At 39.6% G+C, this 87,356-nt stretch carries 85 protein-coding genes, 4 tRNA genes, 1 pseudogene and 1 riboswitch; of the genes and pseudogenes, 34 read left to right on the top strand and 56 right to left on the bottom strand.

Features of this window, described 5'->3' with window-relative positions; translation table 11 throughout:
* From ASF86_RS19515 to ASF86_RS18220, 19 genes are all read right to left on the bottom strand, one after another.
* Positions 1-110, bottom strand: a 110-nt coding sequence (locus tag ASF86_RS19515; protein WP_017396676.1) for a GTP-binding protein, incomplete at its 3' end; no start/stop codon positions are given.
* A 146-nt stretch (positions 111-256) separates the two neighbouring features.
* Positions 257-331 (bottom strand) — tRNA-Thr (locus ASF86_RS18305).
* 13 nt (positions 332-344) lie between these two features.
* A tRNA-Gly gene (locus ASF86_RS18300) sits at positions 345-420 on the bottom strand.
* Between the two features lie 37 nt (positions 421-457).
* A tRNA-Tyr gene (locus tag ASF86_RS18295) sits at positions 458-541 on the bottom strand.
* 53 nt (positions 542-594) lie between these two features.
* Positions 595-670 (bottom strand) — tRNA-Thr (locus ASF86_RS18290).
* A 98-nt stretch (positions 671-768) separates the two neighbouring features.
* Positions 769-2,262, bottom strand: a complete 1,494-nt coding sequence (gene trpE / locus ASF86_RS18285) for an anthranilate synthase component I (RefSeq protein WP_005037269.1) — start codon at positions 2,260-2,262, stop codon at positions 769-771.
* Between the two features lie 109 nt (positions 2,263-2,371).
* Positions 2,372-3,040: a phosphoglycolate phosphatase gene (locus ASF86_RS18280; RefSeq protein WP_056484326.1), complete on the bottom strand. Its 669-nt coding sequence runs from the start codon at positions 3,038-3,040 to the stop codon at positions 2,372-2,374.
* A 65-nt stretch (positions 3,041-3,105) separates the two neighbouring features.
* The gene (locus tag ASF86_RS18275; protein ID WP_056484323.1) at positions 3,106-3,735 is read right to left on the bottom strand and encodes an FHA domain-containing protein; all 630 of its coding nucleotides are present in this window, start codon (positions 3,733-3,735) and stop codon (positions 3,106-3,108) included.
* 41 nt (positions 3,736-3,776) lie between these two features.
* Positions 3,777-6,053 carry a type II secretion system secretin GspD gene (gene gspD / locus ASF86_RS18270; protein ID WP_017391171.1) on the bottom strand — a complete coding sequence of 759 codons (2,277 nt, stop codon included), beginning with the start codon at positions 6,051-6,053 and terminating at the stop codon, positions 3,777-3,779.
* A 41-nt stretch (positions 6,054-6,094) separates the two neighbouring features.
* Entirely contained in the window at positions 6,095-6,931 is an 837-nt protein-coding gene (locus ASF86_RS18265) for a type II secretion system protein N (protein ID WP_056484320.1), read from the bottom strand.
* A 2-nt stretch (positions 6,932-6,933) separates the two neighbouring features.
* On the bottom strand, positions 6,934-7,677 hold the full coding sequence (gene gspN / locus ASF86_RS18260; RefSeq protein WP_003654488.1) for a type II secretion system protein N: 744 nt from the start codon (positions 7,675-7,677) through the stop codon (positions 6,934-6,936).
* Between the two features lie 333 nt (positions 7,678-8,010).
* Entirely contained in the window at positions 8,011-8,337 is a 327-nt protein-coding gene (locus tag ASF86_RS18255; RefSeq protein WP_003654486.1) for an H-NS family nucleoid-associated regulatory protein, read from the bottom strand.
* Positions 8,338-8,531: 194 nt separating this feature from the next.
* Complete coding sequence (locus ASF86_RS18250; protein ID WP_056484315.1) at positions 8,532-8,972, bottom strand: acyl-CoA thioesterase; 441 nt, start codon at positions 8,970-8,972, stop codon at positions 8,532-8,534.
* Between the two features lie 7 nt (positions 8,973-8,979).
* Positions 8,980-10,173 (bottom strand): hypothetical protein, encoded by a 1,194-nt coding sequence (locus ASF86_RS18245; RefSeq protein WP_056484314.1) that lies wholly within the window; start codon positions 10,171-10,173, stop codon positions 8,980-8,982.
* 9 nt (positions 10,174-10,182) lie between these two features.
* On the bottom strand, positions 10,183-11,025 hold the full coding sequence (locus ASF86_RS18240) for a hypothetical protein (protein WP_005037281.1): 843 nt from the start codon (positions 11,023-11,025) through the stop codon (positions 10,183-10,185).
* A gap of 8 nt (positions 11,026-11,033) precedes the next feature.
* Positions 11,034-11,801 (bottom strand): uroporphyrinogen-III synthase, encoded by a 768-nt coding sequence (locus ASF86_RS18235; protein ID WP_056484313.1) that lies wholly within the window; start codon positions 11,799-11,801, stop codon positions 11,034-11,036.
* 3 nt (positions 11,802-11,804) lie between these two features.
* Positions 11,805-12,722, bottom strand: a complete 918-nt coding sequence (hemC, locus tag ASF86_RS18230; protein ID WP_056484334.1) for a hydroxymethylbilane synthase — start codon at positions 12,720-12,722, stop codon at positions 11,805-11,807.
* 101 nt (positions 12,723-12,823) lie between these two features.
* Positions 12,824-13,564, bottom strand: coding sequence for a LytR/AlgR family response regulator transcription factor (locus ASF86_RS18225; protein ID WP_003654476.1), 741 nt, complete (start codon positions 13,562-13,564; stop codon positions 12,824-12,826).
* Between the two features lie 60 nt (positions 13,565-13,624).
* Positions 13,625-14,764: a sensor histidine kinase gene (locus tag ASF86_RS18220; RefSeq protein ID WP_056484310.1), complete on the bottom strand. Its 1,140-nt coding sequence runs from the start codon at positions 14,762-14,764 to the stop codon at positions 13,625-13,627.
* On the opposite strand from ASF86_RS18220, the gene argH reads away from it, so the two are divergent.
* Both argH and ASF86_RS18210 read left to right on the top strand, forming a co-directional pair.
* Positions 14,755-16,188 carry an argininosuccinate lyase gene (gene argH / locus ASF86_RS18215; RefSeq protein WP_056484307.1) on the top strand — a complete coding sequence of 478 codons (1,434 nt, stop codon included), beginning with the start codon at positions 14,755-14,757 and terminating at the stop codon, positions 16,186-16,188. The genes ASF86_RS18220 and argH overlap by 10 nt on opposite strands.
* Positions 16,189-16,197: 9 nt before the next feature.
* Complete coding sequence (locus tag ASF86_RS18210; RefSeq protein WP_000089995.1) at positions 16,198-16,467, top strand: oxidative damage protection protein; 270 nt, start codon at positions 16,198-16,200, stop codon at positions 16,465-16,467.
* Between the two features lie 305 nt (positions 16,468-16,772).
* Here the strand turns inward: ASF86_RS18210 and phoU are convergent, their stop codons facing one another.
* The 4 genes from phoU to ASF86_RS18190 all read right to left on the bottom strand — a co-directional run bounded on the left by phoU (position 16,773) and on the right by ASF86_RS18190 (position 20,511).
* A complete protein-coding gene (gene phoU / locus ASF86_RS18205; protein WP_003654470.1) occupies positions 16,773-17,495 on the bottom strand; it encodes a phosphate signaling complex protein PhoU in 723 nt (240 codons plus the stop codon).
* A gap of 109 nt (positions 17,496-17,604) precedes the next feature.
* A complete protein-coding gene (locus ASF86_RS18200; protein WP_081407775.1) occupies positions 17,605-18,936 on the bottom strand; it encodes a TolC family outer membrane protein in 1,332 nt (443 codons plus the stop codon).
* A gap of 95 nt (positions 18,937-19,031) precedes the next feature.
* Complete coding sequence (locus tag ASF86_RS18195) at positions 19,032-19,937, bottom strand: DMT family transporter (protein ID WP_056484300.1); 906 nt, start codon at positions 19,935-19,937, stop codon at positions 19,032-19,034.
* On the bottom strand, positions 19,930-20,511 hold the full coding sequence (locus ASF86_RS18190; RefSeq protein WP_005045209.1) for a TetR/AcrR family transcriptional regulator: 582 nt from the start codon (positions 20,509-20,511) through the stop codon (positions 19,930-19,932). The genes ASF86_RS18195 and ASF86_RS18190 overlap by 8 nt, the downstream gene beginning before the upstream one ends.
* Positions 20,512-20,619: 108 nt before the next feature.
* Between ASF86_RS18190 and ASF86_RS18185 the strand changes: the two genes are divergently transcribed.
* The 6 genes from ASF86_RS18185 (at position 20,620) to gluQRS (ending at position 27,005) form a co-directional block, all read left to right on the top strand.
* Complete coding sequence (locus ASF86_RS18185) at positions 20,620-21,705, top strand: hypothetical protein (protein ID WP_155860180.1); 1,086 nt, start codon at positions 20,620-20,622, stop codon at positions 21,703-21,705.
* A gap of 34 nt (positions 21,706-21,739) precedes the next feature.
* Positions 21,740-21,874, top strand: a riboswitch (TPP riboswitch).
* An 88-nt stretch (positions 21,875-21,962) separates the two neighbouring features.
* Positions 21,963-23,840 (top strand): phosphomethylpyrimidine synthase ThiC, encoded by a 1,878-nt coding sequence (gene thiC, locus ASF86_RS18180; protein ID WP_003654459.1) that lies wholly within the window; start codon positions 21,963-21,965, stop codon positions 23,838-23,840.
* 75 nt (positions 23,841-23,915) lie between these two features.
* The gene (locus tag ASF86_RS18175) at positions 23,916-24,551 is read left to right on the top strand and encodes an NUDIX domain-containing protein (RefSeq protein ID WP_056484295.1); all 636 of its coding nucleotides are present in this window, start codon (positions 23,916-23,918) and stop codon (positions 24,549-24,551) included.
* Positions 24,548-25,360 carry a 3',5'-cyclic-AMP phosphodiesterase gene (gene cpdA / locus ASF86_RS18170; protein ID WP_056484293.1) on the top strand — a complete coding sequence of 271 codons (813 nt, stop codon included), beginning with the start codon at positions 24,548-24,550 and terminating at the stop codon, positions 25,358-25,360. The genes ASF86_RS18175 and cpdA overlap by 4 nt, the downstream gene beginning before the upstream one ends.
* 210 nt (positions 25,361-25,570) lie before the next feature.
* On the top strand, positions 25,571-26,107 hold the full coding sequence (gene dksA, locus ASF86_RS18165) for an RNA polymerase-binding protein DksA (protein WP_004640678.1): 537 nt from the start codon (positions 25,571-25,573) through the stop codon (positions 26,105-26,107).
* Position 26,108: 1 nt separating this feature from the next.
* On the top strand, positions 26,109-27,005 hold the full coding sequence (gene gluQRS, locus ASF86_RS18160) for a tRNA glutamyl-Q(34) synthetase GluQRS (protein ID WP_056484290.1): 897 nt from the start codon (positions 26,109-26,111) through the stop codon (positions 27,003-27,005).
* A gap of 50 nt (positions 27,006-27,055) precedes the next feature.
* Here the strand turns inward: gluQRS and ftsW are convergent, their stop codons facing one another.
* From ftsW to ASF86_RS18135, 5 genes are all read right to left on the bottom strand, one after another.
* The gene (gene ftsW, locus ASF86_RS18155) at positions 27,056-28,252 is read right to left on the bottom strand and encodes a putative lipid II flippase FtsW (RefSeq protein WP_004795141.1); all 1,197 of its coding nucleotides are present in this window, start codon (positions 28,250-28,252) and stop codon (positions 27,056-27,058) included.
* A 24-nt stretch (positions 28,253-28,276) separates the two neighbouring features.
* The gene (gene murD / locus ASF86_RS18150) at positions 28,277-29,623 is read right to left on the bottom strand and encodes a UDP-N-acetylmuramoyl-L-alanine--D-glutamate ligase (RefSeq protein ID WP_056484287.1); all 1,347 of its coding nucleotides are present in this window, start codon (positions 29,621-29,623) and stop codon (positions 28,277-28,279) included.
* Between the two features lie 160 nt (positions 29,624-29,783).
* Positions 29,784-30,035 (bottom strand): DUF6587 family protein, encoded by a 252-nt coding sequence (locus ASF86_RS18145; protein ID WP_003654445.1) that lies wholly within the window; start codon positions 30,033-30,035, stop codon positions 29,784-29,786.
* Between the two features lie 20 nt (positions 30,036-30,055).
* Positions 30,056-31,909, bottom strand: coding sequence for a ferrous iron transporter B (gene feoB / locus ASF86_RS18140; protein WP_056484284.1), 1,854 nt, complete (start codon positions 31,907-31,909; stop codon positions 30,056-30,058).
* Positions 31,906-32,169 carry a FeoA family protein gene (locus tag ASF86_RS18135; RefSeq protein WP_016801736.1) on the bottom strand — a complete coding sequence of 88 codons (264 nt, stop codon included), beginning with the start codon at positions 32,167-32,169 and terminating at the stop codon, positions 31,906-31,908. The genes feoB and ASF86_RS18135 overlap by 4 nt, the downstream gene beginning before the upstream one ends.
* 143 nt (positions 32,170-32,312) lie before the next feature.
* Here ASF86_RS18135 and xerD point away from each other — a divergent pair, with 143 nt between their 5' ends.
* The 4 genes from xerD (at position 32,313) to thrC (ending at position 36,931) form a co-directional block, all read left to right on the top strand.
* Positions 32,313-33,233, top strand: coding sequence for a site-specific tyrosine recombinase XerD (gene xerD, locus ASF86_RS18130; RefSeq protein WP_004640667.1), 921 nt, complete (start codon positions 32,313-32,315; stop codon positions 33,231-33,233).
* A 146-nt stretch (positions 33,234-33,379) separates the two neighbouring features.
* A complete protein-coding gene (locus ASF86_RS18125; protein ID WP_056484281.1) occupies positions 33,380-34,192 on the top strand; it encodes a DsbC family protein in 813 nt (270 codons plus the stop codon).
* A 243-nt stretch (positions 34,193-34,435) separates the two neighbouring features.
* The gene (locus tag ASF86_RS18120; protein WP_004640662.1) at positions 34,436-35,737 is read left to right on the top strand and encodes a homoserine dehydrogenase; all 1,302 of its coding nucleotides are present in this window, start codon (positions 34,436-34,438) and stop codon (positions 35,735-35,737) included.
* 54 nt (positions 35,738-35,791) lie between these two features.
* Entirely contained in the window at positions 35,792-36,931 is a 1,140-nt protein-coding gene (gene thrC, locus ASF86_RS18115; protein WP_003654438.1) for a threonine synthase, read from the top strand.
* A 108-nt stretch (positions 36,932-37,039) separates the two neighbouring features.
* Here thrC and pbpG read toward each other — a convergent pair whose 3' ends face one another.
* Positions 37,040-38,086 carry a D-alanyl-D-alanine endopeptidase PBP7/8 gene (gene pbpG / locus ASF86_RS18110; protein WP_003654437.1) on the bottom strand — a complete coding sequence of 349 codons (1,047 nt, stop codon included), beginning with the start codon at positions 38,084-38,086 and terminating at the stop codon, positions 37,040-37,042.
* A 212-nt stretch (positions 38,087-38,298) separates the two neighbouring features.
* Between pbpG and ASF86_RS18105 the strand changes: the two genes are divergently transcribed.
* The 3 genes from ASF86_RS18105 to ASF86_RS18095 are packed head-to-tail and all read left to right on the top strand — an operon-like array spanning position 38,299 to position 41,956.
* Entirely contained in the window at positions 38,299-38,934 is a 636-nt protein-coding gene (locus ASF86_RS18105; protein WP_003654436.1) for a response regulator, read from the top strand.
* Positions 38,935-38,944: 10 nt separating this feature from the next.
* Positions 38,945-40,513 carry a sensor histidine kinase gene (locus ASF86_RS18100; RefSeq protein ID WP_056484279.1) on the top strand — a complete coding sequence of 523 codons (1,569 nt, stop codon included), beginning with the start codon at positions 38,945-38,947 and terminating at the stop codon, positions 40,511-40,513.
* A 24-nt stretch (positions 40,514-40,537) separates the two neighbouring features.
* Positions 40,538-41,956, top strand: coding sequence for a sigma-54-dependent transcriptional regulator (locus ASF86_RS18095; RefSeq protein WP_056484275.1), 1,419 nt, complete (start codon positions 40,538-40,540; stop codon positions 41,954-41,956).
* A gap of 4 nt (positions 41,957-41,960) precedes the next feature.
* Here ASF86_RS18095 and ASF86_RS18090 read toward each other — a convergent pair whose 3' ends face one another.
* The 4 genes from ASF86_RS18090 to lptF form a co-directional block, all read right to left on the bottom strand.
* Positions 41,961-43,145: a S41 family peptidase gene (locus tag ASF86_RS18090; RefSeq protein WP_056484272.1), complete on the bottom strand. Its 1,185-nt coding sequence runs from the start codon at positions 43,143-43,145 to the stop codon at positions 41,961-41,963.
* A 15-nt stretch (positions 43,146-43,160) separates the two neighbouring features.
* Positions 43,161-44,708 (bottom strand): 2,3-bisphosphoglycerate-independent phosphoglycerate mutase, encoded by a 1,548-nt coding sequence (gene gpmI / locus ASF86_RS18085; RefSeq protein ID WP_045126193.1) that lies wholly within the window; start codon positions 44,706-44,708, stop codon positions 43,161-43,163.
* Between the two features lie 126 nt (positions 44,709-44,834).
* The gene (gene lptG, locus ASF86_RS18080; protein ID WP_056484270.1) at positions 44,835-45,905 is read right to left on the bottom strand and encodes an LPS export ABC transporter permease LptG; all 1,071 of its coding nucleotides are present in this window, start codon (positions 45,903-45,905) and stop codon (positions 44,835-44,837) included.
* Positions 45,905-47,005 carry an LPS export ABC transporter permease LptF gene (gene lptF, locus ASF86_RS18075; RefSeq protein WP_056484267.1) on the bottom strand — a complete coding sequence of 367 codons (1,101 nt, stop codon included), beginning with the start codon at positions 47,003-47,005 and terminating at the stop codon, positions 45,905-45,907. Before lptF ends, lptG begins: the two co-directional genes overlap by 1 nt.
* Positions 47,006-47,148: 143 nt before the next feature.
* On the opposite strand from lptF, the gene ASF86_RS18070 reads away from it, so the two are divergent.
* From ASF86_RS18070 to ASF86_RS18055, 4 genes are all read left to right on the top strand, one after another.
* A complete protein-coding gene (locus tag ASF86_RS18070; RefSeq protein WP_056484264.1) occupies positions 47,149-48,597 on the top strand; it encodes a leucyl aminopeptidase in 1,449 nt (482 codons plus the stop codon).
* Positions 48,590-48,997 carry a DNA polymerase III subunit chi gene (locus tag ASF86_RS18065; RefSeq protein ID WP_049838286.1) on the top strand — a complete coding sequence of 136 codons (408 nt, stop codon included), beginning with the start codon at positions 48,590-48,592 and terminating at the stop codon, positions 48,995-48,997. The genes ASF86_RS18070 and ASF86_RS18065 overlap by 8 nt, the downstream gene beginning before the upstream one ends.
* Before the next feature lie 37 nt (positions 48,998-49,034).
* Positions 49,035-49,673 carry a hypothetical protein gene (locus ASF86_RS18060; RefSeq protein WP_081407772.1) on the top strand — a complete coding sequence of 213 codons (639 nt, stop codon included), beginning with the start codon at positions 49,035-49,037 and terminating at the stop codon, positions 49,671-49,673.
* Between the two features lie 131 nt (positions 49,674-49,804).
* Positions 49,805-50,023: a hypothetical protein gene (locus ASF86_RS18055; protein WP_003654423.1), complete on the top strand. Its 219-nt coding sequence runs from the start codon at positions 49,805-49,807 to the stop codon at positions 50,021-50,023.
* Between the two features lie 61 nt (positions 50,024-50,084).
* On the opposite strand, the gene ASF86_RS18050 is transcribed toward ASF86_RS18055, so the two are convergent.
* The 6 genes from ASF86_RS18050 to glnK form a co-directional block, all read right to left on the bottom strand.
* Positions 50,085-50,744 (bottom strand): riboflavin synthase, encoded by a 660-nt coding sequence (locus ASF86_RS18050; RefSeq protein WP_005037345.1) that lies wholly within the window; start codon positions 50,742-50,744, stop codon positions 50,085-50,087.
* A gap of 43 nt (positions 50,745-50,787) precedes the next feature.
* Positions 50,788-52,080 carry a DNA adenine methylase gene (locus ASF86_RS18045; protein ID WP_003654420.1) on the bottom strand — a complete coding sequence of 431 codons (1,293 nt, stop codon included), beginning with the start codon at positions 52,078-52,080 and terminating at the stop codon, positions 50,788-50,790.
* The gene (ribD, locus tag ASF86_RS18040) at positions 52,077-53,162 is read right to left on the bottom strand and encodes a bifunctional diaminohydroxyphosphoribosylaminopyrimidine deaminase/5-amino-6-(5-phosphoribosylamino)uracil reductase RibD (protein WP_056484261.1); all 1,086 of its coding nucleotides are present in this window, start codon (positions 53,160-53,162) and stop codon (positions 52,077-52,079) included. The genes ASF86_RS18045 and ribD overlap by 4 nt, the downstream gene beginning before the upstream one ends.
* Positions 53,163-53,177: 15 nt before the next feature.
* Complete coding sequence (gene nrdR, locus ASF86_RS18035; RefSeq protein WP_003654416.1) at positions 53,178-53,636, bottom strand: transcriptional regulator NrdR; 459 nt, start codon at positions 53,634-53,636, stop codon at positions 53,178-53,180.
* A gap of 161 nt (positions 53,637-53,797) precedes the next feature.
* A complete protein-coding gene (locus ASF86_RS18030) occupies positions 53,798-55,192 on the bottom strand; it encodes an ammonium transporter (RefSeq protein WP_056484258.1) in 1,395 nt (464 codons plus the stop codon).
* A 56-nt stretch (positions 55,193-55,248) separates the two neighbouring features.
* Complete coding sequence (glnK, locus tag ASF86_RS18025) at positions 55,249-55,587, bottom strand: P-II family nitrogen regulator (protein ID WP_000780326.1); 339 nt, start codon at positions 55,585-55,587, stop codon at positions 55,249-55,251.
* 278 nt (positions 55,588-55,865) lie between these two features.
* On the opposite strand from glnK, the gene ASF86_RS18020 reads away from it, so the two are divergent.
* The 4 genes and pseudogenes from ASF86_RS18020 to ASF86_RS19505 form a co-directional block, all read left to right on the top strand.
* Positions 55,866-56,093 (top strand): accessory factor UbiK family protein, encoded by a 228-nt coding sequence (locus ASF86_RS18020; protein ID WP_003654412.1) that lies wholly within the window; start codon positions 55,866-55,868, stop codon positions 56,091-56,093.
* Between the two features lie 65 nt (positions 56,094-56,158).
* Positions 56,159-57,643 carry a YifB family Mg chelatase-like AAA ATPase gene (locus ASF86_RS18015; RefSeq protein ID WP_056484256.1) on the top strand — a complete coding sequence of 495 codons (1,485 nt, stop codon included), beginning with the start codon at positions 56,159-56,161 and terminating at the stop codon, positions 57,641-57,643.
* Positions 57,644-57,749: 106 nt separating this feature from the next.
* Positions 57,750-58,295, top strand: a complete 546-nt coding sequence (locus ASF86_RS18010; RefSeq protein WP_056484253.1) for an NADPH-dependent FMN reductase — start codon at positions 57,750-57,752, stop codon at positions 58,293-58,295.
* A gap of 3 nt (positions 58,296-58,298) precedes the next feature.
* Positions 58,299-58,394 (top strand): annotated as a pseudogene (locus ASF86_RS19505) (ATP-binding protein); the annotation flags it as partial.
* 49 nt (positions 58,395-58,443) lie between these two features.
* On the opposite strand, the gene ASF86_RS18005 reads toward ASF86_RS19505, so the two are convergent.
* Complete coding sequence (locus tag ASF86_RS18005; RefSeq protein WP_056484251.1) at positions 58,444-59,265, bottom strand: TorF family putative porin; 822 nt, start codon at positions 59,263-59,265, stop codon at positions 58,444-58,446.
* Positions 59,266-59,321: 56 nt separating this feature from the next.
* Positions 59,322-59,492 (bottom strand): hypothetical protein, encoded by a 171-nt coding sequence (locus tag ASF86_RS19825; RefSeq protein ID WP_171252356.1) that lies wholly within the window; start codon positions 59,490-59,492, stop codon positions 59,322-59,324.
* A gap of 735 nt (positions 59,493-60,227) precedes the next feature.
* On the opposite strand from ASF86_RS19825, the gene ASF86_RS17995 reads away from it, so the two are divergent.
* Positions 60,228-61,520 (top strand): OprD family outer membrane porin, encoded by a 1,293-nt coding sequence (locus tag ASF86_RS17995; RefSeq protein WP_056484246.1) that lies wholly within the window; start codon positions 60,228-60,230, stop codon positions 61,518-61,520.
* A gap of 107 nt (positions 61,521-61,627) precedes the next feature.
* Here ASF86_RS17995 and ppa read toward each other — a convergent pair whose 3' ends face one another.
* Complete coding sequence (gene ppa / locus ASF86_RS17990; protein ID WP_003654399.1) at positions 61,628-62,152, bottom strand: inorganic diphosphatase; 525 nt, start codon at positions 62,150-62,152, stop codon at positions 61,628-61,630.
* 127 nt (positions 62,153-62,279) lie between these two features.
* Positions 62,280-62,678: an MAPEG family protein gene (locus ASF86_RS17985; protein WP_003654397.1), complete on the bottom strand. Its 399-nt coding sequence runs from the start codon at positions 62,676-62,678 to the stop codon at positions 62,280-62,282.
* 106 nt (positions 62,679-62,784) lie between these two features.
* Between ASF86_RS17985 and ASF86_RS17980 the strand changes: the two genes are divergently transcribed.
* The gene (locus tag ASF86_RS17980; protein ID WP_005037366.1) at positions 62,785-63,174 is read left to right on the top strand and encodes a hypothetical protein; all 390 of its coding nucleotides are present in this window, start codon (positions 62,785-62,787) and stop codon (positions 63,172-63,174) included.
* A 34-nt stretch (positions 63,175-63,208) separates the two neighbouring features.
* Here the strand turns inward: ASF86_RS17980 and ASF86_RS17975 are convergent, their stop codons facing one another.
* The 6 genes from ASF86_RS17975 to ASF86_RS17950 form a co-directional block, all read right to left on the bottom strand.
* Complete coding sequence (locus ASF86_RS17975) at positions 63,209-64,888, bottom strand: long-chain-fatty-acid--CoA ligase (RefSeq protein ID WP_005037369.1); 1,680 nt, start codon at positions 64,886-64,888, stop codon at positions 63,209-63,211.
* 296 nt (positions 64,889-65,184) lie between these two features.
* Positions 65,185-67,404, bottom strand: a complete 2,220-nt coding sequence (gene parC / locus ASF86_RS17970; RefSeq protein ID WP_056484243.1) for a DNA topoisomerase IV subunit A — start codon at positions 67,402-67,404, stop codon at positions 65,185-65,187.
* Positions 67,405-67,556: 152 nt separating this feature from the next.
* Positions 67,557-68,876, bottom strand: a complete 1,320-nt coding sequence (locus tag ASF86_RS17965) for an MFS transporter (protein ID WP_056484240.1) — start codon at positions 68,874-68,876, stop codon at positions 67,557-67,559.
* Positions 68,877-68,957: 81 nt separating this feature from the next.
* Positions 68,958-69,602 carry a trimeric intracellular cation channel family protein gene (locus ASF86_RS17960; RefSeq protein ID WP_042894279.1) on the bottom strand — a complete coding sequence of 215 codons (645 nt, stop codon included), beginning with the start codon at positions 69,600-69,602 and terminating at the stop codon, positions 68,958-68,960.
* Between the two features lie 45 nt (positions 69,603-69,647).
* Positions 69,648-70,115 carry a YchJ family protein gene (locus ASF86_RS17955; protein ID WP_056484237.1) on the bottom strand — a complete coding sequence of 156 codons (468 nt, stop codon included), beginning with the start codon at positions 70,113-70,115 and terminating at the stop codon, positions 69,648-69,650.
* A gap of 71 nt (positions 70,116-70,186) precedes the next feature.
* A complete protein-coding gene (locus ASF86_RS17950; RefSeq protein ID WP_005037379.1) occupies positions 70,187-71,779 on the bottom strand; it encodes a TerC family protein in 1,593 nt (530 codons plus the stop codon).
* A gap of 326 nt (positions 71,780-72,105) precedes the next feature.
* Between ASF86_RS17950 and ASF86_RS17945 the strand changes: the two genes are divergently transcribed.
* From ASF86_RS17945 to dinB, 4 genes are all read left to right on the top strand, one after another.
* Positions 72,106-72,729, top strand: coding sequence for a TIGR00730 family Rossman fold protein (locus ASF86_RS17945; RefSeq protein WP_005037381.1), 624 nt, complete (start codon positions 72,106-72,108; stop codon positions 72,727-72,729).
* 170 nt (positions 72,730-72,899) lie between these two features.
* The gene (mdtD, locus tag ASF86_RS17940; protein WP_017391137.1) at positions 72,900-74,291 is read left to right on the top strand and encodes a multidrug transporter subunit MdtD; all 1,392 of its coding nucleotides are present in this window, start codon (positions 72,900-72,902) and stop codon (positions 74,289-74,291) included.
* A 77-nt stretch (positions 74,292-74,368) separates the two neighbouring features.
* Positions 74,369-75,130 carry a GH25 family lysozyme gene (locus ASF86_RS17935; protein WP_005037385.1) on the top strand — a complete coding sequence of 254 codons (762 nt, stop codon included), beginning with the start codon at positions 74,369-74,371 and terminating at the stop codon, positions 75,128-75,130.
* Position 75,131: 1 nt separating this feature from the next.
* Positions 75,132-76,187, top strand: coding sequence for a DNA polymerase IV (gene dinB / locus ASF86_RS17930; RefSeq protein WP_017391135.1), 1,056 nt, complete (start codon positions 75,132-75,134; stop codon positions 76,185-76,187).
* A gap of 241 nt (positions 76,188-76,428) precedes the next feature.
* Here dinB and ASF86_RS17925 read toward each other — a convergent pair whose 3' ends face one another.
* Positions 76,429-77,244, bottom strand: a complete 816-nt coding sequence (locus ASF86_RS17925) for a hypothetical protein (protein ID WP_056484234.1) — start codon at positions 77,242-77,244, stop codon at positions 76,429-76,431.
* 157 nt (positions 77,245-77,401) lie between these two features.
* Here ASF86_RS17925 and ASF86_RS17920 point away from each other — a divergent pair, with 157 nt between their 5' ends.
* A complete protein-coding gene (locus ASF86_RS17920) occupies positions 77,402-77,755 on the top strand; it encodes a RidA family protein (RefSeq protein WP_056484231.1) in 354 nt (117 codons plus the stop codon).
* 206 nt (positions 77,756-77,961) lie between these two features.
* Here the strand turns inward: ASF86_RS17920 and ASF86_RS17915 are convergent, their stop codons facing one another.
* From ASF86_RS17915 to ASF86_RS17900, 4 genes are all read right to left on the bottom strand, one after another.
* Positions 77,962-78,462 carry a DUF2726 domain-containing protein gene (locus ASF86_RS17915; RefSeq protein ID WP_003654375.1) on the bottom strand — a complete coding sequence of 167 codons (501 nt, stop codon included), beginning with the start codon at positions 78,460-78,462 and terminating at the stop codon, positions 77,962-77,964.
* A gap of 304 nt (positions 78,463-78,766) precedes the next feature.
* The gene (locus tag ASF86_RS17910) at positions 78,767-81,148 is read right to left on the bottom strand and encodes a YgiQ family radical SAM protein (protein ID WP_056484228.1); all 2,382 of its coding nucleotides are present in this window, start codon (positions 81,146-81,148) and stop codon (positions 78,767-78,769) included.
* 214 nt (positions 81,149-81,362) lie between these two features.
* Entirely contained in the window at positions 81,363-82,622 is a 1,260-nt protein-coding gene (locus ASF86_RS17905; protein ID WP_056484225.1) for an esterase-like activity of phytase family protein, read from the bottom strand.
* 145 nt (positions 82,623-82,767) lie between these two features.
* Positions 82,768-83,172: a helix-turn-helix domain-containing protein gene (locus ASF86_RS17900; protein WP_045437140.1), complete on the bottom strand. Its 405-nt coding sequence runs from the start codon at positions 83,170-83,172 to the stop codon at positions 82,768-82,770.
* Positions 83,173-83,253: 81 nt separating this feature from the next.
* Here ASF86_RS17900 and ASF86_RS17895 point away from each other — a divergent pair, with 81 nt between their 5' ends.
* The 4 genes from ASF86_RS17895 to ASF86_RS17880 all read left to right on the top strand — a co-directional run bounded on the left by ASF86_RS17895 (position 83,254) and on the right by ASF86_RS17880 (position 85,448).
* Positions 83,254-83,739, top strand: a complete 486-nt coding sequence (locus ASF86_RS17895) for a DUF2938 domain-containing protein (protein ID WP_056484222.1) — start codon at positions 83,254-83,256, stop codon at positions 83,737-83,739.
* A gap of 16 nt (positions 83,740-83,755) precedes the next feature.
* Entirely contained in the window at positions 83,756-84,322 is a 567-nt protein-coding gene (locus ASF86_RS17890; protein WP_056484219.1) for a flavodoxin family protein, read from the top strand.
* Positions 84,323-84,326: 4 nt separating this feature from the next.
* The gene (locus ASF86_RS17885; RefSeq protein ID WP_056484216.1) at positions 84,327-84,560 is read left to right on the top strand and encodes a DUF2798 domain-containing protein; all 234 of its coding nucleotides are present in this window, start codon (positions 84,327-84,329) and stop codon (positions 84,558-84,560) included.
* Between the two features lie 279 nt (positions 84,561-84,839).
* Complete coding sequence (locus tag ASF86_RS17880; protein WP_081407770.1) at positions 84,840-85,448, top strand: lytic transglycosylase domain-containing protein; 609 nt, start codon at positions 84,840-84,842, stop codon at positions 85,446-85,448.
* A gap of 53 nt (positions 85,449-85,501) precedes the next feature.
* Here ASF86_RS17880 and cysK read toward each other — a convergent pair whose 3' ends face one another.
* Both cysK and ASF86_RS17870 read right to left on the bottom strand, forming a co-directional pair.
* The gene (cysK, locus tag ASF86_RS17875; protein ID WP_056484210.1) at positions 85,502-86,500 is read right to left on the bottom strand and encodes a cysteine synthase A; all 999 of its coding nucleotides are present in this window, start codon (positions 86,498-86,500) and stop codon (positions 85,502-85,504) included.
* Positions 86,501-86,679: 179 nt separating this feature from the next.
* The gene (locus ASF86_RS17870; RefSeq protein ID WP_056484207.1) at positions 86,680-87,123 is read right to left on the bottom strand and encodes a hypothetical protein; all 444 of its coding nucleotides are present in this window, start codon (positions 87,121-87,123) and stop codon (positions 86,680-86,682) included.
* Between the last annotated feature and the right edge of the window lie 233 nt (positions 87,124-87,356).

Genomic DNA, 87,356 nt, shown 5'->3' with positions numbered 1-87,356 from the left:
GCACAAATAGTTGCAATCGCAGCAGTTAAAGTTGTTTTACCATGGTCAACGTGACCGATTGTGCCCACGTTTACGTGTGGCTTATTACGTTCAAACTTAGCCTTAGCCATGTTTATAGTCCTCGTTTACGTCGAACACAATTCTGAGTAAGACCCAGCATCGACATATCGCCTAAAAAATCAAACACCCAATACTTGAAAAGCAGACTAATAAGCCTGCTTTTTAAATCTTTGTAGAAAATCTACTAAACTGTATCTGGAGCTCTTATCGAGATTTGAACTCGAGACCTCTCCCTTACCAAGGGAGTGCTCTACCACTGAGCTATAAGAGCGATTATCCTTCGATGGAGCGGGAGACGAGGGTCGAACTCGCGACATGCAGCTTGGAAGGCTGCCGCTCTACCAACTGAGCTACTCCCGCACGATGCTGGTATACTTAGCACTTCAATCGAAGTTAATGGTGGTGAGAGAAGGATTCGAACCTTCGAAACTTTCGTAGCGGAGTTACAGTCCGCCCCCTTTGACCGCTCGGGAATCTCACCACTTCACACTTATTTCAGTGTTATTCTTCACTTAACAACTTCACACTTTTAGATGGTGCCGGCACACGGATTCGAACTGTGGACCTACTGATTACAAGTCAGTTGCTCTACCAACTGAGCTATGCCGGCGCTTCTTAGTGTTTCGTACGTTTCGTATCGGAACGGTGTGCAGTTTAGCAAAACTTCCAAACGATGCAAGTGGTTTTTTTAAAAAAATCGCTAAAAACTCATAAAATCAATCCGTTTGATGATAATTCAACCGCTTTGATCACTGCGCGAGCTTTTATTTGTGTTTCATTCCATTCTGATTCAGGATTTGAGTCCGCAACCAGCCCTGCTCCAGCCTGCACATACACTTTTTTATCGCGGATAACACACGTACGGATTGCAATCGACATGTCCATTTCACCATGCCATCCTAAATACCCCACTGCCCCGCCGAAAACGCCTCGCTTAACAGGCTCAACTTCATCAATGATTTCCATTGCACGAATTTTCGGTGCGCCAGATAAAGTACCTGCTGGGAAAGTTGCTTTAAATACATCTAAGGCATCGATATCATCACGAACTTCACCCTGCACATTTGAAACAATGTGCATGACATGCGAATAGCGCTCAATCACCATTTGATCAGTAACTTTGACCTTACCAATTTTAGAAACTCGACCAACATCATTTCGACCAAGGTCAATCAACATTAAATGCTCTGCTATTTCTTTTTCATCAGAAAGTAAATCTTTTTCTAAAGCGATGTCTTCTTCTTTAGTTTTTCCACGCGGTCTTGTACCTGCAAGTGGGCGGACTGTCGCAATACCATTTTCTAGTCGAGAAAGAATTTCTGGTGATGATCCTACAATATGGAATGGTTTGTTATCTGTAATTGTTTGACCCTGCACCAAAAACAAATATGGCGAAGGATTTAAATGACGTAAAGCACGGTAAACTTGCAAAGCCTCACCATCAAAATCCGAAACCATACGCTGGCCCGGAACAACCTGCATAACATCGCCCGCTCTAATGTATTCTTTTACCTTCTCGATTGTTTCAAGAAACTTAGCCTTACCCGTAATCGATTCAAAATGAGGCGGTGTATGCGGCTTAGCTTGCAAACTCACTGGTGTAGCTAATAACTGCTCTAATTGATCTAACTTTTGCTGAGCATCTTCATAAGCATCTGGCTGCGTTGTATCAGCATGGACAATTAGAAATAAAGTATCTTTAAGGTTATCGAAAACAATGACTGTTTTTGAAAGCATCAACCACAAGTCTGGTAAAGCAATTGGATCAGCGGCAGGTACATTCTTTAAGCGCGGCTCAATATAACGAACTGCATCATAGCCCAAATAACCAACTAGCCCACCAGTAAAACTTGGTAATGCTGGCAGAAGCTCAGCTGGTGGCACTGTAAATTGCTTCTGAAATTCACGAATATATTGAAATGGATCTAGGCAATCTTCTTGTGTAATCGAACCATCAGCATGCTGTATAGACAAGACCCCTGCATTACATGAAAAAACTGTCGATTCGCCTAAACCGATCATGGAATAGCGCGCCCAGTTTTCACCACCTTCAACCGACTCAAATAAATAAGCTTGTTTTTGGTCCTTAAAACGAGCAAAAACAGATAAAGGTGTTTCCGTGTCTGCTAAACGCTGGCGATAAACAGGAATCGTGTTGTAACCTGATGCCTTAAGTTGTTCAAATTGCGCTAATGTAGTCATGAATTTTTCTCTAATATGGTTTCGATTTAAAACGGTGTTTTTCTAGTTTCGATTTAGACACGCCATCGAAAAACCATACGCTTATTCATGCTGATCTCCATTTCACTCATTAGATAATTAACTCAGCCAAACTATCAACCACTTGCTGAGGTTGGCAATCATAGATATTTTCTCCATGATTATAGCCATAGCTAACCACAATACAATCAATTCCCGCGCGCCGTGCAGCCTCAATATCATTACTTGAATCGCCAATCATTAGCGCGTGCGAAGCAGATATCTTTAAACTTTGCATACAATGCAACAAAGGCAATGGATGTGGTTTTCTCTCTGGCAAACTATCTCCCCCAAGTACAACTTGAAAATAAGAAGAGAGTTCCAATGCATCCAGTAATCCTTGAGCAAGTTGCACAGGCTTATTGGTAACACATGCCATATGTATATTCAAAGTTTTACAATGCTTTAAAAACTCAGTTACTCCAGGATAAATTTGAGTATTTACACAAAGCTCTGCACCGTATACATCTACAAATTTTTGTAATAAAACTTTATGTTGTTCGGTGTCTAATTTTCCAAATATATGAAGCAAAACACTTTCACAAAGTTTTGAAGCTCCTTTACCCACCCATTCTCGTATTTGTGCTTCAGTTACCAATGGCCAACTTAGCGCTTGTAAACTTAAATTCATGGATCGATATAAATCAGCTGCAGAGTCAACTAACGTTCCATCTAGGTCAAATAAAATTAAATCGCGCTTATTTAGTTGTGCAACAGACATCTTCTTATACTCAAAATTAAAAAGGCATGCGTTTAGCATGCCTTGATTGTAAAAGCACCAACGAATTATTTAAAGAATAACCATGCCAATAAAGCTAAGATTACTAAAATAATAATAGTGATCAAACCAACTGAAGCATTCTTCTGTTGCTCTTTTTCTTCAGCAACACGAGAAACAGGCTCATCAAAGGCAACAGGTGTCTGTTGTGGTTGTACATTAACATCTACACCTTCCGGGATCGGTGCAGGTTTTGGAATAGAGATATTTTGCGGCATACCATCGCGACTGACTTCTATTTCAGCAGCACGCTCTGTAAGACTCGGCATTCCTTGATCACTTAAATCTTGCGATGGGGCCGTATTTACAGGCTCTACTTCAATTTCAGGCAAATCGTCTATTTCCTGCACAGGCGCTAATACAGAAAATTTAAAGCTCGCAAATTGAACAATATCACCATCATGCAGCTGTTTTTCTTGCTCAATACGAATATCGTTTATGAATGTGCCATTCGATGAATTAAGGTCTTGCACCCATAGCAATTGATCTTTTAAAAGCAATGCAGCGTGGCGACGTGAAATTTCAGCAGCTTGTAACAACACATCAGCATCTTGATGGCGCCCCACCAACATATCACGATCAATACTAATTTCTTGGCCAGTAATTTCGCCAGTAATTGCTTGTAATTTCCAAGTCATGCGTATGTCCTATTTCACTTTTTATCAATCATAACATGCTACTACGGCGCTGTGCTTGGACGCAGTGTCGTTGTTGTTACTGTATTTTTAGTACGATTAATTTCAGGCTCAGGCAACTGTAAGGTTTGCTTTCGAACCGCAGGTTCTACCGCTACGGGTGTGGTTACTGTCGAGCTTTTGCCACCTGAAGGAACCTGTTGATAATTTTTTGGCTGAGAGGTAACACTTGGCAGTGTCATCTTTTGATTATAGACATCATCAACCTGCTCAGGCAGTTTGGCAAAATTGCCATTTTGATCCATCGCCAATTGCAAGCTATAAAGCTGATTATAGCGCTGCTGAGACAAACGGCGCACATCATTCGCATCACCCACAATTGTTGGATGAATAAAGACAAGAAGATTACGCTTCGTATTACTTCTGCTGTCTGAACGGAATAACCTACCTAGGTATGGAATGCTGCTTAACCCAGGAATACCTTGACGACTAAGCTCAACATCATCAGACACCAAGCCACCTAAAACAACTGTTTGTCCATGCTCGGCCAATACAGCAGTTTTAATAGCACGTTTATTAGTAATTAAATCGGCTGCCTGACCTTTACTGGTCTGAACATTCGAAACCTCTTGCTCAACTTCGAGACGAACCGTACCACCTTCACCGATATGTGGAACAACTTTTAATGTCACCCCGACATCTTTTCGTTCAACAGTTGTGTATGGATTGATACCTGTACTATTCGTAGTGACCGACCCTGTTACAAATGGAACGTTCTGACCTACAACAATATAAGCCTCTTCATTATCCATAGTCACAATGGATGGTGTCGAAAGTAAATTTGATTTGGTGTTAGCTTTGAGGGCTTGAATTAATGCACCATAAGCCTTACGGGAATTCTCAAAATTACCTACAGCAAAAGTTGCACCATTACCTTTATTGGCACCACCAGCAATAGCGGATGCCGCTCCAGCCGAACCACCAGACAAATAACCAGCAGCAATAGAAGATAAACTTGCACCCACATTACTGAAGCTAAGCAAGCCTATTCCACTAGATAGATCACCTAGCGCCCATTGAATTCCGAGTTGATCTGCATCATCCCCTGAAACTTCAATAATGGCAGCTTCAATTAAAACTTGCTGACGACGAACATCGAGTTGCTGGATAGCAGATTCAATTTCACGCATTAATTGTGGATCAGCCTTAACCACTAACGAGTTTTGGGCATTATCCGCGATAATGCTCACACCATTTTGGCTAAAGCTAGAGATACTGTTTTGATTGTTGTTATTTGAATTACCATTTAGGTTAATAGATGGAGTAGAAATTGAGCTACCATTTGAACCAGATGTATTTGAGCTGGAATTCTGGTTATTACCCATCAAATTATTGATCGGATTCGACGAGTTAGAAGAACCATTATTACTATTTGACGAAGAAACAGCCTGTCCTGTTACGAGACCTTGTAAAATCTCAGATAAGTTTTTTGCACTTGCATATTTCAGTCGAAAAACTTTTAAGCCCCCTAAACGATCTGCTGAAGGCACATCAAGCATTTCAATCATGTGGCGAATGCGTTTACGCGTTTCAGGGTCACCCTTTACCAAAATACGATTCGTTCGGTTGTCTGCAATAATGCGAATACGTGCGCCACTAAAATCTTTCGAAGCACCCGTTGCGCTCATTGCCTCAAGTTGAGTAATGATTTCTTCTGCTTGGCTCGATTGGAGGCTTATTGCCTCAATATCATTTTGTCCCGTACCATCAAGGTTACGAATGATATTTTCAAGTTGGTAAATATTCGCAGCTCGGTCCGAAACAATCAGCGCATTAGTCCCTGCTATCGCAGCCATATGTGCAAATTGCGGCATTAAAGGGCGAAGTGCTGGAATTAAGTCATTTGGATTGGTATTTTCAAGCCAAATGACTCGAGTGACGATTTGATCACCACGCAGCCTATTTCTAGAATCGTAAGGAATTCCCGAATTTTTCACATTGCTATCTGGCACCAATTTGATGGTATTCCCAGAAGGAATTGCCACCACCCCATTTACATTTAAGACCCCAAGAAACAGATCATAAACTTCATCTTTATTGAGTGGTTTATTCGATATTACTGTGACATTGCCACGCACTCGCGGATCTACTGCAAAGTTTTTCCCCGTGATATCTGCAACTTCATTAATAAATGCAGTTAAGTCAGCATCACGTAAATTGATCTTCCATGTCTGGGCATAGACGCTGCTGCTCACTGTCGCAATCAATGGGGCTGCTGCAAGTAATGCCCAAAGTGGACGTTGATGATTCAATAAAGCCATAACTTGCGATAATTCCTAACTCTTATGGTGACGTGTTATCACTAAAAATTTTGTTGTATGGTCATCACTTGATCACCACGTTTTATTTCTATTTTCACTTGCCCAGCTCGACGAGCTTGTTCAAGTAACTGCACATCCGTTTGTCCTTGCCCAACCGTTTGACCATTTAAAGAAACAATCCGGTCACCCGGCCTTAAACCTAACTTATTTCGAAGCGCAGTGGGTGTACGTTCTGTAACTTCAAAACCTTCACTTGAGTTACCGCTTACACCCATATCACGTAGATATTGTTCACGGTTCCCTTGCATTTGCTGAATAGCTTGTCCAAGCGCTTCTTGAGTCGTATTAACAGGTGCCGACGGTTGAGACGCTGTAGCAGCCGGTTGTGAGGCATCTGGCGTCATGGGCTGATATAAACCGTTTGGCAAACCTTTGAACTGAAGTTCACGAGTACTGCCATTACCTTGATGCAATATAACGTGATCCCAATAAACTTCTGCCAACTGATAAGATGTAGAGCCTATTGTTTCCCCCACCCGATATCGGTCAGCAGTATTATCAAGCTTAATAACCGCTGAGGAAAAACGGTTCGGATAGCCCACCATCACACCCTGCAATTCTAGGTTGACATTTTCCTGAGCTGCATTGGCTGAAGGTTCATTAAAAATCGAAAAAGTACTAATGTTAGGAATTTGCGGCTGCTGTGATCCTAACTCTACCCGATCGAATTGCATCATTTGGGGAGGTGCAATGACCCACCAAAATAATGAAGCTAATTTCCAACACAGCCATAAAATTAAAAAGGCAAATACGACAACACTTAACCGATCTAATTTTTGCCATTGTAGTTGCTGTAATTTTTCAATCCATACTTTCATTATTAGTTACTCCCTTGTATTAAGGGTTGACGAGAACTAATGACAAAAGTATCTAAACCAGCTTTTCCATCATAAGACGGAATATTCAGTAATAATCTTTGTGTAAGCTGCACATCAAGCATCATATTGGCATCTAATAGAAGATTTGCCATTTTTTGACTGCGTTGATCACGTATATCAACCTGTAATTGGCCATTTTGATCCGTTAATTGCCCATTTAAAGAAGGCATATTCATCCGGTCTTGACGGTCACCAATATTATAAATTAAAGCACCACCACCCCAATGCAATTGACCATCAACTGCAGCGAAACCTTGCTCTTTTTTATAATTAAAATCAATATCTTTTAACTGGATACTGTTCACAGGCCATTGCCAGTTCACAATTTGTTTTAATGTTTCAGGCGCAATTTGACCATTCATTGCTCTAACAAGTACTTTTTTACCAACACCATAGGCCATTACCCCAGATAATTGGGTATTTCCACTATGGATATCCACATCAGCCGCGAACCTTAATAAAAACAGGTCAAGAGGTCTAGTTTTCCAATGAATCGAGCCTCTCAAAGTACCGCGCCGCCAATCTGCTTGGCCCTGCCAGATATTTCCACTTACATTGTGTAGAGTTTGATTATTCTTTGAAAATTTAGAAATAAGCCACGTCGCTGGGATCTGTAAAATAATAAAAATTAAAAATGCAATGAGGGCAAATAACCACCACTTCCACTGCTTAGACTTTTTCTTCATTCAGCCTTACCAACATGCAAATTATCGTCCTTATTTTGAGAGTAGCTCCCTAGTCTGACATTATGCATACTTTTTCAACATCGCCAATTCACTTCATATAAAAAAACCAAGCAATCAGGCTTGGCTTCTGTATTAAGACTATAAGTTGAACGTATGACAAAATCATGAAAACTGGCTAATCAACTTACTAAATGTACATTTGATCTCAACAATCTATTTAAAGATGAATTTAAACACTCAAATTCTTAAATAATATTTATAGCAAAATTTTAAATATTTTCATGCATAAAAAAACCAGGCAAATTTGCCTGGCTTTTTAGATCAGCAATACGATTAGATTAAGAAATCTTCAAGTTTTGCGCCTTTTTCAATTTCAGCAACTAACCAGCGTGGTTGTTTACCACGACCAGTCCAAGTCTCTTCAGAATTGTTTTTGTTGCGGTAACGCGGTTCAACAGATTTACGTGTTGTTTTCTTACGTTTTTGAGCACCAAACTCAAGAAGTTGTTCAACACTAAAACCTACATTTTCAGCGATCTCGATAATTTGATTATAAGCATCTTCGATTGCTTGATCTTTTTTACTTACAATTAAAGCCTCAGCTTCTTCTTGTAAACGTTTTAACTCTTCAACAGATAATTCACTGATATCCGGTTTCATTAATAAACACTCCAGTCTTACAGACAATTCAAAATAATACAGACAAAATTTAAAAACATAAAATCAAGACCAATATTATTTATAATCTATTCAATAAGCAATAGTTTGAAAGCCGTGTTCATCAGAATAATCAAAAAAATTACCTTTTAATTACATTATCAATTATAAATGACATATATTTTATTAATATTTATTTAAGATAAATGTATTAAGTCATGTCCAACAGTTTTTTCTAGCTCAATAATTTTTTGTTTTATCTCTTGAGGTATTTCACATTTTCGTTCTGTTAATTTATCTAGGCATACCATAACAGCTTCACCCGTAGCTACGATTTGTTGTTGTGTTTCGCTCCATAATATATAAGCCATACGGAATGCACTATTACGGAGCTCTTCCACGCGAACACCAACTTTCAATACATCGGGATAAAAAACGGGCTTTAAGTATTTGCATTGGCTTGAAGCGACAACGGTATATAATTGTGGGGTTAATATATTTATCGCTTCCATATATAAAATACGTGAGCTTTCAATATATCGATAATATTGTACATTATTGACATGACCAAAAGCGTCCATATCTCCCCACGCTACTTTCTGTTCATATATTATCGGGTAGACAGACAGTTCTTTCATTTTTACCTCATATTTTAAATTTTAAAAAATTCGCATCATTTTCAAAGATTAGGTTTAACTGATTGATTAACACTTCATCTTCTTTAAGGGTAGACTTAATACGCAAATAGCTCATTAAAATATTATCTGGATATAATGTTAATAATGTTTCAGCCTCTGCTTGACGTCCAGTTGCCATATAGACATGCCATTTTGCAAAAGTTAAAACTGGCAAATTCATATATTGATTTTCAAGCTCAATAATTTTTTCTTCGACATCAGCATAGTCTGGAACCTGTTTAAGCAATTGTTGCTGAAACCACAGGTAAAACACTTCTGGATCAAACTGCTCTTTTAATAAATGTAGTGTTAAGGCTGCATGCTGCATGCTCATATCAGGCATACGTGCTAATAGTTTGAGCCATAACAACTTACTGCTATAAGGTCGAGTTTGGATCTCAGACTCCAAATCTAGATAACGTTGTTGCAAGGCATGCAGGTCATCAATAGAAGCTTGATCAAATTGCTGAAGAAGTTGCTGCAACCATAAATCACGGTGTTCAGCATCTAATAATCCATACTTCATTGACCGTAAATATACCCATGGATGTTGCAGCGCTAATTGCCCCCATAACGCCGTTAATCTTTGCTGGTAGGCTGTTTCTATTTCCTCAAGCCAAGGCGATAACTGATGCTGGTATAAAAACTCAAGATGAGTTAATGCACGGTCAGATTCATTTTGGGCTAAAAAGATTTCGATTCGCTCTAACTCTGCCAATTCAAATGCCATGGGTGGTGATTGATCTAAAGCAGCCAATGCTTTTGGATAGTCTCCACTTAAAACCAGAAACTTGGCATCAATAATATTTTTTAGAAGTCCTGATTGAGTAAAAACACGTTCAATAAATACACGTTGGTCTTCGGCAGCCTCTAATAACCAAACAATACCTAATTGTTCATAGGGATGAAGGTTTTTAAACTGGAAGATGTTTTCACTTTTTCTTTGCTCACGAGAGGAATAACGTTTAATCCAAAGCCATATGAGTTGAGCAATAAAACTCACTACCACAAAAGCAAGGGTTAATCCCCAGACATTTGTTTGCAACTGCAATTGTCGCCAGTAGATATAGACATACCCCATTCCATAGCCATAACTAAATAAAGCTAAAGCTGCAAAGAGTATTAAGCTAATTACGAAATAAACCGACAGGAGGTGTTTCATATCTCCTCCTTATGAGCCAATTAGACCAAGTGTAGATAATTTAGGAACAGGCACTACCGATAAATGTGCCACTTTAGCAATACGTTTTTTTAACTGCTGACTCGTTGCATCAGGCATTTCATCTAGCTTTTGCATCACAGATTGCAACTCGTTTTGGTACTCTGTCATTTTCCCTTCATTGAGTGCCTGTTCAGCAATTAATAATCTTAATTGCACTTCTTTGAGCACTACACTTCGATTCATTAAATTAATAGACGGCGTTTCTACTTTTTCTATACGGAACCATTTTTTCCACCAAGACACAGACTCGGATTGATCCATCTCAAGTTTAGGCTGAGCTAAGGCTTGCTGAATATTCTTATCAATTGTCTGTAATAAATCGTCAATCAATTGATGGCGTTGATTTTGGGCCAATGTGAATTGCTGAACCGCCTGTTTATCCTGCTCAAGCGATTGGTTCAAGCTATGTTGCAATGCAGGGGCAATTTCATAGTGTAGAAGAGATTGCTGTAACTGGTTTAATTGATCAACTGCGTAAATCAATTGTTGCTGATCAATTGCAAATTGAATTAAATCCAACTTTTGTTTTATTAAAACTGTAGGGGCAATACCCATCGGCGGGACTTCTAAATGGCCGGCCGGACTCAGTTTATTCCCTGTATTTACAGGTTGATTCTGTAATTGTCGTTGTAAAGCAACCAATTGATCATTTAGATTGGCATAGTGTTGTTCTGATTGAAGCAGACTTTGCTTAAGCTCGGGAACAGTACGGGAAATTTGCCACATATCGTAACTAAGCTTAGCCAACCAAGCCATGCCCAGTAAAATGATGATAGAAACAAGTTTTCTCATACGAATCCTTATAATGCCTGAATGTGATGAATCATCCCCGAAGGCGATAAATTTTCAAGTTGAATAATGTGAAAATGAGCCTGTTGCTGATCGCGATATTCTTTAACAATTTGAAAAAGACGTGGCCCTAAAACCAAATATACACAATCAGGTTGTACATTATTTTTTGAACAAAGCTCTAACCAATACTTCCAGCTCGCCTCACTGGTAATTAAGACCAGCCATTTGTTTAAATTATAATTTGAATTCTGTGTCAGATGTTTGAATGTGGAATATGAGGTTTCTGGACACTGCCGATGATATAAAACAAAATTTAAAATCTGAATTCCTTGCTGTTGCAAGGTCTCCATCATAAATTGACGCCCACCTTCTCCTCGCCAAAAAGCGACGCTACCAGCTTGCTTCATATTATGGAGAATAGGTAGATTTAACATCCCCTCAGAGGTTTCAACATCTGGAATATGTGCTTCTATTCCATATTCATTTAGACAATTGGCCGTTGACTGCCCAACGGCAATCCACTGAATATGTTTTAAATCACTAAGCTTTAAACCGCTTTGCAGTAAATACTTCATCCCCACATCAACGGCTGTTGGGCTCACTACAACTATAGCTTGTGCTTTAACTAATTTTTGATAAAGCTGAAGTAAATGTTCGGAAAAGGGTATAGCAACGAGTTCTAAAAGAGGTAAAGACTCAACCTGATAACCTTCATTTTGCAAAACTTCTGTTAATTCTGCAGCCCGAGAATCAGGTCGAGTATTAATAAACAACATAGCTTAGTAGAGAGCCTTTAATAGCTCACCAGCACCTTGATCAAGTAAGTTTCGAGCAAGGTTTTCACCCAATTGCTGAGCATTGCTGGCTTCATCTGTCAGTTCAGCACGTAATAATGTTTGACCATCAGCACTTCCGACACGACCTTCAATATGGATTTGTCCATTTTGTAGTGTGGCATAACCTGCAATTGGGACCTGACAACCGCCTTCAAGATAAGCATTAAAGGCACGCTCAGCACGCACACAAACATCTGTTTCTTGGTGTAATAACGGTTGAATTAAAGCTAATACTTCGCTGTCAGCTGCACGGCATTCTAAACCCAATGCACCTTGACCCACAGCAGGCAAACTAATGTCTGGGGCTAAACAATGACGAATACGTTCTGACAGCCCTAAACGCTTCAAACCAGCACTGGCCAAAATAATCGCGTCATATTGACCATCATCTAGCTTCCCTAAACGTGTTCCAACATTTCCACGCAAATCAATAATTTGCAAATCAGGGCGTTGTTTTAAAATCTGAGATTTACGACGTAAACTTGATGTACCAACTTTTGCACCTTGAGGTAGGTCAGCAAATTTTTCAAATTGATTTGAAACGAAAGCATCTAATGGATCTTCACGTTCACAAATTACCGCCAAGGTTAAACCTTCTGGCAAAGCCATCGGGACATCTTTCATTGAATGTACGGCTAAATCTGCACGCCCATCTAAAAGTGCTGCTTCTAACTCTTTAACAAACAGCCCTTTCCCACCAATTTTTGCTAAAGGCGTATCTAAGATTTTATCGCCCTGCGTGACAAACTTAACCAACTCCACCGTTAAATCCGGGTGAAGCTCCTGTAATCGGGCACGAATATATTCTGCCTGCCAAAGAGCAAGTGGGCTTTGTCGTGTAGCAATTTTCAAGGTTTTCATAAATTCAAGCATGGGCTGGTCAAACAATACACCCTAAACTTAACTTGATCCCTTAAAATTGCAAGTAAAATCTCGCACGTCCAAGATAACTCTTTTTAAGTTTAAAGCTGATGAATTCGGTCTCTAAGCATAGATAAATGTCGACGGCTCACCGAAAGTCGTTCATCTAAACCACGTAATCGAACCTGATATTGTCCCGAACTGACCAACTCCAATCCATCTAAATAGGCAACTGCAACCAACGCATTGCGATGAATGCGAATGAATTGATCTGCAAATTCGGTTTCAAGTTCTTTTAATGTTTCATCAATTAATACACTGCCATTTTGATGACGCACCGTGACATATTTCTGATCTGCTAAAAAATAATAAATATTCTCAACAGGAATCAGCTCAACCCCACGATAGGTTTTGGCAGCAATTTGATGTCGCTGTGTTTTTAGATCATGTAAAAAATCATGTTGCGGCAAAGCATTGAGCTGTGCTCGAGTAAGCTGCGTCAGTTGACTAAAAACTTGTTCAAGTTCTTGAGGGTCGATCGGTTTAAGAAGATAAGCTTGAGCCTGAGATTTAAATGCTTCCAACGCATGTTGATCATAGGCCGTACAGAATACAATCGCAGGTCTAGGGTTCAGCTGACTTAACTGTTCTGCACAGACAAGACCATTCATACCTGGCATTTGAATATCAAGTAAAATTACATCCGGTTGATGAAGCCGCGCCTGTTCCAAGGCTTCCTGTCCATGATGAGCCGTTGATACAACTTCATGTCCCATCTTTGAAACTAAACGTGATAATCGCTCCACTGCAAGTGGTTCGTCATCACAAATCAGCACCTTCATTCATCCTCCTTGTCACCGTTAACTTGATCCATTTTTTTATGGTTAACTCTGACTAACTTATTATTTTGTTTGATATTGATAGCTCATAATGGTGGTATATAAGGTTTCACCTTTATAAACCTGAAATCTAACGGAGTTCCCATAATATGCTTTCAGGCGTTGTTTTACATTTTCAAGCGCGATTCCATGCCCTTTCCGTGAATTTATTGTATCGTCTGTATATGGGTTGGTAATGACTATACTGACCTGATTTTGCAATATTTCAACCAATACCCCTATGGTTGCCTTACCTATCATTGGTTCTACCCCATGAAAAATACTATTCTCTAACAAAGGTTGTAATGTCAATAAAGGAATGGTGATCTGTTTCAGTTGCACAGGTGAAAGCTCAATTTTCCAATCTACTTTTAAACGCTCTCCCAAACGTACCTGCTCAATCATTAAATATTGTTTACTCAGCTCGATTTCTTCATACAGACTCACCAATTTCAATTCTTGGAAGCTTGCGCGAAATAAACGTGACAGGCTAATCAACATACCTTCTGCTTTATCTGGGTCTATCGCAATTAAGCTCACCACATTATTTAAACTATTAAATAAAAAATGGGGATGAATCCGCGCTTGCATAGCCTGAATACGGGCATTTAACTCTGCATATTGTTGATGTAGCCATTGCTCTCTCACATAGAGATAGCGCAAGCAGAAAGCCCCCAGTAATATCCCGTAGCTTAGATATAAAGGCACATTGGTAAAATAAATGTGCCAGTCCTGTGTTAAAGAAGCATGTTTATTTAAAAGACCAAACTGAAAAAAATTACTTATTAAAGTCGTCAAAACAACGATAGCTTGCAGCATGACAAAACCGATAGCCAAGGCAAATTCTTGACGTAAGCTGCTAAAAAAACCTTGAAAGCGTTCAACCAAGGCAAAAAACGACAATATTACCCAGTTAATAAAAACGATGTATTGTAAAAGGCGTCCACTGCTTAATGCTTGCCATGACTGAGCTTCAGCCAGTGCCAAAACCAGTGCCAAAATGTTACTTGCGATAATTAATTCGAATAAGTGTTGCCAACGACCGTTTTTCGTAAAAAAATAGGAGGAATTTTGATTTCGGTATGCTGTAGGAAACAACTTTGTTTGTTGAGCTTCGGCAAGTGATATACTCTTTTTTATTTTACTGAGCCACCATGACCACATCTTCAAATCCCCCTAATTCAGTAACCCCAGACCAAACCTCAGGTATGTGGGGTGGTCGTTTTTCTGAAGCGACGGATGCTTTTGTAGCCGAATTTACCGCCTCTGTTCAGTTTGACCAGCGTTTTTATAAACAAGACATCGCCGGTTCGATTGCGCATGCTACCATGCTTGCGAAAGTTGGCGTACTCACAGAAGCAGAACGCGATGATATTATTGAAGGTTTAAGCACCATTCGCTCAGAAATTGAGGCTGGAACCTTTGAATGGCGCATCGATCTTGAAGATGTTCACATGAACATTGAATCACGTTTGACTCAACGTATTGGTATTACAGGTAAAAAATTACACACTGGTCGTAGCCGTAACGATCAGGTTGCAACCGATATTCGTCTTTACCTACGTGACGAAATTGATGATATTTTAAAATTATTAGAGCGCTTACAAAAAGGCTTGTTAGGCTTAGCTGCCAAAAATATAAATACGATTATGCCTGGCTTCACCCACCTGCAAACTGCACAGCCAGTGACTTTTGGTCATCACCTGTTAGCATGGTTTGAAATGTTAGTGCGTGACTCTGAGCGTCTTCAAGATTGCCGTAAGCGTGTCAACCGTCTGCCACTTGGTTCTGCCGCTCTTGCTGGCACGACATATCCAATTGACCGCGCTTACACAGCAGAATTATTAGGTTTTGAAGCTGTGTGTGAAAACTCTCTTGATGCTGTATCTGACCGTGACTTTGCCATTGAGTTTAATGCAGCTGCGTCTTTAATTATGATGCACTTATCACGTATGTCAGAGGAACTGATTCTTTGGACTTCTGCACAGTTCAAATTTGTGAATATTCCTGATCGTTTCTGTACTGGTTCTTCAATCATGCCACAGAAGAAAAACCCGGATGTTCCTGAACTGATCCGTGGTAAATCAGGTCGTGTATTTGGTGACTTAATTAGCTTACTTACGCTCATGAAAGGTCAACCATTGGCGTACAACAAAGACAACCAAGAAGATAAAGAACCTTTATTTGATGCAATCGATACGGTTCGTGGTTCACTCATGGCTTTCGCAGACATGATTCCTGCATTGGTTCCAAATATTGAAATTATGCGTGAAGCTGCACTTCGTGGATTCTCGACCGCAACTGATCTTGCTGACTATTTAGTGAAAAAAGGCGTTGCTTTCCGTGATGCGCATGAAATTGTAGGTAAAGCAGTTGCATTAGGCGTAGCTGAAGAAAAAGATTTATCTGAATTAACACTTGAGCAATTACAACAATTCTCTGACTTAATCACAGCAGATGTGTTTGATAAAGCTCTAACACTAGAAGCTTCAGTAAATGCACGTGATCATATTGGTGGAACTTCACCAAAACAAGTAGAAGCCGCAATTGCTCGTGCCCACAAACGTTTAGAACAGTTATACGCTTAAGGATAAAACATGAGTCGACAAGTATTTTGCCGCAAATATCAAAAGGAAATGGAAGGTCTAGACTTCGCTCCTTTCCCTGGTGCTAAAGGCCAAGATTTTTTTGAAAATGTTTCTAAGCAAGCATGGCAAGAATGGTTACAACACCAAACAACGCTGATTAATGAAAAGCGCTTAAATGTGTTTGAACCAGAAGCGAAGAAGTTTCTTGAAGAACAACGTGAGAAGTTTTTCAATAATGATGAAAGCGTAGAAAAAGCTGAAGGCTGGAAACCAGAATAATCGGTTTGTTTCAGCTTACTCATCATTAAAAAGGCGGGTCTATATACATAGACCCGCCTTTTTTTACGTGAAACTTACACAAGCATAAAAAGCCTTACATAGAGCGAACAGGACTCTACATGACATAAAAAAGCGAAGAACTTAATATCAATTCATAGCAAGAAGAACACGATCCCTGTCGTGTTTATGCACTTGATTTTCTGTCCTGAACTCCCCCCCAAAGTTCGGGACATTTTTTTATATATTATTTCAAAAAATAAAAAAGCCTTGTTTCAAACAAGGCTTTTAAATATTTCAGCTTAAGATTACTTTTCGTGGACTTTAGCTTCAATTTCTTCAATTTTGGTATGGCGGGCATCAAAGCCTTTTGCCATGTAAATCACTTGCTCAGCAATGTTACGGGCATGATCACCAATACGCTCTAAAGAACGTAACACCCACATCACATTAATTACACGAGCAATATGACGTGGATCTTCAATCATATAAGTCATTAAAGTACGTGTTGCTGACTGGTATTCACGGTCAATATCTGCATCGGCTAAAAGCACACGCAAAGCTTGATCTGCATCTAAACGCGCAAAAGCATCAAGAGCATCATGAATCATGACACGAACTTGGTTACCAATATGACGAGTTTCCATATAGCCACGCGGAGAACCACCTTCTTCACAGAGGTTTTGCGCAATACGGGCAATTTTTGCAGCTTCATCACCAATACGCTCAAGGTCAGTATTGGCTTTGCTCATTGCAATAACCATACGCAAGTCGATCGCTGCTGGATGACGACGTGCCAAAATTAGCGTAAGACCTTCATCAATATCACGTTCATATTGATTCACGGCGTTATCTTTAAATTGAACATCAATCGCTAAATTTGCATCTGTATCAAGCAAGGCATGAATTGCGTTCGCAACCTGTTGTTCGACCAAGCCACCCATGGTCATGAACTTTGTGTTTACATCTTGCAAATCTTCATTAAATTGAGAAGAAATATGATGGCTTAACACCGGATTACTTGGACTCAAGGGAAGCCTCCAACATGATGGCGCAGGAATAAAATGATTGAGCATTAGAACACAGCAATCATTAAGTTTTTATGACAAAATTAAAATTCAGATAAAAGCTTTTTTTTGCTCACTGATAGGTTAGCCAGCTGTTTAATTCGACCAGATCTTTTTCGCCTAACTGGCCTACCGCAGCTTTTAACCGAAGTACATTCAATAAGTAGTCATACTGACTATTAAGATAATCCTGTTTTGCCGAAAAAGCATTACGCTGCGCTAATAAAACATCAACCATACTTTTTAAGCCTTCGTTATAACTCGCTTTTGAAGCTTGAGAAACAAGCGAAGACGAATCCATTGCAGCTTTTCGTGCTTCGAGTTTTGCTTGATCTGTATCTACCTGCATATATGCACTTTTCACATCAACATTGGCACGGCGAATAGCTGCATCAAGTTGTGCCTGAGCTTTACTGGCTTCTACAGTCGCTTTTTTAATGGATGTTCGTGTACGCCCACCATTAAATAAATTCCAGTTCATTTCCACGCCGACCTGATCAAATTTTCCATCAGTCGAGATGAGTGTCTCTGGTGTCTGCTTTGTATATCCATAACTTGCAACAGCATCAATTTGAGGATAAAGCGCGGCTTTTTCCACACGGCGCTGATCCTCACTATATCGTTGCTGTAAACGTGCTTGTTGAATCTTTAGATTTTTTTGCTGCGCCAACGAAAGCCAATCATTAAGCTGGGCTGGATACGGCTTTTGAAAATTAAAATCACCACGCAATACTGCAAGCTTATCTTGATAAGCACCAATATATTCGGAAAGTTGTTCTTGCGCTAAAAGTAATTGAACATTGGTGGCAATACGATTGGCTCTGGCATTTTGATATTGAGCATTTGCCTCACTCACATCACTACGCGCCACCAAACCCTCTTTGAGCTTGGCATTCATCATATTGAGTTGCTCAAGCAAAGCTTTTTCTTCTTGTAAGTATGCAACGCTTAATGCCTGCTGACGCAGCACATTAAAATAGGCCTCTGCTACATTTAAAACATGGTCTTGTTTTTGCAATCTTAAAGTTATTTCACTTAAGGCAACCGAGGTTTTAACTTGCTTATAACCTTCCCAAGCATCCATTCGAAAAAGTGGCTGACGTGCAGTTAAAGTCGCTTGACGAGTAGTAGACGTATTACTCACCAAGGCATCTGAAAGCCCTTCCTGATCAACTCCAGGAAAATTAGAACGCTTCACCGTTTGCCGATTACGAGTAATATTTCCTGACAATGTGACCGTTGGTAATAAGGCACCAGTTGCCAAGCCTAAATTAAGTTGATCTGCTTCAAATTGTTGTTGATTGGCTTGCCATGTTGGGTCATTTTGTTTTGCGCGCTCATATGCTTCAACTAAATCTAGAGCAAAACTGGAAGATGCAAAACTCCAAAGGCCAACAGCGACCATTAATTTTACTTTCATTGTTCAAATCAACGATAAAACTTGCCTTTAAGACTAAGAAAAATTCCAAGCAAACTCAAGCCATTAAAAGTTTTAGTTTTTTAAGCGTTCTCATTTTTTGACAATATTAAAATACAAATGAAAATCAAAAACATGCCTATCCAACCCAACCATGAAATATGCTCACCAACCAACACGATGGCAAAAAGTGCGGCAACTAAAGGTTCAAATAAAGTTAAGGTCGTCGCTTTACTGGCATTTACTGTTTTTAGACCAAAGCCGAAAAGTAAATAACCCAAAAACATAGGAATCAACATCATATAACCAGCAACAAGTAAATTGGTTGAACTTTGCAACAATCCTCCACCCGTAACCAGTAAAGTAGGAAGCAAAATAACGGCCCCACCACCCATAATCATGCCCATTGCAGCTTTAGCAGCCACACCCCGATCTATTAATCTTTTAGCAGCCCATGAATAAAGTGAATAAGTTGTAGCCGCGACAAGCCCAAGAAAAATACCGAAGATTTTATTCCATTCATTTGTACCCTCTTGGAGCGCATGGTTTTCACCCATGGATAACAAACTTACGCCAATAACACCAAAAATAAAACTTAAGAACCAGATCGCTGACAAAGACTTCCGATCAAAGAATCGTTCTAAAATTGCTGCGATCAGTGGCGCTGCACCAATAGAAACCACGGTGCCAATCGTAATTCCTGCATAATGCATTGAGGAATAAAAGGCCAAAGGATAAATACCAACTGCCGCAACCCCTAAAAGCAGTATTAGAAGGTTTTGCTTTATAAATTGACGGTTTTCTCGAATAGCCCGCGATGCAACCAAAGCTTGCAAAAGACCTCCGCCCCCCATAGCCACAGCACCAATAGCGAGTGGTCCAAGTGTTGGTGCAAATGCGGCTGCAGTACCTGTTGTTCCCCATAAAACAGAGGCAACTAAAATTGCAATTGTGCCGCCATAACTACTATTTTTAATGAGGCTAATCATGTTGGCCTTCTCTCTTTAGAAGATCTTCTGCCATTTGTTTTGCTAAGAGGAGTTGACGACTACTTCCTTCCAACCCTGCTCTTGCCATAGAACCTTCTAAAAGAAAGGAAAGCTGTGTAGCCACGTAGCTAACGCGCTGCGAGTCTGGTATTAATTTTTTTAAATGTTCAGCAACAATAGCCTCAACTTCTTCTTTATGCTGTCTTACCGCACTTCGTCCTGCGCTATTCGCTGGAAACTCAGCCGCAGCATTCAATAACCCACATCCTCGAAAGCCTTTTTCATAGGCAAATTCTGCATGGTCTTGATAGGCATCAAACACTGCCAAAATAGCTTCTGTAGCTGATTTCGTTTGTTCTAAACGTTTTTGATAAAGATTAAGCCACTCCTGATGCCGCGCAGCAATGTAGGCATCAACAAGCTCACCTTTTGAAGAAAAGTTATTGTAAAGCGACATCTTAGCAACATCTGCTTTTGCCGTAACCGAGTTAATTCCAGTTGCAGTAATGCCATCGTTATAAAACAAAGTTGCTGCTGCATCGAGAATTTTCTGTCTCGCTGTTTTATCATTCATAGTTTTGTTTTTAAGTAGACCGATCTACCTAATAATAAAGATTTCTAACAATGATGCAATCTTTTTCCGAGTTATAATTTGAGCAATGTTCACTTCGATAAAAATACAATGATGAAAAAATTTCTAATGATGAGTGTGTGCAGCGCCCTACTTTTATCTGGATGTAATAAAACATCGCAGCAAGATCAAGCTGTTTCTAAAGAGCAAAAATCAACTGAACAAAAGCCTGTAAGCAAACCAGATAACGGCTGCATACAGATCAATGCCGCAATACAGAAGATTAATCAGAACAGTAAAATAGAAGACTTAAATCAAATTAATGAGAAGCTAAAAGCATGTGTGCCATCTTTAAAAAATGATGAACAGCTTAAGCTTATTAACGCATCAACTACCATGTATCAACGTTTTCTAAAGCAAGACTACACTGACAAAACAGCCAGAGCTTTTGAAGCTTTTGGCTATGCTGTTTTAGAACAAAAACAACGAGACCCTAAGAAAGTCATCCAAAGCCAGAAAAAATTATTCGACCAACTTAGTCCACGCGACCAATACCTACTTCAACATAATGGTGAAGCCTATATTGACCTCCTTTATCAAGGCGAAGGCATGTTTACCTATCGACGTCAGCCAAACTATCTAGTCGATGTTTTTTCTAAAGCCTTAACCGCGGACCAAAAAGAGTTCTTAACTCATATGGCCAAAGACAATCAGGATATTTTCTATAACGATGGTGCTTTGGCTGTTTCATGGAAAGAACTTACTGAACGAGCGCTGTTTTGGGAAAAATTTATTCAAAAATATCCAAAGAGCCACTTTATTGGTGATGCAAAACTACTCTTTAACGAATATCGCTATTTTATTTTCTTTGGTCTAGATAACACCCCTGTGTCAGATGAATATGCTCCGAACACATGGTTTGATAAAGATGCACTTCAACAAATCCGTTTTCTATCTACACAGAGCCAGTCGAGTTTAGCGAAACCTGCCCAGCAATTTCTTAAATTTATTGCCACGCCTGTAGAAGAGCGCAATAAGCAATTTAAAATAGATTTAACTGAGAAAAATGGCGATAAAAAATCAAATTATCAGATTACTCATGAACAACTTGAGCAGCTATTAAAATTTGATTCGCCATGGAACACTGAAGTCTATCGTGACTGCCATATAGATGCCGTTTGTATAGATACAAATTGACAATGCCAGCCAACCTAAATCATGTTAGTCTGTAATTCGCTTGACGGAGCGCGAGTAATAGCTCGCTGAGATTGTGTAAATTTCGTGTTATCGCAACACAAGTTTGATCACAAGTACCGTTGAACCTGATCAGGTTAAGACCTGCGTAGGAATCAAGCCATCTAAAAACTAAAGCCTCAAATTTATCTAGTAAAGATAAATCCGCCATCGTTTTTGGTCGTGCTTGATTCGTTGATGTTATTCATAAGGATCATGTAATGAACCAGTTAACGAATCTATCTTCTGTTGAAATTTCAGCGCAACATGAACAAGATGCAAAAGATTTAACTCGCATCTTACCCGCTTCAAAAAAAGTTTATATTGAAGGCTCTCGCCCTGACATTCAGGTTCCAATGCGGGAAATTTCTCTCACCGATACCCCTACTGGTCTTGGTGGCGAACATAATCCCCCTGTAATGGTCTATGACACTTCAGGTGTTTATACCGACCCAAATGTTCAAATTGATTTAGACAAAGGTTTACCTTCAGTTCGCCAAAACTGGATTGAAGAACGTAACGATACTGACGTACTTTCTGGCTTAACTTCAACGTTTGGTCAAGAACGTTTAAAAGATATCCGTACCGCAGATATTCGCTTTGCCCACATTCAAAATCCACGCCGTGCCAAAGCTGGCAAAAATGTCTCTCAAATGCACTATGCCAAACAAGGTATTATCACACCTGAAATGGAATATATTGCAATTCGTGAAAATCAGCGCCAGCGTGAAGGTGTTGATACACGCCAGCATCCGGGACAAAATTTTGGTGCAAAAAATTTAAAAGAAATTACACCTGAATTTGTTCGCCAAGAAGTTGCTGAAGGTCGTGCGATCATTCCTGCAAACATTAACCATCCAGAACTTGAGCCAATGATTATTGGTCGTAACTTCTTGGTTAAAATTAATGCCAACATTGGTAACTCAGCGCTTGGTTCTTCAATTGACGAAGAAGTTGCGAAAATGACTTGGGCAACCCGTTGGGGTGCCGACACCATTATGGATTTGTCGACAGGTAAGAATATTCATGAAACACGTGAATGGATTATTCGTAACTCACCTGTTCCAATCGGTACCGTACCTATTTATCAAGCGCTTGAAAAAGTGGATGGTGTTGCAGAGGACCTGACTTGGGAAATCTTTAAAGACACGCTCATCGAACAAGCTGAACAAGGCGTTGACTACTTCACGATTCACGCAGGCGTATTACTTCGCTACGTACCACTCACTGCAAACCGTTTGACCGGTATTGTGTCTCGTGGTGGTTCAATCATGGCACAGTGGTGTCTAGCGCATCATGAAGAAAACTTCTTATACACACATTTCGATGAAATCTGTGAAATCATGAAAGCCTACGATGTTTCGTTCAGTTTAGGCGATGGCCTACGTCCGGGCTGTATCCAAGACGCAAATGACGAAGCACAGTTCAGCGAACTTAAAACACTCGGTGAACTCACTCATCGTGCATGGGAACATGATGTTCAAGTCATGATTGAAGGCCCTGGTCACGTACCAATGCACATGATTAAAGAAAACATGGACTTGCAGCTAGAAGTTTGTAAAGAAGCACCATTCTATACGCTTGGGCCTTTAACGACTGATATCGCTCCTGGTTACGACCATATTACTTCCGCAATTGGTGCAGCCATGATTGGTTGGTACGGCACAGCTATGCTTTGCTATGTCACACCAAAAGAGCATTTGGGTCTACCAAATAAGAAAGATGTTAAAGACGGGATTATTACCTACAAGCTTGCGGCTCACGCGGCTGATCTTGCTAAAGGACATCCGGGTGCACAGGTTCGCGATAATGCCTTATCAAAAGCGCGTTTTGAATTCCGTTGGGATGATCAGTTCAACTTAAGTCTGGACCCTGACACAGCTCGTAGTATGCATGATGAAACCTTACCGAAAGAGGCTCACAAATCTGCACACTTTTGCTCAATGTGTGGACCAAAGTTCTGCTCGATGAAAATCACCCAGAATGTTCGCGACTATGCCAACAACCTCACCAATATCAATACAGAGGTTGAAGAAGGCCTCAAAACCATGAAAGAGGTTTATCAAGAGCAAGGACAAAAACTGTATCACAAAGTGTAAATATTCAAAAAAAACACTTGCCTAGCCATGATTCTCAGTTAGGATGAAATAAATAGATTTTATCCTGACTGGCTCATGAGCATTGTTGAACATCCAAGCTATATATCTGAAGATGTCGAAATAACATCCCGTGAATATGTATTCCGCGGTTTTATTCAGGTTGAAAAAGTCAGCCTTCGACATCGTCTATTTAACCAGTCTGAATATACCCCTGTAATACAGCGCGAGCTTATTCATCGCCCTGAGGCTGCAGGCGTTTTACTCTACAACGATCAAAAACAACAGTTCGCATTGATTGAACAGTTTCGTGTTGGTGCTTTAGATGACCCTCACTCTCCATGGCAACTGGAAATAATCGCAGGCGTGTTAGACGGTGATGAAACACCCGAGAGTTGTATTCGTCGAGAGAGCCTCGAAGAGTCAGGGTGTGCAGTTCAGGATTTACAACATCTATTTAGCTTTTATCCGTCAGCTGGTGCGTGCTCGGAGTTATTTCATCTCTATGTTAGCGAAACCGATTTACCTGCTGAAGGCGGCGTTTTTGGGGTAGATAATGAGGGTGAAAATATTCAACTGCACTTATTTAATTATAGTGAAATCCAGATGTTACTCGACAGCGGACGTTTAAAAAATGCTCCTGTCATTATGGCATTACAATGGCTGTCTCAACACATCACAACGATAATAAAATCCGACGAGGTAGGACGGTGACTTTTCAAGTCTCAACACTTTCACAAAAAGACCATGTCATTATACAAATTACCGATACTCACTTATTGGAGTATCCGCACTTAGAATTTGTGGGGATGAATCCTGAAGAAAGTTTTCATGCAATTATTCAACAGATCCTGAAAAAACATCCTGAAACTGATGCCATTATCCATACCGGAGATCTGGCTCAAGCACCAACGCCTATTACGTACAAACGTTATATTCAATATATGCAAACGTTAGGTCTGCCATTTTTTCAAACACTGGGTAATCATGATAACGTTGACCATTTTCCATTGCATAAAGAAAACCATCAGGAACCTGTGGTGATTGGCTTAGGAAACTGGCGTGTTATTTTATTAAATAGTGCGGTACAAGGTCAGATTGATGGACACCTGTCACCAGAACAACTACAAAATTTAGCGACATTACTCGAAGAATTTTCAGATAACCCTGTTTTATTGGCTTGTCATCATCATCCTTTTGCAATGAAATCCAAATGGATTGATCATCACAAGTTACAAAATTCTAATGCGTTGCTTACAACATTAGCTCCATTTAAAAATGTAAAAGCTTTAGTCTGCGGGCATGTTCACCAAGACTCACTCAACACTTGGCAAGGGGTCGAATTTTTCTCGACCCCATCGACCAGTGTTCAGTTTAAACCGTTTAGTAATGACTTTGCCCTAGACCAAAATGCTCCCGGCTACCGTTACATTCGTCTAAAAAACGATGGTAGTTTTGAAACCGAAGTCTTCCGTCTTGAAAATTTTCAGGGCCTTATAAATATTGATATTTCAGGCTATTAGCTCTATTTTTTATATGCTTATATGCAATTATGACTAGGGTAAACACGTTTTGAAAATATTTACGGGTCGGAATGACTATCATCTTGCAGGAAAAATCTATATGATGACGACCCGATGGTAAAATCCATCGATGGTTTTCTATAAAAACACTTGCATATCACCATATTTTTTGCGTATAGATAATACGTGTATGATGAGGAATGCCCTATTATGGCGAATGACAACCACAACCAAGTTTTGGATGAACATACAGAAGTTGTAGTGGAAGGTGAAAAAGCTTCTGCAAAACGTGCACGTAAAGTGAAACCTAAAACTTCTGATATAGGCACAACTGCAAGTTTATTTGGTATTGCACCTTATCAACCTAAGAAAAATGAAGAGTACATGTCTGAAGGACAGCTCGAGCATTTCCGACAAATTCTGCAAGCATGGAAAGCTGAATTGATGTCTGAAGTTGATCGTACGTTGAATACGATGCAAGACGAATCAACTGCATTGCCAGATGTAAATGACCGTGCTACCCAAGAAGAAGAGTTTGCAATTGAATTGCGTACACGTGACCGTGAACGTAAGTTAATTCGTAAAATCGAACAATCTATGGAAGCCATTAAAAATGAAGACTATGGTTTCTGTGAAACGTGTGGTATCGAAATCGGCTTACGTCGTTTAGAAGCACGTCCAACGGCAACTTTATGTATTGATTGCAAAACTTTGGCAGAAATCAAAGAGAAGCAAAATAACGGTTAATATGACCGAGGTAACTCCTAAAGAGAAACCTAGCTTTGCATATTCAGGCCGGTTTGCGCCATCGCCAACTGGCCCTTTGCATTTTGGATCACTCATTACTGCCGTTGCCAGTTATTGTGATGCAAAGGCCCATCATGGCACATGGCTCGTTCGTGTCGAAGACACAGATATCCCTCGTATTTATCCCGGCAGTGAAGATCATATTCTCACGTCACTGGAAGCCTTCCAGTTCGAACCCGATGCAGAAATCATCTTTCAAAAAAATCGTTTAGACATTTATGAAAGCGTATTAGACCAACTTAAAAAAGAGGGTCTTGTCTATGCTTGTCAATGTACACGCAAAATGTTGGGTTCAAATGCAATCTACGCTGGAACTTGCCGCAATCTAGGGCTTGATTTTCAAGGCCAAGCGATTCGGGTAAAAGTTCAAGATCAACAGATCTGTTTTGATGACCGACTACAAGGAACTCATTGTTCTAATCTGCAACACGACCTTGGAGACTTTGTTCTTAAACGTCGTGACGGCATTATTAACTATCAACTTGCCGTAGTCGTTGATGATTATCTGCAAGGCATCACCCATGTTGTTCGAGGCGCAGACCTATTAGATAATACTGAACGGCAGATCTGGCTGGGTGAGCTCTTAGGTTACCCTAAACTGAGCTATATGCACCTTCCCCTCGCCATGAATGATCAAGGGCAAAAGCTTTCTAAGCAAAACCTTGCTCAAGCACTCGATTTGTCAAAAGCTCCTCAATTACTGCAACAAGCAATACAAGCATTAGGACAACCTAACGTTGATTTAGACCAGCCTAAAGTTATGCTTAAACAAGCAGTAGCGCAGTGGAATGTAGATTTAATTCCACATGTAGAGCAGCTACGCGGAACCTACCTATAAATAAAAAAAACCCGATATCAAATCGGGTTTTCTAATACCTAAATACTCAACTAGAAGTTTGATTCTTCCCTTTCTGGGTTAACTTCTTGGGTTGAAGCATCAATCTTTAAGATCAAGCTAATCATCGCAGCACACATCATTAAAGATGTACCGCCATAACTAATAAATGGCAGAGTCAAACCTTTAGTTGGCATCAACCCCATATTCATGCCCGCATTTACCAAAATCTGGAGCAAGAAAATAATACTAATGCCGTACGCCAAATAACCTGCGCGAAGGTAATGATGTTTCAATGCACGATGACCAATTTTGATACAGCATGCCAACATCAAGAAAGACAGACCAATGACAATCGAAATACCAAAGAAACCGAACTCTTCGCCTAACACTGCCAACATAAAGTCAGTATGTGCTTCTGGCAAATAAGACAGCTTTTGTACACTGTGCCCTAAGCCTGTACCAAACCATTCACCACGGCCAAAGGCCATTAACGCATTTGATAACTGGTAACCAACCCCTAATGGGTCTGCCCAAGGGTCAGTAAATGAAATCAAACGCTGGAAACGGTAAGGCTCAAACAAAATTAAAAAGACAATACCGGTTACAATCGCACCAAGCATAATTAAGAACTGTGTTGGCGGCGCACCAGCTAAAAAGAACACACCAACCATCATCAATACAATTACGATCGTAGCACCCAAGTCAGGCTCAGCAATAATCAAACCGACCGTGATTGCCATAACCCCACTTAAACGCAATAAGCCTTTCCAATGAGTACGAACCTCTTTGGCACGGCGCACAACGTAGTCTGCGGTAAAGATTGCCATCATGACTTTGGCAACCTCGGTTGGCTGCAAAGTAAAGCCACCGATCTTAATCCAACGCGTAGAACCGTTGACTTCTGAACCCACTACTAAAGCAGCAAGCAAAAGAACCATGGTCAACAACCACAATGGGAAAGTATTTTTAAACCACGTATTAAGTGATATCCGATAGGTCAAATAAGCCACCACAGCCGCAGCGACAATCGAAATACCATGACGAATCACATAGTGAAACGGGTTTTCATGCATATATTCAGCATAGGGCATCGAAGCAGATGCGACCATCACTGAACCGATACACAATAATGCAACGACACAGAAAATCAGGACATTACGTGGCGTCACTTCCGCTGGCCATTTAGGCAATATCCGTTCATACCAATGATTGATTTTCTGGATTGTGGTCTGAGCTAAGCCTGCCATACAACATTCCTAATCATGTTTTCTTTAAACCAACGAATTGACGCAGGCAACAAACTGCTGACCACGGTCATTATAACTTTTAAACATATCAAAACTTGCACAGGCTGGTGATAACAGCACAACATCTTCAGCTTGTGTTTCACGTTGACACAGCTCTACAGCCTCTTTGAGCGTTGCGGCATGCAAAATTTTGGTTGCACCCTGAATTGCTTGTTCAATAACTGAAGCATCCTCACCAATCAATACCACAACTTTGGCATATTTTTCGATAGAAGAACGTAATGGAGCAAAATCTTGACCTTTGCCCTGCCCACCCAAAATCAAGGCAACCTTACCCTTTTTAACCTCAATTGCAGCGCCTAAACCATCAATTGCTGCAAGTGTAGCACCAACGTTAGTTCCTTTAGAGTCATTGTAATAACGTACATCATGTACAGTTCTCACATACTCACAACGGTGCTCTAATCCTTTAAACTGTTTTAACGTCTCAAGCATAGATTCCATAGGCAAACCAATTGCTTCACCTAATGCTAAACAAGCTAAAGCATTGGCTACGTTGTGCATGCCTTGAATATATAAATCTGAGCTTTTAATTAAACGCTGCAAACCACGTGCAAGCCAAAGCGTGCCATCGCCATCTCTTAAAACACCATATTGATTTAAGTCTGGAGCATTTAGACCAAAGCTTTGCATTGGTGTTGTATCTGGAACAAGAGGACGACTTAAAGCATCATCACGGTTAAATATGACTTTTTTAACACCTTGGAAAATACGGTGTTTTGCTTGGTGGTAACCCCACATATCGCCATGACGATCTAGATGATCTTCACTCATGTTAAGAACCACAGCAACCTCAGCATTCAAATGAGATGTGGTTTCTAACTGAAAACTTGATAGCTCAAGTACAAGCAACTCTGGTTGATCTTTTAGTAAGTCTAGAGCTGGACGTCCAAGGTTTCCACCCACAGCAACTTTCTTACCAGCATCTTTAGCCATTAAGCCAATTAAAGTCGTGACTGTACTTTTGGCATTAGAACCCGTAATAGCCACGATAGGCACTTCGGTCGCACGGCGTAATAATTGAATGTCGCCTACCACTGAAATCCCTTGAGCAATAGCTGCCTGAATTTCTGGTAATTGCGGTGCAAGGCCTGGGCTTAAAATAATTTCTTCTGCTTGTAATAATAATTCTTGGTCAAGTTGACCGAAACTGGTTTTAACGCCAGCTGGAATCTGGTCATAGCCTGGGGGTGTGGGACGAGAATCCGTTACTGCAACTTGGTAGCCTTGTTCATGCAGGAAATTAACAGCAGAAACGCCTGATATTCCCAAGCCTGCGACAACTTTTAATCCACCACGTTGTATTAACATTTTTGCCCCACAATTTATCAATCGACAGAATGGCAAAAATGTTAGCACTTTGCTGTTTTGAATGCTTTTTCAGTTTGAACTTTATTCATCTTTTTTTGTGTCAGTGCGTAAAAAAGCCATCAATATGATGGCTTTTTAGACGAAACAAGAAATACTAAATTTATTGCCATTTAATCGGCTTAATTTCTTGAACTGTATTCGTAGGTTTATCTTCACTTGAGCAACCACAGCCGCCAGCACAGCCAAAGGTCATTTTTGGCTTAAGCCATTTTGCCAAGGTTGTCCAACCCTGCTTTTCACAAAATGAAGAGAGTGTAGAAAAGACTGAATTTGCTGTTTTTGGAAATACTTTCTTAAAAACAACAACAGCACTCCAACTCACTAAAACCGCAATAATCAGATATTGAATCATGTACAACCTCCTTTCTTGCCTTAACCCCAATAGTGGGAAGCAATTTGATAGGTAACAAACGATGCCAAATAAGCCAAGCCGAACAGATATGCAGTCATGACAGCAACATGTTTCCATGAACCTGTTTCACGTCGTACCGTTGCCAATGTGGCCAAACAATGTGGAGCATAAATAAACCACACCAAAAGCGATAATCCTGTTGCCAAAGACCAACCCGAGCCATCTGCACTAATCAGATGTGACAAACCTTGAGCTACAGCATCGTCACTCGTTGCAGACAAGGCATAAACTGTACCTAATGCTGCCACTACAACTTCACGAGCTGCCATTGCTGGAATTAAAGCAATACAGATTTGCCAGTTAAAACCAATTGGAGCAAATACAGGTTGAATAAGATGTCCGAGCATACCGGCAAAACTATAATCTATCGCAGGTAATGTCGCCCCTTCTGGTGGCTGTGGGAAAGTACACAAAAACCAGAGCAAAATAGAAAGCGCAAAAATGATTCCACCAACACGTTTCAAGAAGATCTTCGCGCGATCCAACAAACCAATTCCCACACTTTTTAAATCGGGGAAACGATAACTCGGTAGCTCTAGCAGTAAAGCATGCTGTGACTTATCTTTTTGCAAAAATTTCATTAAAAATGAAACGCAAAGAGCACTCACAATACCAGCCATGTACAGACCGAATAGCACCAGACCTTGTAAGTTGAAAATACCCCAGATCATTTTTTCTGGAATAAAGGCCGCAATCAGCAAAGCATATACGGGCAAACGTGCCGAACAGGTCATTAATGGTGCAACCATAATGGTCGTAAAGCGATCACGAGGGTCACTAATACTACGCGTTGCCATAATTCCCGGTACTGCACAAGCAAAGCTTGAAAGTAAAGGAATGAAAGCACGTCCGCTTAGACCCGCTTGAAACATTAATTTATCAAGTAAGAATGCTGCACGTGGTAAATAACCCGATTCTTCTAATACTAAAATGAAGAAGAACAAGATTAAAATTTGTGGCAAGAACACAACTACGCCACCTGCACCCGCAATAATTCCGTCAACAACCAAACTATGCAGTAGTGGCTGTGTAATCACAGTTCCCACCACTTCACCTAACCAACCGAAGAAGCCTTCAATGCTATCCATGAACGGAGCTGCCCAAGCAAAAACTGCCTGAAACACAATAAACATCATGAGGGCAAGGCTAAATAGGCCTAAAACTGGGTGTAAGAAAATTCGATCTAGAAAATCAGTACGCTTATCTCCCTGATCGACATATTGAACAACATCTTTAAAAATCATATCGATTTTTTGATGATGCGTCCCAGTTAAACCACTCAGTTCTGTTTGTGGCACACTGTATTTTTCTTGATCAAGGGCATGTAATAAATTTTCAATACCCGCATTGCGAACAGCAACTGTTTCAACGACTGCTACGCCCAAACGTTGAGACAACTTTTGAGTATTAATTTGGATACCACGACGACGCGCTTCATCCATCATATTCAGTACGAGTAAAATCGGACGGCCAAGCTCGATCATTTCGAGCACTAGCCCTAAATGCAATTTTAAGTTAGTCGCATCGACTACACATAAAAAAGCATCTTGCTGACCTTCTTCGGCAATCTTACCCAAGCAAACATCACGGGTAATAACTTCATCAGGACTGGTTGCATTTAGACTATATGTACCCGGTAAATCGAGTACACGCACTGAACGCCCTGAAGGTAACTGAAAATGACCTACTTTACGCTCGACCGTTACGCCCGCATAGTTTGCAACTTTTTGTCGAGTTCCAGTTAAATGGTTAAAAAGAGAGGTTTTACCACAGTTTGGATTTCCCACAAGGGCAATACGTAACGCATCACTCATGCGGGTACTCCTTCTTCTACTTGAATTTCGATTTTGTCCGCTTCTGCTTTACGCAAAGCGAAACGAGTAAAGCCAATTTGGATCAAGATCGGATCACCACCAAAAATACCCTTGGTAATCACTTCCACTCGTGTGCCTGGCACAAAGCCCAAACTTTCCAAACGAATTGCGACCAAATCTTGCTGCTCGGACTCTACTGATATCCGATTCACTTTGCTGATGGTCGCCGCTTGCTTCACTTTTAAAGCTGATAAACGCACCGCATCCGATCCTAAACCTTTTTTTCTAGTATACATATAAATGAGAATAATTACCAAATAAGGTTAAATTTCACTTCCTATTTAGTTTAATCGACAAACCTTAAAGTTTCTTTTACAGTACAGAGGTTTAGAGGATGTAGTGTATGTTAAATAAAAAACCGCGTATTCCAAGCCCTGTTCAAATTCCAGAACATTTAAGCTTTTTACAAGGTTTTCGCGACTATCTCGTTGCACAGACTGTTAGTCCACATACACGTAATGCTTACTTATCCGACCTCATTCAATGCAGCGAACTCCATAAAAAAAATGCTCTTCCACAATGGTCAAGTGATGATATTGCCGATGTTCTTATCGAACTGACAAAAGCAGGAAAAAGTCCCCGCTCAATTGCACGGTGTTTATCTGCCCTACGTCAGTTTTACAAATTTTTACGTGAACAGAAGTTGCGGAGTGACAATCCGGTTGCGACCCACCACTCTCCTAAAATTGGACGAGCATTACCTAAAGACCTATCTGAAGAAGATGTCGAATCACTAATTCAAGCACCAGATATCAATACAGCACTTGGGTTACGTGACCGAGCAATGTTTGAAGTGCTTTATGCATGTGGTTTGCGTGTTTCAGAATTACTTAACTTGCGTCTGGAACTCATTAATTTAAAACAAGGCTATTTACGTGTTACAGGTAAAGGCAATAAAGAACGTTTGGTGCCACTAGGACAATTTGCCTGTGAGTGGGTAGAACGCTATTTGAATAATGCTCGACCTCAACTCTATAAAAGCTCGACTGACTATCTCTTTTTAACCCAACATGGCGGGATTATGAGTCGACAAAACTTTTGGTATGCCATTAAACGCTATGCGCTACAAGCCAATATTCAAGCTGAACTCTCGCCTCACACCTTACGCCATGCATTCGCAACGCATCTGCTCAATCACGGCGCAGACTTACGCGTCGTGCAAATGTTACTGGGTCATAGCGATTTATCTACGACTCAAATCTATACGCATGTTGCACAAGTAAGAATGCAACAATTACATGAAAAACATCACCCTAGAGGATGATAAAGCTTTGAGACTCCACTCAAGCATTTCATATCAATCGTTTGATTTCGTTCACAAAGGTTAAGAAAGTTTTAACAATACACGTTAGATTTTTTGGTATGCTTAGCAACTTCTGACTATAAATACTGATGAAATAAGGGTTATCTATGTCTTTTACCCGCTCTCAAATTTTTCTTGCCTGTACTCTGGCATCTAGCCTTTTGTTCAGTGCTTGTTCTAAAGAAAACAAACCACAAAAAGAAGATGCGCTCACAGCGACTGCACCTGCTACAGGGGAAGCTTCAACCATTATCGAGCGTAATGCCAAGCAGCGTTTGATCGAAACTTTGCAAAAACAATTTAAGAATGCAAATATCAGCGCCAAAATTTTAGATATCAAGCCGACTGAAGTTCCTAATTTATATTGGGTAAATCTAGAAGGGATGACATCAGTTTATACAACAAGTGATGGTAAATATTTAATTCAGGGTGATGTAATCCGATTAGGAGGCAAAGAGCTTCATAATATTGGTGACTCACTTCAAGCATCAGAAAATAAAAAGCATCTTGCCGCTTTAAAAAATGAAGATCTTATTGTCTACCCTGCAAAAGGCAAGGCTAAGCACGTGATCTATGTGTTTACCGATGCAAGCTGTCCTTATTGCCATAAGCTACATGAGCACATACCCGAAATTAATGAAAAGGGTATTGAGGTACGTTATATCGCTTGGCCACGCGGCGAACAATTTATGCCAACCATGGAAGCTGTATGGTGTAGTGCAGATCGTAAAGCTGCCTTTAATCAAGCAGTACAAGGTATCAACATCCCTCCTGCTCAATGTAAAAACCCTGTTCGAGAGCAATATCAACTTGGCTTGAATATGGGTGTAAATGGTACACCTGCTATTTACAATGCTGATGGCGAGTACTTGGGTGGATATCTAACGCCAGATGAATTAATTAAACGTCTGGATAAATAACATCCTTTAAGCTGATGAATGATTAATCATCTGTCTCTTAAGAAAAGCGCTGCTCTTATTGCAGCGCTTTGTTTTTTCACTAATTAATACTTTATCCACCTGTGTTTAAAGACTGATCTACTCTTCTTTTCCAAACATCGCACTCTAATTCATTGAACAGGCACTAAAAGCGCTAGAGTCTGGCGTTTTTTTTAGCTATGATCTAGCTTCAACTAAATGATTAAATGATGAATGGAGTGTGACGTGAAACCAGTTCGCCTGGCAATACTCGGTCTAGGAACCGTAGGTGGAGGAGCCCTTAAACTACTACAAGAAAATGCCGCTGAAATTAAACGTCGCACCGGTCGAGAAATTCAAATTACCCACGTTGGAACACGCCGCCCTCGTCCAGATCTCGAATTAGAAGGGATTAAACAAAGCGCAGATTTACTTGATATCGTTCGTCAACCAGATGTTGATATGGTTGTTGAAGTGATGGGTGGTATACACCCTGCTTACGAAGTCATCATGGAAGCGATCAAACACGGCAAACAAGTCGTTACTGCAAATAAAGCTCTACTCGCTGAACATGGCAACGAACTATTTAAAGCAGCTGAAGATAATGCTGTACAAATCGCTTATGAAGCAGCAGTTGCTGGCGGTATTCCAATTATTAAAGTCATCCGTGAAGGTCTTGCTGCAAACCATATTCAATGGTTGGCAGGTATCATTAACGGCACAGGCAACTTTATTCTGACCGAAATGCGTGAGAAAGGTCGTGCATTTGATGATGTATTAAAAGAAGCTCAAGAACTTGGCTATGCAGAAGCAGATCCAACTTTTGACGTTGAAGGTATTGATGCTGCGCACAAACTTACCATTTTAGCGTCTTGTGCGTTTGGTATTCCGCTTCAGTTCGATAAAGTCTATACCGAAGGTATTAGCAAAATTACTGCACAAGATGTGAAATATGCCGAAGATCTCGGTTTCCGCATTAAACACCTAGGAATTGCGCGTCGCGCTGAAAAGGGTATTGAACTACGTGTTCACCCAACACTCATTCCAGATGAGCAGCTTATTGCGAATGTAAATGGTGTTAAAAATGCCGTTTTAGTTCAAGCACATGCCGTAGGTCCAACACTCTATTACGGCGCTGGTGCTGGTGCTGGTCCAACTGCTTCTGCTGTTGTTGCCGATGTAATTGATATTGTCCGTGATATTTCTTATACCGAAGATGGTGCTGGAACTATTCCTCAACTTGCTTTTGAAGCATTAACAAATGTGCCAATTTTAAGCCGTGAAGAAATGACCACAGGTTATTACATCCGCTTAAATGCAGAAGATCAAACTGGCGTACTTGCAGATGTCACTACCATCTTAAGCCGTGCTGGAATTAGCATTGATGCCATCATGCAACAATCCCGTTTAAAAGACCTTATTCCAATCGTGATTCTCACCGATCCAATCGTCGAATCTAAAATGGATGAGGCACTTGCACAAATTCAAGCATTACCTGCAATTCGTGGCGAAATCGTAAGAATTCGTTTAGAATCGCTCGATAGTTAATCAGGTTGAGGGAAAGATTCCCTCTCCCGCTTCATCTCTAATTGGAACACCATCATGTCTAATGCCAATCGTTATACTGGTCTTGTAGATCGTTATCGTGACCGTTTGCCAGTTTCGGCAACTACTCGTGCTATCTCTTTGGGGGAAGGCAACACCCCACTCATTAAACTAGAGAATATTCCACGTATTATTGGCAAAGATGTTGAAATTTATGTGAAATATGAGGGTTTAAACCCAACTGGTTCATTTAAAGACCGTGGTATGACCATGGCTGTAACCAAAGCGGTTGAAGAAGGCTCTAAAGCGATTATCTGTGCATCTACTGGTAACACTTCTGCTGCTGCTGCTGCTTATGCTGCACGTGCAGGTATCAAAGCGTTTGTTTTGATTCCAGAAGGCAAAATTGCGATGGGTAAAATGGCGCAAGCGATGATGTATGGTGCGATCACTATGCAAATCCGTGGTAACTTCGATGATGGTATGCGTCTTGTAAAAGAAGTCGCTGATCAAGCGCCTGTAACGATTGTAAACTCAATCAACCCTTACCGTTTGCAAGGCCAAAAAACCATTGCTTATGAGATCGTTGAAGCTTTAGGCCGTGCACCTGATTATCACTGCTTACCTGTAGGTAACGCAGGTAACATCACAGCTCACTGGATGGGCTATACTGAAGCAGTAGCAAATCAGCCTGCTGATCAGTTTGAACAAGTTATTTATGACGCAGCCACAGATCAGTTTACTGGTCCAAAACCTGAAGGTTTACCAACAATGGTAGGTTATCAGGCTTCTGGCGCAGCTCCATTCTTACGTGGCGCTCCAGTTGAAAATCCAGAAACAGTGGCCACTGCAATTCGTATTGGTAATCCACAAAGCTGGAACCATGCTAAAGCGGTAGTACGTGACTCTAAAGGCTGGTTTGATGAACTTCAAGACAGCGAAATTTTAGAAGCTCAGCGCTTACTTTCTATGTACGAAGGCGTATTTGTTGAGCCAGCATCTGCTGCTTCTATCGGTGGTGCGATTCGTGACATTAAAGCAGGTAAAATTGCTGAAGGTTCTGTCATTGTATGTACAGTGACTGGTAATGGCTTGAAAGACCCTGATACTGCAATCAAACAATGTGCTGATGCAGTCATGTTGTCAATTGATGCAACAATGAGCCAAGTAAAAGATTCGATTTTATCTAACATGTAAAATCTGAGTTTTCATAAAAACGGTTGTTCAACACAGCCGTTTTTTTATGTCTTTTTTTATAGCTATTAAAAAACGCTTCTATCTAGAAGCGTTTTTAGAATAATTAAATTAAATACGTTTTGGTAAATTACTTAACCAACTCAATAGGTTAGTTGCATCATTATTACGTGCTTGTGAACTTGGCTCACCAAGCAATACAATCACTGCTGGACGTGAGTTTACAGTCGTATGCATGACAACACAGCGACCTGCTTCATTGATATAACCCGTTTTAGACAAGTTAATATTCCAACCACCATTACGCACTAGAGCATTAGTATTGTTAGATTTCAACACGCGATAACCCAAGTTAAAATCATAAGTTGGTGTGGTTGAAAATTGACGAATCAAACCATACTGAGAAGCAGTACTCGCCAAAATCCCTAAGTCACGCGCAGAAGATACATTACGCGGATCTAATCCTGTAGATTCATAATAATGAGTTGCGTTCATACCTAAAGCACGTGCTTTAGAGTTCATTGCAGCAACGAATGCAGGACGACCACCCGGATAAGTACGCGCTAAAGCCGCTGCTGCCGGATTTTCAGACTTCATTAAAGCAAACAACAACACTTCTGCACGGTTCATCTTGTCGCCAACACGGAGTGTTGAACTTGAATTTTTACCGTTTGCTCCCGCAAAATCAATTTGCTCAAGCATAATTTCTTCTGACATGTTTAAACGGGCATCTGCCGTTACCACTGCTGTCATTAACTTGGTAATAGATGCAATTGGCACAGAAGCATTCGTATTTTTACTAAACAGTACTTCACCAGTTTGCGCATCCATCACTAACGCTGCGCGAGCACTTACACTCGGCTGAGCATTGTAACCAGAGGTATCGCGGATTTGAGCAAATTTTGGTGCAGATGCCACAACTTTGGGTGCATTACCACCACGTAAAGTTGTAGTTACAGATGTTGACCCTTGTATAGTTGGCTCATCATCTTCATCATTCAAAAGTTGACTAGCGTCAGCTGAAGACCAATTTAAACTTGCACTCCCACCACTCCCTGAGGACGGGTTATTGACGAGTTCTGCAAAGCTTGTTGAACTCAAACTAAGCAAAATAGACATGCTTAGCACATGTATTAAAGACTTTTTAGAATTTTTCACGGCACAATACTCGACTCAGGGTGATACACATTTGCGCTTACTATAATTATGCCTTACATTTGAGGTATAAGGTATAACGCTTTTACCGACACAATTGTGCACAACTATTCGCTCACTATATAAGAATAGGATTGCTAATTTTGTCATTCCATTGCAAGCTAATTTTGCTTTATGTAACAAAAAACTTGTTTTTTGAAAGAAAGGAGGTCTTCTTGATTACAGTTTTAGTTGTGGATGACCATGAACTTGTACGTACAGGCATTTGCCGTATGTTAGAAGATCATGCCGATGTAGAGGTCATTGGACAAGCCGAATCGGGTGAAGAAGCAATTGCTATTGTTCGTCAGAAACATCCTCAAGTTGTGCTACTTGATGTCAACATGCCAGGCATCGGGGGCGTAGAAACAACGCGTCGTTTATTACAAACCGCACCAGATACAAAAGTTATTGCTGTAAGTGGTTTATCAGAGGAACCTTACCCTTCTCTTTTGCTTAAAGCAGGAGCTAAAGGCTACATCACGAAAGGTGCTCCAATTACAGAAATGGTTCGAGCAATCAACAAAGTCATGCAAGGTGGTAAATACTTCAGTGCAGATATTGCTGAGCAGTTGGCGAGCTCCTATCTATCAGACACACAACAATCACCTTTTGACGCTCTATCTGAACGAGAAATGCAAGTTGCAATGATGGTTGTAAATTGTATTAGCGCTCAAGAAATTGCGGACAAACTTTTTGTAAGTGTCAAAACAGTAAATACTTACCGCTACCGTATTTTTGAAAAACTCGCCATCGATAGTGACGTTAAACTAACTCATCTTGCGATCCGTTATGGTCTGATCAAGCCGTAATCAAACTTATATGCAATTTCCCTTAAACTCATCGTTGTCCAATACGATTTTTCGTTTGGGCACGTGGTATGGTTTATATCGTCTTATTATTGCGGTTAGCCTCAATATTATTTTGGTTTTAACCGATGCTCAAATCGACAATAGTCTACAACAACCCACTTTATATTCTTACACACTGCTTGGCTATTCCATATTAAGCCTTCTTCAGCTTTTGTGTTTTAAGTTTATTGCAACTCAGGCAACAAAGCAGCTTATTTTATTTTTTGTAGTTGATGTTATCTGTCTGAGTTTACTTACATTTTCTGTAGGTGAACCAAATCTACAACTCAGCTTGCTGTATGTTATTGCTATATTCACCTCGGCAATTTTACTCAGCGCAAGAATGTCTTTACTCATTACATTACTTGCGGTCATTGCCGTTATTTACCAACGCTTTGTCGGTAGTTTATTTGACTACAATAATCTAAATACGATTGGTAATAGTGCTTTATTAGCCTTCTTATTTTTTGTGGTGCACGGCATCGGGCAAATTGCTGTTCAGCGCTTTAAATTACTTGAGGCGCTAACTTTCCACCAATCAATAGAACTCTATCAACTACAAAATATTAACCGTTATATTCTGGAACAAATTGAAGAAGGCTATCTTGTTCTAGATGAACACTATGACATTGTTGTAAGTAATCCGGCTGCCTGCTCTCTATTAGGCATTCCGCCACAATTTGCCAGTGAAAAATATCCTTTAGCTAAATGGCACCCCGATTTATTTGAAATTCTTAAGTTTGATAACCTACAAGAAGGTGATCGATTTATTTTTGAGTCTCGGCTGTCGGCTTACTCTATTAACATTAAAGTGCAGCATCTTGTGGTGCCGCAACAAGCATTGACGCTGCTCATTTTACAAGATGCGCAACACATTAATCAGCAAGCTCAACAACTCAAACTTGCTGCTTTAGGGCAACTTTCAGCCAGTATCGCACATGAAATCCGTAATCCTCTGGCAGCAATTGTTCAAGCAAATGAATTACTTAAAGATAGTGATTTAGAGCAGCAAAACACTTTACGCCGTATGATTGGCAAGCAAACAAAACGCATCGATAGTATTGTTCAAGACACCTTAGGACTTGCCAGCAGCGAAAGAACTCATCCAATCCAGATTGAATTAAACGACTTCATAAAGACGTTATTAGACGAAGATCTATCGGATGTTAAACATTCTATACAGCTTAAAATCTCTGATTCATCCTTAAAATTATTATTTGACGAGAAACAACTAAGACAAGTGCTGATTAACCTTGTCAGGAATGCTTTACGACATAATGCCCCCGATTCACCCCATGTTCTGATCAACATTCACTCACAAACAAATAAAATTTATATTGATGTGATCGATTACGGCGAAGGTGTTTCAAAACGTGATATATCTCAATTATTTAAACCATTTTTTAGTACCGAAATTAATGGAACTGGTTTAGGATTATATTTGTCTCATAGTTTTTGTGAGGCAAACCATGCAAAGCTCACGTATGTAGAGCAAAAACAAGGGGCATGCTTCCGAATGGCATGCCCAATAATATATTGATTTTTTTATTAGGTTTTTGGGGAAATGGCAGAACAGCAACCACTAGTTTTGCTTGTAGACGATGAAGAAGATTTGTGCCTTTTAATGCAAATGACTCTTGCGCGAATGGGGATTAAAACACATCTTGCTTATCGGGTTGAACAGGCCAAACAACTCTTTACTCAGTTTCATTACGATGCATGCTTAACCGATTTAAACCTACCCGACGGTAGCGGTTTAGAATTAGTTAAACATGTTTCCCAAACTTATTCTCACACACCAATTGCAGTTCTAACTGCGTACGGCAATATGGATATTGCAATTGCAGCATTAAAAGCGGGAGCTTTTGATTTTGTAAGTAAACCTATTAACCAAATTCATTTAGATCAGTTATTAAAAAAAGCGCTAAATCAGCCAAAACCAGAGCATGAGTTCGGTGAAACAACGTTGGAAAATGACCTATTAATTGGTCGTTCTCCTCCAATACAAAACTTACGAACAGCTATTAAAAAAATAGCCCGCTCTCAAGCTCCAGTGTTTGTTACAGGCGAGTCTGGTACAGGTAAAGAGGTTGTTGCTAATCTTATTCACCGCTTGAGTAATCGCAGCGAAGGTCCGTTTATCGCGATTAACTGTGGAGCAATTCCAACTGAGCTCATGGAAAGTGAACTTTTTGGACATAAAAAAGGCAGTTTTACTGGAGCTACCCAAGACAAACAAGGCCTTATTTTATCCGCTCATGGCGGCAGCTTATTTTTAGATGAAATTGCTGAATTGCCTTTAAGTATGCAAGTCAAATTACTTCGGGCAGTACAAGAGAAAAAAATTCGCCCAGTAGGTTCCGATCAGGAAATCGATGTTGATTTTCGGGTGATTAGCGCCAGCCACCAAGATTTAGAGTTATTAGTCCGACAAGGCAAATTCCGTCAGGACTTATTTTTCCGTATTCATGTTATGGATATCATGTTGCCGCCACTGCGTGAGCGCGGTGGAGATATTTTGTTATTAGCCAATCATTTTATTCAAAAGGTTTGTATGGAATGGGGAATTTCAAGCAAACAATTAACTACTACTGCTGAAACTTATTTATTGCAGCAAGATTTTCCAGGTAATGTTCGTGAATTAAGAAATATGATTGAACGAGCTATTACCTTAAGTGATGATGAATGTATTGATTTAACACACTTAGCACCTCCTCTCAGAGGCAGTAGCGTTAACTCGCAAATCACAACTAAACCAGTGAATGACACATCAACTGCGATTGCTCAGACTCGACCAAAATTACCAATGGAAGGCTTAGAACGCTACTTAGAAAATATTGAAAAAGATATTCTACTGAACGCGTTGGACATGACACATTGGAACAGGACCTTAGCAGCTAAGAAGTTAGGAATGACCTTCCGTTCTTTACGCTATCGATTGAAAAAGTTTGGCTTAGATACTGAATTAGGAGAGGAAGTATAAAAGACTATTTTTTCTTTAGAAATAAGTCTGCAACACGATCTAAATATACGTCTTCTTTCATTTCTGGGGGCAAAGGATAGGTCTGGTTAGGCTGAATACCTTGCCCTTCAATCATATTGCCATTTGGCGTGTAATAGTGTGAGACTGTCATTTGTAGTGCCGCACCACTTGGCAAAGGAAATAGTTTCTGCACTACGCCTTTCCCATAACTTTTTTCACCGATTACCCAAGCACGCTGGTGTTCTTTCATGGCCGCAGTAAAAACTTCGGCTGCCGATGCAGAACGATGATTAATTAATATACCTAATTTTATATTCTGAAATTCATTGCCGGGCAAAGCCTGAAATTGCTGGTTACCTTCCGAGCGGCTTTTAGTTGAAACAATAATCCCGTTATTTAAAAATAAATCTGCTGACTCGACTGCTGCTGATAACAATCCACCCGGATTATTTCGTAAATCGATTAAAACAGCTTTTAAACGTGGTGAACTATTTTCTTCAATTAACCGTTTAATTTCATTTGCCGTGTCTTGCTGGAATACTCTAATTTTTAACACTAAAACCTGATTATGTAGCATTACAGGTTCTATATCGGTTTCTATTTTTTTATTACGAACTAAGTTGAGGTTTCCATTTAAATCTTCTGCTTGTACTTGAAGCGTACTTCCGATAGAGCCATAAAGCAGCCCAAGCACCTGATCTTGGTTTAAATTTTTTAAGTCTTGATTGTCAATCTTGAGAATCGCTTGACCATTTCTCAAACCTAATTTGTATGAGTCCGAGCCAGTTTTAAGATCACGAATCATCCATTTATGGACATGCAATTCAGGGGTTAATGCAAAATCAACTGATGCAAGATCACCCTCTGTGTATTGAATCAGTTGGCGATATTCTTCTGCCGATAAATAACGCGAATAACGATCTAACCCGCTCACTAACCCTTTTATGGCTTGTTGAAACAAGGCATCGTCAGACTTCACATCAACGTAGTTATCTCGAACGATTCCATAGATTTGCACAAACTGTTGAATCGACTCGATTGGTACCTCTGCATAACTATGTTCCGGTTCTTCCGAATCCGAATGCAGAGGTGACAATTTCTCTTTTACAACTGGCGCTGCAAAAGCAAATTGGCTGCAACACAGCAATATACTTACAATAAGTTTTTTATATTTAATGTGTTGCAGCATCCAATCACCTTTGGCTTATGCAGATAATGTAATCAGATTACGTCCTTGCATTTCAGCAGGAACAGGAATCTGCATTAAATTGAGAATCGTAGGTGCTACATCGGCAAGCACACCACCTTCTGCAATTGTTGCTTGTGTTGGGCCAACATAGATAAACGGTACAAGTTCCGTTGTATGTTGAGTATGAACTTGACCGCTTTCGTAGTCTTGCATTTGTTCCACGTTACCATGGTCGGCAGTAATCAGCATATGGCCTTTCTTTGCCATTACCGCTTCATAGACACGCCCAAGACAAAGATCGACTGCTTCAACTGCTTTAACTGCAGCATCAAAAATACCTGTATGACCTACCATATCACCATTGGCATAGTTCACAACCAATAAATCGTATTCGCCAGAATTAATGGCTTTAACCAATTCATCAGTTACTTCATAAGCACTCATTTCAGGCTTAAGGTCATACGTTGCAACGTTTGGAGATGGAATCAAAATACGCTTTTCGCCCGGATATTCATCTTCACGCCCGCCACTAAAGAAGAACGTTACATGAGCATATTTTTCAGTTTCGGCAATACGTAACTGAGTCTTTCCAAGAGAAGATAAATATTCACCCAATGAATTTTTTAATGCTTCTGGCATGTATGCAACTGGCGCATCAATGCTAGCTTGATAACGGGTTAGCATGACAAATTTAGAAAGGTTTGGTACAACTTTACGCTCAAAACCTGCAAAGTCTTTTTCTACAAATGCACGAGTAATTTCACGAGCTCGGTCAGCACGGAAATTCATAAATACAACGCTATCGCCGTCTTGTACTTTAGCAACATCACCAATACGAGTCGCTTTTACAAACTCATCGTTTTCATTGGCTGCATAAGCTAACTCTAACCCTTCCACTGCTGTTTGTGCAGTACGAAGTGCCTCGCCTTCGGTCAACAAGCGATAAGCTTGCTCAACACGATCCCAACGGTTATCGCGGTCCATTGCAAAGTAGCGGCCAATCATAGTTGCGATACGGCCTTGACCTTGGTATTGAGCGAATAATGCATCTAATTTTTCTAAAGACGGCTGAGCACTACGTGGCGGTGTATCACGGCCATCAAGGAAAGCATGTAAATAAACTTTTGCACCGCGTTTTAATGCAAGCTCACACATCGCCACAATATGGTCTTCATGTGAATGAACGCCACCGTCTGAGAGCAACCCCATAATATGAACAGCACCACCAGCAGCTTTGGCTTTTTCAACGGCGTCAATCAACACTTCATGTTTAAAAAAATCACCAGTACGAATATCTTTAGTAATACGGGTAAAGTCTTGATACAAAACACGACCAGCACCAAGATTCATATGGCCGACTTCAGAGTTACCCATTTGTCCATCAGGTAAACCAACATCTTCGCCAGAACCAGAAATTAGACTATTTGGATGCTTTGCTGTCATTGCCGCCAAATTCGGTGTTTTTGCTGCAAGAAAAGCATTATCTTCAATCGCTTCACGGTGACCAACACCATCCATAATGACCAGAACGTGAGGGATCTTGCCAGCAGTTGCATCCGTCATAATCTATTTCTCTTTTGTCTACAATTTCGTCACAATATCTTACCGAATTTTCGGTCAAGACTCTATTTTTTCCTATGGCTTTCACCAATATCTACGATTGATGAAAACCATAAATTTCAATTATTACTAGCGAGCGCGGTAAAGCAAATAACTTCCGGCACCAAACATTAACAAGATAGGTACAAGTACAAACCAAGCTGGAGATGGGGAGTAAACCAAGCTGGCATAGCCCAAGAAATCCTGCAAATAATAGAAACTCAAGCCAATAAACAATGCGATCACCAAACGGAAACCCATCGATTGTTGGCGTAATGGTCCAAAAATAAATGAACACGCCACTAGAACCAGAGCGATCAACGAAAATGGCGAAGCAACTTTTTGCCAGAAAGCCAATTGGTAAGTCTTTGGTATCTGACTATATTCATCCATATAACGCATGAAGCTAATAAGTTGGCTTGGCGATAAATCTTCAGGATCTAAAGTCACCATATGCACATATTTAGGCTGTAATGCTAAAGCAAGCGATTGTTCATCATGGTCAGTTTTGATGGCATTTCCTGCCGCCAAAATATCCATTTGTTCTGCTTTCTTCAAAGCCCATTGACCATTTTTTACAAACTGTCCTTGCTGAGCATTAATCAATGATTGCAAGTAATAGTTCTGGTCAAAATCGACCACTTGAATATCTTTTAAATTGCCTTGAGAGTTAGCATAGTCGATATAGATAAATCGCTGTCCTTCACGTGACCAATAACCTTTGACTTCGCCTAAAGCAGCTACAGAACGGTGGCTTTTAACACTTTGTGCTTTTTCATTCGTATAAGGGATAACCCACTCACTTAAGGCAAACGACAAAATAATAAGTAGTAAAGCTGAGCGCATCACCCAACCAACAATACGCCACAAGCTAATACCGGCAGAGCGCATGACAATAAGTTCACTACTCGTCGCCAACGAGCCTAAACCAATCACAGCACCAATCAAGGCAGAAATAGGCAAAATTTCATATAGATAACGAGGCGCTCCCCATAACACATAGATGAGAGCTTGCCATGCGTTATAGTCTGGTTTGAGCTCACCTAACTCGCCAAGATATGTAAATAAGACCTGAAGAATGGACAAAACAACTGTGGTGCCAAACATTGCAAGCGCAGTGGTTTTCGTCACATATTTGGCGACTATTCGACGTGCTAACATTATAATTTCACTCGCTTGATCTGTTTCTTGATTTTTGGTCCTAACTTCTGCTTACGTGAAAATAAGGCAGCTGCAACGCCATAAACAACCAACACGGCAGGATAAGCCCAAATATCGAGTTCTTCTTTACTAATACGAGTCTTGATTGCAATCATTAATACGATCAGACTGGAAAAAATAAAAATCGCCGGAATAAGACGGTAATAACGACCTTGTCTTGGACTCACCTCAGACAATGCCACAGAAAGCATTAAAGCAATAATAATGGTGAATGGTCCAAACAAACGCCATCCCAACTCACTTCTTACCACTGGATCATTTGTTTTTGAAAAAAGTTTGGTTGTTGATAAAGCTTCTACATCACCACTTTCAAACTTAACATCTTTGTCATTTTCTAAACGTAGACGATAAGACTGAAACTCTGCTTGTGTATATTTTGGGTGTCCCGGGAATATTTCATAACGGCGGCCTTGCACCAGATCAACGACATTGGCTGTGTCATTTGCAACTTCTACACGAGTCGCTTCTTTTGCCAAGATCATGACATCTGGCTTATCTTCTTTGGTCGCACGTTGATAAAAGAAAATGTCTTTTAGATTTTTTCGATCTTCTGACAAGGAACCTGCATAAATCGTATAGGGTCCAGAAGAAATAAATTCTCTTGGGCGAACCAAATCAAAGCCTGTCCGAACCGCTTGGGTGGTTGTCAGCTTTTCAAACTCACGTAGTCCCCACGGTGTCATCCAGAGCATAAGCACAGACTGACAAACCATATAAACAAGCGTCATTGGAATGAGTAATCGCGCTAATTGATGGCGACTCACACCACTACCATTCAATACAGCCATTTCATGGTCAACATATAAACGACCAAACACCAACATTAAACCAATAAAAAAACCCAGTGGTAAAATGAGTGTTAGAAATTCAGGTAAACGATATCCAATGATGCTAAACAAGATACTGGCATCTAAACGCCCCTGCGCCGCCACACCAAAGTATTTGATCAGACGACCACCCATCATGATTAAGGTCAATAAGGAAATGACCACCAATGAGGTAGAGACAACTTGCTTGACGAGATAACGCCGAATAATCAAAGTAATACTTCCAAAAGGCTAATCGGGACGAATGCTAGTTTACCCGAATGTTAAAAATATAAAACCGCACATTGCAACGCTATGCTTGAAAGTGTTTCAATGTTTTAATTCATCATAACTTTCTATAGGCAATCACGGCAGCCATGAAATTTACAACTTATACAACTTTTCCCGAACAAACATCTAATGAATCTTTGTGGATTTTAGTTGATTCAGAACAGCTACAAAGCAACGTCAACACATATCAAATCAATAACCTAGAAAGCATTCTTAGCGCTACTCAATTCAAAGGCAACTTCAATGAAACTCTGCCACTGTTTGGTCAGATTTCAAATCAGCCTCACAGCCAATTACTTGGCTTAGGAAAAACAGCTGAACTTCAGACAGTTAAGTTAGCTAAACTTGCCCAAACGATTATCAAATCGACACAAAATAAATTTAAGCATATCGCAATTGATATTGCTGCGTTACCTGTCGAGCACCATTATTTATTTGCTTTAAGCTTAACTCAAGCAGCTTATGGTTATGATGAGTTTAAATCGAAAAAAAATGAATTTGTGTTACAACAGGTTGATTTAATTAGTTCAACGACTAGCCTAGATGAAAAACAACTGGCTTTAGTACATGCGGTACAGTCTGGTCAGTCTTATGCACGCGACCTTGGCAACCGTCCGGGTAATATTTGTTTCCCAGAATATTTGGCAGAACAAGCTCTAGCTTTAGCAGCAGAATTCCCAGACTTACTTAAAGTCACTGTTTTAAATGAGCAACAAATGGCTGATTTAGGCATGTATGCTTTTCTTGCAGTGAGTAAAGGATCTGAACGTCCGGGCCGTATTGTAACTCTCGAATATCAAGCACAGATTGATCAAGCTCCGGTAGTTCTTGTAGGTAAAGGCGTAACTTTTGATACAGGTGGTATTTCTTTAAAACCAGGCCTTGGCATGGATGAAATGAAATTCGATATGTGTGGTGCAGCCTCTGTACTGGGTACCATTCGGGCACTATGCGAAGCGAAACTTCCTATTCATGTGGTAGGTGCAATTGCAGCAGCAGAAAATATGCCTTCTGGCAAAGCAACCCGTCCGGGCGACATTGTGACCACCATGAGCGGTCAAACTGTTGAAATTTTAAATACAGATGCTGAAGGCCGTTTGGTGCTGTGTGACACTTTGACCTATATCAAACGCTTCAATCCAGCAGTAGTGGTTGATATTGCGACCTTAACAGGTGCGTGTGTAGTCGCTTTAGGCAAAGTACTCAGTGGGTTGTTCTCACCAGATGATGCTTTGGCAGCAGAACTCCAACAAGCTGGCGAACAATCGTTTGACCGTGTATGGCGTATGCCAGTCATTGATGATTATCAAGAGTTGCTTGATTCACCATTTGCAGATATTGCGAACATCGGTGGTCCATACGGCGGCGCGATTACAGCTGCATGTTTCCTTGAGCGATTTACACGTGAGTATCGTTGGGCTCATTTAGATGTAGCAGGAACAGCATGGTTATCTGGTCCAGCTAAAGGTGCAACAGGTCGCCCAGTACCATTACTCATGCAATTTTTAGCAAATCGTGTAAATACGAATGGCTAAAGTTAGCTTTTATCTGTTTGAAACCAGTGAAGAACGGCAAGTCGATAGTGCTTGCCGTTTATGTCGAAAAATTTTACAGAAGCATCCTAAAATCTGGTGGTATTGCCCAGATGTGCAGCTACAACAGATGCTTGATGAAAGATTATGGGAATTTGACCCAGTCAGTTTCATTGGGCATGGTGTTGACCAGACTGATGCTGCTGTATGTATTTCGGCTAAACAACCACTTGAACAAGGCTTGTTAGTATTTAATTTTAACAATCATGCACTTGAACAAGTTGATCATTTTAGCCACATTATAGAAATTGTTGAAAATAATGAAACAGCCAAGCAAATTGGTCGAGAAAAATTTAAAATGTATCGCCGTTTGGGTATAGAACCGCGGACCTTTAAATTATAACGCGCTAAAATGTAAATACTGTTGATCAAGGAGAAACATGGTGGCATTAAATGTCGGGCAAGATTTTAAAAAAAGATGGTTAAATGCGCCTGAAGCTGTCCGTCATACCTATCAACAGGATCTGGCACGTATTTGTGACTTACTAGAGCCTCAAACGCCTATTCAGCTTTGGGTTTTAAACGACGAAAAAGCGCAGTTAGAATCACAGCAAAAAATTGAACAGGCCTACGCAGACCTCAAAGCAGAGCTCATTGAGCAAGCACGTATTCGTCGTCAACTTGCTTTAGAAAAATCGCTTGCTGACAAACGTGCATCAGAAGCTGCTTATGCTGCGGAGTTGCAAGCAGATGAAATTCGTAAGTTTAATGAACAGACTGAAACGTTACACACCTTACGTAGTCATTTAGAACAAGAGGTTGCAGAGCAAACTGCACGTTATCAGAAAAACCCTGAAACACCGGCAGTCAATTACTCTGCTGGCGTAAAACTTAGCATTACCGATGATCAAATCTTATCTGAGCTTGAAAGTTTACGCATTCGTTTAGAACTTGAAGCTGAAAGCTTAATTGAACAGTCTGTAACGGCTTTTCGAGCTAAGCTACATTCGGCAGCTCAAGAAGAAATTGAATACATTTTAAAGAATTCTAAGTTTTCTGATGAAAAAATAGAAAAGTAAACCTTTAAATATTTCTTTTGTCATAAAAGTGACACGTATATGTCACAGAATAGACATATAGATTATTCTTATAGATCAATTAATTATAAGAATGAAAAGTAGCTATTCAAGATAATTAATGAGGATAAGAGATGGACATTCTGCATCAGATTTCAAAGCAAGTTGAACAGCTAAATCAGGGTGAGCAATGGACGTTTTCAGCACAAGAATTTTATATGAGTCATAACGACTTTAACTCTTTATCTATCTTACTTACACGTGAGTCTGAAACCCGTGATTTTACAATTACTCGTACTCAGCATAACAAGCCATGGGTCGGTACACACTCGGTTACTCTAACCAAGCATTAAGTTTTTCAAAATAAAAAAACCGGAACATGTGTCCGGTTTTTTATTTGAACGATCTAGCTTTTTATTTTAAAAAGCCATTCTCAGCTAAAAAAGCCATACTAATATTTGACTCTGTTTTTTGTTCAGCAGCCTTATCACCTAGTAATAAACGCTCGATATAACGCGCTAAAACATCGACTTCGAGGTTTACTTTACTGCCTACTTGCCACGTTCCAATGTTAGTACGTTCTGCTGTATGCGGAATTAAGTTCAAGCTTAAAATATTTCCACGTAAATGGTTAATCGTTAAACTAATCCCATCTACGGTGACAGAACCTTTTTCTGCTAAATATTTAGCAAGTTCTGCGGGTGCCGTCACTTCATAATAGATTGAGCGAGCATCTTCACGTACTACGGTAATTTCGCCCACGCCATCAACGTGACCACTCACAATGTGTCCACCAAAGCGTGTTGTCGGCAACATTGCTTTTTCAACATTGACACGTTGCCCAACTTTCCAGTGACCCAAAGTCGTTCGGTTCAAACTCTCTCGAGAAACATCAGCTGCATACCAATTATCACCCCATTCAATCACTGTGAGGCAAATTCCATTGGTCGCAATTGAGTCACCCAAATGTACATCTGACATATCCAGATCAGTCTGAATACGTAAACGCACATCACCACCTACGCTTTGCAGGCTTTCAACTTTTCCTAAACTTTCAATAATGCCTGTAAACATGGCTCAATCTCCAAATCTTTTTACACTGCTTAAATTGCAGCGCTTACCAAAGTGCCAGCTGTGTGCTATTACCTGAAGTATCTACACCACCTAGCTCGGCGAAGTGGTAAAGCTGGCCTAATAACTGACGTAATGGTGGTCCTGACTTGGCATGAGTATCAGTAATCACAATAAACTCAAGCACGCGTGCACGTTCAGACTGTCGCTGTTTACTTACGCGATAGCGCGGAACATCTTGTGTTAACAAGGTCACTTTGCCCCGCTCCAGATTAGCCATCAGCAAATCTTTCGGCTCGATATTACCATCAGTTGAATAACTGGTCAGAATATAGCGGGCATTGATGGTTGAAAGTAGTTTTTCATACGCATCTTTCGCATATTTAGAAGAGTTATATGGGCTTGGACGTTCTTTACGCCAAGCTCTATCAATTCCGCTCTTATAACCTTTGGTATCTGGCGAAGGTAAATCGACCTGATCCCATAAAGTTAATGCATTCAAAACATGGTAATTACTACTATATGCATGCTGGTTATACGGTGGATCGAGATAGGCAACATCTACTTCAAAACCACTCATTTGATTTGCTAGATGCTGTGAATCTACACACCACATTTCAGCAGCCGGACGTTTACGGTCACCAATCTCGCAAAAACGACTTGGTGTTAACCAAAGTAATGACTCAATTCGTTCTAACGCAGTTTGTGTACGTCCGCCCCACCCTTGGTGGAAGCTTTTAAATACACCACTGGTGTTACTGACAAAACTGGCTGAATAGAGCAAAGGCGCGAGCAAAGCACTCATCTCTACATCATTAATTGCACCTTGAGATTGCCATGTTGCAATCTGCTGGCGAATCGCATCAATACGCATACCATTACGGCGTTTAAAGAACAAACGGTCACGAGCTGGATCATAAATATCATCATTACGTGGGCAAAGATTATGCGTTACCCAACCTTTAACTTCAGGTAAGCGATTTAAATAATCGATTGCCTTCTGATACCCGCCTAGCTCTTTAAAAGCAGGTGCATCGATGCAAGCTAAAATCGCATGATTTAACGCATGGCTATAAGGTTCCCAGTCATTCGCAATCACTCGGTAACCATTTTGACGCGCCAAACGAGATACTACGCCACTGCCGGCAAAGAAATCGGCAAAAATCGGAGGATTCTTTTTCTTACTATTCAGTGTCCCTGTAATTTCAAGGGCTTCTAAAATTAGATGGAGCAATCGGCGCTTATTACCCAAGTAAGGAACAAGCTGATGGAAAAGATATTCGTCTGTCGTACGGGCTGCATGACGACGTTTGTGATAAACCGAAGGCTCTGGATTCATACTTTCTCTTGCGTAGGGATTAACCTTAAGCGTATATCTTGATCAAGTTGTGTCACATCAAGAAGTGTAAAACGAAGTTGTTGTGCCATATATTCAAACTCTGCATTGAACATGGCTCTTGCACTTTTCCCCAATAATGTCGGGGCAATATAACTGATTAACTCATCTACCAAACCTTCTTGTAAAAAGGCAGTAGATAATGTTGCACCAGCTTCTACCAATACATCATAAATTTGATATTGCTTAGATAGGGTCTGTAACAGCACTTTTAAAGGCTGAATTTCTAATTGTATCACGCCTAAATCAGCAAGTTCTTGACGATATGGCCCCATCACCATCACAGTTTCAGGATTTTCTAAAATTTTAGCAGCAAGCGGCAGACGACCTTGGCGGTCTAAAATAATCCGTTTTGGCTGTGTAATTGTCTCAATATCAACACTGCCCAGAGTTCGTACATTAAGCTGACAGTCATCTGCAATCACAGTATCAATCCCTGTAATCACTGCTCCTGAAATGGCACGCCAATGCTGTACATCTTGACGCGCAACTGCACCAGTAATCCACTTCGATTCACCCGATGCCATTGCAGTACGGCCATCTATGCTTGAAGCTACTTTTAAGCGTACATAGGGCATGCCCGTAGACATCGCCTTTAAGAAACCTTGGTTTAATTTTTCTGCCAAATCCTCACAAATGCCAACTTCTACTTCAATTCCGGCATTTTTCAAAATCTGAACACCCTTACCCGCAACGAGTGGGTTTGGATCAGGACATGCCACAACCACCTTTTTAACCTGTGCCTTAACCAGTGCTTCGGCACAAGGAGGAGTTCTCCCATAATGTGCACATGGCTCAAGCGTCACATACGCTGTTGCACCTTGAGCCTGCTCAGCTGCCTGACGTAAGGCAAAAACCTCTGCGTGTGGTTGACCTGCTTTAGGATGAAAGCCCTCACCGATTAACTGATCATCTTTGACAATGACACAACCAACATTTGGATTAGGCTTAGTCGAATATAGACCTCGTTTGGCAAGTTCAATAGCTTGCTGCATCCAATATTGATCTTTTTTCAACTCAGACATAAAAATCTCAAATAATTATTGTTCACGTTGCTGCATTTGCTCAATTTGACGGCGAAAAGCTTCAACATCCTGAAAATCTTGATAAACAGAAGCAAATCGAACATAAGCGACATGGTCGAGTGCAAATAGAGATTGCATGACGACTTCACCAATTGTTCTAGACTTCACGTCACGCTCACCTAAACGGCGAATCTGCAATTGGATATCACTTAAAACAGTTTCTATCTGTTCTTGGGTAACCGGACGTTTTTGCAATGCATGCATTAACGAACGGCGTAGCTTGGCCTCATCGAAAGGTTCATTCTTTCCATTCGATTTGATCACACGGGGCATCACCACTTCATAGCTTTCAAAAGTGGTAAAACGTTCACCGCAACTTACACACTCACGACGTCGACGAATCTGACAGCCTTCGGCGGCTAAACGTGAATCGATGACTTTACTATCTGCGGCGTTGCAAAATGGACAATGCATAGCGGATTTATAGGGTCGATTACTTTGACCTAGTGTAGCAAAGTTTCTACACTTACAGAACCAGCATTCTATGAGACAAAAAAACAGTCCTGAGCAAGATCAAAGCATCGCTTTGATCACAGCGCAAGACTGTTCTTTTAAGACAGCAGATATATTACGAATTATTCAATACGTTCGCCATGTTGGCTTAAATCCAGACCCATGCGTTCATCATCAGCGTTAACACGGATACCAATCACAAGATCAATCACTTTAAGAATTACAAAAGTCGCTACACCACTGTAAACCATGGTTGCCAATACGCCTTCAACTTGTACCCATAATTGCCCAGTGAATGTTGCTGCTAATGGAACGTTGGCTGCTTTGATGATTTCATCACTGTAAAATACGCCAGTTAAAATCGCACCGACAATACCACCTACAGCATGTAAACCAAAGGCATCCAAAGCATCATCAGCTTTAAGTAAGCGTTTAAGTGCAGTAATACCCCAGAAGCAAACTACGCCACCGATAAGGCCCATGACTAAAGCACCGCCTACACCGACGAAGCCTGCTGCTGGCGTAATCACAACCAAACCAGCGACAGCACCAGAAGCACCACCTAATACAGATGCTTTACCGCGAATCATACGTTCAACAACTAACCAAGAGAACGCAGCAGCAGCGGCAGCAACTTGAGTCACTAAAATTGCCATGCTTGCACGAGCGCCAGCACCTAAAGCACTACCACCGTTAAAGCCAAACCAACCCACCCAAAGTAAGCTTGCACCGACTACAGTTAGAGTCAAGTTATGCGGAGCCATAGATTCACGGCCCAAACCAATACGTTTTCCAAGCATGTAAGCCGCAACTAAACCTGCAACACCTGAGTTGATATGTACAACTGTACCACCAGCAAAATCTAATGCGCCTGCTTTAAATAACCAGCCATCTGCCGCCCAAACCCAGTGAGTAATTGGTGCATAGACTACGAGTACCCAAACTGCAATAAACACCATGAAAGCTGAATACTTCATGCGGTCCGCAATAGAACCACTTAGAATTGCAACTGTAATAATGGCAAAGGTCATTTGGAAAATAACAAAGAGACTCTCAGGAATTGTCCCACTCAATGCATCAAACGCGACTCCGTTTAGCATTGCTTTAGACAAATCACCAAAAAATGCACCTGTGCCAGAGAACGCGATTGAATATCCAGCAATCACCCACAGCAAACTGACTAAAATCGCAGCGGAAAGGCTGAACATCATAGTACTGAGTACATTTTTTTTACGTACCATACCGCCGTAGAATAATGCCAACCCCGGAATGGTCATTAATAGAACCAAGGCGGTTGAAACTAAAATCCAAGAGGTATCACCCGTATCAAGAGTAGGTGTTGGTGCTGGAGCTGCCGGAGTTTCAGCAACTGGTGCTTCTGCAGTGGTTGCAGTAGCTTGAGATGTTGATGTAGCCGCAACTTCCGATGTAGGCGTTGTTACAGCTTCTTCTGCCCAAACGGCAGTACCACCCAAAAGAGCGCCTGATAGACTCAGCGCCATAAGCATTTTTTTCATTCGTGTCCCCCAACCTCATTTGCGAGTTATTTTCTACTCAGCAAGCTTTGTGCCAATTAGACAGCATCTGGTCCAGTTTCACCCGTACGGATACGGATTACTTGTTCCAGGTTAGTCACAAAAATCTTACCATCGCCAATTTTTCCTGTGCTTGCTACACGTGTAATTGATTCAATTACCGCGTCGACCATTTCATCACTAATCGCAATTTCGATTTTTACTTTAGGTAAGAAATCAACCACATACTCTGCGCCACGGTAGAGTTCTGTATGTCCTTTTTGACGACCAAAACCTTTAACTTCAGTTACGGTAATCCCTTGTACACCAATGTCAGAGAGCGCTTCACGCACATCATCCAATTTAAACGGTTTTACAATTGCAGTTACAAGCTTCATGTTTGTTTCCTTCGGCTTCTTTTCACCAGTAAGGTTTTATGTTCAATTTTCATGCCAATATTTCAAAGGTTGAGGGAAATGAATCTATTGCATGAACTTTCTTTATAACCTATTTAGTGATCAAGATGTAGATGAGCTATTAAAAATAAAATGAATTTTCAGTATGTTTACATGCTGATTTAATGTTCTATTTGTACTAAAAGAATTGAAACCTATATCCCACCTTCAAGCAGTGGTAAACTGTAAACCATAAGGTAATACAACACTTTGGATATTTCATGCTAGAAACTTTATTACAGGCCATTCTGGAACAAATTGATGAGCCTAAAAAAGATTTGGAAAAAAATTTACGTGCATTATTAAATGAAGCAGTCGAAAAGTTAGATCTTGTTTCCAGACAAGAAATTGACCGCCAAAAGACCGCACTGCAATCAGCCAACCAACGTTTAGCAGAGCTACAAAAACAAGTGGAACTATTAGAAGAAACTTTAAAGAATAAAAAATAAGCACCAATGTAGCGCACTTATACTTTACAACGATTAAAAATGAAGCACCATAATGGAACAACAAGATGTCTTTTTCTAAAATTTATACACGGGGACTTTTAGGTTTACATGCACCTCTCATTGAAGTAGAGGTACATGTGAGTCAAGGCTTACCTTCTCTTACCATTGTAGGCCTAGCCGAAGCGGCAGTAAGAGAAAGTAAAGACCGAGTTCGCTCGGCGATTATTAACAGTGGATTTCAATTTCCGACTAAACGACTGACCATTAATCTTGCACCAGCAGATTTGCCCAAAGATGGTTCACGTCTGGATTTACCAATTGCTTTAGGTATTTTAATTGCCTCTGGTCAGCTCCCAGAAAACTGTGCCGAAGATTTTGAATTTATTGGAGAGTTAGCACTTGATGGTCATGTAAGGCCAGTGTCAGGTACTTTAACTTTGGCAATGGCGTGTCAACAAGCCAAGCATAAAATGCTTTTCCCGCTTGATAATAGTCAGGATATTAGTCACTTACCTGACTTTAAATGTTATCCAGTGAGCCACTTAAAAGAAGTCTGTGAACATTTTCTGGGCACAAAGTCTCTATCTTCGGTTGAGCCTACGGCCACTTCAAACCAAATACCTTATAAATTTGACCTTGCAGATGTAAAAGGTCAGTTACGCCCACGCCGTGCACTCGAAATTGCTGCTGCTGGAGGGCACTCTTTACTTTTTAAAGGACCACCTGGCACAGGTAAAACTTTACTCGCCTCAAGGCTTCCTTCAATTTTACCGCCTCTGTCTAATCAAGAAACGCTTGAAGTTGCTAGCATTTATTCTATTTCAAATACATCACATACTTTTGGTCAGCGACCATTTCGAGCGCCCCATCATACAGCATCAGCGATTGCACTCGTTGGGGGCGGTTCTCACCCTAAACCTGGTGAAATTACATTATCGCATTTAGGAGTGCTTTTTTTAGATGAGCTCCCCGAGTTTGATAGAAAAGTACTAGAAGTCTTACGCCAGCCGCTTGAGTCAAAAGAAATCATTATTTCACGAGCAGCTCGGCAAATTACTTATCCGGCTAACTTCCAACTGATTGCAGCGATGAACCCATGTCCATGCGGCTATGCATTTAATCAAGATAGTCGTTGTCAGTGTTCACCTGAGAGTATTAAGCGCTATCAAAACCGTATATCAGGACCTTTACTTGACCGTATCGATTTACATATTGATGTGCCACCGTTAAAGGCCCAAGAGCTACAAGATCCAACGCCTGTTGAAGATTCAAGTAGTGTTCGACAACGTGTGATTTATGCTTATGAACAACAGATTCAAAGACAAAATTGTTTAAATCAGGCGCTTTCGCCGAAACAGCTAGAACAACATGCTGTACTTGATAGTACTTCTCAACGAATGATTGAAATGGCTCAACAACGTTTAAATTTATCGGCCCGCGCTTATCATCGTGTTTTACGAGTAGCGCGGACCATTGCCGATTTAGCTCAAAGTGAAGTGATTCAAAGTTCTCACCTTACAGAAGCATTATCCTATCGAGGAAATAGTTAACAAATGAAAAAAACAGCGGATCGTGAGTCCGCTGTTTTTTCATATTTATATGAGTTGTTAATTAAAGAATTTATTACTGCCTATATAAAAAGGCAAAGAGGATGCTATGAAAATTTTGGCTATATCCGGCAGTACAAGAGAGGCATCTACAAATACAGCACTATTACGAGCAATGAAAGATATAGCACCGTCCAGTATTGAGTTTTCAGTTTTCGATCAAATTAATACTTTACCTATCTTCACTCCGGATGATGAGGGAGAAAAAACGCCTGCTGTAGTAGAAGAATTTATCAAATCTGTTTCTGCCTCAGATGGCATTATCATCTCAAGTCCTGAATATATCCGTTGTATTCCAGGCGGTCTCAAGAATGCAATTGACTGGATGGTTTCGCGCACCGAAATCATAGATAAACCTATTGTTCTAGTTCATGCATCCAGCCGTGGTGACGATATGCTGGTTTCTTTAAGAAGAGTACTTTCGACTGTTAGCAGCAATTTCTTTGAAGATTTATTTTTACGGATCTCTCTTCTTAGCAAATCTCCTGAACAAATTATTGAGATGCTGCAAACTGAACAATATAAATCACAAATTACACCGTTCCTGCTTAGCTTTGTCTCAAAGATTCAAAAGTATAAAGATCAATTAGAGTAAACTTTTCATCGCGTTTTACGAGTAGCACGGGCCATTGTTGATTTGGCTCAAAGTGAAGTGATTCAAAGCTCTCATCTTACAGAAGATGTCTCTTTCTGAGGACTAATAAAAAAGCGGGTAAAGAAACCCGCTTTTTTACCGCATAAACTTAGAATGTTTTAGTTAAACTAAACACTAAGCCTGTGTCATACGGTTTTTTCTGAGCATCGGTCATGCCAGAAGTACTAATATCTGTACCCACAACATCTAGCTCAGCAACAATACCCAAGATGTTACGGTTTACACCCACTTTATAATCGATATAACTATCATCTTTACCTGGACCACCCGCAACTACGGCTAAAGCATCTTTATTTTTGAATTTGTTATAGCCAACTGATGCAAGTCCAGTAAATCCTGTGTCTGCAATTGGTGCTGAATAACCGACATTAAAATACCAGAACTGCTTAGAATGAGCCCAGTAGTCATCTGAATAGTTTACACCCACACTAAGTGCATCACCTTTAAATAAAGAATCAGCAAAAGTTAATTTACCGTAAACTTCATTAAAATCTAATCCATTTTTACCATCATAACCAATACCATTACGGTCAAAACTATGACCAGAGCCAATATAGCCATAATGAATTACACCAACATCATAAGTAGGCGCAAGCGTATCTGTTAATTTTAAAGTGTTGGTATAACCCAAAGCGACATCTGTCTCTGTTGAATTGCCAGTTACGCCAAAATCAACGCTTGAACCCCACAGCGCGACATAGGCACCTGACTTATGAGAAAAAGTAAAACCACCTTGAATAGCTGGGTTATTTGACGATTGTGTAACACCGCGGAAGCGGTAGTCTGTAGTTGCCGCTACACTACCTGTTGCTGTGATACCATAAAAAGATGGTGCTTCTTCAGCCATAGCCATGGTTGAACCAGCTGCGAAAATACCAAGACCTAAGGTCTTAAGTGCAAATTTCATCATTTTGATCTCCCCCATAATGAATGCACGATTTATGTATATAAAACACATTGTGTTACTTAAGCTTTAGCAATTGCTGTGCCAAGTCCATATTCCCCTTCGCTGCATATCATTAATATTGAAATCAAAATATCTCTACAATAAAAATGCCATTTTATTTTTACAAAAATATATTCATAAAAAACAATATTATAAAATAATAAAGCTATCCGATTAGAAAAGAGCAACATGAGAAAACACCTTGTCGGAAATAAATTAGCGACGTCAGCAGTATCCATTTACTCAATGTAAAATTTCTATTTAAACTTAAATAAGAGATATAAAAATTACGTAAATTTCTTAAGGCCGAGCTTGTAATGGTCTGTGAATGGGCATTTCTTCTAATTAGATTTCTTCATTTTTTTCTGTTTTAAAACTTATGAACTATTTTGGGTCTTTTTTAAGCAATAGTATGAGCAAAAAGAGTAATGCACAAAATTTACGCAAAATATCGCACTAAATTTGATCAAATCAACTAAATTCCATTGGCTTATTATAGTGATCTCTTTTTGCACATCATGCATTAAAAATAATGTTATATAGTAACAATTTAGAGAGCATTGAAAATAAACCGTTAAAAAAATCAACTTAAGAGAAGATTAAAAAGTAAACATATCCACCAAAAAAGATCAAAAAATGAACACAAGAATCAACTATTTTTTGAGCTTAGAATATAAAATAAATGGTAAAAATCCACTAAAAAATAAATTACTTTTTTTATTTTAAACAATGCATTAAGCATAAAAGCTTAATAGTAAATTTAGTAAACAACCAGTAACACATTAATCAATTTCTGCATAGCATATATAAAATAAAATCAACAAAAATATATCTTTTTTATAGATTACTTATACAATTGATTCAAATCCTAGGCCCTGAACAATAACAAGGCACAGGATTTATCGTTTTTATGAGGTTCTTTAAATATGCTAAATGCACAAAAACTTACATTAGCAGTTCTCATTTCTGCGGCAATAATTTCCTCGGCTCAGGCAAGTGAGCAAAGTGAGGCAAAAGGATTTGTTGAAGATGCGAACGGTTCTATTCTCTTCCGTACAGGTTATATTCAACGTGACAAGAAAAATAACGTTGAAGATGACAGTTCATTTGCTCAATCAGCAATCGTTACGCTAGATTCCGGCTTTACCAAAGGTATCGTTGGTTTTGGTGTTGGCGCAGTTGGTGATTTTTCATTCAAAATCGGTGCAAATAACAATAACGGCAACCAAATGATTCCTCGTTACAATGGTGTACGTGAAAATCCGTACGATCAATGGACACGTGGTGGTGGTAGCGTAAAAGCTCGTTTCTCGAATACGACTGTACGTTATGGCACACAAGTTCTTGATATTCCTGTACTTGCAAGTAACACTGCACGTATGGTTCCTGAATATTTCACAGGTACATTGTTAACCAGCCATGAAATTAAAGATTTAGAAGTAATTGCTGGTAAATTCACTAAAAACCAATATTCTGACCAAATCAATACCGATGCTGATGCTTCTGGCAGAGGTCTTGATCGTGCGATTGTTTGGGGTGCAAAATATAAATTTGATGATCAACTCAATGGTTCTTACTATGGCGTTGATGTAAAAGACAAACTTGATCGCCATTATGTCAATGTGAACTACAAGCAACCTCTTGCTAATGATAGCTCACTTACTTATGACTTCAGTGGTTATCATACTAACTTTGATAAAAATGCTTCATTGTCATACGCAACTGGCCCAGCTGGTGAAGACAAAACCAATAATATTTGGGCAATTTCAGGTACTTATGCGACTGGCCCACATAGTGTGATGTTAGCGTACCAACAAAACAGCGGTAACATTGGTTATAACTATGGTTCAAACCAAGACGGCGGCCAAAGTGTGTATTTGCCAAACTCTTATTTGTCTGATTTCATTGGTAATGATGAAAAATCTGCACAAATCCAATATAGCCTCGACTTTGGCAAGTTAGGTGTATTACCAGGCCTAAACTGGACTACAGCTTATGTATATGGTTGGGATATCAAAACATCTAACGGTGCAGATGACTCAAACGAAAGCGAATTCTTCAACCAAGTGAAATACACGGTTCAAAGTGGTTTTGCTAAAGGTTCAAGCCTACGTTTACGTAATTCGATCTACCGTGCAGACAGCGCTTATAATACAGACTATATGCCTGACACCAACGAATGGCGTATCTTCCTTGATATTCCTGTGAAATTATTCTAATTCATAGATCTATCAAGTATAAAAAAACCTACGTCTGGCAACAGATGTAGGTTTTTTATTAGGCTCAGAATATCAATTGAGAAACTCTGAGCCTTCTCAATTAAAGCTTATTTAGCAGCTTCAATTGCTTTTAGTACTTCAGCTTTAGCAACATCAGCACCTTCCCAACCACTGATTTTTACCCACTTACCTGGTTCTAAATCTTTATAGTGACTGAAGAAATGCTCAACTTGGCTAATCAACAATGGAGGAAGATCTGTATATTCCTTCACGTCTTTATAAAGTGGAGACAATTTTTCGTGTGGAACAGCGATTAATTTCGCATCGATACCACCGTCATCTTCCATTTTTAATTTGCCCACTGGACGGCAACGAATTACAGAACCAGCAGCAACAGGATGTGGAGTTACAACAAGTACGTCTAACGGGTCGCCATCTTCAGACAAAGTATTTGGAACATAACCATAGTTCGCTGGATAGAACATTGCTGTGCCCATGAAACGGTCTACAAACAATGCATCAGAATCTTTGTCGATTTCATATTTAATTGGTGCTGCATTTGCAGGAATTTCAATGATGACATAGATGTCATTTGGGGCATCTTTACCTGCTGGGATATCGCTGTAACTCATATCAATACTCTTTCGTTATGAAGTCAGATGTAAAATCCACTCGATTATAGCGTGGATATCATCAAAATGATGCCGATTATACAATGCGCACACGCGAAAGTTGATATGAATGATGACAGAATGACACTCAAGTCAGTTTAATCGTGACCACTAATAAGAAGATTGGACACAATATAGATAAGAACCAGACAATCGAGCGTAAAGTTGCCCAATTACTTAAATAGCAGATCCCATAAATAACTCTTAAAATAATATATGCCCAACCTAATCTCAGAATAAAATATTCTGGAACAACCATATATTCGGCCATTAAAATAGCCGTTAAGAATAAAGGTAAGCTTTCAAAACTATTTTGTTGTACGGCATTAGCGCGAGCAGCCAGACCAGTTGTTTTGGCAAAAAAAGCTCTCGGGTTTTGATTATCGGCAGGCTGAAAACCACCTGTAATTTTTGCAATTGCGGTAAATGCGTATGGCAGTAAACATGCCACTAAAATAATATAGATAATGCCGCTGATGCCCTGCATAGTGCCATCCATCACTGAAAATACTGTTGGTCATGCTATCATAACATTGCGTTTTTACCTGAAATTTTATGCAATCACTTGTCAACACTGATGAATAGGGCCATGTATGCAACAACCTGATCAAAAAGAACTGTTTGAAGTCTTGGATAAGCAAAAACAGAATCAACTTCAGATAGATCGCATATTAAAGATCGTACTCCCTATTGTCGCTTTTTTACTGAGTGTGATTTGTGCAAATTTGAATTGGCAATCTACACTTGGCACCTTTGTTATTTTAACTATTACCTTTATTGCAGTTGGTATTAAACGACTTCCTTTGTGGCACTGGCTCATTGTGATTACGATATATTGCTTAGCAGATAATTATTTAAGTTATGGTCAGCTTGATTTAACTCACCTACGCCTACAACTCGGCACAATGCTTGTTTTTGTGGGGATGGTCGGAATTGGACGCCCTTATATAGACCGCTGGTTTATAAAAAGTCATAAAATATAAAAAAGCGCCCTAAGGCGCTTTTTTTGTTAACTGATTAGGCTGGTTTACGTAAGTCTTTACGTAAAATTTTGCCTACGTTTGATTTTGGTAATTCATCCATAAACTCAACATAACGAGGACGCTTATAGCCTGTTAAGTTCTCTTTAGCAAAGCTCAAAACTTCTTCTGTAGTCAAGCTTTGATCTTTTTTCACAATAAAGAGTTTTGGCACTTCACCTGATTTTTCATCTGGAACACCAATCGCTGCAACTTCCAATACTTTTGGATGTTTAGCAATAATTTCTTCGATTTCACTTGGGTAAACGTTAAAGCCAGAAACCAAAATCATATCTTTTTTACGATCTACAATTTTGACATATCCACGGCTGTCCATAACGCCGATATCACCCGTACGGAAGAAACCATCTGCTGTCATGACTTTAGCTGTCTCATCTGCACGGTTCCAGTAGCCTTTCATGACTTGAGGCCCACGAATCGAGATTTCACCTTGCTCACCTAAAGCAACTTCTTTACCGTCATCATCTAAAATGGCAACTTCAGTTAAAGGTAACGGAATACCAATTGTGCCACTAAATTCAGTAGAAGCAGGTGGATTTGCAGTTGCTACTGGTGAGGTTTCTGACAAACCATAACCTTCAATAATGGTTGTGCCAGTAATTTTCTTCCAAGCTTCTGCTGTAGAAGGTAAAACGGCCATACCACCGCCCATCGCCATTTTTAACTTGCTATGGTCAAGTTGTCTGAACTCTTCATTATTCACTAAAGCATTAAATAATGTATTTACTGCTGGGAAGAATGATGGTTGATATTTACGCAGTTCATTAATAACAGCTGGTAAATCACGAGGGTTCGGAATCAAGATATTTGCCTGACCTTTATACATACCGTACATGGCACAAACCATGAACGCAAAAATATGATAAAGCGGCAATGCACAAACAATACGATCGCCTTTAGCGCCATCGTTTGCTCCAAATTTACTTTGGAAAATACCATCACACTGAAGTAAGTTTGCTACAAGATTACGATGAGTAAGCTCTGCACCTTTTGAAACACCAGTAGTACCACCAGTATATTGAAGTACAGCCGTATCACTTAAAGTTAAAGTCGGACGCTTATAATTACTTGCATTTTCTTTATTTAATGCTGAATTAAATTTAACGTGCCCCGGAATATTCCAAGCCGGAATTTGCTTACGTACTTTACGTAATACAAAGTTAACTAGAGTACCTTTAAGTGTACCAAGCATATCTCCTACTGATGCAACTACAACATGCTTCACTGGAGTTTTACCTAAAATGCTTTGGTAAACACTAGCAAAGTTCTCGATGATCACAAGTACTTCTGCACCTGAGTCATTTAATTGATGCTCAAGTTCACGCGCGGTATAAAGTGGATTAACATTCACTAATACCAAGCCCGCACGTAACACAGCTAATGCAACTACAGGATACTGCAACACATTCGGCATCATCACTGCCACACGAGTTCCTTTTGCTAACCCCAAATTTTGCAAATAGGTCGCGAACTTACGGCTCGCAAGCTCTAACTCATTAAATGACATCGCTTTATCCATAAAGATAAAGGCATCACGAGAACCAAATTTTTGGAAATTACTCTCAAAAATATCAACAAGTGAGGTATTTTCCGCAGGCAATGCTACTGTTTCTGGAATCCCTGTCTTTTGGTATTCTGCAAACCAAATTTTTTCCATAATGCCATTATCTCCGATTCGTAATCCTTAGTAATAACTGTTATTCAATGCCCCAGCTATTCTTTAGCTTCTTGGTGCCAGAACATATTTAAAACTTATTGGCACATTCATGACACTTCGAACAAGATTATGAGACAGAACTTTTGACAATTTAACCCTGCCAAATTTTTTGCATGGAGTACAAATTACGTACTCCAAATTGCTGTCCTTTTAATCATTATTCAATACCAACAAGTTCAGTTCATTGCTTGAACATGTTGCCATATATAGCGTATTTATGTTGCCAGACGCTAGCTTTATCTCTGAATCAACAGTTTATTTGCTTTTTGATATCCACGTGGTAAGAGCTGACCTTTTGAAGCTCGTTTACCCAGGTATTTTTGTAGATCATCACCTTTTAATTTTAAATGTTGTTGCCCTGCAACCACCTGAATTATTTCATCTAAGTTCAGGGTTGTCATGGATAAAATTTGCTCTTTCGCTTCAAGTTGTATCAACTTATTACCTTTACCCTTATTTAAATTTGGGAGCTCTGCCAAATCAATGATTAAGAGTCGACCTGCTGAACTGAGCACAGCCAAATGTGTCATATTTTGAGCAGATATTAATGGTAAAGCTTTTGATTTATCAGGCACCGACAAGAATGTTTTACCTGCCTTGGCATTGGTATCTAGCTGTTTGGCTTGAGTTTTAAATCCATAACCTGATGTACTAGCAGCGATAAGTTCAGACGCTTCATCTTCTAGATAAACCTGAATAAACGACACGCCGCTTGCAGGAGCAAGTTTGGAACTTAATGGTTCACCTAAACCTCTTGCTGATGGCAAGCTGCTGATAGGTAAAGCATAACTACGCCCTGTCTCATCAAGGAAATAAATCCGTTGATTGGTTTTGCCCACAGCGTGACTTAAATATTGGTCACCCGCACGGTAGTTTAAGTTTTCTGCATCAACATCTGCACCTTTTGCGGCACGAATCCAACCTGCTTCAGATAAAACCACTGTTACTGTTTCTGCTGGTACAAGGTCTTGTTCTTTAATCTGAACAGCTTCAGCACGTACCACAATTGGAGAGCGGCGCTCATCACCAAACTTTTTCGCGTCTTCTTTTAATTCACCAATAATCAGATTTTTTAAAGATTCTGGATTTCCTAATTGCTCACGAATAATGGCTGCTTTTGCTGCAAGTTCATCCTGCTCTTGACGGATTTCCATCTCTTCAAGTTTTGCTAAATGACGTAACTTGAGTTCTAAAATTGCTTCTGCCTGTATCTCATCAATCTTGAAGTGTTCCATCAATACAGGTTTAGGCTGATCTTCTTCACGAATAATACGAATAACCGTATCAATATCAAGATAAGCAATTAAAAGACCTTCCAAAATATGCAGACGCTTTTCAATTCGGTTTAAATGATATTCTAAACGGCGGGTTACCGTTTTTTTACGAATCTCAATCCATTCCAGTAAAATACGACGAATCGATTTAACCTGAGGACGCCCATCTTCACCAATCATGTTTAAATTAACACGATAGCTTGACTCTAAGTCCGTCGTTGCAAATAAGTGGCTCATCACCGCTTCAGCATCAATACGATTTGAACGAAGTACAATCACTAATCGTGTTGGGTTTGCATGATCCGACTCATCACGTATATCCACCACCAATGGTAGCTTCTTAGCCTGCATTTGATCGGCAATTTGAGTAATGACCTTAGAGCCCGATACCTGATAAGGCAATTCAGTAATCACGATTTCATTTTTTTCGATGGTGTACACCGCTCGCATGCGGTAACTACCACGACCAGTAGTCTGGATTTTGAGTAATTCTTCTGGTGGAGTAATGATTTCAGCTTTTGTTGGTAAATCTGGCGCTGGAATATATTCAGCCAATTTTTCATCTGAAGTTTGCGGATTACGAATTAAGGCAATCGTTCCTTTAATCACTTCACGTAAATTATGCGGCGGAATATCTGTCGCCATACCAACAGCAATCCCTGTTGTGCCGTTGAGTAGAATATTAGGAATACGTGCTGGCAACGTAATGGGTTCTTTTAATGAACCATCAAAGTTATCTTGCCAGTCAGTTGTGCCCTGCCCTAACTCATTTAACAATAACTCACTGTAGGCAGAAAGTTTTGCTTCGGTATAACGCATCGCAGCAAATGACTTAGGATCATCTGGCGCCCCCCAGTTACCTTGTCCTTCAATTAAAGGATAACGATAGCTAAACGGCTGTGCCATCAATACCATGGCTTCATAACATGCAGAATCGCCATGGGGATGGTATTTACCGAGTACATCACCGACTGTACGTGCTGATTTTTTTGGCTTACCACTATTTTTCAGCCCTAATTCGCTCATGGCAAATACAATACGGCGCTGTACAGGCTTTAAACCATCACTGATATGTGGCAATGCACGGTCCATGATGACGTACATGGCATAATTCAGGTAAGCCTGTTCAGTAAATTCGGCTACAGAGCGGTTTTCTGTCGCTTGATGCGCAAGGCTGGTCATAGTCAGCTTATCTTCCAAATCAGTCGTTATTTTAAATGAGTCTTATGCTAAGTGGGCTATGTTACAGACACAAGAGGGAGTCTGTCACCTGAGCGTCAAATTATGTCTCATGTCTCTATATTTTTAGTTATTTGCTATAAAGTTAGGCAAAACTAGAGGCCTATCGACTCTAGTCTTTTCCCTTGAGTTTCTTCACCTAATATCAAAATTACAGCTGCGACCAAAAGTAAAACAACAGTAAACATCATAAAGACATGGCTAAATCCATTCTTAGCCACCATCATATGTGTAACGACTATCGGTGCCAAAATCCCGCCTAAACGCCCCATTGCCGATGCCCAGCCCGAACCGAAAGCCCGAATATTGGCTGGATATTGTTCTGGCGTATAGGTATATAAAACTCCCCATGCCCCTAAATTAAAGAATGACATGAGGCAGCCCCAAAACATAATGCTGTTTACGCTGTCGGCTTGTCCAAAGAAATATGCAGACAATGCACAAAAACCAATAAAAGAAGCCAGTGTAATTTTTCTACCCAATCGTTCAACAAACCATGCCGCTGCCAAGTACCCCGGTAGCTGTGCCAAAATCATTAAAAGTACATATTCAAAAGATTTAACAATGTCATAGCCCTGTTTCACCAATAAGCTTGGTAACCAAGTGAAAATGCCATAGTAGGAATACACAATTCCAAACCAGATGAGCCACAGCATTAAACTACGACGAGCAAAAGGACCACTCCAAAGTTGTTTAAAAGAGACCTTTTGTTGTATGGCTACAGGCACAACTTCAATATGGTGAACAATTTGAACACCTGCCTGAGCTTCTAATTTTTGAACTAATGCATGCGCTTCTTCAATACGACCATGATTGATCAAGTACGGTATAGATTCGGGGAGTTTTTTCCAAATTACTAAAATATAAATCAATGGAAGGCCACCAATAAGAAATGCAATATGCCAGCCAAATTTAGGAATAATGAAATAAGAAACTAGGGCTGCAACTAACCAGCCTAACCCCCAAAAGCTTTCAAGGAGTACAATAAAACGACCGCGTACATGTGAAGGTATATATTCACTAACCAGTGTTACCGCAACAGGTAACTGTCCGCCAAGTCCAACGCCAACAATAAAACGAAAAATTAATAACCACTTTAAATCTGGAGCAAAAGCACATAAAGCGGTAGCGATGCTATAAATTACCATGGTAGAGGCAAATATTGTCTTTCGACCAAAACGGTCTGCTAAAGCGCCCGAGCAAACCGCTCCAATAGCCATTCCTACAAAGCCAATGCTCACAATCCAACCACTTTCAGCTGGAGTTAATGCCCAGTCCTTGACTAAGGTCGTCATGATAAAAGCAATGATGCCAGTGTCCATCGCATCAAACATCCAACCTAAACCCACTACCCATAAAAGCGTGTAGTGAAATTTGCCAATTGGAAGATTTTGTATACGTGAAACCAGATCCATAAGAAAACTCTACTGGAAAAAATAAGTGAGCAAGACAATATAGTTAATTGTTATAGCATGCTCACATAGCATTCTGCATAATTAATGTTCATCGGTTGAAGAAGCCGATTCTGCATCGTCATCTTTATAAATAAACTTAGGCATTTCTAAGCCGAAATAGATCGCAAGCAAACGCAGGGTAAAACCGAAAATTAAGGTTGAAATAACAGTTAACTCTAAACTGAATCCTAAATCCTGACATACCCAGTAACAGATGACTGCCACAAAAGAAATACTCGCATAAAGTTCGCGACGGAAAACGAACGGAACATCGTTACATAAAATGTCACGTAAAATACCGCCAGAAACTCCAGTTAACACCCCTGCTACTGCCGATACGACAAAACCATGTCCCATTTGCAAGGCAATCTGACAACCAATAATGGTAAATCCAATTAGGCCTAAGGCATCGAGTACCAAAAAGATGTTATGTAAATGACGCATCCATTTGGCAATAATGATTGTGACAAATGCAGCACAACAAGTCAGAACCAAATATTCAGGATGTTTTACCCAAGTTAAAGGATAGTGTCCGAGTAGTACATCACGTACAGAACCACCTCCTAAAGCAGTCACACAGGCAATCAGTACGACACCGAACCAGTCCATACTCCGTCGCCCCGCAGACAATGCACCTGTCATGGCTTCGGCAGTAATCGCAATAATATAAATAACGGTGAGTAACATCGCCCTTTCCCTCAGGCCAAACGGTGGCCGTATTTTAAGGTAAAGTTATATGAATTGTGCACAGCATTGTTTAAATTTTTTTCCGGAGCCACATACACACGGTTGTTTCATCGTGACATTCATTTCTACAGTCGGATCAAGAAAAAACCATTGTTGTTGGTGACATACAAAATGTGAAACCTCATGGTGAACTTGAGCTTTTTGTCCCTCATGATAATGTGCCTTGAACTCAACCTGCGCATGCGTTTTGTCTAGTTTTTCTTTGGCCTGAATAACGTCTAAACCCAGCCATTGATTTTGTTTGCTCCAGTCTGCAATAGCTTCTTTATCAAGCGCAGCTTGCTGACCTAAAGCAGTTGTTTTCACAATATAGTCAATTTGCTGTAATGCAAAAGCACTATAACGCGAACGCATAAGCTGCTCTGCTGTTAGGGCTTTTTCTGTACCTAAATGTAAAGGCTCACAACATTCTGCATAGCTGCCTTTTCCACATGGACAAGTGTGTTGAGTCATTTTGTGTTTCTCAAATAAAAAATAGCTCAGAGTTGAGCTATTTTATGATGTTTCTAGACTTGAAATGTCATTTAATCTTTTGATTCATCTTGTTCGATAGAAACAATATGAACTTTCTCGATTTTATGGCCTTCCATCGTCACCACTTCAAAGCGATAACCATCTGCTTCAACAGTTTCACCATTTTCAGGCAAGCGACCTAAATGGAATAATAAATAGCCCGATAAAGTAGAATACTGTTCACTTTCATCAACCAAATCACGGCCTAATAACAAAGATACATGGCGAATGTCAGTTGAACCTTCAAGTATTAATGAACCATCTTCCAAGCTCTCAGCGGCTGCATCTAGTTCATCTTCATCTGGGAATTCACCCGCAATTGCTTCTAAGATATCGATTGGTGTTGCAATACCTTCAATTGAACCGTATTCATTTAAAACGATTGCCATTTGTAAAGGCGCTTGACGTAATTGCTCCATCACCATAAGTACCTGAGCATTTTCATGCACAATGACAGGTTCACGTAAATGCTTTTGGAAATCGACCACACCAGTTTCAATAAAGCCATTCAAAACTTTATGAGTGAGTGCAATACCCTCAATGTTATCAAGTTCACCACGTGCAACAATCAAACGAGAGTGTGTCATTGACATTAAACGTTCTTTTAAAACTTCCGGCTCATCGTCTAAATCAATCCATTCAAGTTCAGGTCGTGGCGTCATTACGGACTTTACTGGACGTTCTGATAAACCAAGAACACCTTGCACAAGTACACTATGATAAACACCATTGTCTTCATCAAAAACTTCATCTGCAAAAGCTTGAGTAGCTAATACGTCCTCTTTATCAGAAGATTGTGTATCTGAGCTAGAACCACTGCTTTTACTTCCTAGCATACGTAAAACCGCAGAGGCAGTGCGATAACGCAAGTCTGTGGTTGTAACCAGCTTTTCCTGATTGCGGCGCATGCTCTGATTGATAATTTCCACCAAAACAGAGAAGCCAATTGCAGCATATAAGTAGCCCTTCGGAATATGGAAACCAAAACCTTCCACGACCAAAGAGAAACCAATCATCATCAAGAAACCAAGACACAGAATAACGACCGTTGGATGCTTATTAACAAAGTCCATGAGTGGTCTTGATGCCCACAACATGATTCCGATAGCAATTACAACGGCAACCATCATGATTGATAGCTCTTTCACCATACCTACAGCTGTAATCACACTATCTAACGAGAACACAGCATCAAGCACAACAATCTGGACAATGACCATCCAGAACGCAGCATGAACAGGATTATCTTCTTTATGAAGTTGGTTACCTTCCATTCGTTCATGCAATTCCATGGTGCCTTTAAAGAGCAAGAACACACCACCGAACAGCAAAATCAAATCACGACCAGAGAATGGATGATTAAGAATATGGAAGAGTGGTTCAGTCAGAGTCACAACCCAAGCAATCGAAGCTAAAAGTATTAGACGCATTCCTAAGGCGAGTACCAGACCCACTACGCGCGCTTTAGCTCGCTGCTCTGGCGGCAGTTTTTCGGCCAAAATAGCAATGAAAACGAGGTTATCAATCCCCAGAACAATTTCGAGAACGATTAAAGTTGCTAAGCCCACCCAAGCAGCGGGATCAGACATCCATTCAAAGATCATCGATCCTGCTCCTGCGCTGACTGGATTTTATCTTTATTTGGCAACACAGCAGGCATGCCCATACAAAGGAGGGAAAATGTTTTTTTAGGACAAGAAATTAAAACGGAGCGACTACAACCACTACCCATATTTGTTCATATGTTGTTAAACGAATTTTTAGTATAGGCAAGATTTAATAGAAATTCATCATTTTTATTTGTTCATGAAGGGCATTCACCAAACCCATACAAAACATGAATCTTTCTTATAAATCTGCTTATAAAGTTGTCATATCTTTGGCTTAGTGTAGACAAGAAATATGAACGTGATAAGGTGAAAATAAAGCAATGAATAGCGTATTAACAATGGCAGTAAATGATTCATCCATAACAGCTGTAAAAACAAAACAACCTCTTATTGCATTATATTGTGGTTCACGTGTAGGAAATAATCCAATCTATCGAGAAAAAGCAATTGAGCTCGCTCGTGGAATTGCTGAGCAAGGCTTTGGTTTGGTCTACGGCGGTGCAAGCATTGGCTTAATGGGACAAGTAGCCGACAGCGTACTCGAAAATGGCGGTGAAGCTGTGGGAGTGATCCCTGATTTTATGCTTAACTATGAAGAAGCACACTCAAGATTAACCGAATTACACGTAGTAGAAACCATGCATGAGCGCAAAGCCATGATGGCTGAACGTGCAAGTGCATTTGTTGCATTACCGGGTGGTTTAGGAACATTCGAAGAGATATTAGAAATAGCCACTTGGGGTCAACTCAACCAACATCAAAAACCCATGATTTTATATAACGTAAATGGTTTTTATAATGCATTGATTGCTCAGTTAGATCATGCGGTTCAAGAGGGTTTTCTCCCACTTCAACACCGTGCTAAATTGATTATCTGCGAAGACGTTGATCAAATTTATAACGTGATTAAAAACTTAAAAATGCCAAAAAGATTTGTTGTCTAGTTGCCCACCTACTCTCCATAAAAAAGCGGTCCTGCCGCTTTTTTTGTTTTAACTATTTTCACCGTGCCTTCAAAAGTACTTAGATTTAGTAAAGGGGTACTCAACATTGTCTTACTTTTTTTACTTTCAATTTGTTTTACACTAGACCAAAACGTTAACTTTCAAATGTTATGAATGCCACGCCGACCCACCAAGCCTTGCAACCTGAATATCGCTTACTCGTACTTTTGGTTTCCATTGGCTTTTTTATGCAGGCTTTGGACACAACGATTGTAAATACTGCTATTCCTGCAATGGCTCATCATCTAAATGAAGATCCATTACGCATGCACAGCGTAGTAGTGGCCTATGTTTTATCAGTAGCTGCCTGTATTCCTTTAAGTGGCTGGTTAGCAGACCGCTTTGGTGTTAGAAATATTTTCTTATCGGCAATCGTTATTTTTACTCTGGCTTCTTTAGGTTGTGGTCTTTCTCAAAGTCTCAATGAGCTGTTAGTTTTCCGAGTCATCCAAGGCGTGGGTGGAGCATTATTACTCCCTGTTGGTCGATTATCTCTTTTAAAAATTATTCCCCGAACTCAGTTCTTAGCTGCAATGAGCTTAATGAGTCTTGCAGGTTTACTCGGACCTTTGGCTGGTCCAACTTTAGGCGGCTGGTTAGTTGAAGTTGCAACTTGGCACTGGATTTTTCTCATCAATATTCCTATGGGTATCTTAGGCATATTAATGACATTAAAAGTCATGCCAAATGTCAAAGAGCCTACAGTTAAGACATTTGATCTGATCGGTTTTATATTATTAGTGGTAGCAATGATCGGATGGTCTTTGGGTATCGAACATCTAGCCTCACCTGAATATTCAAAATGGTTCAGCATTTCGCTATTGGTGGTCGGCATAATCGCAACACTTTGGTATGCCTATCATTCTCACACCCATCAAAACGCATTATTCCGCAGTCGACTCTTTAGAAATAAAATTTATGCGATTGGTATTTTAGGTAATTTCTTTGCCCGCTTTGGTGGTAATGCCTTACCTTTTGTTTTACCGCTCATGTTACAGGTCGCTTTTGGTTTTGAACCTTTTATTGCGGGTTTAATGATGATTCCTCTGGTCTTAGGTTCATTATTTTCAAAGCCAATCGTCAGACCGATTATTCAGAAAATTGGCTATAGACGTTTTTTACTCATCAACACAACGCTGGTCGGGTTATGTATTGCATCTTTTGCCATCATGACAGTCGACACTCCAACTTGGTTTAGAGCCTTACACTTTTTCTTATTTGGTACATTAAATTCATTACAATTTGTTGGAATGAACACTTTGACCTTAAAAGATTTGCCTCAACAAGATGCGAGTAGCGGTAATAGTTTTTTATCGATGATCATGATGCTATCAATGAGTATTGGCGTGGCGCTGGCAGGTACACTCATTAATGTATTTACCAGTTATTATGGTGCCGATCACGTGACAACAGCATTCCATGTCACCTTAATTTGCCTCGGTTGTATCAATGTCATTGCTGCACTTATCTTCTGGCAAATTCCCAAAAATACCCCCGTATAAGCCGTTGCATTTTTAGCGTGGTTTATCACTCTTGAATCACGTTATGATGTCGGCCTAACATCTTTAATGAGTTTTGCATGACCAAACTGGCTAAAACCTTTTTCACAGCACGGCACTACAATACCCTAATGGGAATTGGCTTGGCATGTGTTATGGGAGTTCTGGCTTATTTTGGTCTGTTCTATCAACAAAAAGCTGTTGCACAAGATTATCCAATTCAGGGATTCGATGTCTCTCACCATCAAGGTGACATTGACTGGAAAAAAATATCACCGGAAAAGTTCCAATTCGTTTATTTAAAAGCGACTGAAGGCGGCGATTTTAAAGATTCAAAATTTCAAGAAAATTGGCTTAAGGCTCGTGAACATGGGCTTCATGTAGGGGCTTATCATTTTTACCGTCTATGCCGTGATGGTAAAACGCAAGCAGATAACTTTATTGCGACTGTGCCTAAAAAATCAGATGCGCTTCCGCCAGTTATTGATCTGGAATACGACAGTAACTGTATTAATACATACACCAAAGAACAATTAATTAAAGAAATTGGCATCATGCATGATCGCTTAAAACAGCATTATGGCAAACAGCCCATCTTTTATATTTCTAGAACTTTTTATCACATTGTCCTAGTTGGAAATTTTTCTGGTACTCCTCTTTGGGTGCGCGATTATGAAGCTAAACCTGAACTCAAAGATAAAAGAAAATGGCTCTTTTGGCAGCATAGTAATCAGGGTAAAATTGAAGGGATAACAAAGCCTGTAGACTTAAATGTCTATGAGGGTTCAGTCAAAGAATGGCACCAATTTTTACAGCAGCAAGGCATCGTGAAAGCACAATAATATGCGCAAAATCATTCATATCGATATGGATGCCTTTTATGCATCAGTCGAGCTACGGGAACAACCTGAATTAAGGCATTTACCCGTTGTTATTTCGTCTCATCATCCGCGAGCTGTGATTGCTGCTGCATCTTACCCTGCCCGTGAATTTGGTTTACGTTCAGCCATGTCGATGAGTCAGGCAAGAAAACTATGCCCTCAAGTCGTTATTATTGAACCAAATTTTGAAAAATATCGCACAGTTTCAGCTCAAATTCACTCGATCTTTCAACAATATACTCTGCTTATTGAGCCATTATCTTTAGATGAAGCTTATTTGGATGTCACTGAGAATTTAAAACAGATTGCGAGTGCAACTGAAGTTGCCATGCATATTCGAGAAGATATTTTCAGATTAACTGGACTGACTGCATCGGCAGGTGTAGCACCCAATAAGTTTTTAGCAAAAATTGCTTCTGACTGGAATAAACCGAATGGTTTATGCGTAATAAAACCTTCGCAGGTTGCTAATTTTATTCAGGACCTTCCGCTTAAAAAAATTCCTGGAGTCGGTAAAGTTACTCAAGAAAAATTACAGCAACTTCAACTACATACTTTGGGCGACTTACAAAAAATTGAAGAGGCTATTTTAGTTCACCATTTCGGTAAATATGGTCAACAGCTCTATCTATATGCGCAAGGGATTGATCATAGACCTGTTCAAGCTGAAAGAGCTCGCCAACAAATTTCGAAAGAGACTACCTTTGATAGTGATTTTACTTTAGCTCAATGTCAGCCCTATTGGCAGGGATTAGCCGAAAAAGTCTGGCAAAGCTTAGAGAAAAAACAGCTCAATGCACGTGGTGTTAATGTCAAACTTAAACTCAAGAATTTTCAGACTTTACAACATAGTAAAAGCTTTAAAAGACCTATTCAGTCGCTACACGACCTAATCCAAGTTTTATTTTTGTTATTAAATGAAATGCAGATTCCCGAACATTTCCAGTTTCGCTTAATTGGTATAGGGGTTTATCAGTTACAAACCCAATCAGATGACTTTCAACTAAACCTTTGGTGATTGACTACTTTTCACTCAAAAAGAGTGGATTTTGAACAAAATCTATTCCCTTTTGCTCCAAGTTTAGAGTAACCTAATCAGCGCATATTCATTACCCATGTATTTGCAACATGCTTAAAGCAACCTTTACTTTTGGCATACCGTCCTGTGATTGGCGTGACGACCAAATCCGAATATTACAGGGCACAAATGTGCCCTTTTATTAAGATCTCAATTAAAATTTATTCTTTAATAAAAACATTTATATATTACAGTCCTGTTTGGTCATTTTAATATGAGTAATTAAAGAACTATCTTTATAGTAATATTTCAAACTAATTTGTGCTCCTTTATCTAATAGTTCTTTCATTGTTGTATTTTCACAAACATTCTTTATCATTTCCGGAATTCCATTACTTTCAACCCATTCATTCCATTCAATAGGAAGATCAGCCGCATTGAAGTGAATTAAACGATAAATCATAGTTAACTCCTTACCTTTCGCTTCGACATGCTCGAAATTTGTTTCTCTATCTACCTGTCTTGGTAGATTTTTATTCATTAAATTTGCTCCCAAAGATAACTGTAATTCGAGATCATCTTTTATTCCTTTTTTGCACAAATTCGGTGGGTTAAGTGTTGAATACTCTTCTGTAATATATAGTTTTTTATCATCTTTTCTTGAAACCACCATATAATAGTCATTATCTGAATAACAATTTCTATTACTATACTTAGTGGCTGTAATTTTCGCGGACTCTTGTTCTCTTATAATTTTCACATTGCTCAATTTAATTTGATAAGCCATTCTTTTTATTAATTCAATATTCTCTAAGTTTAACTCTTTAAATTTCTTACCAGTCATACTTATTGTTCTTTCAATACCATCTGAGGTTATACCTGTTGCATGAATTTTTGCATCATCTGCATACATTTCCAACCCTTTAGCATCTGAACTATTTGACAAATCTTCATATTTTTTTAAGAACATCAAATACTGTTGATCTGGATTAAATGCATAAGATATAGAGGTAGTGCTAATTAATATCCATAATATAAATAGTATAATTCTTTTCAACTTCAATATATCCAATTAAGTTTATTTTTATTAATAATATAATACTCAAACTATATAATAAATATTTTCATTAATTATTCTATTTAAATATAAAATTTACAATTTAATATAGTTCGATCAAGTACAATTCATTTTATTTTTTTACTCGGTAATAAATATGACGGTAAAGCGTTTACACGTTACTTCACGCTACTGCGAAGTTGCGATTTCAGGTAATTTAGTACACTTAGCTGGGCAACTCGCAGATGATACAAGCGTAGATGTTACATCACAGACTCAGCAAACTTTAGATAATATTGATCGCTTATTGGCAGAAGCTGGAACCGATAAAACCCACATTCTTTCTGTCATGATTTTTCTAAAAGATATCGAAAAAGATTATGCAGCGATGAATGCTGTTTGGGATGCATGGATTAGTGAAGGGAACCCGCCAGCGCGTACTTGTGTAGAGTCAAAACTTTATACGCCAGACGTGCTTGTAGAAATGACGGTTGTTGCAGTACTTCCATAATTTTTATAAATATAAATCGAGATTAAATTGAGCAATATCTCTAGTTATATTGCTCAATTTTTTACTGCTTAAATAATTAATGTCAGTATCTTATTAGGGCTTATCAAATTGCTAAGCTTGCCCATACTTGTTATTCAAGATTAGGCACAATTATTTTTAATCTTTATTGCACCGAACTCTTATCCAAATCCGACGTTACCTACTTTTTAAGACTTCACAAAAGCATTTGACATTCTTTCTAGCTGCGGCGTTGCATGTAAAGTTGCCATCTCTGTTTCTGGACTCAATAAGTCTCTTCTTAGATCATGATAGTCAGGTACCTCACTGTAATGCAGCACACGATAACCAGCGAGTTGCAACAGACGACGTTCATATTGTTGATGCGCTCGGCGTAAACCATTTTCGCCAAGAACAACAACTACAACAACCTGATAATTTTGATCAAGTACAACAAAATCAGCTGCCATATTTTGATATTTTCGACGTGTATGCGCATATTTTGTAGTTAATAGTGCATCAAAGGATACATGTGCCAATACTGTAAATTTAGGCAAAACTGTTTGTAGTCTGGTTAATGTTATTTGCTCATGACTCGTTAATACTGCACGGCGCTTCAAGGCACTATCATGTTGATGCCTTCGTGAAAGACTTTTCACTGCCATCACAACAGCCAAAAATAATAATAAGATCGTAATTAGATAATACATGGGCTTAATCCTTTAAGTTTTTTATAATGATTTTGCTAGATCACACTTTGTTTTAATTGATAACGACACAGCCGTTCTTTAAAAGGTTCACTTAGTAATTTCACTTGTAGTTATCAAGCTTGGCTTAAATTTAGCCACCCTCACATTATTTATAATCATAGAGTCAACAACAATCAAGTGCAGCTCGTCAGATTTATTAAAATTATCGTTTTTCGTTACTCTTTTTGTACCAAAAATCTCACTATGCGATTTAAATAGACACATTAAAAACAAAAAAGGCTCTGTTTAAGAGCCTTTTTTATCATTATCCACGAGCTTTTGATTTTGGTTTACTTTTACCACCAAACGGTCTCTTCTCGCCTGTTTCACGAGGAGGTAAACCTGTATGCTGGGTTAGAACCTGTCCTTTTTGTGGACGTTTTTGCCCCGCTGCTGAGCGAGATTGCCCCTGACCGCGTTTTGCTGAATCTCCCGCCACAGACGAGTTCTTCTTACGTGCAGATTTATATTCACCTTCAGCAGTACCTTGTGGCTGATAGGTCGGAATCAAATGCTGCTTCGAATTACCAATTAAATCGGCACGACCCATTTCTTTTAAGGCCTCACGAAGTAATGGCCAGTTGTTTGGATCATGGTAACGTAAGAATGCTTTATGCAAACGACGACGCTTCTCACCTTTTACAATATCAACTTTTTCAGTATAGCGAGCTACTTTAGCAAGCGGGTTTTTACCCGAATAGTACATGGTGGTTGCAGTTGCCATTGGCGATGGGTAGAACGTTTGTACCTGATCGGCACGGAAACCATTTTTCTTAAGCCAGATTGCAAGGTGCATCATGTCATAATCTGAAGTACCCGGATGCGCAGCAATAAAGTAAGGAATTAAATATTGCTCTTTTCCGGCTTCTTTACTAAAGCGGTCAAACATTTGCTTGAAACGATCATATGTCCCAATACCCGGTTTCATCATCTTCGATAAAGGGCCATTTTCGGTATGCTCTGGAGCAATTTTTAAATAACCGCCAACATGATGTTGTACCAGTTCTTTTACATATTCCGGATTCAGTACGGCAAGGTCATAACGTAAACCTGAACCAATTAGAATCTTCTTCACACCTTTAATCGCACGCGCTTTACGATAAAGCTGTACTAAAGGTGCATGATCAGTATGCAAGTTTTGACAAACACCCGGATATACACAAGAAGGTTTACGGCAGTTCTTTTCAATTTCAGGGTCTTTACAGTGCAAACGGTACATGTTTGCTGTTGGACCGCCTAAGTCAGAAATAATGCCTGTGAAGTTTGGTGCCGTGTCACGAATTTTCTCAATCTCACGTAAAATTGAGTCTTCAGAACGGTTTTGAATAATACGTCCTTCATGCTCTGTAATCGAACAGAAAGTACAGCCACCAAAACAGCCACGCATAATGTTGACCGAGAATTTGATCATGTCAAATGCTGGGAAACGAGCATCGCCATATGTTGGATGAGGCAAACGTGCATATGGAAGATCAAACACATAGTCCATTTCCTCAGTGGTTAGAGGAATTGGTGGAGGATTGATCCAGACATCACGTTCACCATGGCGTTGAACGAGTGCACGTGCATTACCCGGATTAGTTTCAAGATGCAAAATACGGTTTGCATGCGCGTAAAGCACGTGATCATTTGACACGTCTTCAAAAGAAGGTAAACGAATGACCGCTAACTCGCGTGGAGGTAACTTATGTTTAATTGCTTTTGACGGTGCCGGCTTTAATTGAACAATTTGAGTGTCGTCATCTAGTTTGTCGCCTTCACGCACAATCGGATTTGCAACAATCTCTTTCTGGAAATCTTGATACTGAGCTAATGAGTTACCTTTTTCTTTTTCAACCTCACAGCCATCAATATCTTCAGTCATGACATATGGGTTAATAATTGGATCAACACGTCCAATCGTATCTACATCATTACTCGCAACTTCAACAAACTTTGCTTTTGATGCTTTGTTATGTTTATTAATAATAAATGCTGTACCACGAACATCTGTAATCTCGTGGATTTTTTCACCTTTAGCCAAACGATGCATCACATCAATAATGGCACGCTCACCATTACCATACATAAGCAAATCGGCTTTTGAATCCATCAAAATCGAACGACGAACTTTATCTGACCAATAATCGTAGTGTGCAATACGACGTAAACTGCCTTCAATTCCACCTAATAACACAGGTACATCAGGGAATGCTTCACGACAACGCTGGCAATATACTGTTGCTGCACGGTCAGGACGTTTGTTCGGCTCATTGTTTGGAGAGTAAGCATCATCTGAACGAATTTTACGATCTGCCGTATAACGGTTGATCATCGAATCCATATTACCTGCCGTCACACCCCAAGCAATGGTGGGCTTACCTAAAACGCGGAAGCTTTCAACATTGGTCCAGTCTGGCTGTGCAATAATTCCGACACGAAAACCTTGTGCCTCAAGCACACGTCCAATCACACCTGAAACAAACGATGGATGGTCAATATAGGCATCACCGCAAACTAAAATGAAGTCACACGCATCCCAGCCGAGTTGATCCATTTCTTCTCGTGACATCGGCAAAAATGGCGCTGGTTCAAAACACGACGCCCAATATTTGTCGTAATCAAACAACGCTTTTGGCGCAGTTTGCATGGTGTAGGCAGTAGACATGGCTTGCGAATCTCGGCTAGCAGATGGAGGAGAGACATCTAAAGATGAAAGCCGATCATTTTAACATGAATTCCATTCATTTTCCCTGTTTATAAAACAAACGAAAACAAGGATATAAAAAATAATTTGATTAAAGTTTATCCAATATTTTATTCTTCTAATAAATGCGGCGGAATAAAAGCCGCCGCAGTTTTAACTCATTTATTTATAGGGGTTAGAACAAAGCTTTTGGCAAACGAATTTGAATAATCTCATTATCGTCAGCCAATTTTGCGTTACGCCCTGTAGAGCCTGGGAAGTTATTATCATTTAGAACAGTCAGCGTTGTACCATTTTCAATGATGACATCTTCAATGGTTTCAAATGGGAAGGCGAAAACTTGTTCTGTCCCAATATCCCCTGCTCTTGCTGTGCCATAAAGTAAATTAGGATTGGCAATTTTAATTAAATCGACTAAATCTTCGCGACTTACTAGTTGGCCTGACTCATTTAATTTAATACGAATTAGTTTTTTATATCCGCCTAAATTATTCTGAGTCGCATCACGCTCAATAATAATGCCTTCTTTATCATTAAAGAGTTGGAAGTCCCCAATATTGGTTGCCTTACTGTCTAACTGAAACCAATAATATTTTCCTGTATAAGCTTTTTTCTTCAGATCAAATTGGGAAATCAATAATTGTCTTTCCGTTTCTCGAATTGATTTAAGTGGTTTCTCTACAAGAGGATAGAGATATTGGCCATCTGGCGAAATTGCCATTCCTTCAAAACCGCCACTTTGCTGAACTAGAGGCTCTACAAAATTAATTTGCGCTTTATTAAACTGATTTTGAGGAGAGCGAAGTTCTTGCGTCGGATTTAGTGGATTTGGCAGAGCAATTGGAGCATCCAACAACACACCATCTGCAGAGAAATGAAGTAAATAAGGACCAAACTCATCACCAATCCAATAAGTCCCATCACTAGTACGTTGCATTGACTCTGGGTCAAAATCAGCACCCGTTAATAAACGCTCAGCTGTATCACCATTGACGATATTAAATGGAATTAACTTGTTTGGATCACGCAGTTGGATAAAGCTTTGCACAGTCACTTGACCCGTGCCTTTAGCTTTAGTTTTGAAATCAGGCTTTAATTTATAGATACGAAGTAAAAAGTCTGATGAATTATCTTGAGTTCCAAACCCGTTATCGGCCATTGCCATATAACTGCCATCTTCATTTTTTAATGCAGCAGAAAAGCCCTGTACAGGTTGACCTTTAAATGGAGGATAAATTCCATTTGCACCTTTCACATATGCGCCAGATTCTGGACCAGCTGCATAGGTTTCTACAGGTAACTTGGCAAAAGAAATTAAGGTCGGTTCGGTAACGTTTTCAGTGGGTGAAGTTTGTTCTTGATCGTTATCATCGTTACATGCCGTCAATCCTAAACTGGCACAGCATAATAATGCCACTAAAGTTTTTTTGCTCATGGTTTTATACAGTCGGTAAAAAATTAAGCAAATTTAATCAAGCTTATATGAAGTTTTTACTTCAAAAAGATGAAATCTTTATGGCGAAAATATGACAAATATATCTGTTAGATCAATGTTAAAAAACTATTGGCTCAAGATTTCACTAAAGTTTCGTTGGCTGATATTCTCCAGCAATTGCTGCTTTCAAAAAATTCTGAAAGGTAGGACATAGCATATGATTTTCAGCAGGACACACTGCCGCATGTTGTAATCCTTGACTAATAAAATGTAATCGCTTTGCCATTTGCTCTAATTGTTCAGCTTTATCTTTTAATTTTTGACGATCAAGATCAGGTTTACCATCTTGTCCAAACATTGTGGCGATTTCATTTAAAGAAAAACCCGCAGCACGACCTAAAGCAATTAATGCCAATTGATCAAGCACCTGTTTACCATACTGCCGGCGTAAACCTTGCCGCCCTATTGATTTAATTAATCCCTTCTCTTCATAAAAACGTAGCGTTGCTGTTGTGACTTGTGCCTTTTTCGCGACTTCACCAATATCCATAATACCCTCTTGACTTCAAGTGAACTTTAACTTGCACAATAAATTTATCACGTTTCATACGTATAAAAGCAAGGTGTAAAAATGAATATCTCCACATTGTTCTTTCAAGCTTTATGCCTCGGTATCGGGGCAACAGTAATTATGGATATCTGGCTGTTAATATTAAAGATATTCAAAATTTCAACCTTAAATTTTGCCTTTCTCGGACGCTGGATTGGTTGGATATTTCAAGGCAAATTCATACATCAATCCATTGCCCAAAGCTCTCAAATTAAGGGTGAATATTTACTGGGTTGGATCACACACTATAGCGTTGGGGTGATTTTTGCCTTGAGCTTTCTTTTCATTGTCGGCTCCGATTGGCTCATTCATCCTCAGTTTTACTCAGCGCTCCTGTTTGGTGTGGTCACTGTTCTCATTCCTTTTTTTATTATGCAACCTGCAATGGGTAGCGGTTTCGCTTCTTCAAAAACCCCTCATCCATTTTTGAATTGTCTAAAAAGTTTGCTTAACCATAGTGTTTTTGGCTGTGGTTTATATCTCACTGCAAAAATCTTTCAAATTTAAAATAAAGGAAAATCTCATGAAAACCGTTGCTATTATTTACCATAGTCGCCAAGGTCATACTCAGTTTATTGCTCAGCAAATTCAAACTGGCTTATTAAGCCAAAAAAATATTAAAGTAGATCTACTGAGTGCTGAACATCTCATTGAAAACCCTGAAATACTTATCCAATACGATGGCTTGATTTGGGGATCTCCGACTTACTTAGGCGGAGTATCCTCGAAATTAAAACAACTCATGGATGCAACTGGCCCACTATGGAAAAAACAGAGCTTTAAAGGAAAACTAGCGGCTGGGTTTACCGTATCATCCCTTCCCGCAGGTGATAAACAATCGACATTAATTTCACTTTTTACCTTCTGTATGCAACATGGCATGTTATGGATCGGTAATCCAATTCTGCCCGAGCAACATCAAGGTGTGCCTTATTCTGAAGCTGCTAATCGTCTTGGTTCATGGTCAGGATTAATGGCTCAGGCTGAACACGGCAGTAGTCCCGATAGGTTTGATGAAGGAGACATTAAAACTGCTCGATTATTTGGAAATAATTTTGCAATGACCTTGAATGCTTATCTTGGAGTGTAAGATTATGACAGCACAAAGGATTTTATTACTCTTAATTTTATCCGCAACGATGTCATTTATAATTTCAGGAATTACGACTCTCAAAGCAGTAGGACCAGTTCAAAATTTCTTTTCATTATGGATATCCGCATGGGGTATTGCGTGGATATTTACTTTTCCAAGTGTGTTGATCTGTACTCCTGTAGCACAGAAACTAGTCAACATCGTATTTAAGAAAGTTGAAAAAGTATATCTGTAAGTTAAAACGTACAAAACTTGCGGTGATTTGCGGATATCCAGCTTTAGTATTTTTTTATAATATATGAAACATAGAGAGACAGGATGTCTCATTGAAGAAGAATAAGAACGCAGGAAGCGGTAGTTGACAGGAGTTAGCTACATAAGCTGAATACGAAGGAACCTCGACAGGATGTCGGGGTTTTTTCATTTTAATCATACAAAATTATCACTATTTTCTTGTGCTGAGCAACAGAACTTATATTGATCCATTAGTTACAGCTGAATACCATGATTTCATTTGAAACTTGATTATCGGTTTTATATTTTGCTTACCTCATCTTTATCTAACAATTATTTTAAACCGACTCAAATAAACATTTTGAGTCTCAAATTTTTCGTAATTGCTTTAATGACAATAATGACTGGGTGTACAAGCTTAGGCCCGAATAGTGGTTCATTTTCATGGCGTTCAAATAAGCTCTCGTCCGGTCTACAAAAAGCTTATTCTGTTCCACAAAGCACAGCAAATCGATTATCTCCAATAATTATTCAAAGTGCTGACCAATATAATGTGCCCCCTCTTTTACTTGCCGCGGTCATAAGACAAGAGTCTAGTTACAATAGTAACGCCCTCTCACCTACGGGTGCAGTAGGTTTAACTCAAATTATTCCTAGCTATTGGCAACAAACTTGTGCCGGTAATTTGTATGATGAAACGACTAATATTCAATGTGGTGCGTATATTTTAAATCATTATTATCAGTCAGCTGATAGTTGGTTTAAAGCCACTGCTTATTACAACGTTGGACCTACAGGATATGAGCGAAGTTTCTGGACACGGCACAAAGCTAAAAAATATGCTCGATCTGTTAAACGCCATCAAAAAGCTCTAAAAAGCGCCTTATAAATTAAGGTCAAATAAAAAGCCCATCTGTTGATGGGCTTTTTATACAAGTAATTTTATTCGTCAAATAAACCTTCAAATAGAACAGAAGATAAATAACGCTCTCCACTGTCTGGAAGAATAACAACAATCGTTTTGCCAGCATTTTCAGGACGTTCTGCAATTTTAGCAGCCGCAGCCAAAGCTGCTCCACTTGAAATACCCACTAAAATGCCTTCCTGCGTTGCACAATTTCTTGCCCACTGAATTGCTTCTTCACTAGTTATTGGTAGGACTTCATCAACAAGATCTAAATCAAGATTCTTTGGAATAAAGTTCGCACCAATTCCCTGAATTTTATGTGGTGCAGGTGTAATATTCTCACCATTTCTAGTTTGAGTAATAATTGGAGACTCAGCAGGTTCAACGGCTACAGAGTACAAAGGTTTATTTTGAACTTGTTCGAAATAACGAGAAATACCAGTAATTGTGCCACCAGTACCTACACCAGCAACCAAAATATCGACTTGCCCGCCTGTTGCTTGCCAAATTTCAGGACCAGTTGTATCCACATGGATTTGTGGATTCGCTGGATTTTCAAATTGTTGAGGTAGAAAATAAACATCTGGTTGTTCAGCTGCTAATCTCACAGCTTCATCAACTGCACCTTTCATCCCTTTCGCTGGTTCAGTTAAAACTAAATTGGCACCGAGTGCTTTTAACACTTTTCTACGCTCAAGACTCATGCTTGCAGGCATAGTTAAAGTAATTGGGTAACCCTTAGCCGCTGCAACAAAAGCCAACGCAATCCCCGTGTTACCACTGGTTGGTTCAATAATATGCATGCCTTCTTTTAACACACCACGCTTTTCTGCATCTGCAATAAGTGCCGCTCCAATACGACATTTCACAGAAAATGCAGGATTCCGACTTTCTACTTTTGCTAATATAGTTGCACCAGTTTTAATCAAACGATTGATACGAACTAAAGGTGTATTACCAATTGCTTCTGCATTATTTGAATAAACTGCGATCCCTAAATTATTGGGTGTTGGAAATTGCTGGTCGGTAGACATGTTATATCCTTATTAGATTTGGAATGATTCTGAATCATTATAGGCCTGTCAAACAAACAGGAAAGTAGAAAACATTAAGTTTTAGAAAAATTTATACTTTTAAGATAATAAAGCTTTTTTCATGAGGGACTAAAGTATAAATCATCAAACTTTTTATATAGAAGAATAACTAAGACTAATCATTTGATATAGCTAGAATTTTTATATTTTAATGTACCATTTTCTAATATTAATGTAGATTTCGTTACGCTATTACTTGTAACCACTTCTTTATAATTTCCTCTTTCTAACAAAAACTTAGTTTCACTTTCTAACACTACTTCTGCTGACTGCTTATTTTCAGATATATAAAGGGACTTGATCTTAGCATTATGAAGAATTTTGGAAGCATTAATAAAGGTTATAATTACTCCCTCTTTATAACTCTCTTTAATGAGAGGGGTAGCATCCTTCTTAGCACCCAAAAAATCTTCCGATAACAAGGCCATAAAACTCATTATTTCCTTGTTTTGTACTGATGTTTTTTCTTTTTCTAAAAGATTTAAAACCAATTTTTCATCAATAGATTCAGCTGGATAACTATTAAAAGCAAAACAAGCAAATAAAAAAACTATTATTCTCATAAAATACCTAAATTAAAATTATAAAAGGAAATTAAGATATTATTTCTTCGTTTATACCTTCCTATTTTGCTTATCTTTTCATCTTTTAGATTGAATTACTATAGGAAATCAGCGCACTTATTTAGATTTTCCAAACATAAAAAAACACCCTCAACTGTAAAGTTGAGGGTGTTTAGAATAATGAGCTGGCGATGACTTACTCTCACATGGGAAACCCCACACTACCATCAGCG

This window comes from Acinetobacter sp. Leaf130, from assembly GCF_001423205.1.
Classification (GTDB): Bacteria; Pseudomonadota; Gammaproteobacteria; order Pseudomonadales; family Moraxellaceae; genus Acinetobacter; species Acinetobacter calcoaceticus.
Note: the sequence above shows the minus strand (reverse complement) of the source record. Positions and strands in the feature narration are given on the sequence as shown.

Bases quoted from the DNA above. Each gene is read 5' to 3' on its own strand.
- ASF86_RS18190 (WP_005045209.1), bottom strand. From the start codon at position 20,511: ATGAATGATAAAACAGCGAGACAGAAAATTCTCGATGCAGCAGCAACT.
- ASF86_RS18005 (WP_056484251.1), bottom strand. From the start codon at position 59,265: ATGATGAAATTTGCACTTAAGACCTTAGGTCTTGGTATTTTCGCAGCT.
- ASF86_RS18195 (WP_056484300.1), bottom strand. From the start codon at position 19,937: ATGATTAGCCTCATTAAAAATAGTAGTTATGGCGGCACAATTGCAATT.
- ASF86_RS18235 (WP_056484313.1), bottom strand. From the start codon at position 11,801: ATGTTGTTTATTAATACTCGACCTGATTCTCGGGCTGCAGAATTAACA.
- ASF86_RS17980 (WP_005037366.1), top strand. From the start codon at position 62,785: ATGCAACAACCTGATCAAAAAGAACTGTTTGAAGTCTTGGATAAGCAA.
- ASF86_RS17945 (WP_005037381.1), top strand. From the start codon at position 72,106: ATGAATAGCGTATTAACAATGGCAGTAAATGATTCATCCATAACAGCT.
- ASF86_RS18015 (WP_056484256.1), top strand. From the start codon at position 56,159: ATGTCTTTTTCTAAAATTTATACACGGGGACTTTTAGGTTTACATGCA.
- ASF86_RS17890 (WP_056484219.1), top strand. From the start codon at position 83,756: ATGAAAACCGTTGCTATTATTTACCATAGTCGCCAAGGTCATACTCAG.
- ASF86_RS17910 (WP_056484228.1), bottom strand. From the start codon at position 81,148: ATGTCTACTGCCTACACCATGCAAACTGCGCCAAAAGCGTTGTTTGAT.
- nrdR (WP_003654416.1), bottom strand. From the start codon at position 53,636: ATGCATTGTCCATTTTGCAACGCCGCAGATAGTAAAGTCATCGATTCA.
- ASF86_RS18065 (WP_049838286.1), top strand. From the start codon at position 48,590: ATGGCTAAAGTTAGCTTTTATCTGTTTGAAACCAGTGAAGAACGGCAA.
- ASF86_RS18265 (WP_056484320.1), bottom strand. From the start codon at position 6,931: ATGAAAGTATGGATTGAAAAATTACAGCAACTACAATGGCAAAAATTA.
- ASF86_RS17920 (WP_056484231.1), top strand. From the start codon at position 77,402: ATGACGGTAAAGCGTTTACACGTTACTTCACGCTACTGCGAAGTTGCG.
- ASF86_RS18055 (WP_003654423.1), top strand. From the start codon at position 49,805: ATGGACATTCTGCATCAGATTTCAAAGCAAGTTGAACAGCTAAATCAG.
- ASF86_RS17995 (WP_056484246.1), top strand. From the start codon at position 60,228: ATGCTAAATGCACAAAAACTTACATTAGCAGTTCTCATTTCTGCGGCA.
- mdtD (WP_017391137.1), top strand. From the start codon at position 72,900: ATGAATGCCACGCCGACCCACCAAGCCTTGCAACCTGAATATCGCTTA.
- ASF86_RS18095 (WP_056484275.1), top strand. From the start codon at position 40,538: ATGGCAGAACAGCAACCACTAGTTTTGCTTGTAGACGATGAAGAAGAT.
- ASF86_RS18125 (WP_056484281.1), top strand. From the start codon at position 33,380: ATGTCTTTTACCCGCTCTCAAATTTTTCTTGCCTGTACTCTGGCATCT.
- ppa (WP_003654399.1), bottom strand. From the start codon at position 62,152: ATGAGTTACAGCGATATCCCAGCAGGTAAAGATGCCCCAAATGACATC.
- ASF86_RS19825 (WP_171252356.1), bottom strand. From the start codon at position 59,492: ATGTTGCTCTTTTCTAATCGGATAGCTTTATTATTTTATAATATTGTT.
- ASF86_RS17955 (WP_056484237.1), bottom strand. From the start codon at position 70,115: ATGACTCAACACACTTGTCCATGTGGAAAAGGCAGCTATGCAGAATGT.
- dksA (WP_004640678.1), top strand. From the start codon at position 25,571: ATGGCGAATGACAACCACAACCAAGTTTTGGATGAACATACAGAAGTT.
- ASF86_RS17870 (WP_056484207.1), bottom strand. From the start codon at position 87,123: ATGAGAATAATAGTTTTTTTATTTGCTTGTTTTGCTTTTAATAGTTAT.
- ASF86_RS17950 (WP_005037379.1), bottom strand. From the start codon at position 71,779: ATGATCTTTGAATGGATGTCTGATCCCGCTGCTTGGGTGGGCTTAGCA.
- feoB (WP_056484284.1), bottom strand. From the start codon at position 31,909: ATGAGTGATGCGTTACGTATTGCCCTTGTGGGAAATCCAAACTGTGGT.
- glnK (WP_000780326.1), bottom strand. From the start codon at position 55,587: ATGAAGCTTGTAACTGCAATTGTAAAACCGTTTAAATTGGATGATGTG.
- ASF86_RS18245 (WP_056484314.1), bottom strand. From the start codon at position 10,173: ATGAAACACCTCCTGTCGGTTTATTTCGTAATTAGCTTAATACTCTTT.
- ASF86_RS18225 (WP_003654476.1), bottom strand. From the start codon at position 13,564: ATGAAGGTGCTGATTTGTGATGACGAACCACTTGCAGTGGAGCGATTA.
- ASF86_RS18255 (WP_003654486.1), bottom strand. From the start codon at position 8,337: ATGAAACCGGATATCAGTGAATTATCTGTTGAAGAGTTAAAACGTTTA.
- ASF86_RS17935 (WP_005037385.1), top strand. From the start codon at position 74,369: ATGACCAAACTGGCTAAAACCTTTTTCACAGCACGGCACTACAATACC.
- ASF86_RS17900 (WP_045437140.1), bottom strand. From the start codon at position 83,172: ATGGATATTGGTGAAGTCGCGAAAAAGGCACAAGTCACAACAGCAACG.
- trpE (WP_005037269.1), bottom strand. From the start codon at position 2,262: ATGACTACATTAGCGCAATTTGAACAACTTAAGGCATCAGGTTACAAC.
- ASF86_RS18100 (WP_056484279.1), top strand. From the start codon at position 38,945: ATGCAATTTCCCTTAAACTCATCGTTGTCCAATACGATTTTTCGTTTG.
- thiC (WP_003654459.1), top strand. From the start codon at position 21,963: ATGAACCAGTTAACGAATCTATCTTCTGTTGAAATTTCAGCGCAACAT.
- ASF86_RS18175 (WP_056484295.1), top strand. From the start codon at position 23,916: ATGAGCATTGTTGAACATCCAAGCTATATATCTGAAGATGTCGAAATA.
- ASF86_RS17985 (WP_003654397.1), bottom strand. From the start codon at position 62,678: ATGCAGGGCATCAGCGGCATTATCTATATTATTTTAGTGGCATGTTTA.
- ASF86_RS17905 (WP_056484225.1), bottom strand. From the start codon at position 82,622: ATGAGCAAAAAAACTTTAGTGGCATTATTATGCTGTGCCAGTTTAGGA.
- ASF86_RS18280 (WP_056484326.1), bottom strand. From the start codon at position 3,040: ATGTCTGTTGCACAACTAAATAAGCGCGATTTAATTTTATTTGACCTA.
- ASF86_RS18250 (WP_056484315.1), bottom strand. From the start codon at position 8,972: ATGAAAGAACTGTCTGTCTACCCGATAATATATGAACAGAAAGTAGCG.
- parC (WP_056484243.1), bottom strand. From the start codon at position 67,404: ATGACCAGCCTTGCGCATCAAGCGACAGAAAACCGCTCTGTAGCCGAA.
- ASF86_RS18185 (WP_155860180.1), top strand. From the start codon at position 20,620: ATGATGAAAAAATTTCTAATGATGAGTGTGTGCAGCGCCCTACTTTTA.
- thrC (WP_003654438.1), top strand. From the start codon at position 35,792: ATGTCTAATGCCAATCGTTATACTGGTCTTGTAGATCGTTATCGTGAC.
- ASF86_RS18220 (WP_056484310.1), bottom strand. From the start codon at position 14,764: ATGTGGTCATGGTGGCTCAGTAAAATAAAAAAGAGTATATCACTTGCC.
- ASF86_RS17915 (WP_003654375.1), bottom strand. From the start codon at position 78,462: ATGTATTATCTAATTACGATCTTATTATTATTTTTGGCTGTTGTGATG.
- gspD (WP_017391171.1), bottom strand. From the start codon at position 6,053: ATGGCTTTATTGAATCATCAACGTCCACTTTGGGCATTACTTGCAGCA.
- murD (WP_056484287.1), bottom strand. From the start codon at position 29,623: ATGTTAATACAACGTGGTGGATTAAAAGTTGTCGCAGGCTTGGGAATA.
- gspN (WP_003654488.1), bottom strand. From the start codon at position 7,677: ATGAAGAAAAAGTCTAAGCAGTGGAAGTGGTGGTTATTTGCCCTCATT.
- ASF86_RS17885 (WP_056484216.1), top strand. From the start codon at position 84,327: ATGACAGCACAAAGGATTTTATTACTCTTAATTTTATCCGCAACGATG.
- ASF86_RS18060 (WP_081407772.1), top strand. From the start codon at position 49,035: ATGGTGGCATTAAATGTCGGGCAAGATTTTAAAAAAAGATGGTTAAAT.
- gluQRS (WP_056484290.1), top strand. From the start codon at position 26,109: ATGACCGAGGTAACTCCTAAAGAGAAACCTAGCTTTGCATATTCAGGC.
- gpmI (WP_045126193.1), bottom strand. From the start codon at position 44,708: ATGACGGATGCAACTGCTGGCAAGATCCCTCACGTTCTGGTCATTATG.
- ASF86_RS18070 (WP_056484264.1), top strand. From the start codon at position 47,149: ATGAAATTTACAACTTATACAACTTTTCCCGAACAAACATCTAATGAA.
- ASF86_RS18275 (WP_056484323.1), bottom strand. From the start codon at position 3,735: ATGACTTGGAAATTACAAGCAATTACTGGCGAAATTACTGGCCAAGAA.
- hemC (WP_056484334.1), bottom strand. From the start codon at position 12,722: ATGAAAACCTTGAAAATTGCTACACGACAAAGCCCACTTGCTCTTTGG.
- xerD (WP_004640667.1), top strand. From the start codon at position 32,313: ATGTTAAATAAAAAACCGCGTATTCCAAGCCCTGTTCAAATTCCAGAA.
- ASF86_RS18020 (WP_003654412.1), top strand. From the start codon at position 55,866: ATGCTAGAAACTTTATTACAGGCCATTCTGGAACAAATTGATGAGCCT.
- ASF86_RS18045 (WP_003654420.1), bottom strand. From the start codon at position 52,080: ATGAATCCAGAGCCTTCGGTTTATCACAAACGTCGTCATGCAGCCCGT.
- ASF86_RS18200 (WP_081407775.1), bottom strand. From the start codon at position 18,936: ATGGTCGCTGTTGGCCTTTGGAGTTTTGCATCTTCCAGTTTTGCTCTA.
- argH (WP_056484307.1), top strand. From the start codon at position 14,755: ATGACCACATCTTCAAATCCCCCTAATTCAGTAACCCCAGACCAAACC.
- ribD (WP_056484261.1), bottom strand. From the start codon at position 53,162: ATGTCTGAGTTGAAAAAAGATCAATATTGGATGCAGCAAGCTATTGAA.
- ASF86_RS18210 (WP_000089995.1), top strand. From the start codon at position 16,198: ATGAGTCGACAAGTATTTTGCCGCAAATATCAAAAGGAAATGGAAGGT.
- ASF86_RS17960 (WP_042894279.1), bottom strand. From the start codon at position 69,602: ATGTTACTCACCGTTATTTATATTATTGCGATTACTGCCGAAGCCATG.
- ASF86_RS18090 (WP_056484272.1), bottom strand. From the start codon at position 43,145: ATGCTGCAACACATTAAATATAAAAAACTTATTGTAAGTATATTGCTG.
- ASF86_RS18010 (WP_056484253.1), top strand. From the start codon at position 57,750: ATGAAAATTTTGGCTATATCCGGCAGTACAAGAGAGGCATCTACAAAT.
- ASF86_RS18030 (WP_056484258.1), bottom strand. From the start codon at position 55,192: ATGAAAAAAATGCTTATGGCGCTGAGTCTATCAGGCGCTCTTTTGGGT.
- ASF86_RS17975 (WP_005037369.1), bottom strand. From the start codon at position 64,888: ATGGAAAAAATTTGGTTTGCAGAATACCAAAAGACAGGGATTCCAGAA.
- ASF86_RS18240 (WP_005037281.1), bottom strand. From the start codon at position 11,025: ATGAGAAAACTTGTTTCTATCATCATTTTACTGGGCATGGCTTGGTTG.
- ftsW (WP_004795141.1), bottom strand. From the start codon at position 28,252: ATGGCAGGCTTAGCTCAGACCACAATCCAGAAAATCAATCATTGGTAT.
- lptG (WP_056484270.1), bottom strand. From the start codon at position 45,905: ATGTTAGCACGTCGAATAGTCGCCAAATATGTGACGAAAACCACTGCG.
- ASF86_RS18145 (WP_003654445.1), bottom strand. From the start codon at position 30,035: ATGATTCAATATCTGATTATTGCGGTTTTAGTGAGTTGGAGTGCTGTT.
- ASF86_RS17965 (WP_056484240.1), bottom strand. From the start codon at position 68,876: ATGGATCTGGTTTCACGTATACAAAATCTTCCAATTGGCAAATTTCAC.
- dinB (WP_017391135.1), top strand. From the start codon at position 75,132: ATGCGCAAAATCATTCATATCGATATGGATGCCTTTTATGCATCAGTC.
- cysK (WP_056484210.1), bottom strand. From the start codon at position 86,500: ATGTCTACCGACCAGCAATTTCCAACACCCAATAATTTAGGGATCGCA.
- ASF86_RS18050 (WP_005037345.1), bottom strand. From the start codon at position 50,744: ATGTTTACAGGCATTATTGAAAGTTTAGGAAAAGTTGAAAGCCTGCAA.
- ASF86_RS17895 (WP_056484222.1), top strand. From the start codon at position 83,254: ATGAATATCTCCACATTGTTCTTTCAAGCTTTATGCCTCGGTATCGGG.